The sequence below is a fragment of the Actinocorallia sp. API 0066 genome (genome assembly GCF_020991275.1).
In the GTDB taxonomy this organism is placed as follows: Bacteria; Actinomycetota; Actinomycetes; order Streptosporangiales; family Streptosporangiaceae; genus Actinocorallia.
Genome location: NZ_JAJLQY010000006.1, coordinates 338105 through 450289, shown reverse-complemented (window position 1 = coordinate 450289; position 112185 = coordinate 338105). Strand labels below are relative to the sequence as shown.

107 protein-coding genes, 2 tRNA genes and 1 pseudogene (2 of these 110 only partly in view) are annotated in these 112185 nt (G+C 71.9%); 58 read left to right on the top strand and 52 right to left on the bottom strand.

Annotated features, from left to right (window positions below; translation table 11 throughout):
• The 3 genes in view from LO762_RS18320 to LO762_RS18310 are tightly spaced (each overlapping or abutting the next) and all read left to right on the top strand, a layout consistent with a single transcriptional unit that may run on beyond the window.
• Window positions 1-202: the 3' end of a (2Fe-2S)-binding protein gene (locus LO762_RS18320; RefSeq protein WP_230616656.1), read on the top strand. Its footprint begins 305 nt before the window's first position; the window shows 202 of its 507 coding nt (coding positions 306-507); its start codon lies off the left edge, out of view; the stop codon is at window positions 200-202.
• Window positions 202-1188 carry a xanthine dehydrogenase family protein subunit M gene (locus LO762_RS18315; RefSeq protein ID WP_230616654.1) on the top strand — a complete coding sequence of 329 codons (987 nt, stop codon included), beginning with the start codon at window positions 202-204 and terminating at the stop codon, window positions 1186-1188. The genes LO762_RS18320 and LO762_RS18315 overlap by 1 nt, the downstream gene beginning before the upstream one ends.
• Window positions 1188-3386: a xanthine dehydrogenase family protein molybdopterin-binding subunit gene (locus LO762_RS18310; RefSeq protein ID WP_230616652.1), complete on the top strand. Its 2199-nt coding sequence runs from the start codon at window positions 1188-1190 to the stop codon at window positions 3384-3386. The genes LO762_RS18315 and LO762_RS18310 overlap by 1 nt, the downstream gene beginning before the upstream one ends.
• A gap of 81 nt (window positions 3387-3467) precedes the next feature.
• On the opposite strand, the gene LO762_RS18305 is transcribed toward LO762_RS18310, so the two are convergent.
• Together LO762_RS18305 and LO762_RS18300 are read right to left on the bottom strand one after the other, a co-directional pair.
• Window positions 3468-4382, bottom strand: coding sequence for a decaprenyl-phosphate phosphoribosyltransferase (locus LO762_RS18305; RefSeq protein ID WP_230616650.1), 915 nt, complete (start codon window positions 4380-4382; stop codon window positions 3468-3470).
• 24 nt (window positions 4383-4406) lie between these two features.
• Window positions 4407-6425, bottom strand: a complete 2019-nt coding sequence (locus tag LO762_RS18300) for a hypothetical protein (RefSeq protein ID WP_230616648.1) — start codon at window positions 6423-6425, stop codon at window positions 4407-4409.
• A gap of 142 nt (window positions 6426-6567) precedes the next feature.
• On the opposite strand from LO762_RS18300, the gene LO762_RS18295 reads away from it, so the two are divergent.
• On the top strand, window positions 6568-7008 hold the full coding sequence (locus tag LO762_RS18295; protein ID WP_230616646.1) for a GtrA family protein: 441 nt from the start codon (window positions 6568-6570) through the stop codon (window positions 7006-7008).
• A gap of 40 nt (window positions 7009-7048) precedes the next feature.
• On the opposite strand, the gene LO762_RS18290 is transcribed toward LO762_RS18295, so the two are convergent.
• Together LO762_RS18290 and LO762_RS18285 are read right to left on the bottom strand one after the other, a co-directional pair.
• Window positions 7049-7306 (bottom strand): protealysin inhibitor emfourin, encoded by a 258-nt coding sequence (locus tag LO762_RS18290; RefSeq protein ID WP_230616644.1) that lies wholly within the window; start codon window positions 7304-7306, stop codon window positions 7049-7051.
• A complete protein-coding gene (locus LO762_RS18285) occupies window positions 7303-8331 on the bottom strand; it encodes a M4 family metallopeptidase (protein ID WP_230616643.1) in 1029 nt (342 codons plus the stop codon). The genes LO762_RS18290 and LO762_RS18285 overlap by 4 nt, the downstream gene beginning before the upstream one ends.
• A gap of 149 nt (window positions 8332-8480) precedes the next feature.
• On the opposite strand from LO762_RS18285, the gene recO reads away from it, so the two are divergent.
• From recO to LO762_RS18260, 5 genes are all read left to right on the top strand, one after another.
• Window positions 8481-9254, top strand: coding sequence for a DNA repair protein RecO (recO, locus tag LO762_RS18280; RefSeq protein WP_230616641.1), 774 nt, complete (start codon window positions 8481-8483; stop codon window positions 9252-9254).
• Window positions 9214-9996: an isoprenyl transferase gene (locus tag LO762_RS18275; protein WP_230616639.1), complete on the top strand. Its 783-nt coding sequence runs from the start codon at window positions 9214-9216 to the stop codon at window positions 9994-9996. Before recO ends, LO762_RS18275 begins: the two co-directional genes overlap by 41 nt.
• A gap of 445 nt (window positions 9997-10441) precedes the next feature.
• Window positions 10442-11017 carry a hypothetical protein gene (locus LO762_RS18270; protein ID WP_230616638.1) on the top strand — a complete coding sequence of 192 codons (576 nt, stop codon included), beginning with the start codon at window positions 10442-10444 and terminating at the stop codon, window positions 11015-11017.
• 72 nt (window positions 11018-11089) lie between these two features.
• On the top strand, window positions 11090-12004 hold the full coding sequence (locus LO762_RS18265) for a hypothetical protein (protein ID WP_230616637.1): 915 nt from the start codon (window positions 11090-11092) through the stop codon (window positions 12002-12004).
• A 506-nt stretch (window positions 12005-12510) separates the two neighbouring features.
• A complete protein-coding gene (locus LO762_RS18260) occupies window positions 12511-13110 on the top strand; it encodes a septal ring lytic transglycosylase RlpA family protein (protein ID WP_230616635.1) in 600 nt (199 codons plus the stop codon).
• 99 nt (window positions 13111-13209) lie between these two features.
• Here LO762_RS18260 and LO762_RS18255 read toward each other — a convergent pair whose 3' ends face one another.
• Window positions 13210-13401, bottom strand: a complete 192-nt coding sequence (locus LO762_RS18255; RefSeq protein WP_230616634.1) for a hypothetical protein — start codon at window positions 13399-13401, stop codon at window positions 13210-13212.
• Complete coding sequence (locus tag LO762_RS18250) at window positions 13401-13628, bottom strand: hypothetical protein (protein WP_230616632.1); 228 nt, start codon at window positions 13626-13628, stop codon at window positions 13401-13403. The genes LO762_RS18255 and LO762_RS18250 overlap by 1 nt, the downstream gene beginning before the upstream one ends.
• Before the next feature lie 377 nt (window positions 13629-14005).
• On the opposite strand from LO762_RS18250, the gene LO762_RS18245 reads away from it, so the two are divergent.
• Window positions 14006-14821, top strand: a complete 816-nt coding sequence (locus LO762_RS18245) for a GntR family transcriptional regulator (RefSeq protein ID WP_230616631.1) — start codon at window positions 14006-14008, stop codon at window positions 14819-14821.
• A 51-nt stretch (window positions 14822-14872) separates the two neighbouring features.
• Here LO762_RS18245 and LO762_RS18240 read toward each other — a convergent pair whose 3' ends face one another.
• From LO762_RS18240 to LO762_RS18230, 3 genes are all read right to left on the bottom strand, one after another.
• On the bottom strand, window positions 14873-16261 hold the full coding sequence (locus LO762_RS18240) for a glycine--tRNA ligase (RefSeq protein WP_230616629.1): 1389 nt from the start codon (window positions 16259-16261) through the stop codon (window positions 14873-14875).
• Window positions 16262-16391: 130 nt separating this feature from the next.
• The gene (locus tag LO762_RS18235) at window positions 16392-17639 is read right to left on the bottom strand and encodes a DUF1906 domain-containing protein (RefSeq protein WP_230616627.1); all 1248 of its coding nucleotides are present in this window, start codon (window positions 17637-17639) and stop codon (window positions 16392-16394) included.
• An 88-nt stretch (window positions 17640-17727) separates the two neighbouring features.
• Window positions 17728-18000, bottom strand: coding sequence for an antibiotic biosynthesis monooxygenase (locus LO762_RS18230; RefSeq protein WP_230616625.1), 273 nt, complete (start codon window positions 17998-18000; stop codon window positions 17728-17730).
• A 26-nt stretch (window positions 18001-18026) separates the two neighbouring features.
• Here LO762_RS18230 and LO762_RS18225 point away from each other — a divergent pair, with 26 nt between their 5' ends.
• From LO762_RS18225 to LO762_RS18205, 5 genes are read left to right on the top strand one after another with little or no spacing between them, the layout of a single operon-like run.
• Window positions 18027-18308 carry a DUF6703 family protein gene (locus LO762_RS18225; protein ID WP_230616623.1) on the top strand — a complete coding sequence of 94 codons (282 nt, stop codon included), beginning with the start codon at window positions 18027-18029 and terminating at the stop codon, window positions 18306-18308.
• A 31-nt stretch (window positions 18309-18339) separates the two neighbouring features.
• Window positions 18340-19290 carry a metal ABC transporter substrate-binding protein gene (locus tag LO762_RS18220; protein WP_230616621.1) on the top strand — a complete coding sequence of 317 codons (951 nt, stop codon included), beginning with the start codon at window positions 18340-18342 and terminating at the stop codon, window positions 19288-19290.
• Window positions 19291-19313: 23 nt separating this feature from the next.
• The gene (locus LO762_RS18215) at window positions 19314-20111 is read left to right on the top strand and encodes a metal ABC transporter ATP-binding protein (protein WP_230616619.1); all 798 of its coding nucleotides are present in this window, start codon (window positions 19314-19316) and stop codon (window positions 20109-20111) included.
• Between the two features lie 19 nt (window positions 20112-20130).
• Window positions 20131-20994 carry a metal ABC transporter permease gene (locus LO762_RS18210; protein WP_230616722.1) on the top strand — a complete coding sequence of 288 codons (864 nt, stop codon included), beginning with the start codon at window positions 20131-20133 and terminating at the stop codon, window positions 20992-20994.
• Window positions 20991-21380 carry a Fur family transcriptional regulator gene (locus LO762_RS18205; RefSeq protein WP_230616617.1) on the top strand — a complete coding sequence of 130 codons (390 nt, stop codon included), beginning with the start codon at window positions 20991-20993 and terminating at the stop codon, window positions 21378-21380. Before LO762_RS18210 ends, LO762_RS18205 begins: the two co-directional genes overlap by 4 nt.
• Window positions 21381-21545: 165 nt before the next feature.
• On the opposite strand, the gene LO762_RS18200 is transcribed toward LO762_RS18205, so the two are convergent.
• On the bottom strand, window positions 21546-23438 hold the full coding sequence (locus LO762_RS18200) for a glycoside hydrolase family 15 protein (protein ID WP_230616615.1): 1893 nt from the start codon (window positions 23436-23438) through the stop codon (window positions 21546-21548).
• A gap of 215 nt (window positions 23439-23653) precedes the next feature.
• Here LO762_RS18200 and ppdK point away from each other — a divergent pair, with 215 nt between their 5' ends.
• The 5 genes from ppdK (at window position 23654) to LO762_RS18175 (ending at window position 30247) form a co-directional block, all read left to right on the top strand.
• Window positions 23654-26326, top strand: a complete 2673-nt coding sequence (ppdK, locus tag LO762_RS18195) for a pyruvate, phosphate dikinase (protein WP_230616614.1) — start codon at window positions 23654-23656, stop codon at window positions 26324-26326.
• A gap of 109 nt (window positions 26327-26435) precedes the next feature.
• The gene (locus LO762_RS18190) at window positions 26436-27116 is read left to right on the top strand and encodes a YdcF family protein (protein WP_230616612.1); all 681 of its coding nucleotides are present in this window, start codon (window positions 26436-26438) and stop codon (window positions 27114-27116) included.
• Between the two features lie 40 nt (window positions 27117-27156).
• Window positions 27157-28371, top strand: a complete 1215-nt coding sequence (locus LO762_RS18185; RefSeq protein ID WP_230616610.1) for a deoxyguanosinetriphosphate triphosphohydrolase — start codon at window positions 27157-27159, stop codon at window positions 28369-28371.
• Between the two features lie 151 nt (window positions 28372-28522).
• Window positions 28523-29752 (top strand): NAD(P)/FAD-dependent oxidoreductase, encoded by a 1230-nt coding sequence (locus LO762_RS18180; protein ID WP_230616608.1) that lies wholly within the window; start codon window positions 28523-28525, stop codon window positions 29750-29752.
• A 99-nt stretch (window positions 29753-29851) separates the two neighbouring features.
• Window positions 29852-30247 (top strand): helix-turn-helix domain-containing protein, encoded by a 396-nt coding sequence (locus LO762_RS18175; RefSeq protein ID WP_230616607.1) that lies wholly within the window; start codon window positions 29852-29854, stop codon window positions 30245-30247.
• A 117-nt stretch (window positions 30248-30364) separates the two neighbouring features.
• Here the strand turns inward: LO762_RS18175 and LO762_RS18170 are convergent, their stop codons facing one another.
• The gene (locus LO762_RS18170) at window positions 30365-31129 is read right to left on the bottom strand and encodes an NmrA family NAD(P)-binding protein (RefSeq protein WP_230616605.1); all 765 of its coding nucleotides are present in this window, start codon (window positions 31127-31129) and stop codon (window positions 30365-30367) included.
• Between the two features lie 432 nt (window positions 31130-31561).
• On the opposite strand from LO762_RS18170, the gene LO762_RS18165 reads away from it, so the two are divergent.
• The 3 genes from LO762_RS18165 to LO762_RS18155 all read left to right on the top strand — a co-directional run bounded on the left by LO762_RS18165 (window position 31562) and on the right by LO762_RS18155 (window position 34910).
• Window positions 31562-32074, top strand: a complete 513-nt coding sequence (locus LO762_RS18165; RefSeq protein WP_230616603.1) for an RNA polymerase sigma factor — start codon at window positions 31562-31564, stop codon at window positions 32072-32074.
• Window positions 32071-33231, top strand: coding sequence for a hypothetical protein (locus LO762_RS18160; RefSeq protein ID WP_230616601.1), 1161 nt, complete (start codon window positions 32071-32073; stop codon window positions 33229-33231). The genes LO762_RS18165 and LO762_RS18160 overlap by 4 nt, the downstream gene beginning before the upstream one ends.
• An 80-nt stretch (window positions 33232-33311) precedes the next feature.
• Window positions 33312-34910, top strand: a complete 1599-nt coding sequence (locus LO762_RS18155; protein WP_230616599.1) for a hypothetical protein — start codon at window positions 33312-33314, stop codon at window positions 34908-34910.
• 2 nt (window positions 34911-34912) lie between these two features.
• Here LO762_RS18155 and LO762_RS18150 read toward each other — a convergent pair whose 3' ends face one another.
• From LO762_RS18150 to LO762_RS18125, 6 genes are all read right to left on the bottom strand, one after another.
• A complete protein-coding gene (locus tag LO762_RS18150; RefSeq protein ID WP_230616597.1) occupies window positions 34913-35608 on the bottom strand; it encodes an urease accessory protein UreD in 696 nt (231 codons plus the stop codon).
• 78 nt (window positions 35609-35686) lie between these two features.
• Window positions 35687-36346 (bottom strand): urease accessory protein UreG, encoded by a 660-nt coding sequence (gene ureG, locus LO762_RS18145; RefSeq protein ID WP_230616595.1) that lies wholly within the window; start codon window positions 36344-36346, stop codon window positions 35687-35689.
• Window positions 36347-36367: 21 nt separating this feature from the next.
• Window positions 36368-37051 (bottom strand): urease accessory protein UreF, encoded by a 684-nt coding sequence (locus LO762_RS18140; protein ID WP_230616593.1) that lies wholly within the window; start codon window positions 37049-37051, stop codon window positions 36368-36370.
• Window positions 37051-38775 carry an urease subunit alpha gene (locus LO762_RS18135; protein WP_230616591.1) on the bottom strand — a complete coding sequence of 575 codons (1725 nt, stop codon included), beginning with the start codon at window positions 38773-38775 and terminating at the stop codon, window positions 37051-37053. Before LO762_RS18135 ends, LO762_RS18140 begins: the two co-directional genes overlap by 1 nt.
• Entirely contained in the window at window positions 38768-39100 is a 333-nt protein-coding gene (locus tag LO762_RS18130) for an urease subunit beta (RefSeq protein ID WP_230616590.1), read from the bottom strand. The genes LO762_RS18135 and LO762_RS18130 overlap by 8 nt, the downstream gene beginning before the upstream one ends.
• Window positions 39097-39399: an urease subunit gamma gene (locus tag LO762_RS18125; RefSeq protein ID WP_230616589.1), complete on the bottom strand. Its 303-nt coding sequence runs from the start codon at window positions 39397-39399 to the stop codon at window positions 39097-39099. Before LO762_RS18125 ends, LO762_RS18130 begins: the two co-directional genes overlap by 4 nt.
• A gap of 141 nt (window positions 39400-39540) precedes the next feature.
• Between LO762_RS18125 and dnaG the strand changes: the two genes are divergently transcribed.
• From dnaG to LO762_RS18110, 3 genes are all read left to right on the top strand, one after another.
• Window positions 39541-41391 carry a DNA primase gene (gene dnaG, locus LO762_RS18120; RefSeq protein ID WP_230616587.1) on the top strand — a complete coding sequence of 617 codons (1851 nt, stop codon included), beginning with the start codon at window positions 39541-39543 and terminating at the stop codon, window positions 41389-41391.
• 47 nt (window positions 41392-41438) lie between these two features.
• On the top strand, window positions 41439-42614 hold the full coding sequence (gene rpoD, locus LO762_RS18115) for an RNA polymerase sigma factor RpoD (RefSeq protein ID WP_230616585.1): 1176 nt from the start codon (window positions 41439-41441) through the stop codon (window positions 42612-42614).
• A 116-nt stretch (window positions 42615-42730) separates the two neighbouring features.
• Window positions 42731-43093 (top strand): YbjQ family protein, encoded by a 363-nt coding sequence (locus tag LO762_RS18110; RefSeq protein ID WP_230616583.1) that lies wholly within the window; start codon window positions 42731-42733, stop codon window positions 43091-43093.
• A 6-nt stretch (window positions 43094-43099) separates the two neighbouring features.
• Here the strand turns inward: LO762_RS18110 and LO762_RS18105 are convergent, their stop codons facing one another.
• Window positions 43100-44350 (bottom strand): molecular chaperone DnaJ, encoded by a 1251-nt coding sequence (locus tag LO762_RS18105; protein WP_230616581.1) that lies wholly within the window; start codon window positions 44348-44350, stop codon window positions 43100-43102.
• A 192-nt stretch (window positions 44351-44542) separates the two neighbouring features.
• Between LO762_RS18105 and LO762_RS18100 the strand changes: the two genes are divergently transcribed.
• From LO762_RS18100 to LO762_RS18070, 7 genes are all read left to right on the top strand, one after another.
• Window positions 44543-45118, top strand: a complete 576-nt coding sequence (locus LO762_RS18100; protein ID WP_230616579.1) for a TerD family protein — start codon at window positions 44543-44545, stop codon at window positions 45116-45118.
• 28 nt (window positions 45119-45146) lie between these two features.
• A complete protein-coding gene (locus tag LO762_RS18095) occupies window positions 45147-45725 on the top strand; it encodes a TerD family protein (RefSeq protein WP_230616578.1) in 579 nt (192 codons plus the stop codon).
• Between the two features lie 54 nt (window positions 45726-45779).
• Window positions 45780-46865, top strand: coding sequence for a DUF475 domain-containing protein (locus LO762_RS18090; RefSeq protein ID WP_230616577.1), 1086 nt, complete (start codon window positions 45780-45782; stop codon window positions 46863-46865).
• A gap of 208 nt (window positions 46866-47073) precedes the next feature.
• Window positions 47074-48228, top strand: a complete 1155-nt coding sequence (locus LO762_RS18085) for an HpcH/HpaI aldolase/citrate lyase family protein (RefSeq protein ID WP_230616575.1) — start codon at window positions 47074-47076, stop codon at window positions 48226-48228.
• Entirely contained in the window at window positions 48225-49829 is a 1605-nt protein-coding gene (locus tag LO762_RS18080; protein ID WP_230616573.1) for a phosphoribosyltransferase family protein, read from the top strand. The genes LO762_RS18085 and LO762_RS18080 overlap by 4 nt, the downstream gene beginning before the upstream one ends.
• Entirely contained in the window at window positions 49826-50917 is a 1092-nt protein-coding gene (locus LO762_RS18075) for a cysteine protease StiP family protein (protein WP_230616571.1), read from the top strand. Before LO762_RS18080 ends, LO762_RS18075 begins: the two co-directional genes overlap by 4 nt.
• Window positions 50914-51753, top strand: coding sequence for an HAD family hydrolase (locus LO762_RS18070; protein ID WP_230616570.1), 840 nt, complete (start codon window positions 50914-50916; stop codon window positions 51751-51753). The genes LO762_RS18075 and LO762_RS18070 overlap by 4 nt, the downstream gene beginning before the upstream one ends.
• Window positions 51754-51821: 68 nt before the next feature.
• On the opposite strand, the gene LO762_RS18065 is transcribed toward LO762_RS18070, so the two are convergent.
• Window positions 51822-52295 (bottom strand): hypothetical protein, encoded by a 474-nt coding sequence (locus LO762_RS18065; protein WP_230616569.1) that lies wholly within the window; start codon window positions 52293-52295, stop codon window positions 51822-51824.
• A 288-nt stretch (window positions 52296-52583) separates the two neighbouring features.
• Window positions 52584-52656, bottom strand: a tRNA-Asn gene (locus LO762_RS18060).
• A 161-nt stretch (window positions 52657-52817) separates the two neighbouring features.
• Here LO762_RS18060 and LO762_RS18055 point away from each other — a divergent pair.
• The 3 genes from LO762_RS18055 to LO762_RS18045 are packed head-to-tail and all read left to right on the top strand — an operon-like array spanning window position 52818 to window position 55307.
• Window positions 52818-53126, top strand: coding sequence for a hypothetical protein (locus LO762_RS18055; RefSeq protein WP_230616567.1), 309 nt, complete (start codon window positions 52818-52820; stop codon window positions 53124-53126).
• Window positions 53127-53169: 43 nt separating this feature from the next.
• The gene (locus LO762_RS18050; protein ID WP_230616565.1) at window positions 53170-54510 is read left to right on the top strand and encodes an amylo-alpha-1,6-glucosidase; all 1341 of its coding nucleotides are present in this window, start codon (window positions 53170-53172) and stop codon (window positions 54508-54510) included.
• A 14-nt stretch (window positions 54511-54524) separates the two neighbouring features.
• The gene (locus LO762_RS18045) at window positions 54525-55307 is read left to right on the top strand and encodes an SAM-dependent chlorinase/fluorinase (RefSeq protein WP_230616563.1); all 783 of its coding nucleotides are present in this window, start codon (window positions 54525-54527) and stop codon (window positions 55305-55307) included.
• 19 nt (window positions 55308-55326) lie between these two features.
• On the opposite strand, the gene LO762_RS18040 is transcribed toward LO762_RS18045, so the two are convergent.
• From LO762_RS18040 to LO762_RS18025, 4 genes are all read right to left on the bottom strand, one after another.
• The gene (locus LO762_RS18040) at window positions 55327-56703 is read right to left on the bottom strand and encodes a wax ester/triacylglycerol synthase family O-acyltransferase (RefSeq protein WP_230616561.1); all 1377 of its coding nucleotides are present in this window, start codon (window positions 56701-56703) and stop codon (window positions 55327-55329) included.
• Between the two features lie 62 nt (window positions 56704-56765).
• Complete coding sequence (locus LO762_RS18035; protein ID WP_230616559.1) at window positions 56766-58274, bottom strand: MFS transporter; 1509 nt, start codon at window positions 58272-58274, stop codon at window positions 56766-56768.
• Window positions 58275-58277: 3 nt separating this feature from the next.
• Complete coding sequence (locus LO762_RS18030) at window positions 58278-58931, bottom strand: LppX_LprAFG lipoprotein (protein WP_230616557.1); 654 nt, start codon at window positions 58929-58931, stop codon at window positions 58278-58280.
• A gap of 56 nt (window positions 58932-58987) precedes the next feature.
• Window positions 58988-59524, bottom strand: a complete 537-nt coding sequence (locus LO762_RS18025; RefSeq protein ID WP_230616555.1) for a hypothetical protein — start codon at window positions 59522-59524, stop codon at window positions 58988-58990.
• A gap of 156 nt (window positions 59525-59680) precedes the next feature.
• Here LO762_RS18025 and LO762_RS18020 point away from each other — a divergent pair.
• Window positions 59681-59754, top strand: a tRNA-Ile gene (locus LO762_RS18020).
• Window positions 59755-59771: 17 nt separating this feature from the next.
• On the opposite strand, the gene LO762_RS18015 is transcribed toward LO762_RS18020, so the two are convergent.
• Genes LO762_RS18015 through LO762_RS18005 form a run of 3 tightly spaced genes read right to left on the bottom strand, consistent with a single transcriptional unit; the run spans window position 59772 to window position 64128 of the window.
• Window positions 59772-60743: a glycoside hydrolase family 26 protein gene (locus LO762_RS18015; protein WP_230616553.1), complete on the bottom strand. Its 972-nt coding sequence runs from the start codon at window positions 60741-60743 to the stop codon at window positions 59772-59774.
• On the bottom strand, window positions 60740-62278 hold the full coding sequence (locus tag LO762_RS18010; protein ID WP_230616551.1) for a glycosyltransferase family 39 protein: 1539 nt from the start codon (window positions 62276-62278) through the stop codon (window positions 60740-60742). The genes LO762_RS18015 and LO762_RS18010 overlap by 4 nt, the downstream gene beginning before the upstream one ends.
• Entirely contained in the window at window positions 62275-64128 is a 1854-nt protein-coding gene (locus tag LO762_RS18005) for a glycosyltransferase family 2 protein (RefSeq protein ID WP_230616549.1), read from the bottom strand. The genes LO762_RS18010 and LO762_RS18005 overlap by 4 nt, the downstream gene beginning before the upstream one ends.
• A gap of 372 nt (window positions 64129-64500) precedes the next feature.
• Between LO762_RS18005 and LO762_RS18000 the strand changes: the two genes are divergently transcribed.
• Entirely contained in the window at window positions 64501-65838 is a 1338-nt protein-coding gene (locus LO762_RS18000; protein WP_230616547.1) for a dipeptidase, read from the top strand.
• Between the two features lie 79 nt (window positions 65839-65917).
• Here LO762_RS18000 and LO762_RS17995 read toward each other — a convergent pair whose 3' ends face one another.
• Window positions 65918-66109, bottom strand: coding sequence for a hypothetical protein (locus tag LO762_RS17995; protein ID WP_230616546.1), 192 nt, complete (start codon window positions 66107-66109; stop codon window positions 65918-65920).
• A 188-nt stretch (window positions 66110-66297) separates the two neighbouring features.
• On the opposite strand from LO762_RS17995, the pseudogene LO762_RS17990 reads away from it, so the two are divergent.
• From LO762_RS17990 to LO762_RS17980, 3 genes and pseudogenes are all read left to right on the top strand, one after another.
• A pseudogene (locus tag LO762_RS17990) lies at window positions 66298-67719 on the top strand (circularly permuted type 2 ATP-grasp protein); the annotation flags it as partial.
• 113 nt (window positions 67720-67832) lie between these two features.
• Window positions 67833-68777, top strand: a complete 945-nt coding sequence (locus LO762_RS17985; protein WP_230616542.1) for an alpha-E domain-containing protein — start codon at window positions 67833-67835, stop codon at window positions 68775-68777.
• A 1-nt stretch (window position 68778) separates the two neighbouring features.
• A complete protein-coding gene (locus tag LO762_RS17980; RefSeq protein WP_230616540.1) occupies window positions 68779-69621 on the top strand; it encodes a transglutaminase family protein in 843 nt (280 codons plus the stop codon).
• A gap of 24 nt (window positions 69622-69645) precedes the next feature.
• On the opposite strand, the gene LO762_RS17975 is transcribed toward LO762_RS17980, so the two are convergent.
• Both LO762_RS17975 and LO762_RS17970 read right to left on the bottom strand, forming a co-directional pair.
• A complete protein-coding gene (locus LO762_RS17975; RefSeq protein ID WP_230616538.1) occupies window positions 69646-70401 on the bottom strand; it encodes a neutral zinc metallopeptidase in 756 nt (251 codons plus the stop codon).
• A 91-nt stretch (window positions 70402-70492) separates the two neighbouring features.
• On the bottom strand, window positions 70493-71641 hold the full coding sequence (locus tag LO762_RS17970; protein WP_230616536.1) for an ROK family transcriptional regulator: 1149 nt from the start codon (window positions 71639-71641) through the stop codon (window positions 70493-70495).
• A gap of 122 nt (window positions 71642-71763) precedes the next feature.
• On the opposite strand from LO762_RS17970, the gene xylA reads away from it, so the two are divergent.
• Both xylA and xylB read left to right on the top strand, forming a co-directional pair.
• Complete coding sequence (xylA, locus tag LO762_RS17965; protein WP_230616534.1) at window positions 71764-72909, top strand: xylose isomerase; 1146 nt, start codon at window positions 71764-71766, stop codon at window positions 72907-72909.
• Window positions 72906-74264, top strand: a complete 1359-nt coding sequence (gene xylB, locus LO762_RS17960; protein ID WP_230616532.1) for a xylulokinase — start codon at window positions 72906-72908, stop codon at window positions 74262-74264. Before xylA ends, xylB begins: the two co-directional genes overlap by 4 nt.
• Window positions 74265-74550: 286 nt before the next feature.
• On the opposite strand, the gene LO762_RS17955 is transcribed toward xylB, so the two are convergent.
• The 4 genes from LO762_RS17955 to LO762_RS17940 form a co-directional block, all read right to left on the bottom strand.
• A complete protein-coding gene (locus tag LO762_RS17955) occupies window positions 74551-75789 on the bottom strand; it encodes an adenylosuccinate synthetase (RefSeq protein ID WP_230616530.1) in 1239 nt (412 codons plus the stop codon).
• Entirely contained in the window at window positions 75786-76751 is a 966-nt protein-coding gene (locus LO762_RS17950; protein ID WP_230616528.1) for a hypothetical protein, read from the bottom strand. Before LO762_RS17950 ends, LO762_RS17955 begins: the two co-directional genes overlap by 4 nt.
• A gap of 36 nt (window positions 76752-76787) precedes the next feature.
• Window positions 76788-77756 carry a molecular chaperone DnaJ gene (locus LO762_RS17945; RefSeq protein WP_230616526.1) on the bottom strand — a complete coding sequence of 323 codons (969 nt, stop codon included), beginning with the start codon at window positions 77754-77756 and terminating at the stop codon, window positions 76788-76790.
• A 151-nt stretch (window positions 77757-77907) separates the two neighbouring features.
• Window positions 77908-78693, bottom strand: a complete 786-nt coding sequence (locus tag LO762_RS17940) for an NUDIX domain-containing protein (RefSeq protein ID WP_230616524.1) — start codon at window positions 78691-78693, stop codon at window positions 77908-77910.
• 128 nt (window positions 78694-78821) lie between these two features.
• On the opposite strand from LO762_RS17940, the gene cutA reads away from it, so the two are divergent.
• The 3 genes from cutA to LO762_RS17925 all read left to right on the top strand — a co-directional run bounded on the left by cutA (window position 78822) and on the right by LO762_RS17925 (window position 80564).
• Window positions 78822-79208 (top strand): divalent-cation tolerance protein CutA, encoded by a 387-nt coding sequence (cutA, locus tag LO762_RS17935; RefSeq protein ID WP_230616522.1) that lies wholly within the window; start codon window positions 78822-78824, stop codon window positions 79206-79208.
• Complete coding sequence (locus LO762_RS17930; RefSeq protein ID WP_230616521.1) at window positions 79205-79591, top strand: hypothetical protein; 387 nt, start codon at window positions 79205-79207, stop codon at window positions 79589-79591. Before cutA ends, LO762_RS17930 begins: the two co-directional genes overlap by 4 nt.
• A gap of 118 nt (window positions 79592-79709) precedes the next feature.
• A complete protein-coding gene (locus tag LO762_RS17925; RefSeq protein ID WP_230616519.1) occupies window positions 79710-80564 on the top strand; it encodes an oxygenase MpaB family protein in 855 nt (284 codons plus the stop codon).
• On the opposite strand, the gene LO762_RS17920 is transcribed toward LO762_RS17925, so the two are convergent.
• Window positions 80548-80832: a metal-sensitive transcriptional regulator gene (locus tag LO762_RS17920; protein WP_230616518.1), complete on the bottom strand. Its 285-nt coding sequence runs from the start codon at window positions 80830-80832 to the stop codon at window positions 80548-80550. The two genes, LO762_RS17925 and LO762_RS17920, sit on opposite strands and share 17 nt — an antisense overlap.
• A 176-nt stretch (window positions 80833-81008) precedes the next feature.
• Here LO762_RS17920 and LO762_RS17915 point away from each other — a divergent pair, with 176 nt between their 5' ends.
• A complete protein-coding gene (locus LO762_RS17915) occupies window positions 81009-81209 on the top strand; it encodes a heavy-metal-associated domain-containing protein (protein ID WP_230616516.1) in 201 nt (66 codons plus the stop codon).
• Here LO762_RS17915 and LO762_RS17910 read toward each other — a convergent pair.
• The 6 genes from LO762_RS17910 to LO762_RS17885 all read right to left on the bottom strand — a co-directional run bounded on the left by LO762_RS17910 (window position 81194) and on the right by LO762_RS17885 (window position 86958).
• Complete coding sequence (locus tag LO762_RS17910) at window positions 81194-81793, bottom strand: histidine phosphatase family protein (protein ID WP_230616513.1); 600 nt, start codon at window positions 81791-81793, stop codon at window positions 81194-81196. The genes LO762_RS17915 and LO762_RS17910 overlap by 16 nt on opposite strands.
• Window positions 81794-81852: 59 nt before the next feature.
• A complete protein-coding gene (ald, locus tag LO762_RS17905; RefSeq protein ID WP_230616509.1) occupies window positions 81853-82992 on the bottom strand; it encodes an alanine dehydrogenase in 1140 nt (379 codons plus the stop codon).
• A 119-nt stretch (window positions 82993-83111) separates the two neighbouring features.
• On the bottom strand, window positions 83112-83921 hold the full coding sequence (locus LO762_RS17900) for an SAM-dependent methyltransferase (RefSeq protein WP_230616508.1): 810 nt from the start codon (window positions 83919-83921) through the stop codon (window positions 83112-83114).
• A 97-nt stretch (window positions 83922-84018) separates the two neighbouring features.
• The gene (locus LO762_RS17895) at window positions 84019-85149 is read right to left on the bottom strand and encodes a glycerate kinase (protein ID WP_230616505.1); all 1131 of its coding nucleotides are present in this window, start codon (window positions 85147-85149) and stop codon (window positions 84019-84021) included.
• An 80-nt stretch (window positions 85150-85229) separates the two neighbouring features.
• Window positions 85230-86621, bottom strand: a complete 1392-nt coding sequence (locus LO762_RS17890; RefSeq protein ID WP_230616502.1) for an NCS2 family permease — start codon at window positions 86619-86621, stop codon at window positions 85230-85232.
• A gap of 34 nt (window positions 86622-86655) precedes the next feature.
• On the bottom strand, window positions 86656-86958 hold the full coding sequence (locus LO762_RS17885) for a hydroxyisourate hydrolase (protein WP_230616500.1): 303 nt from the start codon (window positions 86956-86958) through the stop codon (window positions 86656-86658).
• Between the two features lie 31 nt (window positions 86959-86989).
• On the opposite strand from LO762_RS17885, the gene LO762_RS17880 reads away from it, so the two are divergent.
• Together LO762_RS17880 and LO762_RS17875 are read left to right on the top strand one after the other, a co-directional pair.
• On the top strand, window positions 86990-88507 hold the full coding sequence (locus LO762_RS17880) for a PucR family transcriptional regulator (protein WP_230616496.1): 1518 nt from the start codon (window positions 86990-86992) through the stop codon (window positions 88505-88507).
• Between the two features lie 184 nt (window positions 88508-88691).
• On the top strand, window positions 88692-89987 hold the full coding sequence (locus LO762_RS17875; protein ID WP_230616494.1) for a helix-turn-helix transcriptional regulator: 1296 nt from the start codon (window positions 88692-88694) through the stop codon (window positions 89985-89987).
• A gap of 142 nt (window positions 89988-90129) precedes the next feature.
• Here the strand turns inward: LO762_RS17875 and LO762_RS17870 are convergent, their stop codons facing one another.
• Window positions 90130-90648 carry a hypothetical protein gene (locus LO762_RS17870; protein WP_230616492.1) on the bottom strand — a complete coding sequence of 173 codons (519 nt, stop codon included), beginning with the start codon at window positions 90646-90648 and terminating at the stop codon, window positions 90130-90132.
• 175 nt (window positions 90649-90823) lie between these two features.
• Between LO762_RS17870 and LO762_RS17865 the strand changes: the two genes are divergently transcribed.
• Together LO762_RS17865 and LO762_RS17860 are read left to right on the top strand one after the other, a co-directional pair.
• Window positions 90824-92023, top strand: coding sequence for a sensor histidine kinase (locus LO762_RS17865; RefSeq protein ID WP_230616490.1), 1200 nt, complete (start codon window positions 90824-90826; stop codon window positions 92021-92023).
• Entirely contained in the window at window positions 92020-92661 is a 642-nt protein-coding gene (locus LO762_RS17860) for a response regulator transcription factor (RefSeq protein ID WP_230616488.1), read from the top strand. The genes LO762_RS17865 and LO762_RS17860 overlap by 4 nt, the downstream gene beginning before the upstream one ends.
• A 103-nt stretch (window positions 92662-92764) precedes the next feature.
• Here the strand turns inward: LO762_RS17860 and LO762_RS17855 are convergent, their stop codons facing one another.
• The 7 genes from LO762_RS17855 to map form a co-directional block, all read right to left on the bottom strand.
• Complete coding sequence (locus LO762_RS17855) at window positions 92765-94732, bottom strand: cytochrome c oxidase assembly protein (protein WP_230616486.1); 1968 nt, start codon at window positions 94730-94732, stop codon at window positions 92765-92767.
• A complete protein-coding gene (locus LO762_RS17850) occupies window positions 94725-95255 on the bottom strand; it encodes a copper resistance CopC family protein (protein ID WP_230616485.1) in 531 nt (176 codons plus the stop codon). The genes LO762_RS17855 and LO762_RS17850 overlap by 8 nt, the downstream gene beginning before the upstream one ends.
• 98 nt (window positions 95256-95353) lie before the next feature.
• A complete protein-coding gene (locus tag LO762_RS17845; protein ID WP_230616483.1) occupies window positions 95354-97084 on the bottom strand; it encodes an AMP-binding protein in 1731 nt (576 codons plus the stop codon).
• Between the two features lie 272 nt (window positions 97085-97356).
• Window positions 97357-98646, bottom strand: coding sequence for a DUF5685 family protein (locus LO762_RS17840; protein WP_308104097.1), 1290 nt, complete (start codon window positions 98644-98646; stop codon window positions 97357-97359).
• 115 nt (window positions 98647-98761) lie between these two features.
• The gene (locus LO762_RS17835) at window positions 98762-99808 is read right to left on the bottom strand and encodes a S1C family serine protease (protein ID WP_230616479.1); all 1047 of its coding nucleotides are present in this window, start codon (window positions 99806-99808) and stop codon (window positions 98762-98764) included.
• A 333-nt stretch (window positions 99809-100141) separates the two neighbouring features.
• A complete protein-coding gene (locus LO762_RS17830) occupies window positions 100142-100861 on the bottom strand; it encodes a metal-dependent hydrolase (RefSeq protein ID WP_230616478.1) in 720 nt (239 codons plus the stop codon).
• Between the two features lie 73 nt (window positions 100862-100934).
• Window positions 100935-101786, bottom strand: a complete 852-nt coding sequence (map, locus tag LO762_RS17825) for a type I methionyl aminopeptidase (protein WP_230616477.1) — start codon at window positions 101784-101786, stop codon at window positions 100935-100937.
• 69 nt (window positions 101787-101855) lie between these two features.
• On the opposite strand from map, the gene LO762_RS17820 reads away from it, so the two are divergent.
• A complete protein-coding gene (locus tag LO762_RS17820; protein WP_230616476.1) occupies window positions 101856-102038 on the top strand; it encodes a hypothetical protein in 183 nt (60 codons plus the stop codon).
• Here LO762_RS17820 and LO762_RS17815 read toward each other — a convergent pair.
• Window positions 102026-102598 (bottom strand): hypothetical protein, encoded by a 573-nt coding sequence (locus tag LO762_RS17815; protein WP_230616475.1) that lies wholly within the window; start codon window positions 102596-102598, stop codon window positions 102026-102028. The two genes, LO762_RS17820 and LO762_RS17815, sit on opposite strands and share 13 nt — an antisense overlap.
• On the opposite strand from LO762_RS17815, the gene npdG reads away from it, so the two are divergent.
• Both npdG and LO762_RS17805 read left to right on the top strand, forming a co-directional pair.
• Entirely contained in the window at window positions 102590-103360 is a 771-nt protein-coding gene (gene npdG, locus LO762_RS17810) for an NADPH-dependent F420 reductase (protein ID WP_374201576.1), read from the top strand. The two genes, LO762_RS17815 and npdG, sit on opposite strands and share 9 nt — an antisense overlap.
• Window positions 103361-103500: 140 nt before the next feature.
• The gene (locus LO762_RS17805) at window positions 103501-104508 is read left to right on the top strand and encodes a TrkA family potassium uptake protein (RefSeq protein WP_230616473.1); all 1008 of its coding nucleotides are present in this window, start codon (window positions 103501-103503) and stop codon (window positions 104506-104508) included.
• A 97-nt stretch (window positions 104509-104605) separates the two neighbouring features.
• On the opposite strand, the gene panB is transcribed toward LO762_RS17805, so the two are convergent.
• Window positions 104606-105451: a 3-methyl-2-oxobutanoate hydroxymethyltransferase gene (gene panB / locus LO762_RS17800; protein ID WP_230616472.1), complete on the bottom strand. Its 846-nt coding sequence runs from the start codon at window positions 105449-105451 to the stop codon at window positions 104606-104608.
• 209 nt (window positions 105452-105660) lie between these two features.
• Here panB and LO762_RS17795 point away from each other — a divergent pair, with 209 nt between their 5' ends.
• From LO762_RS17795 to LO762_RS17785, 3 genes are all read left to right on the top strand, one after another.
• Window positions 105661-107256, top strand: coding sequence for an MFS transporter (locus tag LO762_RS17795; protein WP_230616471.1), 1596 nt, complete (start codon window positions 105661-105663; stop codon window positions 107254-107256).
• A gap of 7 nt (window positions 107257-107263) precedes the next feature.
• The gene (locus tag LO762_RS17790; RefSeq protein WP_230616470.1) at window positions 107264-107860 is read left to right on the top strand and encodes a TetR/AcrR family transcriptional regulator; all 597 of its coding nucleotides are present in this window, start codon (window positions 107264-107266) and stop codon (window positions 107858-107860) included.
• 152 nt (window positions 107861-108012) lie between these two features.
• Complete coding sequence (locus LO762_RS17785) at window positions 108013-110145, top strand: SpoIIE family protein phosphatase (protein ID WP_230616469.1); 2133 nt, start codon at window positions 108013-108015, stop codon at window positions 110143-110145.
• Between the two features lie 105 nt (window positions 110146-110250).
• Here LO762_RS17785 and LO762_RS17780 read toward each other — a convergent pair whose 3' ends face one another.
• Window positions 110251-111612, bottom strand: coding sequence for a glutamine synthetase family protein (locus LO762_RS17780; protein WP_230616468.1), 1362 nt, complete (start codon window positions 111610-111612; stop codon window positions 110251-110253).
• A 322-nt stretch (window positions 111613-111934) separates the two neighbouring features.
• Here LO762_RS17780 and LO762_RS17775 point away from each other — a divergent pair, with 322 nt between their 5' ends.
• Window positions 111935-112185, top strand: the beginning of a protein-coding gene (locus tag LO762_RS17775) for an arginase family protein (RefSeq protein WP_230616467.1). It continues 523 nt past the right edge of the window; only the first 251 of its 774 coding nucleotides appear in the window; the start codon lies at window positions 111935-111937; the stop codon falls past the right edge of the window.

The window sequence follows — 112185 nt, the reverse complement described above, 5'->3', positions numbered from 1 at the left end:
CGCGTTCGTCAGGCACGACGCGTTCCAGTGCGGGTACTGCACGCCGGGGCAGATCATGTCGGCGATCGCGCTGATCGGTGAGGGGCGGGCCGGGACGCGCGAGGAGATCGCCGAGTTCATGAGCGGCAACCTGTGCCGGTGCGGCGCCTATCCGCGCATCCGTGACGCGATCGTGGACGCCGCGGGCGGGGAGGTCGGCTGATGGGTCCGTTCACGTATGTGAGGGCCGTCGATCCGGTCGAGGCCGTGGGGGTCGTCAGCGCCGATCCGGGGGCGGCGTTCCTCGCGGGCGGCACCACCCAGCTCGACCTGATGAAGGACGGCGTGCTGAGCCCCGAGAAACTCGTGGACATCACGCGGCTGCCGCTGCGCGGGATCGCCAGGACGGGCACCACGATCCGGGTCGGCGCGCTCACCACGATGGAGGAGCTCGCCGCCGATCCGACGGTCGCCGTCAGGGTCCCGTTCGTCAGGGAGGCGCTGTTGGCGGGCGCGTCGGTCCAGCTCAGGAACATGGCGACGATCGGCGGCAACCTGCTCCAGCGGGCCCGCTGCCGCTACTTCCGGGACCCGTCGGTCGCCGCCTGCAACAAGCGCGAGCGGGGTTCGGGCTGCGCCGCGATCGACGGCGTCCAGCGCATGCACGCGATCCTGGGCACCAGCCCGCACTGCGTCGCCCTGCACGCCTCGGATGTCGCCGTCCCGCTCATCGCCCTCGACGCGCTCGTGCACACGCGAGGCACGGACGGCACCCGCACCGTTCCGCTCACCGGCTTCTACCTCCCGCCCGGCGACACCCCGGACGTGGAGAACGTGCTCCGCCGGGGCGAGCTGATCACCGCGGTGGAGATCCCGCTCCCGGCCGAACGGACCAGGACGCACTACCTGAAGGTCCGCGACCGCGCGTCCTACGAGTTCGCGCTGACGTCGGCGGCCGTCGCCGTCGAGCTGGACGGCACGACGATCACCGGGGCGCGGGTCGCGCTCGGCGGCGTCGGCACCGTCCCGTGGCGCGCCTGGGACGCCGAGGACGTGCTGCGCGGCGCCACCGTGGGCCGTGACGCCTTCCGCGAGGCCGCCGAGGTCACCCTGGCCGGGGCGAGGCCGCTGCCCGGCACCGCGTTCAAGGTGGAACTCGCCAAGCGCACCCTGATCCGCGCCCTGGAGACCGTGACGGGAGCACCGTGATGACGATCACCGCACCAAGGATCGGCGCCGCCCTGGACCGCGTCGAAGCGCCCCTGAAGGTCACGGGAGCCGCGCTCTACCCCAATGACGTCTCCTATCCGGGCCTGGCCCACGCCGCTCCCGTCCGCGCGACGATCGCCGCCGGACGGGTCACCGCGATCGACACCGCCGAGGCGCGCGCGGCCGAGGGCGTCATCGCCGTCGTCACCGCCCTGGACGCGCCCAGGCTGCGCCGTGGCCCGGTGACGCTGCTCGGGATCTCGCCGCCCGCCCCGCTCCAGGACGACCGGATCCTGCACTACGGCCAGTACGTCGCCGTCGTGGTCGCGGACACGGCCGAGCAGGCCAGGCACGCCGCCTCCCTCGTCGCCGTCGAGTACGCCGAGGACGTGCCGATGCTCGACATCGGCGATCCGCGCGCCGAGGTGGAGGACGACCCGTGGGGCATGGACGTCGACAGGGGCGACCTCGAAGCCGGGCTGGCCGAAGCCGACGTGGTGATAGACGAGACCTACGCGACACCGGACAACACGAACAACCCGCTCGGCCTGATGAGCACCGTCGCGGTGTGGCACGGCGACGGCTCCCTGACGGTGCACGACGCCACCCAGTGGCCGCACGGCGTGAGGATGAGCCTCGCCGAGACGTTCGGGGTGCCCGAGTCACGGATCCGGGTCCTCGCCCCTTACGTCGGCGGAGGGTTCGGCGCCGGGCTGCGCGCGTGGCAGCACGTGATCCTCGCCGTCCTCGCGGCCCGCGAGACGGGACGCCCGGTGAAGCTCGTCCTGACCCGTCCGGAGATGTTCACCGGGGTCGGGTACCGGCCGGAGAGCATCCAGCGGATCAGGATCGGCGCGACCCGCGACGGCCGTCTCACCGCCCTCGCGCACGAGGCGATCGCGCCCGTCGCGCTGGAGGACGACAACTTCGAGGCGGTCTCGCACACGTCGGCGCGCGCCTACGCCTGCCCGAACGTGATGACCCGCGACAGGCAGGTCAGGCTGAACATCCCGTGCCCCGGCTCGATGCGGGCGCCCACCGAGGCGCAGGGCAACTTCGCCCTGGAGAGCGCGATGGACGAGCTGGCCGTCGACCTGGGCATCGACCCGCTCGACCTCCGGTTGCGCAACTTCGCCGGGACGGACCCGCTGACCGGCCTGCCCTGGTCGAGCAACGCGCTGCGCGAGTGCTTCGCGCGGGGCGCCGAGCTGTTCGGCTGGTCGCGCCGCACCCCGGAGCCCGGCTCGATGCGGGACGGCCACTGGCGCGTCGGCTACGGCCTTGCCGGGGCGTCCTATCCGCCCTACCAGGTGCCGTGCCAGGCGCGCGCGTCGCTGCAGCACGACGGGTCGGCCTTTGTCCGCAGCGCCGCGACCGACATCGGCACGGGCACCTACACCGTGATGACGCAGCTCGCCGCCGAACTGCTCGGCCTCGACGTCGCACGGGTGCGGTTCGATCTGGGCGACACCGACATGCCGTACTCCCCGCAGGCCGGGGGCTCGGGCCTGACGGGCGCGCTGGGCAACGCCGTCCGGTCCGCGTGCCGCCAGCTCCTCCAGGCGTTCCTCGACGTCGTCGCGGACGATCCGGAGTCGCCCCTACGCGGCCTCACCCTGGACGAGGTGGAGGCGGGCGGCGGAGGGATCCACAGGGCGGGCGACCCCGGGAGCGGCGAGGCGTACACCGCGATCCTGGCCCGGCACGACCTGGCCGAGCTGAGCGCCGACGGCCGCAGCACCCCGCCCACCCCGGACACGACGGCCTGGGCCGGGGCGTTCGGCGCGAGGTTCGTCGAGGTCAGGGTGGACGCCGACCTCGGGGTGATCCGGGTCGCCCGGGTCGTCTCGGTGATCGACGGCGGCCGCGTCCTCAACGCCAAGACCGCGACGAGCCAGATCGTCGGCGGCACGGTCGGCGGCATCGGCCAGGCCCTCTTCGAGGAGACCGTCACCGACGAAGGCACAGGCCGGATAGCGAACGCCACGTTCGGCGACTACCTGATCCCGGTCAACGCCGACGTGCCCGACATGGAGGTGGTGTTCGTCGGCGGCCCCGACACCGCGACCCCGCTCGGCACCAAGGGCGTCGGCGAGATCGGGCTCGTCGGGATCGCCGCCGCCGTCGCCAACGCCGTGCACCACGCCACGGGGCGGCGGCTGCGGTCCCTGCCCCTCACCCTCGACGCGCTGCTCTGAGCCGCCTGAGCCGTCTGGGCGGCTCTGGAGGCCGCCCCGGTCCCTGACGGCCGGGGCGGCCCGCGCGTCCCGGGGGAGGGCTCAGAGGAAGACCGAGGTGCCGTAGATCACGGCCCAGGCGCCGCCCAGCGCGAGCATCACCCTGTCGCCGAGCAGGACGTCCTCGGGCGCGCCGCCCTCGCCCCTGTCGACGATCAGCGCGTACCGCAGGACGGCGAGCGTCATCGGCACGATCGACAGCATCCGGAGCTGGCCGAGCGTGCTGCCGTCGGGCTCCAGCGCCCACAGGCAGTAGGACAGCATCATCAGCGCCGCCGCGCCCTGCCACACGAAGCGCAGGTAGCTCTCGCTGTACTCGCTCAGCAGCTTGCGGGTGTGCTTGGCGTCCTCGCCCAGCTTGGCGAGCTCGGACGCGCGCTTGGCGCCGACGACGAACAGCGAGCCGAACCCGACGGTGATGAGGAACCACTGCGACGGGGTGATCGCGGAGGCGGTGCCGCCCGCGAGGCCGCGCATGAGGAACCCGGACGCGACGACGGCGATGTCCAGCACCGCGACGTGCTTGAGCTTCACGCAGTAGGCGATCTGGATCGCCGAGTAGACGGCCAGCAGCAGCGCCGTCGTGCCGTTGAGCAGCAGCGCCCCGCCCACCACGGCGACGAGCGAGAGGCCGATGCCCGCGGCGTACGCGACGGCGACGGGCACCTCGCCCGACGCCACCGGACGGAACCGCTTGACGGGGTGCGCCCGGTCGGCTTCGGCGTCCATCGCGTCGTTGAGCAGGTAGATGCCGGACGCGGCGCAGCAGAACAGGACGAACACCACGGCGGTGTGGCCGAGGACCGCGGCCTCCAGGATGCGGCCGCCCGCGACGGGCGCGGCCAGCACGAGCACGTTCTTGGTCCACTGCTTGGGCCGTGCGGTCCGCAGCAGCCCGCGGGCGAGGCCGCGCCGGGTGGGGGCGGTCGTCGGGGCCGAGTCGAGGGTGAGACTCAAAGCGGGGGTCCTTTCGGGGGGAGCCTAGCGCCGGGCGTCGGGTTCGGCCTCCAGCCGGAAGAGCTTGCCGTCCGGGGGCGGGTTGTACTTGGGCGCGACGCCGCCGAGGTCGGTGACGAAGGTGAACGAGGGGTCTTCGTACAGGTCCTGCCGGACCGCGTCCCACACCTGGGAGCGGTCGATGAGGACGTGGTCGGCGCCGGCGGCGCGCAGGTCGTGGGCGAGCCGCGCGGTGTCGGAGGGGGGCTCGACCACCACGAGGTTGCGCTGCATCTTGATGCCGCGCAGCGGTTGGATGAGGGACTGCAGGTTGCCGCGCGCGACGGCGATGGTGGTGCCCTCGGGGAGGGCGTCGAGGGCGCCGAACTCGGTCCAGGGCCACACCCGCCGTTCGGCCTGGGGGGCGACGGACATGGCGAGCAGCCGGTCGAGCGGGAGCCCGCCGGTCTTGAGGAACAGCGCCTGGTCCTCGGGCGCGCCGCTGGTGATCGCGACGTGCCGGTGGCCCGTCCACACCGCGAGCGCGACGCTGGCGGCGAGCACGAGCCGCAGCCCGCCCCCGGCGACGCGGGCGAGGGAGCGTCCCTGGGCGAGCCGGGCCGTCAGGTAGACGGCGAAGACGACCAGGCACGCGTAGCCGAGCAGGACGTACCTGCCCCACCAGGGCGCGAGGGCGGCGCCGTAGGTGACGCCGATGCCCAGCAGCAGCAGGACGCCGACGCCGGGCCGCCGCCACGAGTTCTTCAGCCACACCAGGAGGCCGAGGATCGAGGCGGGGAGCACGAAGGTGAGCCACGCCACGCCGAGCCCGCCCAGCCGCACGTCGTACACCTGGGTGGTGCGCAGGTCGGTGAACGGCTGCGACCAGGAGGCCCACAGCTGCTCGGGCAGCGTCATGTCCCGCAGTTCCAGCGGGACGTTGGTGTTGAGCACGACGTCCTTGACGTCGCCGACGCCCTCGAACCCCAGCATGGTGACGGGGTAGAAGGGGTTGTCGTAGTGCTGCCAGGTCCTGAGGTACCAGTAGCCGCCGATGACGGCGATCGGCACGGCCAGGGGCAGCGCGCCGCGCAGGAACGGCCAGACGCCGAGGCGGTGCCGTCCGGCCGCGCAGGCGACGATGACGAACGCGGCGCAGCCCGCCACGCCCATCACCGCGAGGCTGCTGCTCTTGGTGGCGGTGGCGGCGCCCAGCGCGAAGCCGAGCACGAGCATCTTGCGGGAGACGACCTGCGCGGGCCGTCCGGAGAGTTCGGCGTCGCCCCTGACGCTCGCCAGGACCGCGAGGGCGGCGAGCCCGAACGCGGCGCTGTGCACGTCGACGTAGAAGGTGTTGGCCTGGGCGAACACCGAGGGCGTCAGGAGGAAGGCGAGGCCCGCGAGGAGGGCGGGGGCCCTGCCCATGCCGAGCCGCCGGGCCAGCGCGACGACGGCGGCCCCGGCGATCGCGTAGCCGGGGAGGAGGAACAGCACGCCGAGGTCGGTCGCGCCGAGGAACACCATCGGCCACCCGGCGAGGGACTCGACGCCCATCGGGTAGGCGTCGGCCCAGATCACCTCGGTGGCCCTGCCGACCTCGCCCGCCTGGAGCCAGGCCGACGGGGCGACGAGGTGGTACATCAGCCCGTCCCAGTCGCTGGGCGGCAGCCGTACCCCGAGCCAGGCCCTGAGCCCGTAGACGAACGCCGTCAGCAGCGCGAGGGAGAACACCACGGGGTGGGGTGCCCAGCCGCGCGGCGCCCGTCGGGTCCAGCCGCGCAGGCGGCGGCGGAACGCCCTGGGGTGGCGTGCCGACTCGCGGGCCCCGGCCAGGAGGCCGATCCCCGCGTAGACGCCCGCGCCGCAGGTGAGCGGGACGGGGCGGTAGAGCTGGAGGAGCGCTCCGACCACGACCGTGAGCAGCATCACCCCGCCCAACGCGAAGACGCCGAACGCGACTGCCGCGTCCGACGCCCTGGTCGGCCTGGTCCACACCGTGAGACCCAGGGCGCCCAGGAGGACGAGGGAACTCGCGATGATCAGGAGCGCCGCGTGCGGCAACACCCGAGTTCTCCTTCCCGTGAGCGTAGGGAGATCCTTGCTCAACTGGGAGGGAAGGTTATCCCAATAGTTACTGTGATTCGGCGTTATTGGCGAGAATTAAGTGTTTTGCCCTACGATCGGGCGGGTGCAACGATACCGGAACTTGATCGGCGAGCTGGCTCGGTTCGGCAGCGTGGGGGTCATCTGCGTAGCGGTCAACTACGCACTGTTCAACCTGCTGCACTTCGGCTACGGGATGGGCGCGCTCACCGCCAACTCACTGGCCATGGTGGCGTCCACCACGTTGGGGTTCCTCGCCAGCCGCTACTGGACCTTCCGGCACGCCCAGAACTCCGGGCTCGCGCGCGAATACACCCTGTTCTTCGTGATGAACGGCATCGGGTACGTCATAACGCAAACCGTGCTGTACCTGGCCGCACAGATGTCACTCGAAGGTAAACTCTGGTCAAATATCGCCTTGACCATCGGCATCGGCCTCGCGACGATCTTCCGCTACTTCGGCTACAAGCGCTGGGTGTTCGTCAAGCCGACCGCCGGGCAGGCGGAGCCGGACGCGGCACAGGGCACACTCGTCCAGCGCTGAGGCCAGCCGAAACGTCACACAGGGCACGGCACGGGCGGCCTCAGCCGTCCAGGACATGGTGCACGAGTTCGCGCAGCGCGCCCGTCAGATCCGACTCCCCGACGGTCACCGCCTCGCCGTCGATGTCGATCGCGTAGGAGAACTGGTCGGGCACCCGCCGCCCGCTCGCCCGGCCCCGCACCGCCGCGAGATCCACCCGCGCGACCAGCGACCGCAACACAGGGTCGTCGGCGGTGTCGGAGCGTCCTTTGCGTTTGATGCCGGCGAAACCGCCGGTGCGCACGACCGTCACCTTCATGGCGCCACGCCCACCGCCGTCCAGGCGTACGCCACCGCCCCGTGTTCGGCCGACCCCTCGCCGAAGCGCGCCGCCGCCCGCCGGACGGTCTCCGCGGCGAAGCCCCGGAAGTCGGTGTCCGGGTAGAGGGCGCCGCCGGTGAGCGCGTCGAACCAGATCAGGCCCGCCCGCTCCCACGCGTGCCCGCCCAGCTCCGCCGCCAGCAGGTGGAAGGCGCGGTTCGGGATGCCCGAGTTGATGTGCACGCCGCCGTTGTCGTGGTGGGTGCGCACGTAGTCGTCCATGTGGCCGGGCTGCGGGTCGCGGCCCAGCTCCGGATCGTCGTAGGCGGTGCCCGGCTCCTTGAGCGAGCGCAGCGCCTCGCCCCGCACGGCCGGGCCGAACAGGCCCGCGCCGATCAGCCAGTCCGCCTCGTCAGCCGTCTGCCCGAGATGGTGCTGCTTGACCAGCGAGCCGAACACGTCCGACATCGACTCGTTCAGCGCGCCGGGCTGCCCGTAGTAGGCGAGATCCGCCGTGTACTGGGTGACGCCGTGCGTCAGCTCGTGCGCGGTGACGTCCAGGGGGCCCGTGAACGACAGGAACAGGCGGCCGTCACCATCCCCGTAGACCATCTGGGCGCCGTCCCAGAACGCGTTGTCGTACTCCCGCCCGAAGTGGACGGTGGAGACCATCTCCATGCCCGCGTTGTTGATCGAGTCACGGTCGTAGACGTCCTCGAAGAACCGGAACGTCGCGCCCAGCCAGTCGTAGGCGCGGTCGGCCACCGGATCGCCCGTCGGGTCCTGGCCCTCGGAGCGGACCGTCTTGCCGGGCAGCTCCTCCAGGTGCATCGCGTCCTTGACGGTGCGCCACGGCTCGTCCCTACGACCGTTGCCCTGCGTGACCGGCCCCGCCAGCCGTCTCTCGGTGCGGGTGGCCGCGTCGAGCCGCAGGGTGCGCAGCGCGAGCGCGCGCAACTCCGGGTCGGCCGACCCCTCCAGGACCCGTTCCAGCATGTGCGGGGGCACGATCGTGCATCTCATGCGTTCCACCGTGCCACGGCCCGCGCCGCATCGCCCAGGGAAATCGCCGGGGAGCGGGTCCGGAAGCGGTCGCTTTCCGTATCTTCAAGGTCACCAAGCGCTGGCCGAGGCGCCCGTTTCACGACGGACCATGCGGGACAATGGACAGCGTGACGATCTACCGCGATGAGGGCATAGTGCTGCGCACCCAGAAGCTGGGGGAGGCCGACCGGATCGTCACCGTCCTCACCCGCAGGACGGGCCGGATCAGGGCCGTCGCCAAGGGCGTCCGCAAGACCAGGTCGAAGTTCGGCGCGCGGCTCGAACCGTTCACCCACGTGGACCTCCAGCTGTACGAACGGCGCTCGCTCGACCTCATCTCGCAGGCCGAGACCATCCGGCCGTACGGGGAGCCGCTCGTCACCGACTACCCCCGGTACACCGCGGGCGTCGCCATGCTGGAGGCCGCGGAGAAGCTCACCGCCGAGGAGCGCGAACCGTCACTGCGGCAGTTCCTGTTGCTCGTCGGCGGGCTGCGCACACTCGGCGACCGCACCCACGACGCCCGGCTCGTCCTCGACGCGTTCCTGCTGCGCTCGCTGTCCGTCGCGGGCTGGGCCCCGTCCCTGGACGCCTGCTCGCGCTGCGGCGGCCGCGCCGGGATCCGCGGCTTCTCCATCCCGGCCGGCGGCGCGCTCTGCCTCGCCTGCCGGGTCCCCGGCTCGGCCACGCCCGCGCCCGAGACGTTCGCGCTCATGATCGCGCTGCTGCGCGGCGAGTGGGACGCCGCGGACGTCAGCGAGGACCGCCACCGGGTAGAGTGCAGCGGCCTCGTGGCCGCCTACCTGCAATGGCACCTGGAACACGGCATCAGGTCGCTGCGCCACGTCGAGAGGAGCAAGAGTGAAGTTCCGCGCCCCGGACCCGCACCCGAGCGGGGCTAGACCCCCGGAGCTGCCCAAGGAGCTGGTCCCCCGGCACGTCGCCCTCGTCATGGACGGGAACGGGCGCTGGGCCAAGGAACGCGGCCTGCCCCGCACCGAGGGCCACAAGCGCGGCGAGTACTCCCTCTTCGACGTCATCGAGGGGGCGATAGAGCTCGGCGTGCCCTACCTGTCGGCCTACGCGTTCTCCACCGAGAACTGGCGGCGCTCGCCCGAGGAGGTCCGCTTCCTCATGGGCTTCAACCGCGACGTGCTGCGCCGCCGCCGCGACCAGCTCCACGCGATGGGCGTCCGGGTGCTGTGGGCGGGCCGCAAGCCCAAACTGTGGCGCTCGGTCATCAGCGAGCTGGAGACGGCCGAGGAGATGACGCGCGGGAACGACGTCCTCACCCTCCAGTTCTGCGTGAACTACGGGGGGCGCGCGGAGCTGGCGGACGCGATGGCGGCGATGGCCCGCGACGTCAGGGCCGGGCGGCTCAACCCGGACAAGGTCACCGAGAAGACCGTCGGGAAGTACCTGTACCAGCCTTCGATGCCGGACGTGGACCTGTTCCTGCGTCCGTCGGGGGAGCAGCGGACGTCGAACTTCCTGGCGTGGCAGTCGGCGTACGCCGAGATGGTGTTCATGGACACGCTCTGGCCCGACTTCGACCGGCGGCACTTCTGGTACGCGTGTGAGCTCTACGCGTCACGGGACCGGCGTTACGGTGGCGCGGAGCCAAACCCTGTAATCACTACCTGATTAGTGTAGTATTATCTCCGGCAAGGGGGCACCGTTCTCACGGCGCGCGACCGGTGCCCCCTCACCTCTACACTCCGGAGCCATGAGCTACCCCCCATCCGGCTCACCCCAGCCCGAACCGTCCTCCGGCCCGCCGCCTCCCGGCCGCCACCGCGCGACTCCAGGCCCGCCGCCCGGAGCCCCGTCCCCGCCCGGAAGCCCCTTTCCGCAGGGGTCTCCGCCCGGTGGCCGCTACGGACCGTCCGGGGGGCAGCCTCCCTACGGGTCTCCGCCCGGTGGCCACGCCGGGCCCTCACCTTCTTATGGGGCGCCGCCGCCTTACGGGCCGCCCGGAGGGGCGTCCCCCTCCTATCCGCCGCCCGGGGCGCACTACGGTACGCCCGGAGGCGCGCCACCCGCTTATGGGCCGCCCGGAGGGGTGGGAGGCGCACCGCCTGCTTACGGGGTGCCGCCGCACGTGTACCCGCCTCCGGGCGGGCCGCCGAAGCGGGGGTCCCGGGCCAAGACGTTGCTCGTCATCGGGCTGCTGATCGCCGTGGTGACGCCCATCGGGCTGGTCGGCAACTGGATGCTCACCGGCGACATGACCGAGCGGGACGACGAGGGGAACGTCCTGGCCGAGGGCGAGACCAGCGCGCTCCACCTCCGGCAGGGTGACTGCTACCGGGAGAAGGCGAAGGAGCCGGACGGGGACGAGACCACCGTGACCGGGGTCGAGGCCGTCACCGTGGTGCCGTGCGACAAGCCGCACAGCGCCCAGGTCATGCAGCGGATCACCATGAGCGGCAAGTACCCGTCGGACAAGCAGGTCATGGACAGGTGCGCCGAGGCGATCGTGATCTGGGCGGAGCGGCACCCGGCCGCCGACCGGAAGCTGCGGAAGGTCGACGCGGAGTACGGGGCGCAGACGTTCATGCCGACCCGGCGCTCGTGGGAGTCGCTCGACGACAACGCGATCGTGTGCGGGATCGTCGTCTTCGGGAAGAAGAAGCTGACCTGGCAACTCCCCGTCGACAAGTGACGGACGGATCTCGCAGACCAGAGGTGACGCTCATATCGGAAGTGTCGGTGGATGCCGATAGGGTGCCGCCTCATGAGCTTCCCCCCTTCGGGTCCGCCTTATCCGGGCGCGCCGAACCAGCCGCAGCCCCCGTACGGGGGGCAGAACCAGCCTTACGGGCAGCAGCCCCAGCCCGGACAGTACGGCCAGCCCGGACAACCCGGCCAGCCCGGACAGTACGGCCAGCCCGGACCGTACGCCCAGCCCGGCCAGCCGGGCCCCTACGGCCAGCCGGGCGGCGCGCCCTACGGCCAGCCCGGCCAGCCCCCGGCGCAGCCCCAGCCCGGCTGGCAGGGCCAGCCGCCGTACCAGGGCGGCCCCGGCACCCCGCCGCCGTTCCCCGGCGGCCCCGGCGGTCCCGGCCGGAACCCGTTCGACCCGCCGCCGCCCGGCTTCGGCCCGCCGCCGCGCAGGAACCCGCTGAAGAAGCTCGCCGGGTTCGCCGGCGCCCTCGTCGTCATCCTGGTCATCGCCCTGTTCAACTTCGGCGGCCGGATCTTCGACGCGTTCGACGGCCCGGAGCGCGACACCGGCAGCTCCGAGATCACCGAGGCCGGGTCGATGGCCCCGTGGGACCTCAAGGTCGGCGACTGCTTCAACGACGACGACACGAGCGCGCCCCCGCCGAGCGGCACCACCGAGACCCAGACGGTCTACCGGATCAAGGCGCTGCCCTGCACCCAGCCGCACAACGCCCAGGTGTTCACGGCGCTGACCATGAGCGGCTCCTTTCCCGGCGACCAGACGATCTTCAACCGCTGCCAGGACAAGGCGCAGACCTGGGTGGGGGCGTTCGCCGACGAGGCGGCCAAGCTGGAGAAGCAGGACCCGAACTTCGGCGTCCTCGCCTACTTCCCGCTCGTGAACGACTGGAAGACGTCGGGGAACAGGATCACCTGCAGCCTCTACGTGAAGGACAAGACCCTCACTTGGAAGATCCCCAGTTGACCCTCGTGGGGGCTTGAGTAAAGCAGAGGGTAAAGCCGTCTCCGGTGATCCGGGGGCGGCTTTCGCTTTGCCTTGGGCGGATCTTCTTGACGGTGCCGGGGTGTCGTCCGATCCGGGCGATCAAGGCGCTCGCGGCCCGCTGACGTGCGGTCTGAGGGGCGTTCGGCCCCCTCCGGAGGGATGATCGGCAACTTTTTTGAGATTGCGTTACCCCTTTGAGATAGGGGGTTTCGAGGCTTCCGGCATACTCGGACGAAGCGGACCTTTGGCGTTTCCTTGACGGATATGGTTAACTAACCGTTATCGCGACAAGGACCGGCAAACCAGCCCAGGGTCTTGTACAGACAAAGAGGCTTGTACGCCCGCATCAAGCGCAGTCCGCCGTCTCGGCGCCCGACTAGCGCGACAGCCCGGACTCCCGCGCGGGAGCCGTCGGCCCCCGGAGATCTTCGACGATCCCGCAGCGCCCCCGGGTTGTGCCCTGTCACCCGATCGAAGGAAGCACCTTGACCAAGCGCGCCCTCACCCTGTCCCTGACCGGTGCTCTGGCCCTCGCCGCCGTCACGACCGGCGTTGTCGCCAACGCCGACGAGTCCGCCGCGCCGACCGCCGCGAACGCCGCGGCGCTGGCGCCGAAGAAGGTCCCCGCCTCCCCGACTCCCGACAAGAAGGCCGACGAGGCCAAGAAGGAGCGCGAGGAGAAGAAGGCCAAGGCCCTGTGGACGGGTACCACGACCGCGACCTACTTCTGGGACGACGGTTCGGGCATCAACGGCGACACGGGCGCCCCCGCCAGCGGCAAGCCCATGCAGAAGGGCATGTTCGCCTCGCCGTCCTGGCCGCTCATGACCAAGGTGAAGGTCACCTACAACGGCCGTTCCGTCACCGGTTTTGTCGGCGACCGCGGCCCGGGCGAGCCGTCCCACCGAGGGATCATGCTCGACCTGGACACCTACACCTTCCGCTACCTCTACGACGGCAAGAAGCCCGCCGACCGCTACAACGCGGGCGTCCCCGCCGGCCACCTCAAGAACGTCAAGGTCGAGGTCCTCGAATGGGGCAAGGGCGCCGGCACCCGAGGCCCCTGGAAGCCCTTCGGCTCCTGATCCCCACCCCGGCTGGAACGCCCAAACCCTCCGGCGCTCCACCCACCCACCGGAAAGCCCCGGCCACCCCCTGGCCGGGGCTTCCACACGTCCAGACCCTCACTGCCCTTCCGGTGTCTGGAACGCAGGATCCGGGGAGTGTTTGGGGGCGGCGTTTGTTCCGCGTGGCGGGTAGGTGAGCTGGACGGGGACGCAGGCCACGGTGCCGCCGACGTGCTCCCACCACTGGCCCTGATAGTGGACGGGTTTGGAGCAGTGGCGGCAGGCGGGCCACGTGTGGGCCTCGCTCATCAGAGGGACCTCAGATCCGTGGAGATCCGCTGTGCGGCGTGCCATACGTCGGAGACGGGGGCGACGCGGCTGGCGGCCCAGGTGAACCGCCACCCGCCCGCCTTCTCGACGAAGTCGGCTTCGACGGCGAGGATCGCGCCGCTGCGGGCTGTCACCCGTAGCACCATCGGCTGCCCCGCGCCTCCTGGTCCGACGACGGCGTCGAGTCCATGCTGCTCCCGGAGCATGGCGCCAAGATCCGACAGATGATGAAGTCGCGGGGACGTGCGCGAAGGCGCGCGCGTGTCGGGAACGTGCGGCGGGGCCCCGGATGTGCGCGATGGCTCGTTCTGGGCTGCCCATGTGTCGTCAGGCATGGTCGGACCTCACCTTTGATCCAGGCGCCCGGCACCGGCGGCGCCGGGCCGGGGTCGCGTCGTGATCTGGACATCTGTGTTCGCGCCCTGGTTTCAGCGCCTGACGGCGGGGTCGTCCTCATAGGCTCGGTGCTGTCCGCACTGGTGAGGCCCGTCAACCTGGGTGCTTTTGCTTAAGCAAAAGCAATCCTGGCTGAGGTGGTGGGTCGCGTCAATATGCTTAAGCAAAATCGTCCCGGGAGGTCGCGGTGGGTGTGCGGTTTGAGGAGATTGCGGGGGATCTTCGGCGGCGGATTCGGGAGGGGGAGTGGCGGCCTGGGGAGGTGTTGCCGCCGATGGCGGAGTTGGCGGTGGAGTATGGGGCGGCGCGGAACACGGTGGCGGCGGCGGTGGCGGTGTTGGAGGACGAGCGGCTGCTTTGGGCGGCGCGGAAGAGGGGGACGGTGGTGTTGCGGCCGGGGGAGCGGCGGACGCTTCAGCGGGGGAATCTTGTGCGGCGGAACACGCGGCATGTGGGGGAGGGCGGGGAGCGTGTCGTCGGCGGGTACAACTTTCCGGCGGCGCTCTCGGGGGACGAGGTGTGGGCGCACCACATTCCGGCGACGGCCGAGGTCGTGCCGATCCCGGAACGGCCCGCGAACAAGTTGAAGGTCATTCCCGGGACGCCGGTGTTGCGGCGCAGGAGGTGCACTGGGCCTGAGGGTGAGGCGCCGTTCCAGCTGTCCGACAGCTGGATCCACCCCGACGCCTACGCGGAGGTCCCGGCCGTCGCCGAGCCCGGTGCGGGGCCCGGGGCGTGGATCGACCGGCTGGAGGAGGCGGGGCACGGGCCGATCTCCTGGATCGAGATCCAACGGGTGCGCATGCCCGTCAAGGAGGAGGCCGACCTGCTCCAGATCCCCACGCGCATCCCGATCCTGGAGATCCTCCGGATCGGGTATTCGGCTCGGACCCAGCGGCCCGTCGAAGTGACCGTGGCGCGTATCCCCGGGGACCGGGTGGAGATCATCACGCGGCTTCAGCGTGACGCGTCCGCGGCCTATCCTCCGGCTGCCGGGTCGTGAGGTGGGACGCGAAAGCCCCGGCGAAGGGCCGGGGCTTTCGGGAGGGGAGGGTTAGCAGCCGATCAACTGGGCGGCCAGGAAGCTTTCGACCTGGTCCAGGGAGAGGCGTTCCTGCTTCATGGTGTCGCGTTCGCGGATGGTGACGGCGTTGTCTTCGAGGGTGTCGAAGTCGACGGTGATGCAGAAGGGGGTGCCGATCTCGTCCTGGCGGCGGTAGCGGCGGCCGATGGCGCCCGCGTCGTCGAACTCGACGTTCCAGTGGCGGCGCAAGGCGGAGGCTAGGTCTCGGGCCTTGGGGGAGAGGTCGGCGTTGCGGGAGAGGGGGAGGACGGCGACCTTGACGGGGGCCAGCCTTGGGTCGAGGCGGAGGCTCACGCGGGTTTCCATCTGGCCCTTGGCGTTGGGGGCCTGGTCCTCGGTGTAGGCGTCCATGAGGAAGGTGAGCATGGCGCGGTCGACGCCGGCCGCGGGCTCGATCACGTAGGGGGTGTAGCGCTCGCCCGTGGCCTGGTCGAAGAAGTTGAGCTCCTTGCCGGACGCCTTGGAGTGCGCGCCCAGGTCGAAGTCGGTGCGGTTGGCGATGCCCTCCAGCTCGCCCCACTCCGAGCCCTGGAAGCCGAACCGGTACTCGATGTCGACGGTCCGCTTGGAGTAGTGGCTGAGCTTCTCCTTGGCGTGCTCGTAGAAGCGCAGGTTCTCCTCACGGATGCCGAGGTCGCGGTACCAGGCCATCCGGGTGTCGATCCAGTACTGGTGCCACTCCTCGTCGGTGCCCGGCTGGACGAAGAACTCCATCTCCATCTGCTCGAACTCGCGGGTCCGGAAGATGAAGTTGCCCGGAGTGATCTCGTTGCGGAACGACTTGCCGATCTGGCCGATGCCGAACGGGACCTTGCGGCGGGCCGCCTGCTCGACGTTCTTGTAGTTGATGAAGATGCCCTGGGCCGTCTCCGGACGCAGGTAGGCGAGGCCGGAGGCGTCCTCGACGGGGCCGAGGTAGGTCTTGAGGAGGCCGCTGAACTGCTTCGGCTCGGTGAAGGCGCCCTTGGTGCCGCAGTTCACACAGGTGAGGTCGGCGAGGCCGTTCGCGGGCGGGCGGCCGTGCTTCTCCTCGTACGCCTCCTCCAGGTGGTCGGCCCGGTAGCGCTTGTGGCAGTTCTGGCACTCCGTCAGCGGGTCGGTGAAGGTCTCGACGTGGCCGCTGGCCTCCCACACCTCACGGTTGAGGATGACGCAGGAGTCGAGGCCGACGACGTCCTCGCGGCCCTGCACCATGGCCTTCCACCACTGGCGCTTGACGTTGTTCTTCAGCTCGACGCCGAGTGGGCCGTAGTCCCAGGACGCGCGGAGTCCGCCGTAGATCTCGCTGGAGGGGAAGACGATGCCCCTCTTCTGGGAGAGCGAGACGATCTTTTCCATCACATCGGAACGGCGGGCCATGTGTATGTCTCCAGCAAGAAACCCCGGTAATTGACGGTTTTGAGTCTAGGGCACGGGGGTATCCCGCAAGGTCGTATAACCGGCCGCGTCTCTGACTCTCCGTGGTCGAATCGGCGTGATTGCGCTACTTTCAGTACACGAGGCCGTCGACGATGTTGCTGTCGACGTGCAGTTTGATCCCGCCGTGCTTCTCGGTGTGCCCGCCCCGGTACTGCTTGATCCGCCGGTGCGGGTGCCACAGCTCGTCGGGGAGGTAGCTGAGCCCGTGGACGCGCTTGCGGCCGTCCCAGCGGGCGAACCAGATCGCGTCGGGCCGCCGGACGACGTCGGTGTCGGCCTCGACGAGGTCCCTGATCCCGGACGAGACGCTGCTGTAGACGCCGGACTTGTAGTCGAGCTCGTGCAACCGTGCCGTCCAGGCGTGCAGGAACTTGAGGACGGCCTTGCGGCACCCCTTGTCGTTGCGGTTGTACGCCTCGATGTCGAAGTAGAGGGGCTGCCGTGTGGGGATGCCGAGTTCGACGGCCTTGGCGACGGCGTCGTCGGCGCTCGCCTCGCCCTTGCGGACGGCGTTGTCCTTGCCGAACCGGGCGCGGTAGGGCGAGCAGGGCGCCTGCGGCCCGACGTAGGTGGGGATCAGCCGGTAGCCGAGCGCCCGCACGTTCTTCACCCATTCCTTGGTGAGGCGGGGTTGGGCGCAGCCGCGCGCGGCGCCGCCGATGTAGATGTTGGCGATGGAGTACGCCTTGCGCCATGCCTTCATGGTCTTGAGGGACGGCGCGGTGCAGGTGTCGAATCCGGGGCCTTCCTCCCAGGCCCTGCGCTTCTTGACGGGTTCCTCCGCTTCCGGCTCGGGTTGTGGCGCGGTGCCGGGCCCGGCGGTGGCCGTCTGGAGTGTCTGTTCGAGGAGGAGCGGGTCGTCGCCGTACACGCCGGTGATCCGGACGCCGGACTGCGGCAGGTCGAGGGTGAGCTGCTGGTCGGCGCTCTCGGCGACCTTGACGGCGCTGAGCGCGACCCGCGCGGTGCTGCGCCGCGCGTCGGCGGGCCCGGACAGCCGGGCGGTGGACGGCGGCAGCGCGGTGACGTGGATCGCCTCGGTCCGGCCGACGACGCGGGCCGGGCAGTCGGGTTCGGCGCCGGAGCTGCCGAGGTAGATCGCGTGCTGGTCGAACCGTGGGCAGCGGCGTGAGTCGCCGTCGAGCCGGTAGACGGGCCACCCGTCGGGCACCGCGATCCGCAGCCCGCCGTACTCGACGGTCCGGGCCGGCGCCTCCGGCAGCGCGGTGGCGTCCGGGCCGGGCGAGACGGCGGCGACGGCCAGGAGCGCGGAGACCGCCCCCAGGGCACCGGTGGACAGGATGACGGCTCTGCGCATGACGCTCCCCCCGAAGCGGATCTCGCTGATGATCACCCGTGTGCGGGGGCGGCAAACCCGGGGGCGGCCGGGTCTTACCCGTCCTTGATTACTTCGGGTCGATCACCTCGTAGGCGCCGGGTTCGTCGATCGCGAGGGCGGACAGCGGGACGAACTCGTGCCGGATGGGGCCGAGCGCGCGCCGGTAGTATCCGGCGCCCTCCCAGCGGGTGATCAGCGCCCACAGGTCGGGTTCGTCGACGGAGCGGGCGAGGTGGCCGTCGAGGTAGCCGGGGGAGGCGGCGAGCGCGGTGAGGATCGGGCGCATCCTGGCGGTGAAGTCGGCGTCGTCGGTGACGCGGTAGCGGGTGATCGCGATCATCCCGCCATCCTGGCACCCTTGGACGTATGGGCCTGCGTGATCTGGTGGAACGGCACTCCGCGACGACCGTGGTGTTCCTGCACCGCCTGCCGGGGTGGGTTCTGCCGCTGGTGGTGGCGGTGTTGATGCTGGTCGGCCTGTTCGTCCACTCGTGGGTGGGCGCGTTGGCGTTGGTGGCGTTGGCGCTGTTCCTGGGGTGGTTCGCCTACCTTTCGTGGCCGGGTCTGCCCTGGTCGGGACGGCTTTTGCGGGTCGGTGCCGTGGTGCTCCTGCTTCTCTTCGCACTGGGCGATATCACCCGGTTTTGACAATCGTTTTCATTGTCGCCATGATGGGGATATGAAGCTCCCCCTGGTGATGTCGGTGGCCGTGTCCGGAATGCTCCTCGCCGTGTCCGCGTGCGGCGGCGGTGGCGCCGGCGCGGGCGACCCGGACAGAACCTCGGTGACCGCCTCGTTCTACCCGGTCGCCTGGCTCGCCGAGCGCGTCGGCGGCGGCCACGTCACGGTGACGACCCTCACCTCGCCCGGCACCGAGCCGCACGACCTCGAACTGTCGCCCCGCCAGATCGGCGAGCTGAGCGAGACCGACCTCGCGGTGTACGTCAGGGGCCTCCAGCCCGCCGTGGACGACGCGATCGCCCAGCACGCCGCCGCCAAGGCGCTGGACGCCGGGTCCGTGGTGGAGCTGCTGCCCTCCGACGGCCACGAGGAGGGCCACGAGGACGAGCACGGCCACGAAGAGGAGGAGGAAGACCACGAGCACGAGGGCGATCACGACCCCCACCTGTGGCTCGACCCCTCCCGGATGGCGACCGTCGCGACGGCCCTGGGCGAGCGCCTGGCCGAGGCCGACCCCGCCCACGCCGACGACTACCGGGCCAACGCCAAGAAGGCGGCCGACGACCTGACGGCCCTGGACGCCGAGTTCAAGGACGGCCTCGCCAAGTGCGCCGACAGGACGATCGTCACCAGCCACACCGCCTTCACCTACCTCGCCGCGCGCTACGACCTGAAGCAGGTGGGCATCTCCGGCCTCGACCCGGAGGCCGAGCCCTCGCCGCGCCGCCTTGCCGAGCTCGTCGAGCACATCAAGGAGAACAAGGTGACCACCGTCTTCACCGAGACGCTCGTCAGCCCGAAGGTCGCCCAGGCGCTCGCCGACGAGGCGGGCGTGAAGACGGCCGTGCTCGATCCCGTCGAGGGCGTCAGGGCGGGCTCGTCCGACGACTACCTGTCGCTCCAGCGCGCCAACCTGGCAGCCCTGCGCACGGCGCTGTCGTGCTCCTGAACCGCCGCCCGAGGAGGGCCACCATGACCGTCGAGACGGCACCGGCGCCCGTCCCCGTGTTCCGGCTGCGCGGCGCGCGGGTGCGGCTCGGCGGCCGCGAGGTCCTGCACGGGATCGACCTCGACGTCGCGCCCGGTGAGGTCGTCGCGCTGATGGGCCCGAACGGCTCGGGCAAGTCCACGCTGGTGCGGGCGCTGCTCGGCCTGGTGCCGCTGGCGGGCGGCGAGCGCGAGGTGTTCGGCGCGCGCCGCCCCCGCGACTTCGGCAGGCTCGGGTACGTCCCGCAGCGGCTCAGCGTCGGCGGCGGGGTGCCCGCGACGGTCCGCGAGGTCGTCTCCTCCGGCCGGATCGCGCGTCGGCCGCGCTGGCGGCCGTCCGGCGCCGCCGACCGCAGGGCCGTCGCCGCCGCCCTTGACGCCCTCGACCTGACGCCGCTGGCCGGGCGCAACGCCTCGGGCCTGTCCGGCGGGCAGCAGCAGCGGGTGCTGATAGCGCGCGCGCTGGCCGGGGAGCCCGACGTGATCGTCATGGACGAGCCGCTGGCCGGGGTCGACGCGGCCAGCCAGGAGGCGCTCGCGGGCACGCTCGCCCGGCTCGTCGCCGACGGCGTCACGGTGCTGCTCGTGCTGCACGAACTGGGCCCGCTCGCCCCGCTGATCACCCGGAGCGTGGTGCTGGAGCACGGCGCGATCGTCCACGAGGGCACGCCGCCCGAACCGTCCGGCGACTGCGCGGCGCCCGGCCACGACCACGTCCACCCGCACGCGGCGCCCACCACGGCGTCGCTGTGGGACGGCGGCTACCCGGTGCAGAAGGACTGACGTGCTCTCCTACGACTTCATGCAGCGCGCCCTGCTAGCAGCGCTCCTGATCGGCATCGCCGCGCCCGCCGTAGGCACGTTCATCGTGCAGCGGCGGCTTTCGCTGCTCGGCGACGGCATCGGCCACGTCGCGCTCACCGGCGTCGCGCTCGGCCTGGTCACCAGCACCTCGCCGCTGCTCGGCGCGATCGTCGTGGCGGTGCTCGGCGCCGTCGTCATCGAGCTGCTGCGCGCGTCGGGGCGGACGGGGGGCGACGTCGCCCTCGCGCTGCTGTTCTACGGGGGCCTGGCGGGCGGCGTGCTCGTCACCAACCTCGCGCCCGGCGGCAGCACCTCCAACCTGCTGTCGTACCTGTTCGGCTCGATCAGCAGCGTCTCCGAGCGGGACCTGTGGGTGATCGGCGGGCTCGTCGCCGCCGTCCTCGCGGTGCTCGCGGTGTTCGGCCGCGAGCTGTTCCTGCTCTGCCTGGACGAGGAGATGGCGCGCGCCTCCGGGGTGCGGGTCCGGTTCCTCAGCATCCTGCTCGCCGTGGTCGCCGCGCTGACGATCGTCGTCGCCATGCGGGTCGTCGGGCTGCTGCTGGTGAGCGCGCTCATGGTGGTGCCCGTCGCGGCCGCCCAGCAGCTCACCCGCGGCTTCAAGGCGACCGCCGCGCTCGCCATGGCCTTCGGTGTCCTCGCCTCCCTCGGTGGCCTCACCGCGTCCTACCAGTGGAGCGTGGGGGAGGTGAACATCTCGCCCGGACCCGCGATCGTCGTCACCGCGCTCGGGCTCTTCCTGGTGAGCGCGCTCCTCGGGCCGCTCACCCGACGCCGCGCCGCGCATGCCATCCCTGGACCGCTAGAGTCGGGGCGAAAGAAAGCGGTGAAGGAGGCCCCATGACGACCGCCCGACGCGACGCCGTCCGCCGCGCGCTGGCAGGCGGCGAGGGCTTCCGCAGCGCGCAGGACATCTACGCGGTGCTGCGCGCCGAGGGCTCCAAGATCGGGCTGACCACGGTGTACCGGGCGCTCCAGGCGCTCTCGGAGTCCGGCGAGGTCGACGTGCTGCGCACCGCCGACGGCGAGGCCGTCTACCGGGCCTGCTCCAGCGTCGAGCACCACCACCACCTGGTGTGCCGCTCCTGCGGCCGGACGGTCGAGGTCGCGGGCCCCGCCGTGGAGAAGTGGGCCGACGCGCTCGCCGCCGAACACGGCTTCACCGACATGACCCACACCATCGAGATCTTCGGCACCTGCCCGGACTGCGCGGCCGTCGCCGCGTCCTGAGGCGGCCGTCACGTCCGAGGGGTGCGGTGCGCCGGGCGGCGCCCGATTAGTCTTGGCACAGCGGGTCCGTCTCCGCCCATGTCGGGTGGGCGGAGGCGGAACCGCCTCAGGGTCGGAAGCGGCGGCCTCGTGAGCCGCCGCCTCCGGGGGGACCGGTCCAGCGGGCTAGCTGAACGGGTAGAGCCGCTGGCCGCGCTCCATGCCGATCACCTGCATCACCGCGTTGATCAGCGCGAGATGGGTGAACGCCTGCGGGAAGTTGCCGAGGTGCCGCCCGGTGTGCGGGTCGATCTCCTCGGCGTACAGCTGCAGGTGAGAGGCGTAGGACAGCAGCTTCTGGCACAGCGTCTTGGCGCGCTCGGACTCGCCGATCATCACCAGCGCCGACACCAGCCAGAACGAGCAGATCGTGAAGGTGCCCTCTTCCGAGGCGAACCCGTCGTCGGTCTCCTCGGTCCGGTAGCGCAGCACAAGATCGTCCTCGGTGAGCTCCTCGCAGATCGCCAGGACCGTCTCGCGGACGCGCTTGTCGTCCGGCGGCAGGAAGCCCAGCAGCGGGATCAGCAGCACCGAGGCGTCCAGCGACTTGGCGCCGTAGTGCGCGGTGAACACGCCGCGCTCGTCCAGCGCGTTGTTCAGCACGTCGTCGCGGATCTCGTCGGCGGCGCGCTGCCAGCGCTCGGCCCTGCTGTGCTCGTCGGCGCCGCGCAGCCGGGCGAGCTGGGCGCCGCGCTGGGCGGCGAGCCAGCAGAACACCTTCGAGGAGGTGAAGTGCTGGGGCGCGCCGCGCACCTCCCACATGCCGCAGTCCGGCTCGCGCCAGTGCAGCAGCGCCTCCTCGACCTGGGTGACGACGATCTTCCACAGCCTGTCGTCCAGCCTGTCCCGTTTGCGGACGAACAGGTAGACCGATCCAACGATCGCGCCCCACACGTCGTGCTGCGCCTGGGTGTAGGCGCCGTTGCCGATCCGGACGGGACGGGCGTTGTCGTACCCGGACAGGTGGTCCAGGTCGGACTCGGGCAGCTCCGACCGCCCGTCCACCCCGTACATGATCTGGAGCCGGCCGTCGGACTCCTCCGCGACATCGGTGATGAAGTGGAAGAAGTCGTTCGCCTCCCAGTCGTAGCCGAGGGTGTAGAACGCCCACAGCGTCATGGTGCTGTCGCGGATCCAGGTGTAGCGGTAGTCCCAGTTGCGGTCGCCGCCGGGCGCCTCGGGCAGCGACGTCGTCGCCGCTGCGGCCACCGCGCCGGTGGGCGCGTAGGTGAGGCCCTTCAGGGTGAGGGCGCTGCGCTGGAGGAAGGACCGCCACGGGTGGTCGGGGAAGTCGCCCCGGTCCAGCCAGTGCTGCCAGTGGTGGACCGTCCACCGTAGGCGGGACTCGGCCTCCGCGAGGTCGCGCGGCGCGCCGTGGGTGCTCCACGACAGCGCGACGAACCGGGACTCGCCCTCCTTGAGCAGGCTCCTGCTCGTGGCGAGCGACCCCTCGAACCCGACGTTCATGTCGGTGGTGAGGTGCAGGCTGAGCCCGCCGCCGACCGCGACGGCCGCCTCGTAGCCCTGGCCGGTGTAGCTCCAGCGGGCCGGGGTGCGGCCGTACTCGAACACCGGCATGCAGTCCATCCTGACCTGCACGTTCCCGTTGACGCACTTGACCTTGCGCAGGAGCACGTGGTCGGCGTCGTAGTCGGTGGGCGCGCGGCGGTGCGATTCGGACCGTTCCGTCTCGTGGTGCCACGGCCCCATCAGGAGGGCGTCGGTGACGACCAGCCAGCCCCCTCGGGTCCACCATGTGGTCTCCATGACCATGGTGCCCGGAATGTAGCGCTGTGCGGCGGGCACCTCGACGCCCGCCGGGCCGATGCGGAAGTATCCGGCGTCGCGGTCCAGGATCGAGCCGAACACGCTGGGCGAGTCGATCTTGGGAAGGCAGAGCCACTCCACGTTGCCGCTCGGCGCGATGAGCGCTGTCGTCTCGCAGTCGGACAGGAATCCGAAGTCCGCGATCGGCGCGAACGGCTCGCTGCCGGGCCCCAGGGCCCCACGACGTCGCACGGCCTCACCTCCCTCGTACCTGGCTTCCCCGGTTTTCACGGGTGGGCACGCTCCAATCCAGTGTGAAAAGAACGCAAAGTTTCTGGAACAAGACGATTGGCTTAGACCACGGCACCCCCTCTGACCAGGGGGTTTGTCCTCTGGGAGAATAGGGTGAAGGGGTCTGAACTGGGCAACCGGTACAGTTCACGCCCAAAGGGTGGAAGGAGCTGGCCGTGCCGAAGTTCGTTTACGACTTCACCGAGGGCAACAAAGATCTGAAAGATCTCCTGGGCGGAAAAGGTGCAAATCTTTCCGAAATGACAAACCTGGGCCTTCCTGTGCCTCCGGGGTTCACCATCACCACGGAGGCTTGCCGGCACTACCTGGCCGAGGGACGGACCCCCGACGGCCTCGCGGAGGAGATCACCGCCAAGCTGACCGCCCTGGAGGAGTCCATGGGCAAACAGTTGGGCCAGGCCGACGACCCGCTGCTGGTCAGCGTACGGTCGGGCGCCAAGTTCTCCATGCCCGGCATGATGGACACGGTCCTCAACATCGGATTGAACGACGAGTCCGTGCTGGGCCTGGCCAAGCAGGCGGGCGGCAACGACAGATTCGCCTGGGACTCCTACCGGCGCCTCATCCAGATGTTCGGCAAGACCGTGCTGGGCGTCGAAGGAGACCTCTTCGAAGAGGCCCTCGAAGAACTGAAGCACGCCAAGGGCACCACCGACGACCTCGACCTGGACGCCGACGACTTCCGCGGCCTCGTCGACACGTTCAAGGGCATCGTCCGCGCGCACACGGGCCGTGAGTTCCCCGGCGACCCGCGCGAACAGATGGACCTCGCGATCAAGGCCGTCTTCGACTCCTGGAACTCCGACCGCGCCATCCTCTACCGCCGCCAGGAGCGCATCCCCGCCGACCTGGGCACCGCCGTCAACGTGTGCTCGATGGTGTTCGGCAACCTCGGCATGGACTCCGGCACCGGCGTCGCCTTCACCCGCGACCCCGCCAGCGGCCACCAGGGCGTCTACGGCGACTACCTCCAGAACGCGCAGGGCGAGGACGTCGTCGCGGGCATCCGCAACACCGTCCCGCTCGCCGAGCTCGAGAAGATCAACAAGGACGTCTACGACCAGCTCCTCGCGATCATGGAGAAGCTGGAGAACCACTACCTCGACCTCTGCGACATCGAGTTCACCGTGGAGCGCGGCAAACTCTGGATGCTGCAGACCCGAGTAGGCAAGCGGACCGCCGCCGCGGCGTTCCGCATCGCCTGCCAGCTCGCCGACCAGGGCCTCATCGACCTCAACGAGGCGGTGCACCGCGTCAACGGCGACCAGCTCGCCCAGCTCATGTTCCCCCGCTTCGACGCCGCCGCCCCCAAGAAGCAGATCGCCAAGGGCATGAACGCCTCCCCGGGCGCCGCCGTAGGCAAGGCCGTCTTCTCCTCCGAGGCAGCCGTCGAGGCCGCCGCGCGCGGCGAGAAGGTCATCCTGGTCCGCCGCGAGACCAACCCCGACGACCTCACCGGCATGATCGCCGCGCAGGGCATCCTCACCTCCCGCGGCGGCAAGACCTCCCACGCCGCCGTCGTCGCCCGCGGCATGGGCAAGACCTGCGTCTGCGGCGCCGAAGAGCTCGACGTGGACGTCAAGAACCGCGTCATCCGGGTCAACGGCACCGAGGTCCGCGAGGGCGACGTCATCTCCATCGACGGCACCTCCGGCGCCGTCTACCTCGGTGAGGTGCCCGTCAGCGACTCGCCCGTCGTGCAGTACTTCGAAGGCGCCCTCGCCCCCGAGGACGGCGACGAGCTCGTCCAGGCCGTGCACCGGATCATGACGCACGCCGACTCCGTGCGCCGCCTCGCCGTCCGGTCCAACGCCGACACCCCCGAGGACTCCGCGCGCGCGCGGCGGTTCGGCGCGCAGGGCATCGGCCTGTGCCGCACCGAGCACATGTTCCTGGGCGACCGCAGGCAGCTCGTCGAGGACCTGATCCTCGCCACCTCCGACACCGAGCGCGAGACCGCCCTGGCCGCCCTGGCGCCGCTGCAGCGGGAGGACTTCCACGGCATCCTCAAGGAGATGGACGGGCTGCCGGTCACGATCCGGCTCATCGACCCGCCGCTGCACGAGTTCCTCCCGGATCTGACCGAGCTGTCGGTGAAGGTGGCACTTGCCGGTGCCGACGCTTCCGAGAAGGACCGCAGGCTCCTGGAGGCCGTCCATCGCCTCCACGAACAGAACCCTATGCTCGGTCTGCGAGGTGTGAGGCTGGGTTTGGTGATTCCTGGCCTTTTCGCGATGCAGGTACGGGCGATCGCTGAAGCTGCGGCCCAGCGCCTCACCGAGGGCGGCAGCCCCCGGCCGGAGATCATGATCCCGCTCGTCGGCTCCATCCAGGAGCTGGAGCACGCCCGCGAGGAGGCCGAAGGTGTGCTCGCCGACGTCGGCGGCGGCGTCGAGGCGCTCATCGGCACCATGATCGAGCTGCCGCGCGCGGCCCTCACCGCGGGCCAGATCGCCGAGGGCGCCGAGTTCTTCTCCTTCGGCACCAACGACCTCACCCAGACGACGTGGGGCTTCTCCCGCGACGACGTCGAGGCGTCCTTCTTCAGCCGCTACCTCGACCTGGGCATCTTCGGCGTCTCGCCCTTCGAGACGCTGGACCGGGACGGCGTGGGCCGCCTCGTCCGGATCGCCGTCGAGGAGGGCCGCAAGACCCGTCCCGGCATCAAGCTCGGCGTCTGCGGCGAACACGGCGGCGACCCCGAGTCCGTCCACTTCTTCCACGAGGTCGGCCTGGACTACGTGTCCTGCTCCCCGTTCCGGGTGCCCGTCGCGCGCCTTGAGGCGGGCCGCGCGTCCGTCGAGACGACGGGCAGCGACAGCCGCTGACAGGGTGTCGGCCCGATGCTCCGCAAGGCGGGGCGTCGGGCCGAACTCCGCGATCTCCGCGCCCGTCTCACATAGTGTGAGTGCCACGATGGCGATGGACGCGGATGTGATGAGCAGGCAGGACGAGGGTGCCGAGGCGGCGGGGCCGGCGCGGCCCGGGAGGCGGCGCGGCGGGCGGTCCCGGTTCCTGGTGTGGACCGGACGCGTCCTGTTCGTCGTGATCGCCGTCGGCGTGCTCACCCCCCTGACCGTCGGCTGGCGCGTCTGGTACGAGGCGCGCCAGGACCACCGGCCCAAGTCCGACGCGATCATCGTCCTGGGGGCCGCGCAGTACGACGGCCGCCCTTCGCCCTACCTGGAGTACCGGCTCAGGCACGCGTTCGAGCTGTACACCGACAAGGTCGCCCCGAAGATCGTGACGGTCGGCGGCAAGCAGACCGGAGACAGGGTCACCGAGGCCGCCGCGGGCCGGAGCTTCCTGATCCGGCTGGGGGTGCCCGCCGGGGACGTGGTCGCCGTCGAGACCGGTAGGGACACCCTCCAGAGCATGGTCGCGGTAGGCAAGACCTACAAGGAGAACGGCTGGAAGACCGGCGTGGTCGTCACCGACCCCTGGCACAGCCTCCGCTCACAGAAGATGGCTTCGGAGAACGGCATCAAGGCCGTCTCGTCGCCCACCCGCAGCGGGCCGAGCGTCCTCACCAGGGACACCCAGATGCACTCGATCGTCCGGGAGACGGGCGGCTACCTCTACTACGTGTTGCTGGGGCGTAGCCGCGCGAAGACGTGAGCGTCACCACGCTGTCACTCCCTCCCTCTATCCTCGGTGGATGAACGGCTACACCTCCTTCGACATCGAGCGCTGGGCCCCCGAGGTGCCCAAGCGCCGCGACCGCACCGCCTTCGAGCGCGACCGCGCCCGGGTGCTGCACAGCGCGGCGCTGCGGCGGCTGTCGTCCAAGACCCAGGTGGGCGACCCCGGGTCCAACGACTTCCAGCGCACCAGGCTCACCCACTCGCTGGAGTGCGGCCAGGTCGGACGTGAGCTCGGCAAGTCGCTCGGCTGCGACCCCGACCTCGTGGAGACGGCCTGCCTCGCGCACGACCTCGGACACCCGCCCTTCGGGCACAACGGCGAGAAGGCGCTCGACGTCTTCGCGGGCGAGTGCGGCGGGTTCGAAGGCAACGCCCAGTCCTTGCGGCTGCTGACGAGGCTGGAGCACAAGTCGTTCGCCTCCGACGGCCGCAGCGTCGGCCTCAACCTGACGCGCGCGTCCCTGGACGCCACGATGAAGTATCCGTGGCGGCGGCGCGACAACCCGGCCAAGTACGGCGTCTACGACGACGACCTCGAAGTCGCCCTGTGGGTCCGGGCCGAGGCCCCGTCGGACCGGACGTGCTTCGAGGCCCAGGTCATGGACTGGTCGGACGACGTCGCCTACTCGGTGCACGACCTTGAGGACGCGCTGGTGACGGGCTCCGTCCACCTCGGGATGCTGGCCGACCCGCTGCTCCGGCGGGACGTCGCGGAGGTCGCCGCCAAGATGTACGGCAGCGAGGGCGACGCGCCCGAACTGGAGGAGCGGTTCACCGTGCTGCTCGCCCAGCCGTTCTGGCCGGGTGAGATCGACCACACGGCGAGCGCCTACGCCGCGCTGAAGAACCTCACGAGCTGGCTCATCGGACGCTTCTGCATGGGCGCGGAGGAGGCGACGCGCGAGGCTTTCGGCCCCGGCCGCCTCACCCGCTACGACGCCGACCTCATCGTCCCCCGGCACATCCGCCAGGAGGTGTCGTTGCTCAAGGCCGTCACGGCGCACTACGTCTGGGTGAGCTACGAGGCCAGCCGCGCCCGCCAACGCGAGGTCATCACCTCTCTCGCCGAGGCCGTCGCCGCCGGCGCCCCGGAGACACTGGAGCCCCTCTTCCGCTGGGCCTACGCCGACGCGGGCACCGCCGCCGCCCGCCGCCGCGTCATCGTCGACCAGATAGCCTCCCTCACCGACACCAGCGCCCTGGCCTGGCACGCCCGCCTCCACCCCTGACCTCCGGAGCGCGCCCCGCCCGCGGAGTTATCCACAGGGTGCGTGGTCGGGTGGACACGGGATGTGACAGTGTGGGGGTGCGGCGTGGGCGTCCGGTGCGGTCGGGTGGCCGGGCGGGCGTCGTACGGGGAACGAGCGCGGGGAGGTCGCGATGGCGGGGAAGGGCACGTATGTGATCGTCGGCGGGGGGCTGGCGGGGGCGAAGGCCGCCGAGACCCTCAGGGCCGAGGGGTGCGAGGGCGAGATCGTCGTCGTCGGGCGTGAGCACGAGCGCCCCTACGAGCGGCCGCCGCTGAGCAAGGGAGTCCTGCTCGGCAAGGCGGCGGACGACTCGGTGTACGTGCACGACGCGTCCTGGTACGCGGCGCACGACGTGCGGCTGATGGAGGGCGTCGAGGCGCGGGCGCTCGATCTCGTCGGGCACCGGGTGCGGCTGTCGGACGGGGCGGCGCTCCAGTACACCAAGCTGCTGCTGGCCACCGGCGCCACCCCACGGGTGCTGCGGGTGCCGGGCGTCGGCCTCGGCGGCGTGCACACGCTCCGCACCCGGGGCGACTCCCTCGCGCTGCGCGAACGGCTCGCGCCGGGCGACCGCACCGTGGTGATCGTCGGCGCGGGCTGGATCGGCCTTGAGGTGGCGGCGGCGGCCCGCACCTACGGCAACGACGTCACCGTGCTGGAGGCCGAGTCGGGGCCGCTGCACACGCCGCTCGGCCCCGAGGCCGGGGAGCTGTTCGCCGCGCTGCACCGCGCGCACGGCGTCAAGATGATCTTCGACGACGGGCTGTTCGCGCTGCGCGGCGCCGGGGCGTCCGTGGACCACGTCACCACGTCCCGGGGCCGCGAGATCCCCGCCGACCTCGTGCTCGTCGCCGTCGGCGTGACGCCGGAGGACTCGCTGGCCAAGGCGGCGGGCCTCAAGTGTGAGGACGGCGTCCTGGTGGACGCCTCGCTGCGCACCGACGACCCCGACGTCTTCGCCGCGGGCGACGTCGCGAACGCCTACCACCCGCTGTACCGCCGCCACCTGCGCGTCGAACACTGGGCCAACGCGCTCAACGGCGGCCCGGCCGCGGCCCGCGCGATGCTCGGGCAGGACGTCGTCTACGACCGCGTCCCCTACTTCTTCTCCGACCAGTACGACATGGGCATGGAGTTCTCCGGCCTCGCCGCCCCCGGCACCTACGACACCGTCGTCTTCCGGGGCGCTCCCGACTCCGGCGAGTACATCGCCTTCTGGCTCTCGGCGTCCCGCGTCGTCGCCGCCATGAACGTCAACACCTGGGACGTCACCGAAGACCTCCAGGCCCTCATCCGCTCCCATCGCCCGGTGGATCCGGCCCGCCTCACCGACCCGTCCGTCCCGCTCCCCGACCTTTGACCCCCGTCCCGGGGCCCGCCGAGTCCGGCAGTGCCTCCCGCACGCGGGCTGGCGGCCGCCGCCGGGGAATCGGGCGGGGGAGCGGGTCGTTGTCCGGGCATGACGTATGAGCCTTGTGCGGATGACTGCGGGATCCGTGAGGTGCTGGACAGGCTGGGCGACCGCTGGTCGGTGCTGGTCGTCGTCGCGTTGGGCAAGGGCGCGCACCGGTTCCGGGAACTGCAGCGTGCGGTGCCGGGCATCTCGCAGCGCATGCTGACGGTCACCACCCGGCGGCTGGTGCGTGACGGCCTCGTCCGCCGAACCGTGCATGACACCGTCCCGCCCCAGGTCGAATACCAGCTCACTGACCTGGGCCTCGGCTTCGCCACGATGGTCGACGGCCTCGCCGCCTGGTCCCGCGAACACCGCCCCGCCATCAACGAGGCCCGCGCCACCTTCGACGCCGCCGACCAGTCCCCACACCCCGCCGCAACACCCACCCCCAGGACGTAAGGCACGCGTCCCGCAGCAGCGTCGACCAGCCAGGAGGTGCGGCGGGCGAGGTGTCGTGTCGCGGCGTCGACCAGTTGGGAGGTGAGGCACGCGTGCGTCCGTCGCGGAGCGGACCGGTCAGGGGTTGAGGCGGGTGGTGATGGTGGTGGTGATGAGGTCTCGGACGGGGCGGGGTTCTCGGCCCAGGAGGGTGGTGAGGTCGCCTTTCGGGACGTCGGTGAGGAGGCCGGAGGAGACCAGGGAGAACAGGGAGACGCTGTGCGCGACCTGGTAGGGCTCCTGGCCGGTGAGGGGCAGGAACGCGCGGAGGTCGGCGAGGGAGACGGGGGTGTAGCGGACGGGGCGGCCGACCGCGGCGGCGAGCAGTTCGGTGAGGTCGGCGGCGCCGATCGGGGTCCCCTCCAGCTCGTAGACGCGGCCCGCGTGCCTGCTGGCGCGCCCGGCGGCGAGGTCGCGGGCCGAGTCGGCGGCGACGCGCACCGCGGCGTCCGCCAGATCGGCCCGCGCCACCACGGGCAGCCGCCCGTCAACGCCGAACGGCGCGGCGAACACCCCGGTCTCGGCTGCGCCGACCGCACTGTCCGCGGCGAGCCCGGCGGCGATCTCGGCGTAGAGGCCGTTGCGCAGCACCGTCACGTCGAACGGCGCCGCCGCGAGCCGCCGCTCCGTCCACCGGTGCGCCGCCGCGATGCTCAGCAGCTCCGCCGACCCGACGAGACTCGTGTACACGACATGCCGCACCCCCGCCTCCACCGCCGCGTCGATGAGCGCCCCGTGCCGCGCCCTGACCACGTCGTCCTCCGCGTACCCCGCCGACACGAAGACCAGCACCCCGACCCCGGCCAACCCCCCCACCAACGTCCCAGGCTCGTCAAAGTCCACCCGCCTCTCCGCCCCTCCTTCCCTACTACTCCCCCCAACCACCTCAACATCCCCAACCCCGGCCAGCCCCTCAAGGACCAACCCCCCAAGCCCCCCAGAAACCCCAGTAACCAGAACCACCAGAACCCCTCCTTCGTTCGTGTCCCCCCACCCTCCCCACCACCCCCCACCCCAGAAAGAAGGCACCCTCCCATCACCTACACACACCGAGGTAACCCCCCAGCCTGACACCCGGACCTCCGCACCTAACGTGACCCGGATCACGTCGCCTGTCCCAGTCGCCGACCTCTATGGAGCTTGGGGTACTCCCTTGATCTTGATCCGGGAAAACGGGACAAGACCGAAGAAGGGGGCAGTCGATTTGAGAAAGTTGCTCGGTTAGAGCAGCAACTGTCCGGGGTTGTGGGTCTTCTTGGTATGGAGAGGGAACACGTGATCCGGTGGCCAGCCGCGATCGCCGACCGGGACGCGCTGCCCGCGTTCTACCGGGAGCACCAGACCGGGCTGGTGCGGCTCGCGGTGATGCTGGTCGGCGACGAGGCCACCGCCGAGGACGTCGTCCAGGACGTGTTCGTGCGCCTGCACCGCGAGCGGCCCGCACTCCGCGACGAAGGCAAACTGCTGGCCTACACGCGGGCGGCGGTGCTCAACGGGTGCCGCTCGGTGCTGCGCAGGCGCAAACTCGCGCACCGCCACGCCGAACGCCACCTGCCGCCGGTGTGGTCGGCCGAGGCGGCGGCGATGCTCGGCGAGGACCACCGCGAGGTGATGCGCGCCCTGCACCGGCTGCCGCGCCGCAAACGCGAGGTGCTGGTCCTGCGCTACTACGCCGACCTCCCCGACGCCGAGATCGCCGTGGTGCTGCGGATCCGGCCCTCGACGGTCAGGTCCACCATGTCCCGCGCCCTGGCCGCGCTCGAACGCGAACTGGAGGCCACGCGATGACCGTCGAGGACCGGCTCAGGGCAGCGCTCCGGGACACCGGCGACCTCGTGGCCGACCGCCCCCGCCCGCTCCGCCACACGCCGCGCCAGCGCGCGCGCTGGCAGCGGCTCCTGCCTCTCTGGTCGGCCCTCGCCGCCGCCCTCGTGGTCCTCATGCCGTCCGCCCTGCCCGACGACACGCGGGACACCGACGTCCGGGCGGCCGTACCCGACATCGGCGCGGCACCACCGTTCTTTGTCGCCGTCCACCGGGGGCAGGGCGCCGCACCGGCGCGGTTCGAGGTCCGGGCGACGGCGACGGGCGCGCTGCTCGACACGAACGCGGCGGGCGGGGGAGAGGACTTCCTCGCCGTCGCGCCGGTGCCCGAGGACGGCGACCCGGACGCGCGCACCTACCTCCTCCTGGTCCGGGAGAGCACGGCCACCGCGCCCGGATGCGCGACGTACGGGGTCCGCCGTATCGCGATCTCCGCCGGGGGCCGGTTCACGAGCTGGGGGACGGAGCCCGTCGCGTTCGAGGCGGCGGACACCGGGCCCCACAGGCTGGCCACCACCCCCAAAGGCGACGCGATCGCCTATTCCTACCGTTCGTGCAGGCCGGGCTGGGTGACGTCGGAGGGCGTCGAGGGGCCCGTCGGAGAGGCACGGATCGCCCATCGCTGGAAGGACACCACCACGACGTGGCCGAGTGGCGGGGAGGTGCTCGGCCTCGCTTACACGCCGGACGGGCGCGACCTCGCGGTGTTCCGGAAGGAGGCCGAGGACGGGCGCGGTGAACTCCTCGTCGTGCGGACGGCCGATCCCGACGACGTGACGACGCCGCTCGCGCGGGTCGGCGGCGACGCGCTGCACGACCGGCTCGCACCGGCGCGGCTGTCCCAGGCGATGATCACGCCGGACGGGGCACGGATCATCTGTGTGTTCGGCGAGCCGTGGGGCTCCGGCACCGCGCTGAGCCTCGTCGAGGCGGCCGGGGGCTCCGCGCGCCCGTTGGGCCCGCCGGGATCGCTCCGCGCCGAGGGCCCCGTCCTGCTGGCACAGCACCCGAAGGGCACGGAACTCCTCCTCCAGGCGGGCGGTAGAACCATCCGCCACGTCGACGGGACCGACACCGTCATCGTGCCGGACGGCGCTACCCCCGCCGACATCGCCTGGTAACGCCGGGTTACGCACCCGCGCTCCGCACGGGCTCACGGCCCCTCAGGGGCTCCCGCACGCCCGAAAACAGGGAGGACGCAGTGTCCCTCGTTCTGCGCGCCCGGCCGTCGCTCGACCCGCTGACGGGCGGCGGGAACCACAGCGTCCGGCTGCTGCTGCTCGGCTGGCTCGGGCAGGCGGTGGTGCGGTGGGGGCTGGCCTGGCACCGGCTCGGGCCCACCGCCCACCCGGACGAGGCGGGGTACCTCGTCGCGGCGCGGCTGCTGGCGGGAGGGCCCGGAGCCGACCTGTCCGGGCACACCTTCTACCAGGGCGGGTATCCGCTGCTTCTGACGCCCGTCTTCTGGGTCACCGAGGATCCCGTGCTTGTGTACCGGCTGGTGATGCTCGTCAACGCGCTGGTCGGAGCGCTCGCCCTTCCGCTCGCGTACGTGGCGCTCAAACGGATCGGCCTGACGAGCATGCCGCTTGCGTGGGCGGCCTCGCTGCTGCCCGCTGTCGTCGTCTTCGGACGGCACGCTTTGGCGGACGCCGTGCTTCCGGTGGTCGTGCTGGCATGGCTGCTCGCGCTCGGCCGCTTCCTGGACGGCAGGGGCGCGGCGGTGCCCGCGAGCCTGCTCGCCTGTTACGCGTGGGCCGTCCACGCGCGGGGCGCGGTGCTCCTCGCCGTCCATGTCGTCGCGCTGCTCCTGGCGGTGCGCGGGAGGCGACGGCCCGCGTTCGCGGGACTGGCCGTCGTGGCGGCCGGGTGCTGGGCTGTCGTGCGGCTCAACGGCCTCCTGCTCGCCCGCCTCTACCCGGACGGGGCGCTCGACCTCGGCGGCACGCTCCTGGACCGAATGCTCAGCGTGGACGGCCAACTCTGGGCCCTGTCCGGCGCGGCGGGCCAGCTCTGGTACATGATCGCCGCGACCTGGGGCCTGGCGGGCGTGGGCCTCGTTGTCGTGGTCGCGGCGGCGGTACGTGGGCATCCCCTTGCGTTGGTCCTGTGTGCGGTCACCTTCGGTATCGCGTACGCGTCGATGGCGGCGCTCCCGGATGAGAACCGGGTCGGCAACTTTGCTTACGGGCGCTACCTTGCCTGCTTCGCCCTCGTCCACGCGCTCGTCGGGCTCAGGGCGCTCGCCGATCGCAGGGCCGTGCTGGGCGCTGTCGTGGGGCTCGCCGTCACCGCGAGGGTCGTCGCCGGCTACGCGGGTGGGCGGTTGGAGGACGCCGTCTTCATCGCCTTCGACTTTCCCGAGATCATCTTTCTGACCGGTGAGGACGACGCGTTGGAACTCGGCGCCGCGACGGCGTCCGCCGCCGCCCTGCTGGCCGTGCTCGCCCTCGTCCAGCGGCGGGCGCTCGTCCTCGCCCTGGTCAACCTCGTGGCGCTGACGAGCGTCACGGCGCCGTGGCGGGCCGAGCAGGTGCCGGACGCGGGGCTTCCCGAGGGCGGTGTGCTCACGGCGCGGGACGTGCCCTGGCAGGCGCGCGCGGCGCTGTACCACCGGGTGTCGTGGACGCGGATCGGGTGGTACGAGACGGGTGATTCGGTGCACCCCGGGGTCTGCGCGGTGCTCGTCCCGTGGCGGCCGGGCGCCCCGATCGAGCTGACGTGGCCTGGCCATCCCGTCGCGTGGCGGCCGCTGCCGAGCGTTCCCGGGACCGTTGTGTGGACGTGCCGTGCTTCCTGATGTCAGGGGAGCAGGGTTTGGGCTTTGGTGAGGAGGTGGCGGAGGGTGGGGGCGGTGGGGGCGTGGGCGTTGGCGAGGGTGGTGCCTGAGGGGAGGGGGAGGATGGCCAGGCCGGGTTCGGTGTGGGGGGTGGAGGGGGTGGTGCGGAAGAGGGAGCCGACGGCCTTGGCGGGGCCCAGGACGGCTCGGGAGCGGGAGGTGGGGTCGGCGCGGAGTTCGTGGCGGAGGACGGGGTGGCCGGCGCGGGTGACGTCGATGCGGCTCGTGTGGAGGCCCGGCGGCTCGTTGTGGCGGCCCAGGATCAGCTCCTCCTGCCAGCGGAGGGTGCCGTGCGGGCCCAGGGCGACGCGGGCGTGCGCGTGGTGGTGGCAGCCTCGGGCGGCGACGGTCGGTTCGGGGGCGAAATCGAGGTGGCCCTCGACGTCGGCGTTGACGGTGTAGCGGGACTCGCCGTCACCGGGCAGCGCCAACGCGACGGCCACCGACCGGATCGTCAGGGACGCGCCCGCGCCGACCTCGATGTCCAGCCGGAGCCTGTCGCCGCCGAGCGGGCCCGCCGCCGCGCCGACCAGGTACAGCCCGTCGGGCGTCTCCCGCAGCGCGATCGGCCCGTCCGAACGCAGCCTCGTCAGCCGGGTGCGCCCGTCCGGCCCGGCCTCCGCCGTCACCGCCGCGTGCGCCACGTACCCGCGCCCCATCAGCTCTCCTCTCGACCCACCCGCACCGCGTCGCCCGTGTGCGCGCGGTACGTCCGCCGACCTTGGATCTCTCGTAGGTCAGTGGTGGTGGAAGTTGTGGACGGAGGTGCGGACCCAGTCAGTGATCTTGGGCACGGCGGGGTCCTCGCGGATGGAGCTGAAGATGACGGGGCGGCCCTCGCGGACGGCGGCGGAGTCGCGGTCCATGACGTCGAGGTCGGCGCCGACGAGGGGTGCCAGGTCGGTCTTGTTGATGACGAGGAGGTCGCTCGTGGTGACGCCGGGGCCTCCCTTGCGGGGGACCTTGTCGCCGCCGGAGACGTCCAGGACGAAGATCTGGGCGTCGACGAGGCCCTGGCTGAACGTCGCGGTCAGGTTGTCGCCGCCGCTCTCCACGATGACGAGTTCCAGCTCGGCGTGCCGCTCCTCCAGCTCCTCGACGGCGTCGAGGTTGGCGGAGATGTCGTCGCGGATGGCGGTGTGCGGGCAGCAGCCGGTCCGGACGGCCATGATGCGCTCGTCGTCCAGGACGGCGTTGCGGCGCAGGAAGTCGGCGTCCTCGGTGGTGTAGATGTCGTTGGTGACGACGGCGAGGTTCAGCTCGTCCTTCAGCACCCGGCACAGGGCCGCCGTCAGCGCGGTCTTGCCGCTGCCGACGGGTCCGCCGATGCCGAGGCGCATGGGGCGTCCGTGCTTCGGCGCGGCGTGGTGCTGGTCGGGTCCGTGGTATCCGCCCATGGTGGGTCTCCTTAGTTCAGTTCAGGACTCGAACAGCCGCAGGTCGGCGCGTAGGTGCTCCTCGGCCCACTGGTCGAGGAGCGGCGCCGAGGCGGCGGGCAGTTCGGCCCAGTCCTTCTCCGCGTGCGCGGCGGCTTCTTCGGCGACGGAGTCGACGTCGGGGGCGAGCTCCGCCAGGGCCCGCTGCACGCCCAGGGGGTCGAGCCCCAGGAGCCGCACCGCCGCCGACGCGGGCCCCGTGACGGCCCCGTAAGCGGCGACAGCGGCAGCGTCCAGGGCGGTGCATCCGATGACGTGAGCGGCGGCGCCCAGGACGAGCGGGTGGTGCGGCCCTCGGGGAGCCCCCGCAGGCACCTGCACCCGGAGCCCGTCGAACACGGCCGAGGGCCACGTCGCCCGAGCCGCCCTGAGCAGCGACTTGCCCTGCGCCCGTGACGCCGCACGCTGGGCGGGCGACGGTGTACGCGCGTCCGCTTCGGCGTCCGGAAGCGCCCAATCAATGGACGTCCCCGCGTGCACGCAAGCAGCCGCCGCCAAGGCTCCCGCCACGAGGCCAGCCGTGTGCAGCCGACCGTGGAGGAAGTCCGCGAGGTCCGCGATGGTCGCGACGGCCCCGGCGGTGACGGCCGGTTCCAGGCCGCCCGAGTGGGCGTGACCCCCGGCGGGGAGCCGGGAGTCGGCGAGCATCAGCAGGTGGGCGCGCATCAGAAGAGGAAGTACCGCTGCGCCATCGGGAGCTTCTCGGCGGGAGCGGGTTCGATGACCTCCCCGTCGATCCGCACGGTGAAGGAGTCCGGTTCGACCTCGATGCGCGGGAGCGCGTCGTTGAGCGGCATGTCGGCCTTGCCCAGCGACCTGGTGTTCCGCACCGGGACGAGCGCGCGCCGCACGTCGATCTTCGACTTCAGGTCGTCCTCGATCGCCGCCTCGGAGACGAAGTGCAGCGAGGTGGCGGCCGCGACGGTCGGGGAGGCGCCGAACATGGGCCGGGGCAGCACGGGCTGCGGGGTCGGGATGGAGGCGTTCGCGTCGCCCATCTGCGCCCACGCGATGACCCCGCCCTTGACGACGAGGGTGGGCCGCACTCCGAAGAACCGCGGGTCCCAGAGCACGAGGTCGGCGAGCTTGCCGACCTCGATCGAGCCGACCTCCCCGTCGAGCCCGTGCGCGATCGCCGGATTGATCGTGTATTTCGCGACATAGCGCTGAGCGCGCAGGTTGTCGGCGGGCCCGCCCAGCGAACCGCGCCGCGCCTTCATGACGTGCGCCGTCTGCCAGGTCCGCACGATGGTCTCGCCGATCCGACCCATCGCCTGCGAGTCCGAGCCGATGATCGAGATCGCGCCCAGGTCGTGCAGCACGTCCTCGGCGGCCATCGTGGTCGGCCGGATCCGGGACTCGGCGAACGCGAGGTCCTCCGGCACCGACGGCGACAGGTGGTGGCACACCATGAGCATGTCGAGGTGCTCGTCCAGGGTGTTCACCGTGTGCGGCCGTGTCGGGTTCGTCGAGGACGGCAGCACGTTGGGGTGCGCCGCGACGGTGATGATGTCCGGCGCGTGCCCGCCGCCCGCGCCCTCGGTGTGGTAGGCGTGGATGGAGCGGCCCGCGATGGCGCCGAGCGTGGACTCGACGTAACCGGCCTCGTTCAGGGTGTCCGAATGGAGCGCCGCCTGGACGCCCGACGCGTCGCACACCCTGAGGCAGGCGTCGATAGCCGAAGGGGTCGTTCCCCAGTCCTCGTGCAGCTTGAACCCTGAGGCGCCCGCCTTCAACTGCTCCCAGAGCGCGGCTTCGGACACCGTGTTGCCCTTGCCGAGCAGGGAGACGTTCACCGGCCAGGAGTCCAGCGCCTCCAGCATCCGGTGCAGGTACCAGGCGCCCGTGACGGTCGTGGCCTTTGTGCCCTCGGCCGGGCCCGTGCCGCCGCCGATGAGGGTGGTGACGCCCGCGCCGAGCGCCTCCTCGATGAGCTGCGGGCAGATCAGGTGGACGTGCGAGTCCACCGCGCCCGCGGTGAGGATCTTGCCGTTCCCGGCGAGGATCTCGGTGGACGGCCCGATCACCAGGTCCGGATGCACCCCGTCCATGATGTCCGGGTTGCCCGCCTTGCCGATGGCGACGATCCGCCCGTCCCGGACGCCCACGTCGGCCTTGACGATGCCCCAGTGGTCCAGGATGACGACGCCGGTGATCACCAGGTCGGCGGCGCCCTCCGCACGCGTCGCGCGGGCCTGGCCCATCGACTCGCGGATGACCTTGCCGCCGCCGAACACGGCCTCGTCGCCAGCCCCCGCGCCGCGCGCGAGGTCCTCGGTGACCTCGATGAACAGGTCGGTGTCGGCGAGCCGGATGCGGTCGCCTGTCGTGGGCCCGTAGAGCGCGGCGTAGCGCGCGCGCGAGATCCGTGCGCGGGTGAGATCAGCCATGCAGGCCCCCTTCCGGACGCAGGCCCGGCACCAGGCGGTGCCCGGCCAGCGGTACGAGGTCGACGTCCCGGACGAGGCCGGGCTCGAAGCGCACGGCCGTCCCGGCGGGCACGTCGAGCCGGTAGCCGGACGCGGCCTCCCGGTCGAACTCCAGCGCCGCGTTGGCCTGTGCGAAGTGGTAGTGCGACCCGACCTGGACGGGACGGTCGCCGGTGTTGGCGACGGTGAGCGTGATCCGCTCCCGTCCCGGGTTGAGTTCGACCGGTTCGTCCCCGACGACGACCTGGCCCGGCGCCCAGCCGCCGGACGGCTCCGCGCCGCTCACGGGATCGGCCTGTGCACGGTCACGAGCTTCGTCCCGTCCGGGAACGTCGCCTCGATCTGGACGGAGTCGAGCAGTTCCGGGATGCCCTCCATGACGTCGTCGCGGGTCAGCACCCCGCGTCCGCTTTCCATCAGCTCGGCGACGGTCCGCCCGTCCCGCGCGCCCTCCAGGACGTGCACGGCGATGATCGCGGTGGCCTCGGGGTGGTTGAGCTTGAGTCCGCGCCCCTGGCGCTCACGCGCCACGCCCGCGGCCACATGGAGGAGCAGCCGTTCCTGCTCATGGGGAGAGATCAGCACCCGCCGACGTTATCGCTGGTCAGCGCGTGCCCTCCACCTTCGGAACCATGGGAATTGCCGATTTAACTCCGAATTAACTACGTCTCGGACGAGTCCCCAGGAGCTGCCCGCGCGCTCCCGTCCGGCCATAGACTCGGCGTCATGGCTGGGCGCATCCGACAAGAGGACATCGCGGCCGTCCGGGAACGGATGCCGATCGATCAGGTGATCGGCGAACACCTCCAGCTCGTCAGCGCGGGCGGGGGCAACCTCAAGGGCCTGTGCCCCTTCCACGACGAGAAGACGCCCTCCTTCAACGTGACCCCCGCGCGCGGCCTCTACTTCTGCCACGGGTGCGGCGTAGGCGGCGACGTCATCAAGTTCGTGCAGGAGGTCGACGGGCTGAGCTTCGCCGAGGCCGTCGAAAGGCTCGCCGGTAAGGCGGGCATCCAGCTCCGGCACGAAGAGGGCGGCTACGTCCCCAACAAGGAGCGGGGCCAGCGCGCGCGCCTGATCGAGGCGCACAAGGCGGCGGCGGAGTTCTACCAGCAGCAGCTCACCTCCCCGGAGGCGGGGGTGGGCCGTCGCTTCCTCATGGACCGGGGCTTCCAGGCGGCCGACGCGGCGCATTTCGGCGTCGGCTACGCGCCCAACGAGTGGGAGGCTCTCGTCCGGCACCTGCGCGCGCGCGGGTTCACCGACAAGGAGCTGATCGACGGCGGCCTCGCCGTGCAGGGCCAGCGCGGCCCGCGCGACAGGTTCCGGGGCCGTCTCGTCTGGCCGATCCGCGACTCCACGGGCGACGTCCTCGGGTTCGGCGCGCGCAAGCTGCTCGACTCCGACAACGGGCCGAAGTACCTCAACACCCCCGAGACGCCGATCTACCACAAGAGTTCCGTCCTCTACGGGCTCGACCTGGCGCGGCGGGAGATCGCCAACACCAAGAAGGCGGTCATCGTCGAGGGCTACACCGACGTCATGGCCTGCCATCTCGCCGGGGAGAAGACGGCGATCGCGACCTGCGGCACCGCGTTCGGCGAGGAGCACATCAAGGTGCTGCGCCGGATGCTCATGGACCGCGCGGAGGGCCGTGGCGAGGTGATCTTCACCTTCGACGGCGACGCGGCGGGCCAGAAGGCGGTGCTGCGCGCGTTCGCCAACGACGACAAGTTCGCCGCCCAGACGTTCGTCGCCGTCCAGTCCGACGGCCTCGACCCGTGCGACCTGCGCGTCAAGGACGGCGACGCGGCGGTCCGCGACCTCGTCGCCTCCCGGGTCGCGCTGTACGAGTTCGTCATCCGCAGCCGGATCGCCGAGCACGACCTCGCCGACCCCGAGAGCCAGATGCGGGCCCTGGACGCGGTCGCTCCCGTCGTCGCGGGGATCAGGGACGCGGGACGGCGCAAGGCGTGGGCCGCCAGGGTGGATCTCTGGATCGGCCTCATGGACGAGCGTCTCGTGCTCAGCCGGGTCGCCGATCACCTGAAGGGCGCCCCGCCGCGTCAGCGCGAGAAGCCGCGCGCCGCCGACCCGGCGGACCCGACGGTCGAGCTGGAGCGGGAGCTGCTCAAGATGGCGCTCCAGCGCCCCGCGACGCTCGGCCCGGTCTACGACACCCTCGCGGCCGACGCGTTCTCCGTGGCGGAGCACAGGGGCGTCCACGAGACGGTGCTGGCGGGCGGCGGCACCGGCGCGGCGGCCGCTCCGATGGAGTGGGCGGCGCGGCTGCGCGACCTCGCGACGGCGGAGGACATCCGTGCCCTTATCACCCGTCTCAGTGTGGAGCCCCCCAAAACGGATCCGAAAGCCGACGCGGTTTCGGACGACACCTATTCCAGGGCACTCCTCGTCCGATTCCTGGAACTCCAGCTCACCCGTGAGATCGCCGCGCTCAAATCCAAACTCGGGAGGCTGAATCCGGTCTCCGAGGCGGAGGAGTACAACCGGCTGTTCGGCGACCTCGTCGCCCTTGAGCAGCGCCGACGCGGCCTGCGTGACGGCGGCGGCGTCTAGGGTCCGGAAGGATCCCGGGAAATTGGGGCCTGCGTTTTCGCTGTGTCATGGCGCACACTGTGAGCGTGGGCCCTTTGACATTGCCCAGCGAGGCGCCGTCGGCCGAGCAGGTCGCCGACCTCGTCGCACGTGGCAGGGAGCGCGGTGGCGTCACCGTCGATGACGTCGCCGCCGCGCTCGATCGCTCCGAACTGCCGGCCGACGCCCTTGACGGCGTCGTCCGTTTGCTCGCAGAGCAGGGGGTAGAGGTCCTGGAGTCCAAGGAGGACTCCGAGGAACTCACGCGAGCGGAAGAGGGAGACCTCAGCAGAAGGGCGCCGACGAGCGACCTGGTCCGGATCTATCTGCGCGAGATCGGCCGCGTCCCGCTGCTGACCGCACAAGAGGAAGTAGAACTCGCCAAATCGATCGAGGCGGGCCTTTTCGCGGAGGAGAAGGCGGCCAGAGCCGCCATCCTCCGGGTGCACGAAAGGCTCGAACTGGAGACGCTCGCGCGTGAAGGGGCGCGGGCCAAACAACGGCTCATCGAGGCCAACCTGCGCCTGGTGGTGTCCATCGCCAAGCGCTACGTGGGCCGCGGCATGCTGTTCCTCGATCTCATCCAGGAGGGGAACCTGGGCCTCATCCGTGCCGTCGAGAAGTTCGACTACACGAAGGGCTACAAGTTCTCCACGTACGCGACGTGGTGGATCCGCCAGGCGATCACCCGTGCCATCGCCGACCAGGCGCGCACGATCAGGATCCCCGTGCACATGGTGGAGACCATCAACAAGCTGATCCGCGTCCAGCGGCAGCTGCACCAGGACCTGGGCCGCGAGCCGCTGCCCGAGGAGATCGGCGCCGAGATGGGCCTCGTGCCCGAGAAGGTCGTCGAGATCCAGCGGATCGCCCAGGAGCCGGTCTCGCTCCAGTCGCCGATCGGCGAGGAGGACTCCGACCTCGGCGACTTCATCGAGGACGCCGACGCCGTCGTGCCGATCGAGGCGGCGGCGTTCATCCTGCTCCAGGACCAGCTGGAGGACATCCTCGCCACCCTGTCGGACCGGGAGCAGCGCATCATCCAGTTGCGCTTCGGCCTGTCCGACGGACACCCCCGGACGCTCGAGGAGGTCGGCCGGGAGTTCGGGGTGACGCGGGAGCGCATCCGGCAGATCGAGTCCAAGACCCTCGCCAAGCTCCGGCACCCCTCGCGCGCCCAGATGCTGCGCGAGTACCTCGAATAGGACGCCCCCACCGAGCCCGCCGGACGGTCCCCGGACCGTCCGGCCAAGCCGGACAACCACCGCATAATCCCCGGCAGGGCATCCCGTGTCAGGGGCTCGTCGTCTACGGTGGGCTTATGCTGATCGTGACTACCGACACCGTCCCCGGCTACGAGATCCGTTACGTCAGGGGCGCGGTGAGCGGCGCGGGGGTGGCGCACGGCGGCCTGTCACAGGCCCGCCGGGAGGCGATCGAGCGGCTCAAGGCCGACGCCGAACGGTACGGGTGCAACGCCGTCCTCGGCATGCGCTTCGCCAACTGCCCGCTCGGCGACGGGTCCTTCGAGGTGTACGCGTACGGCACCGCCGTCCTCGTCGAACAGGTCAAGTCCGACACCCCGCCGCAGGACCGGGTGGCCGTGCCGCCGCCGGTGCCGACGCCGTCGGGCGGCATGCCGATGGTCGGCCGCAACCTCACCGTCCAGGTGCCCGGCCGCTGACGTCCGTCACGCGCCCGAGCGTTCGGCGCGGATCGCCTCGACGACGTCGCGGGCCCGGTCGGTGATCGCGCGGAGCTCGGTCAGGTAGGTCCAGTAGTCGGGGGAGGCGCCCTCCAGCAGGGCGGGAGCCCGGTCGAGCCGGGTGACCAGGGCGTCCAGGGCGCGCGCGTGCCGTGGCGCCGCCCCGCCGGGCGCGGCGACGGCCAGCCGCTGGGCGTCCCGGACGGTGAACCGCGCCCGGTCCAGCGGCCCCCGCGGATCGGCCGTGACGGCGCGCAGCTCCGTCACCCTGTCGGTGACGCGGGCGGCACGGCGCTCGGCGTCCTTCAGCTCGGTGCGGGCCGCCGCCAACGCGCGCGGAGCCTCCTTCCAATCGCCGACGGAAGCCGCCCGCTCGGTCTCGGCGATCCGCTCGCGCGCGCGCTCCAACGCCTGCCCTATCGCCTCAGGCGCGCCCCGCAGATCCTGCCAGCAGGCCATCGCGTAGGTGCGGCGCAGCTCACTCATCGCCTCCTCCACCCGCGCGCGGCGGCCCTCGGTCATCTGCGCGCGGGTACGGACGCTCGCCAGCCCGTTGCGCGTCCGCTCCGACGCCTCCGCCAGCTCCCGCGCCGCCTCGACGATCTGCTCGGCCGTGCCGCGCACCTCACGGGCGCGCTCCATCGCGCCGCGCAGGCCGAGCCCGCCCAGGCCCTCGCCCGTCAGCTCGGCCAGCCGTGCGCGCGTGGTGTTGAGGTCGCCTTCCAGCTCAGCGGGGTCCATCCCCTTGGCACTCGCACTGTCGATGGCACCACGGGCCGCACCCAGAGCTTCCCTTGCCCCGCGCAGGAGAGGCGCGAGGTCGTCAAGAGAACTCTCCAGGCGCGCGATGAGGGGGGCGAGGTCGGCGGCCAGCCGGTTGAGCGTCTCGGTCGCCCGGCGCAGCGCCGCGACGGTGCCGCGCAGCGCCCGCCCCGCGTCCTCGTACTCGATCATCGACCTGTCCTCGTCGTCCAGGTCGTGGCCGTCGACGACGCCGATGTACTCGGCGGCCGCCTTGTCCGCCGCCGCGTCCGCGTCGGTGGCGCGCCGCCGCATCCGGCCCGCCGCCTCGCCGTCCAGATCGCCCAGGACGGTCAGCCGCGCCGTGACGAACTTCTGCGCCTGGTCCATGTCGAAGAACGCCTGGAACGCCTCCTCACGGGTCGCCAGCGCGCCCTCCCTGGCCTGGACCGCCCGCGGGTCGCGGCGGCCCCGCCGCCGTTGATCACGTGCCACGGCTGTTCCTCATGGGCGCCTCCTCTGCCGGTTCGTCCCCCTCACAGACAACCATTTCCGCTTGTGGACGCAAACCATGGATGAGGGTCGGGAACAGAGGGAACCGATAGAGTCACTTAGACGTCTGTCAGGTGGAACCCGTTCGAAACCCACGCAAGATCTCACGAGATCAACCTTTACCTGGAGGCAAAGATGCCGGTCAGCCTGAGCAAGGGCGGCAACGTATCGCTGAGCAAGGAGGCCCCCGGGCTCTCCGCAGTCATCGTCGGCCTTGGCTGGGACGTCCGGACGACCACCGGTACCGACTTCGACCTTGACGCCTCCGCGATCGTCGTCGACGCCTCCGGCAAGGTCCTGTCCGACGGCCACTTCGTGTTCTTCAACAACCTCACGACCCCGGAAGGCGCCGTCGAGCACACCGGCGACAACCTCACCGGCGAGGGCGAGGGCGACGACGAGCAGGTCAAGGTCAGCCTCGTCGGCCTTCCGCCGAACGCCGAGCGCATCGTCTTCCCCGTCTCGATCTACGACGGGATCAACCGGGGCCAGAACTTCGGCCAGGTCCGCAACGCCTTCATCCGTGTGGTGAACGCCGCGGGCGGCGCCGAGATCGCCCGCTACGACCTGTCCGAGGACGCGTCCACCGAGACCGCGATGATCTTCGGCGAGCTCTACCGGAACGGCGCCGAGTGGAAGTTCCGCGCGGTCGGGCAGGGCTACGCGTCCGGCCTGGCGGGCATCGCGCAGGACTTCGGCGTCAACGTCTGACCGGCGACCGCTAAGGAGCACTCCGACCATGGGCGTCAGCCTTTCCAAGGGCGGCAACGTCTCGCTGAGCAAGGCGGTACCCGACCTTCGTGCGGTGACCGTCGGTCTCGGCTGGGACGTGCGGGCCACCACGGGCGCGGACTTCGACCTGGACGCCTCGGCGCTGCTGCTGGGGTCGAACGGCAAGGTACTCTCCGATCAGCACTTCGTCTTCTACAACAACCTCACCAGCCCGGACGGGACGGTCGAGCACACCGGTGACAACCTCACCGGTGAGGGTGACGGAGACGACGAGGCGATCAACGTGGACCTCGCCTCGGTCGATCCGCGGGTCGAGCGGATCGTCTTCCCCGTGTCCATCCACGACGCGGTGAACCGGGGCCAGGCGTTCGGGCAGGTCCGCAACGCCTTCATCCGCGTGGTGAACCGTGCCGACGGCACGGAGCTCGCCCGCTACGACCTCTCCGAGGACGCCTCGACCGAGACGGCGATGGTCTTCGGTGAGCTCTACCGCTACAACTCGGAGTGGAAGTTCCGTGCGATCGGCCAGGGGTACGCCTCGGGCCTGCACGGGATCGCCTTGGACTTCGGCGTCAACGTCGGTTAACACGGCCGCGAGGCCGCGAACAGGCCCGCGCGAGCGGGTCAGGGACAGCAGATCATGATTTTTCGTACGTTCGGGTGGTCGTTCGCGGTCACCATCCTCGGCCTGGTCGCGGGCTTCCTCTACGGAGGATTCTCCGCGTTGGCGGTCGTGGCGATCCTCGCGGTCCTGGAGATCTCGCTCTCCTTCGACAACGCGGTCGTCAACGCCAAGGTCCTGGCGCGGATGAGCCCCTTCTGGCAGAAGATCTTCCTCACCATCGGCATCGCGATCGCGGTGTTCGGCATGCGGCTGGTCTTCCCCATCCTCGTGGTGGCGCTGACCGCGAACATGTCGCCGTGGGGCGCCGTGGACATGGCGTTCAACGATCCGGACAGGTACCACTCCGAGATGGAGTACGCCTACCCGATGATCGCCGCGTTCGGCGGAATGTTCCTCATGATGCTGTTCCTGAACTGGATCTTCGAGGACCGCGACATCCACTGGCTGGCGTGGCTGGAGAAGCCGCTGGTGCGCATCGGCAAGCTGGACCAGCTCCCGGTCGTCATCGCCGGCGCCACGCTCGCCTCGGTCGCCACCTGGGTGTCCGACGACGCGCACCGGCCCAACGTGCTCGTCGCCGGCATCCTGGGCATCGTGACCTACATCCTGGTCAACGGCCTCGGAGAGCTGTTCAACCAGCCGGAACTGGAGGAGGGCGAGGAGAAGCGGCGCGGCCCCAACGACCTCGTGCTCGCCACGGGCAAGGCCGGCTTCTTCCTGTTCCTCTACCTGGAGGTCCTGGACGCCTCGTTCTCCTTCGACGGCGTGATCGGCGCGTTCGCGATCAGCACCGACCCGATCATCATCGCGATCGGCCTGGGCATCGGCGCGATGTACATCAGGTCGATGACGGTCTACCTGGTCCGCCAGGGCACGCTGAGCGAGTTCAGGTACCTGGAGCACGGCGCCCACTGGGCGATCGGCGCGCTCGCGGTCTGCATGATGATCAGCATCGGCCACCACCTGTCGGAGTGGATCACCGGCGGCGTCGGCGCGGGCCTGATCATCACGGCGTTCCTCAGCTCCGTCGTCCTGCGCAACCGCAACGGACGCGCGAGCGACGAGCCCGAGCAGCCGGAGCTGGAGTCCAGCCGGATCTGACAGCGCACGCGGAGCCCCGGCCGTCGCGGACGGCCGGGGCTCTCGGCGTTCTCGGCGGTCCGTTATGCCGAGTTAACTGGGTGCTTACCGGATTTTCGGGCATCGGGCTTCTGTGTGATTAAAGTTGCATTCGCTGCCCCGCGCCGCCGGAACCACGAGCGACGGCCCCGCGTTGAGCGCTCAGACCGAACGGGAAGGTAGCTGAGCCGTGCGTCACTTCCACCAGATCGACGCCGCCCGCCGCGCGGCACTGTTCCACCGCGAACCGGGTGATTTCGGTCGCGACTCGGCGGCGGACCTCCTCGCCGTCGCCCTGGGCGCCACCCTCTACAGCCCGGCCACCCGGCCCCGGCTCGCCGCCGACGTCCACCGGTGCGCCGCCCTCGGCGTGCGCAGCATGGTGCTGTGCCTGGAGGACTCGATCTCCGACGCCGACGTGCCCGCCGCCGAGGCCAACCTCGTCGCCCAGGTCCGGGCGATCGACCCCGCGCTCGCGCCGCTCCTGTTCGTCAGGGTCCGCACGCCGGAGCAGATCCCCGACCTGACCCGGCGGCTCGGCCCCGCCGCCGCGCTGATCACCGGGTACGTGCTGCCCAAGTTCGAGGCCGGCAGCGGCAAGCTCTACCTCGACGCCACCGCCGAGGCCGCCGACCTCGCCGGGCTGCGGCTGCTCGCCATGCCCGTGATCGAGACCCGCGACGCGCTCTACCGGGAGACCCGCACGGCGGTGCTCACCGACGTCGCCACCCTGCTCGACCAGCGGCGCGAGCAGATCCTCGCCGTCCGGCTCGGCGGCACCGACCTGTGCTCGGCCTACGGGCTGCGCCGCCCGCGCGACCTCACGATCTACGACATCCACCTCGTGGCCAGCCTCATCGCCGACGTCGTCAACGTCTTCGGCCGGGCCGACGGGACCGCCTTCACCGTCACCGGGCCCGTCTGGGAGTACTTCTCGGCGGGCGAGCGGCTGTTCAAGCCGCTGCTGCGCGAGTCGCCGTTCGCCGAGAACTCCGCCGAGGTGCTGCGCGCCCAGCTGATCACCGCCGACCTGGACGGCTTCATCCGCGAGGTCACCCTGGACAAGGCCAACGGGCTCACCGGCAAGACCGTGATCCACCCGAGCCATGTCGCGGCGGTGCACGCCCTCTCGGTGGTGTCGCACGAGGAGTTCAGCGACGCGACGGACATCCTGGGCATCCCGGCGGGGGGCGCGATGGCCTCCAGCTACGCCAACAAGATGAACGAGGCCAAACCCCACCGGGCCTGGGCGGAACGGACACTGCTGCGGGCCGAGGTCTTTGGAGTGGCCGCACCCAATGTCGGATTCGTTGATCTTTTTGACGCGGCGGTGAGCGCCCGGTGACGGCACCCGTCTGGACGGGCGCCTGGGTCGCCTCCCGGCTTTCCCTCACCCTCACCTCCCATGCCACTCCTGTCGGGCTCACGCTGCCCGACCTCGTCGGCCTCGCCGTCCGGCGCAACCCACGCCGCGCCCACCTCCTCGTCTCCACCGTCCTGGGCAAACACGTGCCCACCGACCCCCGCCTCGTCCACTCCGCCGCCCTCCTCCTGGGCCGCCTCGTCGCCCTCACCCTGCGACCCGAGGCGGGGCCGGTCGACGGCGTGGCGCTGCGCGCGGGGAAGCTGCTCCGGGCCGGGCTCGCCGGGGACGTCGCGGCGCCCGGCGCGCTCCGGGACCTGCTCGTCGCGCACGCGCTGCCGCGCCGGGCCGTCGTCGTCGGGTACGCCGAGACGGCGACCGCGCTCGGCCACGGCGTCGCCGACGCGCTCGGCGAGGCCCCGTACCTGCACTCCACGCGCCGCCCCGTGCCGGGCGTCACCCCGTACGGCGGTTTTGAGGAGGAGCACAGCCACGCCACCAGCCACCTCCTCCTGCCCGACCCGCCCGACCTGCTCACCACCGACCTCCCCCTCGTCCTCGTCGACGACGAACTCTCCACCGGCCGTACCGTCCGCAACACCCTGCGCGCCCTGCACGCCGCACACCCCCGCCCCCACTACATCGTCGCCTCCCTCATCGACCTCCGCGCACCCGCCGACCACACCGCCACCGCCGCCCTCGCCACCGAACTCGACACCCGCATCGACGTCGTCACCCTCGCCACCGGCACCGTAACCCACCCCACCGACATTCTGACGACCGCCCAGACCCTCCTCACCACCCTCACCCCACCCGCCGCCACACGAGCCGCCCGGCACGCCGATCCCGACCCCGCCACGCGCGCCGAGCAGGTTCAGGCCGCCCCCGGCGCCGCGCGGGCCGCACAGGGCCAGCGCGCCACCGTCGTTCCCGGTGATCCCGATGCGTCCGGTGCCGCACCCGGCGTCACGCGGGTCATGGAGATTCAGGGCGCCACCGTCGTCCCTGGCGCTGGCGCGTCCGGCGTCGCGGGGGCCGTGGCGGACCGGAGCGGCACGGATGTTCCCGGCGACGCCGGTAGTGAGGGTTTTGTGCGGGTTGATGTGGGGTGGCCGGAAGAGGTGCCTTCGGGGGGGCGGCACGGGTTCGGCCCGGAAGATCGGGAAAGGCTGGAGAAGGGGCTGCCGGGGATGGCGGCGGCCGTGGCGGAGGAGCTGCCGGAGGCGGCGCGGCGGGTGCTGGTGCTCGGGTTCGAGGAGCTCATGTACACGCCGCTGCGGCTCGCCGAGGCGCTCGCCGACCTGCTGCCCGACGTGCGGGTGCGGTACTCGACCACAACGCGCTCGCCCGTCCTCGCCGTGGACGACCCCGGATACGCGATCAGGAACCGGCTCGCCTTCCCCGCGCACGACGCGCCCGCCGACGGGCCGGGCGAGAGGTACGCCTACAACGTGGACCAGGGATTCGACGCCGTCGTCCTGGTCGTCGACGAGGAAGGGGACACACCCGTGCTCCAGGACGGCCTGCTGCCCGCGCTGCGTGCCACGACCGGCCGCCTACTGGTGGCGGTGGTGCCGTCGTGAGCGCCGTCCCCCTGCACGGCCCCGGGTTCGGCAGCTACCGGCCCGACGACGTCGCCTGGCTCCTGACCGACCTGTCCGACGCCCTCCTTGAGGCGCCGACAGAGGAACGGGAGGAGGCGATCCAGTCGGGCGCCGCCCACTACGCCGAGTCCCTGCCGATCGAGTACCAGCCGTCGCCGGAGTACCAGCGGCTCTTCCACGCCGCCCTGGAGACGTCCGCCGCGCGGGTGGCCGACGCCGTCGCCGCCATCACCGAGCGGATCATCGCCGAGCGGGGGCGCGGCGCCGTCCTGGTGTCCCTCGCCCGCGCCGGGACGCCCATCGGCGTCCTGTGCCGTCGTTGGGCCGCTTACGCGCACGGGCTCGACCTCCCGCACTACGCCGTGTCCATCGTGCGCGGCCGAGGCATCGACCTCGTCGCGATGGATTGGCTCGCCCGCCACCACGACCCGCGCGCCGTCATGTTCCTCGACGGCTGGACGGGCAAGGGCGCCATCACCCGCGAACTCGCCGCCGCCCTCGATTCGCACGGGGGAGGGTTCTCGCCCGAGCTGGCCGTGCTCGCCGACCCCGGCCGCTGCGTGCGCGTCCACGGCACCCGCGAGGACTTCCTGATCCCGTCGGCCTGCCTGAACTCGACGGTCTCCGGGCTCGTCAGCCGAACCGTCCTGAACCGTGACCTCATCGGGCCGCACGACTTCCACGGAGCCAAGTTCTACAAGGACCTCGCCCCCGCCGACGTCTCCCAGCTCTTCCTCGACGCGGTCACCGCGCACTTCCCGTCCGTCACACCGGCGCCGCCCCCGGCCGACGCGGCGCCCGACTGGTCCGGGTGGGCGACCGTCCAGCGGATCAGCGCCGAGTACGGCATCGGCGACGTCAACCTCGTGAAGCCCGGCGTGGGGGAGACCACCCGCGTGCTGCTGCGCCGCGTCCCCTGGAAGGTGCTGGCCCGGCGCGGCGCCGACGCCGACCTCGCGCACATCCGCGTCCTCGCCGCCGAGCGCGGCGTGCCCGTCGAGGAGGTGGACGCCGACCTGCCCTACGCGTGCGTCGGCCTCATCAAACCCAAGGGGCCCCGCCCATGACCGTCGCCGTGTGCACCGACCTGGATCGCACCCTCATCTACTCCGCCAACGCCCTCGCCCTGGAGGACGTGCCTCACCCGCCTCGTCTCCTCTGCGTGGAGCTGTACCAGGCCAAGCCGCTGTCTTACGTCACCGAGGAGGCAGCCGAGGAGTTGGCTCTCCTCGCGCGGCGCTCCTTGCTCGTCCCCACCACGACCCGTACGCCCGAGCAGTACGCGCGCGTCCGGCTGCCCGGACCGCCGCCGCGCTACGCCATCTGCGCGAACGGCGGCTTCCTCCTCGTCGACGGCGAGGAGGACCCCTCCTGGACGGCCCGGGTACGCAAACGCGTCGCCGACTGCGCCCCCGTCCTCGACGTCCACGACAGGCTCCGCGCGATGAGCGGCCCTTTCACCAAGAGCGTGCGCGTCGCAGCCGACCTCTTCGCTTACACCGTCGTGGACCGCGCCTCCCTACCGTCGGGCTGGCTGGACGACCTGACGGCCTGGTGCGCCGCCCGCTCCTGGACCGTCTCCCTGCAGGGCCGCAAGGTCTACGCCCTCCCGATCCCCCTGACGAAGTCCGCCGCCGCCCGCGAACTCGCCACCCGAGAACCCTTCACCCACCTCCTGGCCGCCGGCGACTCCCTCCTGGACGCCGACCTCCTCACCCTTGCCGACGCCGCCATCCGCCCCGCCCACGGCGAACTCCACACCACCCCGACCCCCCTCCCGCCCACCCTCACCGTCACCCCCGCCCCCGGCATCCGCGCCGGCGCCGCCATCACCTCCTGGCTCCTCTCCAGAGCCCTGGACCCCACCCGAATCCCCACCACCGGCCCCTGGCGCCACCCCTGACCCCCGCACTCAGGCCGCCTCGGGCCCAGCGGCCCTGAGCCCGCGCGGCGACGGGCGGCCGTGCGGCGTCAGAGGCCGACCTCGCGGCGGACGGCGAGCAGGAGCTGCTCCGCCTTGTTCTTGACGCCGGGGTCGGTGGAGTCGAGGTCGGCGTCGTAGACGAGGGACCAGAGGAGCCCGTCGGGCGCGGGCGAGGGCCGGTCGTGGGTGGCCCGGCGGCCGACGATCCGGACCCCGCCGTCGTCACCGAAGGTGAAGTACCTGCTGACGACGACCGTGGACGTCACCCGCTCCTGCACCACCGAGGGCACCGCCCCCGGCTCGGTCAGCCTTACGTGGTACTCGGCCTCGTCCGCCCACACGTGCAGCCACTCGTCGTTCCACGAGGCCCGCAGCACCTTCTCCCACGGCACCCGCACCAACCCGTCTTCCCCGTCCGGCACATACAACGCGTACCGCGTCACCACGACATGCGACCCGCCACGCGTCCCCGCCATGGCGAGCACCCGCTCACCCCGCTCCAACCGGAGCTTCTCCCGCACAGACCGATCCACCCGCACCATCCCCCCAACCTACCCCAGCCGATCTTCCCCGTCCGTCCCTTCCACCCCACCTGATCAGCCGTTCCAACCCCCCACCCCCGAACCCGACCCCCCGAACCGTCGCGACAGTCCACCGCCCGATCCACACCGCCGCCCAAAAGCACAAGGACAATAGATCAGACCCTCCCCACCCCGGAATAGGCCGATGACTCACCCAGAAATGACTCAGGGCCGGTTCTCGGGAAAGAGAACCGGCCCTGAGCTGCAAGGAAACGCCTTGCGGAAAAGCTCCCGCGATTGGACTCGAACCAATAACCTGCCGGTTAACAGCCGGCTGCTCTGCCAATTGAGCTACGCGGGATCGTGTGGTGGGGAGTGGGGTTCTCCCTGCCAGCGCGTCTAGGTTAGCGCATGTTGGCGGGTGGTCGCGCACGGGTTTTGGGCGGTGGGGGAGTCGGCGGGCGGAGGGTGGGTAGGGGGTGGGGGTAGGCAGTGCGGGAGACGGCCTGGGGGGTCGGGTATATGAAGCGGGTGATCTTCGCGGGCGGGCTTGCCGTGGGGTACGTGCTGGGGGCGCGGGCTGGTCGCGAGCGGTACGAGCAGATCAGGCGGGCGGCGCTCGACGTCTGGGGGCATCCGGCCGTGCAGACGGCGGCGGCGTCGGTGCGGGAGCAGGCGGCCGAGGCGGGGTCCAAGGGCGCGCACCGGGCGGGGGAGCTGGCCAGGGACGGCTGGGCGCGGACGGGCGAGATGGCGGGAGCGGCCAGGCAGAAGGTGAACGAGCGGCTGCACCGCAAGGAGGAGAGGGAAGAGGAGATGGCGGCGACCTGACGGGGGGCTTTTCAGAACGCGAACACGGGTTCACGCTGGGGTGATGAGCCCGCGACTGACCGGTGACGAGACGGTTCTCTGGCAGGCGGCCGCCCGGGTGCTGGACGCGAACTGGACGGGGTCGGCGACGGTGCCGTCGCCCGGCCTGTACCCGCACCAGTGGAGCTGGGATTCGGCCTTCGTGTGCCTGGGCCTGGCCCGGCACCGCTACGAGCGCGCCGAGCGTGAGCTCGCGAGCGTGCTGCGCGCCCAGTGGCGCAACGGGATGGTGCCGCACCTGGTGTTCAACGCGAAGGTCGCCAGGCACGCCTACTTCCCGGGGCCCGAGCTGTGGCGCAGCCGGGGCCGTCCGGACGCGCCGCGCGACGTGGAGACGTCGGGCATCACCCCGCCGCCGATGCAGGCGGTCGCGGCGCTGCGCCTGCACCGGGCCGCGCCGGACGTCGAGCGCAGCCGCGCCTTCCTGCGGGAGATCCTCCCGAGGCTGACGGCCCAGCTGCGCTACCTGGCGACGGTCCGGGACCTGGGCGGCGCGGGCCTCGTGTCGATCTGCCACCCGTGGGAGTCGGGCCTGGACAACAGCCCCGCGTGGGATAGGCCGCTGGCCGCCCTACGCCTGCCGCCGGTGCGGTACGCTCCCGACGCCGTCCGGCAGGCCGCCCCTACGGGCGTCGACTACGAGCGCTACGTGTGGCTCGTGACGACCCTGCGGGATGCCGGATACAAGGACGGCCATCTCAGGGACGTTCATCCGTTCGCCGTCGAGGACCCGCTCGTCAACGGCACCTACCTGGCGGCGCTCCAGGCGGTCGCGGAGCTGGCGGAGATCACCGGCGGGGATCCGGTGCCGCACCGGGAGGCGGCGGCGCGGGTCAGGGAGGCGCTGCTGGAGCGGCTGTGGGATCCCGAGCAGCGCTGCTTCCGCGCGTTGGACGTCAGGACGGGCAAGCCGGTGCCCGCGGTCACGGTGGCGTCGTTCGCGCCTCTGCTGGATCCCGGGCTGCCCGCGTACGCGGTGCGCGGCCTGGCCGAGCTGCTGCTTTCGTCAAGGTTCGCCGGGGCGGCGGGCTATCCGGTGCCGACCTGCGACATCCAGGCTTCGGCGTTCGACCGGGCGGGCTACTGGCGCGGCCCGTCGTGGATCAACACGAACTGGATCGTGTGGGCGGGCGCGGCCGGGCACGGCCTCACCGCGGTGGCCGACCTGATCGGCGGCGCGACGCTGCGCCTGGTCCGCCAGTCGGGGTTCCGCGAGTACTTCGACCCGTTCGACGGGACGGGCCGGGGAAGCCATGACTTCAGCTGGTCCGCCGCGCTCGTCCTGGATCTGCTGGCCTCGCGGGGAACGTCGCGGGAGCCCGTGGGATACCGTGACCCACTGTGACCGGTTCGCCCTTTGTGAGTATCACCACGGACTTCGGCGCCGCCTACACCGGGATCGTCGCCGGGGTCGTCGCCCGGATCGCGCCCGCCGCGCGGGTGCAGGTGCTGAGCGACGAGGTGACCCCCTACGCGGTGGCCGAGGGCGCGTCCCTGCTTACGCAGGCGCTCCCTTACCTGCCTATCGGGATTCACGTCGCGGTCGTGGATCCCGGCGTGGGTACGGCACGCCGTCCGATCGCCGTGCGGGCCGCCCGGGGCGACGTGCTCGTCGGCCCCGACAACGGGTTGCTGGCGCCCGCCGCCGAGGCGCTCGGCGGGGTGGTGGAGGCGCGGGTCCTGGAGGCGCCGGGGCTGCGCCTGCCGGAGCCGTCGAGCACGTTCCACGGCCGCGACGTCTTCGCGCCCGCGGCCGGGCACCTGGCCAACGGGGTGCCTCTCGCCGAGTTCGGACCGCGCGTGGAGCCGCTCCCCCTACGGTTGCCCGCCCCCGAGGTCGGGGACGGGACGCTCACGGCGACGGTCCTGTACCCGGATTCGTTCGGCAGCCTCGTGCTGGCGGCCCACCCGGACGACCTACGCCGCGCCTTCGGAGAGCTGCCTTACGGACACGTGCTCGACCTGGACGGGATCGCCGTTCCCTGGGTGGACACCTACGGGAGGGTGCCCGCCGGCGACCCCTTGGTCTTCACCGATTCCTCGGGGCGGCTGGCGCTTGCCGTCAATCAGGGTTCGGCGGCGCAGGCGTTCGGGCTGAAGGCGGGCGCCCGCCTCACGCTCCGCGCGCGGGGCCGGGCCTGAGACGGGCGCCTTACGGACGTCAGCTTCGCAGCAGTTCGGCGACGCCCGCCTCGATGCCGGAGGCGAACACCGTGGCGTCCGGCTGCCCGTCGAAGTCGGCGCTGACGCCGAAGTACAGGCGGCCCAGGTAGCTGAAGATCGCCGTGGCGAGTTGGATGCCGCCCGCCAGGGGGACGCACGGGTACATCGCGACCATGCGCCGTCCCAGGATGTACAGGGGGAAGGCCGGTCCTGGCACGTTCGTCGTGACGGTCTGCACGATCGGGTTGAACAGCCGGATCGGGGTGCGCGCGCCGAGGACGAGCAGCGCGGGCGCCACCGCGGTGTCGGTGATCTTCGTGAGCTGGGCGGCGCCGCGCTCCTGCCGGGTGGACTTGAGGTCGTCCATCTGCGTCCGAATATGCAGGAGTCGCGCGACGGGGTCGGGCTGCCCGACGGGCAGGTTCACGAACACCGCGGACACCCGGTTGGTGGGTATGCCCCGTTCCTCCTCGGTCCGGGTCGAGACCGGGACGGCCGACCGCACGACCACGTCCGGGGACAGGTCCCCGCGGCCCGTCAGCTGCGCCCTGAAGCCCGCGGTGACGGCGGCGAGCACCACGTCGTTGACCGTGCCCCCGTGTGTCTTGCGGACCTTCCTGACGTCGTCCAGGGCCACGTCCGCCCAGCACCAGCGCCGGTGCGGCCCGATCGGCCCGTTGAGGACGCTCGCGGACGCCCGGGTGAACCGCGAGAGCTGCCGCGCGAGGCCGCCCGCGTAGTCCACGACGCCGGGGGCGCGCCGCACCATGCCCGCGAGGTCGCCGGGGAGGCGCCGCGCCAGCCTGACGGGCTGCAGGACGTTGTCCACGAGGGTGTCGGCCAGCAGTTCCAGGTCGGACGGTTCGGGCCGGGGCCGCCACTCGTGCTCCGGCTCGGGCTCGGGCGCGTCGGGGGAGAGTTCGAACAGCGACGCGATGAGGTCCATCCCGGCGACGCCGTCGACCATGCAGTGGTGCACCTTGCCGATGAGGGCCCAGCCGCCGCCCTCCAGGCCCTCCACCAGGTACAGCTCCCATAGTGGTTTCTTCGGGTCCAGGCGTTGGGCGAGGACGCGGCCTGCGAGGTTGCGTAGCTGGTCGGGGCCGCCGGGCGCGGGGACGGCGGTGTGCCTGACGTGGTACAGGATCTGGAAGTGGCGGTCGTCCACCCAGACGGGCCGTCCGGCGTGCAGCGGCACGGACCGGACGCGCTGCCGGTACCGCTCCACGCCGGGGAGTTTGGCCGCGACGAGCCGGACGAGGTCGCCGTAGGAGGGCGCGGGGCCTTCCATGACGATCACCGCCGCGACGTGCAGAGGGGTGTTCTCGTCTTCGAGGAGGTAGAAGCTGGCGTCGAGCCCGTTCATCCGCTGCATGCGGAGAACACAACCATTGTCAGATCGCTGCTGACAATGCGTCGATTTCCCGATACCTGTGGTTATGGGCGTCCGGAAGTCTCCGGTATGCGAGCTTTGGTGACGGGGAGTGAGGACCGTCCGGTGACCCCGAGCGCGACGACCGCACCGACGAAGCAGAGCACCGCCGTCAGGGTGAAGATCTCGCTGTACTCGGTGTGCAGCGCGCGCTGGAGTCCCGCCTCGTAGACGAGGTACTGGGCCCTGAAGTCCGGGTTGTTGAAGGGGAGCGGCACCACGAGGTCCGCCACCAACTCCTGTAGGCGGTGGAACCCGTACGCGGACACAGCGGAGATGCCCAGCAACATGCCCATCATCCGTGCCACCACGACGGCCGAGGAGGCCACTCCGTGCTGGCCGGAAGGCACGAGCCGCAGGACGGCCGACGACACCGGCGCGATGACCAGGCCGAGCCCGAGGCCGGTCAAAGCGAGGTCCACGTCCATCCGAGGGAGTGGCCCGTAGGACGCCCCGGAAGGGTCGAGCGGCCATCCGGAAATGAGGAGGTAACCGCATCCGGCCAGCCCCATTCCGGTCGCTAGAGGGATCCGTTCGCCTACGCGTCGTGCCAGCGCGCCGCCCAGCACCGCCGCCAGGGCGAGGGCCACGAGGAACCGCGACAGCAGGAAGGCGCCCTCCGTCGTCGTCTTCCCCAGCAGGGTGGTGGCGACGAGTTGGACGTCCACGAGAGTCACCATCAAGGCGGCCCCCGATAGCAGGCTCACCCCGAGGACGGCGAAGACCGGCCCCTTGCGCGCGCCCGTGAGGTCGAGCAGCTTGTGCCGCGTCCGGGTCTCCCAGAGGCCGAACAGGACGAGCGCCGCCGCCCCGCCGACGATCATCGGCACCCCGTACGACGGAAGCGCGCTCGTCTCGGGCTCCGGGTTGTAGGTGCCGACGACGAGCAGCCCGAGGCCGGCCGCCAGAAGCAGCCCGCCCACGACGTCCACTCTTCCCGTCCGCTCAGGGCGGCCCGGCGGGACGGTGAAGTGCAGGGCGACCATCGCCGCGGCCGCCAGAGGCAGGTTCACCCAGAACAGCCCGCGCCAGCCGACCAGCGCGGCCAGCCCCGCCCCGTACAGCGGCCCGAGCACGCTGCCGAGCTCCTGGAGCGCCCCGACGACCCCCAGCACGACGGGACGGCGCCGCTCCTCCCACAGGTCGCCCGCCAGCGCCATGGTGATGGGCAGGAGGGCGCCTCCGGCGACGCCCTGGAGCACCCGTCCGGCCACGAGCGCCTCGACCCCGGGCGCGGCGGCGGTGAGCGCCGAGCCCGCCGCGAACGCCAGCAGGCAGGCGTGCATGACGGTCCTGCGCCCGAACCGGTCGGAGAGCTGGCCGAGCAGCGGCATCGCCGCGACGTACCCGAGCAGGAACCCGGTGACGACGGGGATGAGCCGCTCCGGCCGGTTGACCGGAAGTCCGAGGTCCCTGCCCATGTCGACCAGGACCGTCACGATCACGTAGGCGTCGAGCGACGCCAGCAGGACCACGGCCCCGCCGGTGCCGATAGCAAGGCGGCGTCCTGCCATGGCTTACGGCGCCTTGATTTCCGGGTTGGCGTTGAAGTCGCTCAGGGTGAGGGTCGCCGAGCCGCCCGCAAGGTCCATCCGCACCTTGGTGAGCCGCTTGGTGTCCTCGTCTATCCACACCGAGCCCTTGAGGTCCTCGGTGACGCGGACCCCGATCGCCGTGACGGCGGCGGCCGGAAGCGTCGCGTCGACCTTGACGGCCCCGTCCTCGACCGCGACGGCCTTGGCGTCCTTGGCCTGGGTGAGCAGAAGCGGGATGCCGCGCTCGGGGTCCAGGATCGCGGCCGGGTCGAGCAGGTTGGTGATCATGGACTTGTCGGTCTTCTGGTAACCGCCCGCCAGATTGAAGTACAGATCCGGGCCGACCAGGATGAACTTGATCTCCAGGGTGAGTCCGAGCTGCACCGCCGTCACGTCGCCCCGCGCGTCGCCGTTGCGCAGCAGGTCGCCGTTCATCGCCCGGACCGGAAGGTCCGGGGTGCCTTCGGTGGTGAGGGCGAAGGCGACGCTGGTGACCTGCTTCATCGCCTCGGTGGACTGCTGGAGCAGCGGCTGCGCGGGCGGCAGGTCGGCGGTGCCGGAGTCCTTGTCGGCGCTGCAGCCGGCCACCAGGGCGACGGCGAAGAGCGTCGCGAGGAGGGTGCGAAGTCTGGACATGGCGGTGAGCCTAGCCACAACGGCGGTACGCGGGACAGAGACCTTTGGGGGAGCCGTCAGGGCTCGGCGGGATGAGTCCGCACCCGCATGCCCTCCGGAAGGCGGACCGCCGCGTTGAACAGCTCGACGCCGACGAGTTCCCCGGAGTGGGCGAAGTCCAGGATGGCCGCCAGTTCGCCGTCACGGCCGTCGAGCTCCAGCTGGTCCACCGCGTCGCCGTCGTGGTCGAAGACCCCGGAGAGGCCGATGTAGGCGCTGTTGGAGGCCGGCTCGTGGATGACCCTGACCCGGTGGAACGGCGACGGGAAGCCGAGGTCCGGTTTGCCCCAGAGCCGCAGGCGGTGGCTCATCTCCGAGCCGGTGAGCACCCCCCAGATGACGCCCTGGACGAGCTGGAGCGCCTGTACCGCGTCCTCCCCGGCGATCTGGTACTGCCCGTCCCACTCGCCGAGCCCCTCGATCGCGTAAGGGCAGGCCCACTCTCCCTCCCCCTCCGGATCGAGGTAAGGCTGCCCGATCGACACGACCACATCGCCGACCCCCTGCCCGTCGACGTCGTGCAGCTGCAACACCCGCCTGGCGATCACATTCACACCGACCACCTACCGGCAATCCCGCCCCCCGAAACCCCCGCCCCCGGCTGCGATCGCGGTTGCCGAGCCGGGCCCGTTTCTTGGGTCAGGCTTGAAACTCCCTACTCCCTCCCGAAGCCGCCCACGCTCCCTCTAGACTCTGGAGAGTCGGCGTGAGGGGCGGTAGCTCAGCCGGTCAGAGCAGCGGACTCATAATCCGCCGGTCGTGGGTTCGAGCCCCACCCGCCCCACCCCTGCCCGGCCCGGGTCAGCCGGCTTTTCGGGGGTCGAAGCTCCAGACGGGGTCGGCGACGGCCTTGCGGAAGGCGTTCAGGGACGTTCTGCTGGAGTTGACGCGCCAGTCGCGTTCCTTCTTGATGTTGAACCAGACGACGCCGATGATGTCGTCGCGGCGGGCGATCTCGGCGTAGAGGTCGGCGATGTGGCCCGGCTTGTTGACGGTGGGCGGCGCGGCGGTCTCGGGGATGAGGACGGGCAGGTCGGTGAACTTGCGCATGGCCTTGATCGGCGGCCCGAACAGCTCCTCGAAGGAGCGGGAGTCGTTGCTCCACTCGAAGTAGCCGATCGGCCCGACCCAGTCGACGTAAGCGGCGCCGGGGAAGTACGGGCGCAGCCTCATGCTGTTGTTGATCAGCACGTTCGGGCTCCACAGCCAGATGGCGTTCGTGGCGCCGACCCGCGTGAAGACGTCGTGGACGTGCCGGTAGGCGGCGATGTACTCCTCCGCCGTCGCCTTCTTGGTGCCCCACGGGTACCAGTGGCCGTTCATCTCGTGGCCGAAGCTGAGGACGACGGGGATGTCGAGCGCGCGCACGGCCTCGGCGAACGTGTGCACGTGCACGTCGCGCACACCCGCCGCGATGTCCCGCAGCGTCGACTTGTACGGCTCCCAGACGACGAGGGGCAGCGCGCCCCCGGCCCACAGGGAGGACACCTTCTCGGCCGGGTACAGGTCGTCGAACTCGGAGTAGATGGGCACCAGGTTGGCTTTTTTGCCCGCGAGGCGGGCGAAGGTCTTCAGGCCGGTGTCGTCCGGCCGTCCCGCGCCCTCGTAGGCGACGCCCAGATACTTCTTCTTGGGCTTGAGCAGCGGACGCACGTCGTAGGGCGCCGAGTGCGACATCCGCTCCGCCTTGGGGGAGGGGGCCTTGCCGGCTTCGCCGCATCCGGTGACGAGCAGGAGGAGGGCGGTGGAGGCGAGTGCGGTGAGCCGTCTCATCCGAGCCTCACCCAGATCCGGTAGTCGCCCTTCAGGGGCCCGTAGTCGTACTTGTAGGTCGCGCGCAGGCGGTAGAGCCCGCCGACGAGGATCCGCTCCTCGATGAGCGCGTTGACGTCGGGGGCGACCCCGCTGTCCAGCACGATCAGGTCGAACGCACCGGTCTGGACGGCGTCCAGGTCGGTGAACCCCTCGGTGGCCGTCCATTGGGCGGCCCGGGTGCCGTCCGCTCCGATCGTGTAGATGGGCACCTGGGGCGTCGAGCTGAGGTAGGTGCCCTCGGCGGTGAGTTCGGGCCTGACGAGGCTGACCATGTCGGCGGAGTGCGGCCAGGCGGCCATGAGGGTCCCGGCCTGGCCGAAGCCGAGGGCGAAGAGCGCGAGCCACGCCGCGATGGGGAACTGGGGGCTGCGGAAGTGGCGGCCGAGGAGCCAGGACATGCCGAGCCCCACCATGGGCGCGGCGAGCACGGTGGCGTAGCCGAGGTGCTCGGGCAGCGTCGCGATGGTGCCGAGGCCCGCCTGGTAGAACGGCACGAGCAGGGCGGGAATGGTCAGCACGAGGCCGATGGCGAGCCGGACGCCCGGCCGCGGCCCCGTGACGGTGACGCCCGGCGTCTCGGTCAGCGGCCCCTTGCGCCAGTACATGAGCGTCCCGAACAGCGTGAGGGCCACGTAGAGGCCGCTGTACTCGGCGGCCCGCCACAGGATGTCGCCGGTGACGTCCGCGCCGCCCACGCCGCCCGTCAGGGCCGTGCCGACGCCGCCCGTGAGGGCCGCGGTGACGCCCGCCCCGACGTCGCTCGCGATGACGAACGCGACGATGCCCACGCCCACGACGACGGTGAGCACGGCGGCGCGCGCGCACGCCCTGCCGCCGCCCGCGCGCGGCCAGCAGGCGACGGCGGCGGTGAGGACGACGAACGGGAGGACGACCGCCGCCGCGTAGTTCGCGACGAACGCGAGCACGCACAGCGGCCCGGCGAGCAGCACGACGGCGGCCGCCGAGTGCGCGAACCGGATGAGCGCCCAGATGGCGCAGCTCAGGAGGAACACCGACAGCGCGTCGGAGGTGGCGATGCCGCCCGTGAACGTGGTGGACGCGACGACGGCGAAGGACGCCACGGCCATCAGGGCGGGCCGCAGCCCGAACAGGCGCCGGGCGAAGCCGTACACGAGGGCGCTGGCGACGAGCATGAGCGCGAGGCTCAGGGCGCGGGCCCCTTCGAGGCCGAAGGCGGCGTCCAGGGGCGCGACGAGGAACGGGTACAGGAAGGGCGCGCCGGGCAGGTGCTCGGCGTGGCTTCCAAGCGAACCGCCCGCCTGCGCGACGGCCAGGTAGAGCGCCTCCTCCGGGGAGGCCGTGTTGTCCAGGCGGAGGGTCAGGACGGCCTGGAGCGCCAGGACGGCGAGCAGCGCCGCCGCGCCGAACCGGCGGCGGCGCCGGCTGGGCTCGGCCGACCAGGCGACGGGCGGCGTCACCGGGAGCGTGTAGCGGCGCGGCGAGTCCTGCCGGGTGACGAGCGCGCCGCTCATTCCGCCGCCGCCCGCGGCTGGACGACGGCCCGCAGCACCACCGCGAGATGGAGCAGGCCGGCGCCCAGGACGAGGGCGTAGTCAGCGGGCCCGTACTCGATGGACCGCCAGACCCCCAGGCCGACCCAGAGGACGGAGCTGCTGACGCTCCAGCCGAGCAGGCCGATCCAGAGGCGGCGTGTCTTGTTCTTCTTGGCCTTGCCGCCTCCGGTGGGCTGCCAGCCCATCTTGCGGCCCCGTAGCAGGTCGGTGATGGCGAAGAAGTGGGCCCACCCGTAGAGGATGCGGACGGCCCACGCCTCGATCCGGTAGGCGCAGCGGTGCCACAGGGGGAAGATCACGGTGCCGTGGATGATGCTCGGTAGCAGCCACACCATGTGGTGGGCGTCGAAGAGTTCGGGCGCGATGGCGAGCATGACGATCGGCAGGATCGGGCCGACGACGGTGAACAGCGCCGTGTGGGCGTAGTAGAAGAAGCCGGAGAAGTACGACATGCGCGAGACGCGGCGCATCTCGGTGCCCCAGAACTTCCTGCTCGTCAGCAGGCTCATCGAGCCCATGCACCAGCGGTACTGCTGGTTGTAGAACGCTCCGACGTTGTCCGGGCAGACACCGGCGGCAAGCGCCACGGGCACGTACTTGAGGTCCCAGCCCAGCGCGCGCAGGTCGAAGCCCGTATGGACGTCCTCGGAGTGCTCGATGAGGGTGGTGCCGCCGTTCTGGTCCAGGGCGGCACGACGGTAGAGCGCGCACGTGCCTACGCAGATCGCCGCGTCGGCCGCCTGACGGGACACCTGGGCCGATCGGTAGAAGTACTCCTGGACGGCCCCCGCCCCCCGCTCGATCCAGCCCTGCTCGTCCAGCACCCGGAAGTACTGCGGCGTCTGCACGATCGCCAGGTCGGGCTGGGCGTCCATGTACGGGAGGATCTGGTTCAGCATGTCGGCGCGCGGCGTGAAGTCGGCGTCGAGGATGAGGATGAAGTCGCCGTCGGAGCGCTGGAAGCCGAACTGCATGTTGCCGGCCTTCTTGTACCAGCCCCGGTTCGGCCGTACCGCGTAGCGGAAGCCGAAGTCCTCGGCCATCGCGGCGAGGTCGGGGTCGGCGCTGTCGTCCATGACGAACGGCACGACCCGGCCCGGGTACGTCATGGCCATCTTGCGCACGTGCGTCCAGGTGTTGTGCAGCACCTCGATGGGCTCGCCGCACACCGGGAGGAACACGTCGACGCTGGGGTACCTGTCCGGCTTCCAGTGGCGTACCAGGCGGTTGTGCTGGATGACGTTGAAGGACGGCGAGAACCAGTCGAGCCGGACGGTCACCAGGAAGTAGACGACGGTGAAGAGCATGAAGGGCACGAACGGCCAGGCCCAGCCGATGTGGGCGGCGAACCGCACCTCGCTGATCAGGATGAAGATCATCCCGACCATCGAGGAGATGTTCAGGAGCCACAGGTGGCGCGCCGAATAGGAGTCGCGCTCCTCGTCCGTCGGAGGCTGGGGGAGGAGCCTGGAGTCCGAGACGGGCGGCGGAGGGGACGCGCGCGGCTTCGGGGCGGGCCGTGGCGGGCGGGTCGGCGCGCCGACGGCGGCGACCGGCCGCAGGGGCGGCGCCTGCGGCGGGACGGCGGGGCCCGTGTGCCGCCCTGAGGCGGCCGGAGGCGGGGCGGCCTGCGCCAGGGGCGCCTGCTGCCGGGGGACCGGTCCGGGAGGGCGCCTCCGCTGCGCTGGGCCGCTGTGCTCGTGCGGGCCACGGTACGGGGGTCGGGGACGGCGGGGGTCGCCGTCCGGCCAGCCGACGGCGGTACGTTCGGGAGCCCCGCTGATGTCGTGGTCGGGCCGGTCGTGCATGCGGCTACTCCGTGCTGCTCTGTGGTACTCCGTGCGCAGGTCAGCTGGGTTCGGTGGGGGATCTTGCGATTTTAGGCCGAGCTGATCCGCTGATGTCTGTCTTTGGCCTTGTCCATGTAGGTCGCCCGTTGCCTCCCGGAAAACTCTTTGTTTCCGGTGACCGCACGGTCGTGATCCTGCTGAGGTGCGCCGGAGCGGAGCCGGCCCCCGCGCGGCCGGGGGCGGGTGCCGCGTCGGGGCTTTGTGCAAAGTGACACATTTCACTTCCCTCCCATGCAACCCGAAGATGGTTCGATGATCGTCCGTGGGCCTCGTGGGGCGCGGCGGACGGGTGGGGCATGCTCGGAGGACTGACGGCTATCGGAGGGCAGGATGAGCGAGGAGTTGCGGACGAGGGTCCGGGGGCTGATGGGGCGGGCGCGGGACGATCTCGCGGAGCTTGTGGCGTTCCGGTCGGTTTATGACCCGGCGCACTACCCCGAGCAGGAGTGCGAGGCCGCGGCCCGGTGGGTGCTGGCGGCCTGCGCGGCCGAGGGGCTGACGGAGGGCGGGTCGCACGAGATGCCTGACGGGTCCTTCACCGTGGTGGCCCGTAAGGCGGCGCCCCCAGGCAGGCCGACCGTCCTTCTGTACTGCCACTACGACGTGCAGCCCCCGATGGACGAGACGGCGTGGCTGACACCGCCGTGGGAGCTGACCGACCAGCCCGACGGCCGCTGGTACGGACGTGGGGCCGCCGACTGCAAGGGCAACCTCGTGATGCACCTGACGGCCCTGCGCGCGCTTGGCGACGACCTGCCTGTGGGCGTCGTCCTCGTCGCGGAGGGCTCGGAGGAACAGGGCGGGCCCGGCCTTGAGGAGTTCCTCCCCGACCACCCGGAGCTGACGCAGGCGGACGTCATCCTCGTCGCGGACAGCGGGAACGTCGAGGTGGGCGTCCCGACCTTCACCGAGACGCTGCGCGGCATGGCCAACGTCGTCGTCTCGGTGGAGACCCTCGCGGGGCCCGTGCACTCCGGCTCCTACGGCGGGGCCGCCCCCGACGCGCTCATCGCGCTCATCCGGATGCTCGGCACCCTGCACGACGAGCGCGGGAACGTCACCGTCGAGGGCCTGCGGGCCGACCAGACGTGGCACGGGGTCGCCTACCCGGAGGGCCGCTTCCGCGCCGACGCGGGCGTCCTGGACGGCGTGGGGCTCGTCGGCGGCGGCACGGTGGCCGACCAGGTGTGGGCGCGGCCCGCCCTGACCGTGCTCGGGGTGGACTGCCCTCCAGCGGAAGGCTCGGCGGCCGCCGTCCAGGCGAAGGCGAGGGCCCGCCTCAACCTGCGCGTCCCGCCGGGCACGGCGCCCCAGGAGGCGCTCGACCTGCTGACGGCGCACCTGAAGGCGGCGGCCCCCTGGGGCGTCCGGGTGACGGCGGAGCCCGAGGGCACGGGCGAGCCGTTCCGCGCGCACACGGGCGGCCCGGCCTACGCGAAGATGGGCGAGGCGTTGAAGGCCGCCTACGGCAGGGAGCCGGTGAGCCAGGGCGAGGGCGGCTCGATCCCGCTGTGCGCGGTGTTCCAGCGGGTCTACCCGGACGCGGAGATCATGCTGTTCGGCGTCGAGGAGCCGTCCTGCCTCATCCACGCGCCCAACGAGAGCGTGGACCCGACGGAGATCGAGCACCTCGCGTACGCCGAGGCGCTGTTCCTGGCGTCGCTGTGAGGCGCTGAGCGGGCCGTAGGGGCCCGGAAAGCGGCTGTCCCCGTCCGCCGGGTCGGCGGACGGGGACAGGACGGCCGCGTCAGATCTGCGTGCGCCGCGGGTTCGCGGTGTTGGTCGGCCAGTTCGCCAGGGCGGCGGCCACCTCGTCGGCGGCGGTCGTCTCGGAGGTCTCCTCGGCTACGGAAACAGGCTGATCGGTCACGGCGTTCCTCAACTCGGCTCGGTCGACGGGCGCGGCGCCGGACGACGCGGGAACCGGCTCCTCCGTCATGCGCGACCGTCTTTCCACGGGTCAGTGATCTTACCACCTCATGTTATCCGGACATTCCGCACGGTCAGCGGGGCCCGGCGAGGCTGAATCCGGTCATAGTAAGGGCCAACCAGGCGAAAGCACGCTTGTTGACACGATCAGGGATCAAGCTTCACTCGCCTGAAACAGAGGCCACCTACTGTGCCGCCATGGCGGACATCTTCGATGACTATCAGCCCGCGGCGGCCTGGGACGAGATGTTCGAACGTGCCGGCGTGCCCCGCGCCGCCTACGGCCCCGTCCTCGCGGCCCTCCAGCCGCTGGACCCGGCCGAGCTGCGCTTCCGGGCCGACCAGCTGGCGCGCGTCTTCACCGACCGCGGCGTGACCTTCGACTACGCGGGCGAAGAGAGACCCTTCCCCCTCGACCTCATCCCGCGCGTCATAGACGCGCTGGAGTGGCCGGGCCTGGCACGCGGCGTCCGACAGCGGGTCCTCGCCCTGGAGGCGTTCCTCGCCGACGTGTACGGGCCGGGGGAGATCTTCCGCGACGGGGTGGTGCCGTGGCGGCTGATCTGCTCCTCGGCGCACTTCCACCGGGAGGTGAGCGGGCTCACCCCGCCGAACGGGGTGCGGGCCCACATCTCCGGCATCGACCTCATCCGCGACGAGGACGGCCGCTTCCGCGTCCTCGAAGACAACGTGCGCACCCCGTCAGGGGTGAGCTACGTCATGGAGAACCGCCTGGCGATGACCCGGACGTTCCCGGGGCTGTTCGCCGAACAGCACGTCCACCCCGTCGACGAGTACCCCGCCCGCCTCCTGGCCGCCCTGCGCGCGGCCGCCCCGCGTGACGTGTCCGACCCCGTGGTGGCCGTCCTCACCCCCGGCGTGGGCAACGCCGCCTACTTCGAACACACCCTGCTGGCGCGGCTGATGGGCGTCGAACTCGTCGAAGGCCGCGACCTGCTCTGCGCGAACAACCGCGTGTACATCCAGACGACGCAGGGACGCCGCCCCGTCCACGTCATCTACCGCCGGATAGACGACGCCTACCTGGATCCGCTGCACTTCAACGCAGGCAGCGTCATCGGCTGTCCCGGCATCGTCAACGCGGCGCGCGCGGGCAACGTGACGATCGCCAACGCGGTCGGCAACGGCGTCGCCGACGACAAGCTGATCTACACCTACGTGCCGGAGATGATCCGCTACTACCTCGGGGAGGAGCCCCTCCTGGCCAACGTGGAGTCCTACCGGCTCGACGACCCCGACGTCACCGCGTGGGTGCTGGAGCGGCTCGACCAGCTCGTCCTCAAGCCGGTGGACGGCGCGGGCGGCAAGGGCATCGTCATCGGCCCCCACGCCGACCAGGAGACGCTGGAGGCGCTGCGCGCGTCCGTCACCCGCGACCCGCGCGGCTGGCTCGCCCAGCGGCCCGTCTCGCTGTCCACGGTGCCGACGCTCACCGAGCGCGGCCCGGCCCCCCGGCACGTGGACCTGAGGCCGTTCGCGGTGAACGACGGCGAGGACGTGTGGGTGCTGCCGGGCGGCCTCACCCGGGTGGCGCTGCCTGAAGGGGAACTCGTCGTGAACTCCTCGCAGGGCGGCGGATCCAAGGACACCTGGGTGCTCGCCGCCGACAGGTCGGCCGCGCAGGCCCCCGAGCACCCGCCGATCCCCCTGCCGCGCGCCACGGCCGACGTCACCGTGCCCGAAGGCGGCCCCGCGGAAGGAGCACAGCAGCAGTGAAGACAGGACTGCTCAGCCGCATCGCCGAGACCCTCTTCTGGATCGGCCGCTACGTCGAGCGCGCCGACGACACCGCGCGCATCCTGGACGTGCACGTCCACCGGATGCTGGAGGAGCCGTCCGCCGACGTGGACGGCGGATGCCGCGCCCTCATGGCCATCCTCGGGGTGCCGCCGGGCGACGAGCGCATCGACATAGGCACCGTCCTGTCCCGCCTCGCCTATGACGACGCCAGCCCTTCGTCCATCACCGGGGCGCTCCAGGCGGCGCGCACAGGGGGCCGCAGCGTACGCGAGGTCATCTCCACCGAGATGTGGGAGTGCCTGAACGTCACGTGGCACGAGCTCGAAGGCAGACGGCGGGAGGCGACCCGGCTCGGGCCGCACGTGTTCCTGCGCTACGTCAGGGAGCGGGCCGCCCTGTTCTCCGGCCTCGCCGACGCCACGATGAGCCGTGACGAGGGTTGGCACTTCCTCGTCCTGGGCCGCAGCCTGGAGCGGATCGACATGACGGCGCGGCTGCTTTCGCTGCGGACGCCGTCGGCCTCCTACGCGCCGGACTGGTCGATGCTGCTACGGGCCAGCGGAGCCGACGAGTCCTACATCCGCACGCACGGCGGGACGGGCGAACCACGCCTCGTCGCCGCGTTCCTCATCCTGGACCGGCTCTTCCCCCGGTCCGTCCTGCACGCGCTGACGGTCGCCGAAGAGTGCCTGGCCGTCCTGGATCCCGATCCCGCGCGCGCCGGGTTCACCGACGCGGCGCGCCGCCCGATCGGGCAGCTGCGGACCCGGCTGGAGTACACGGACGCGTCGCTGCTCCTGGAACAGCTGCCGGAGCTGCTCACGGCGATGCAGAACACATGCGGCAGGGCGTCGGAGGCCGTCGCGGACAAGTACTTCCAGTACGCGCTTCCGGTGGCCTGGGAACAGGAGGGCTGACATGGGCTGGCGGCTACAGATCACGCACACCACGCGCGTCTCCTACGACGGCGACGCGCGCGCCTCCTACAACGAGGTAAGGATGGCCCCGCTGACGCTTCCCGGGCAGACGGTCCTGGGCAACCGGCTCACGGTGGAGCCGCACGTCCCCGTCTGGTCCTACTGGGACTACTGGGGGAGCGAGGTGTCCAGCTTCGACCTCCAGGCTTCGCACCACTCGCTCGTCCTCGTGGCGCGCAGCACCGTCGAGACGAGCACGGCGCCCACGCTGCCGGACCCGCCGAGCTGGACCGAGCTGCCCGCCTGCGTGGAGAGCCTCGGGCTTGAGGAGTACCTCGCGCCGACCCCGCGCACCGAGCTGTCGCCGGACCTGTGCGCGCAGGTCCGCGCGCTCGTGCGCGGCGCTGATCCGCACGAGGCGGCCTCGCTCGTCTCCGGCTGGGTGCGGGACAGGGTCGCCTACGTGTCGGGCGTCACGGGCGTGCACACGAGCGCGCAGGAGGCGTGGGAGGACGGGCGCGGCGTCTGCCAGGACATCGCCCACCTCACCGTGGGGATGCTCCGGACGGTCGGCCTGCCCGCGCGCTACGTGTCGGGCTACCTGCACCCTGACCCTTCCGCGCTGCCCGGGGACACGCTGGAGGGCCAGAGCCACGCCTGGGTCGAGTACTGGGCGGGCGACTGGGTCGCGCACGACCCGACCAACGGCGTCGCCGTCGGCGAGTGCCACGTGACCGTCGCCCGGGGCCGCGACTACGACGACGTCCCCCCACTCAAGGGCATCTACCACGGCGCCCCCAGCAGCGTCATGAACGTCCGCGTCGAAGTCACCCGCCTGGGGTGACCCGCGCCCGAACCCCCGGCCCAATCAAGCAGAGTTCAAGCAGCCTAGGACGCCGCCGGTTCGGCCCTTGCCGAAGGCGCTCACGCGTTCGATGGCGTCGCCGTGGCTGCTCGGGTCGGTCCACGGGGTCTCGTCGCCGAGCTTGGTGAGGCCCGCGCTGATCTCGGCGGTGTCGCCCGCCTCCCACAGGAGGGTGCCGTCCTTGGTGGCCCCGTACAGGACGGCGCCCGCGAGGCAGTCGGCCTGGAGTTCGCTGGCGGCCGAGACGAGGCTGGTGTCGAGGCGGTGCTGGATGGCGTGGCCCCACTCGTGCGCGATGACGAGGTAGATCCAGGCGTCGCCTTCGGCGTAACCGTCGCGCATCAGGTTGAAGTCCCAGGCCACGTAGTCCTCGGGGATGCAGAAGTAGGCGTTCATCTCCAGCGCGGGTTCGCCGCCGCAGGTGAAGCGGTTGGGGTCGCTGCCGTTGTAGGCGCCGAGCACCCTCGGCGCCGTGTAGGTGCCGGTGAAGAACTCGCTCCAGTGCGTGGACCAGTAGGTGTTCACGACGTCGACGGCGTCGTTGATCTCCTTGGTGACGTCGGCGTCGGAGAAGCTGTCGTTGGCGGTGGGGACGCCGCCCTGCTCGGTCGTGGGGCCGTCGCCGGTCTGCGGGGCGTCCTGCTTGATCGACGAGCTGGGTGTCGGCTGGACGATCGAGGGATCCCCGATCTGGAAGGTGCACCCCGCGGTCGCCAGGACGGCGGTAAGCGCGAGGGGGAGAAGGCGCTTGTGCAGCATTTTCGGTATCGCTCCGTGGGGGTCAGGGCGGGGGATCAACCACCTACTGTGACTCCCGGAAAGCGACACCGGTTCACGGAACCGACCAGCGTCACATATCCGTTGTTTTCTCGGCATAAGCGGCAGGATCTGCGATGACCCGCTGCAACACCTGGCCCGCCGCGCCCAGCACCGCCGCGTCCGGCCCCGTCGCCGACGGGACGAGCACGGGCAGATCGGGACGGAGCGTCGCCAGCCGTTCGGCGAGCACCTCGCACAGCGGAGGGGAGAGCCACCGGAACAGCGGCGTGTAGCACCCGCCCAGCACGATCGTCCCCGGGTCCAGGAGGTTCACCGCCGAGGACAGCGCTATCCCCAGGGCCCGTCCAGCGCGCGCGCAGGCGTCCAGCGCAGCGGGATCACCGGAGGCGAGCGCTTCAGGCGAGGGGAGTGCCTCCTTGCCCGCGAACACCTCAAGGCAGCCCGTCGCCCCGCACCGGCAGGCGCGTCCCCCGGCCTCCGCGCCGGAGGCGACCGCCACGTGGCCGAGCTCCCCCGCCATCCCGGACGCGCCGCGGAAGAGCGCGCCGCCGCTGACCAGGCCCGCGCCCACGCCCGTCTCGCCCGAGACGTACAGGAAGTCGCGGGGCGCCGCGCCGAACTCCAGCTCGCCCAGGGCCGCGAGGTTCGCCTCGTTCTCGACCGTCACCGGGCGGCCCAGCAGGGCGGGCACGTCCACGTCGCGCCAGCCCAGGTTCGGCGCGTTGTGCACCCGGCCCCCGCCGACCGGCCCCGGGATCGCCAGGACCGTTCCCGCGACCCGCAGCCCCGGCACCTCGCGCACCGCGGCGTCGCCGAGGGCCGCCAGCGCCGCCAGGACGGCGGCGGGGCGGTCGGCGCGGTTGTCGCGGCGCAGCACCCGCCGGACCCGCACCCGGCGCGTCAGATCGACCACACAGGCCGCCAGATAGGCCACGTTGACCTCCAGGCCCAGCGCGGCCACCCGGTCGCCGCTGAGGCTGATCTCGACGCCCGGACGGCCGCGCTCGCCGTCCGGGACGGCCGGTGCCTCGGCGACCAGGCCCGCGTCGAGCAGGTCGGCGACGAGCCGGGAGACCGTGGTCTTGGTCAGGCCGGTCAGCTCGGCGAGGGCGGCGCGCGTCAGCGGCCCGCCCCTGGCGACCTCGCCGAGCACGAGCCCGAGGTTCTGCGCGCGCATCGCGCCGTGCCGGACCGGCGCCTGCGAGGAGTTCGCGTGCATGGACTTGACGATGTCACCTCCATCGGGTCTTATTAAGTTCATAATATGGACTAAATACCCGGAAGTTCCATGAACACCAGGCCCACCCCCCGATCAAGAACCCTGCGCAGAGGAGCACCCGCGTGACCGCCTACACCCCGAGGCCGGAAGACAAGTTCACGTTCGGCCTGTGGACCGTCGGCTGGGAGGCCCGCGACCCGTTCGGCGACGCCACCCGCGCCCCCCTCGACCCCGTCGAGAGCGTCCACCGGCTGGCCGAGCTGGGCGCCTACGGCGTCACCTTCCACGACGACGACCTCCTCGCCGTCGAGAAGGACCGCGCCAAGGCGATCGAGAGGTTCCGGGGCGCCTTGGCCGAGACGGGCCTGAAGGTCCCCATGGCGACGACCAACCTGTTCACCCACCCCGTCTTCAAGGACGGCGCGTTCACCGCCAACGACAGGGACGTCCGCCGCTACGCGCTGCGCAAGGTCATCCGGAACATCGACCTCGCGGCCGAGCTGGGCGCCACCACCTACGTGTGCTGGGGCGGCCGGGAGGGCGCCGAGTCGGACGCGGCCAAGGACGTCAGGGTCGCCCTCGACCGGTTCAAGGAGGCGTTCGACATCCTCACCTCCTACGTCCTCGACAAGGGCTACGACCTGCGGTTCGCCATCGAGCCCAAGCCCAACGAGCCGCGCGGCGACATCCTGCTTCCGACCATCGGCCACGCCCTCGCCTTCATCAACTCCCTGGAGCACCCCGAACTCGTCGGCCTCAACCCCGAGGTCGGCCACGAGCAGATGGCGGGCCTGAACTTCGTGCACGGCGTCGCCCAGGCCCTGTGGCACGGCAAGCTCTTCCACATCGACCTGAACGGCCAGCACGGGCCCCGCTACGACCAGGACCTCATCTTCGGCCACGGCGACCTGAAGGGCGCCTTCTTCCTCGTGGACCTCCTTGAGTCCGGCGGCTACGCGGGCCCCCGGCACTTCGACTACAAGCCGCTGCGCACCGACATGGACGTGTGGCCCTCCGCCGCCGCCAACATGCGCACCTACCTGATCCTCAAGGAGAAGGCGGCGGCTTTCCGCGCCGACCCCGAGGTCGCCGAGGCGCTCGCCGCCAGCCGCGTCGCCGACTTGGCCGTGCCCGCGCTGGCCGAAGGCGAGTCGGTGGCCGACCTCGTCGCCGAGGACTTCGACCCTGAGGCCGCCGCCCAGCGCGACAGCGCTTACACCCGGCTGAACCAGCTCGCCGTCGAGTTCCTCCTCGGGGTCCGCGGATGACCGCTCCCCGCCTCGTCGCGGGCGTCGACTCCTCCACACAGAGCTGCAAGGTCGTCGTGGTGGACGCCGAGACCGGAGCCCTCGTCCGCGAGGGCTCCGCACCGCACCCGCCCGGCACCGAGGTGGCGCCGCGAGCCTGGTGGCACGCCCTGGAGACGGCCGTCGCGCGCGCGGGCGGCCTCGACGACGTGGCCGCCCTGTCCGTCGGCGCGCAGCAGCACGGCATGGTCTGCCTGGACGGCTCCGGCGCGGTCGTGCGCGACGCCCTCCTGTGGAACGACACGCGCTCGGCCCCCGACGCCGCCGACCTCGTCGCGGAGAAGGGCGCCGCCTTCTGGGCGGAGGCCGTCGGCAGCGTGCCCGTCGCCTCCTTCACCGTCACCAAGCTGCGCTGGCTGGCCCGCAACGAGCCGGAGAACGCGGCGCGCACCGAAGCCGTCTGCCTACCGCACGACTGGCTTACGTCGCGCATGACGGGCTCCCTCGTCACCGACAGGGGCGACGCCTCCGGCACCGGCTACTACGCGCCCGCGTCCGGCGAGTACCGGACCGACCTCCTCGCCGACGCCTTCGGCGCGGTGCCCCGCCTGCCCGAGGTGCTCGCGCCGCGCGCGCGGGCGGGCGCGTGGAACGGCGTCGCGGTGGCGCCCGGCACGGGCGACAACATGGCGGCGATGCTCGGCGTGGGCGGACGGCCCGGCGACGTCGTGGTGTCCGTCGGCACGTCCGGCACCGCGTTCGCCGTCGCGAGCAGGCCGAGCGCGGACGTGACGGGCCAGGTCGCGGGCTTCGCCGACGCCACGGGCCGCTACCTGCCCCTGGTCGCCACGCTGAACGCCGCGCGCGTCCTGGACGCCGCCGCGGCCATGCTCGGCGTCCCGCTGCCGGAGCTGAGCGATCTGGCGCTCTCCGCCCTGCCCGGCGCGGACGGCCTCACCCTGATCCCGTACCTGGAGGGCGAGCGCACCCCGAACCTCCCGGACGCGACCGGCACCCTGCACGGCCTCCGGCTGGCGAACTCGACCCCGGCGCACTTCGCGCGCGCCGCCGTCGAGGGACTCCTGTGCCACCTCGCCGACGCCGTCGACGCGCTCGGCCTGGACCCGTCCCGGATCCTCCTCATCGGCGGAGGCGCCCGCGCCAAGGCCGTCCGCCACCTTGCCCCCGCGATCTTCGGCCGCCCCGTGCTCGTGCCCGACCCCGCCGAGTACGTCGCCCTGGGCGCCGCCCGCCAGGCCGCCTGGCTCCTCACCCCCACCGAAGACCCCCCCGAGTGGACCTCCACCCCCACCCGCACCCACACCGCCGCCCCCACACCCGACGTCCGCGCCCGCTACACCGCCCACCGCCCCTGAACCCCGCCGCGGGCCCCCCTTGGGGGAACCCGCCCGCCCCGGCCCCCGACACGTCGCGCAGGGCCCCTACACGTCGCGCAGGGCCCGGAGACGTCGCGCTCGGCTTCCGAGGCGTTGCGCCGGGCTCTGACATGCCGTGTCGGGCTCAGGAGGGGTTGCGCCGGGCCTCTGGCATGTAGGGCTCGGCTCCGGAGACGGGCCGGGGCGTCCGTGGGCGGGGTGCACGTTGGACGGCCTGGAGTGGGTGCGGGCGGGTGGAATCGGGTTTCGGTTGGCTGATGCCGGGTCAGGCGGGGATGCCGCCGAGGGCGGGGGAGAGGGCGTGTTTGTTGAGATGGGTGGGGCCGTGGGAGGTGAGGGCCAAGGGGAGGCCGAGTGCTGTGGAGATGGCCTCCGGGGTGGCTTGGGCGCCTGAGTAGACGGGGCGTTCGGTGAGGAGGGTGTGGGTGAGGCGTTCCTGGGCGGGGAGGGAGGCGTGGACGGGGAGGGCGGTGAATCCCTGGTAGGAGGTGCAGAGGTCGGTGGGTGGGGTGTCGGTGTGGGTGAGGGCCAGGTAGTCGGCCCCGTCGCAGGCACGGAGGGCGTAGCGGAGGGCGACGGCGTCGAAGTGGCCCACGCGGAAGGCGCCCTGCCAGGTGGCCGCGGTGTTGTGCGGTTCGGGGCGGTGGAGGGCGGGGTCCTCGGTGACGAAGGGGCCGGGCCCGTGGCGGGTGGTGTAGGTGCGGGTGACAGCGAGGCGGACGGCTTCCGCGCCGGAAAGGAGGTCCAGGGCGTTGGCGAACGTCGTGGTGGACCAGGTCGTGTAGGGGTGGAAGCCGTGGAGTTCGTCAAGCAGGACGCCCTGAGCGCCCTCGAAGACCACGGGGCCCTCCGCGAGGAGGTAAGGCAGGAAGCGGGCTTCGTCCACGACGGCCACGGCGGAGGCGAAGGCGGTGAAGGCGTCCACGCAGGCGTCCACCGGAGGCGCGTCGGCGGTGGGGAACTCGTCCAGGACACGGGAGCGCAGCGCCGTCAGGGAGCGGCGTAGGCGGGCCGGGGAAAGGCAGTCGCCCGCCCGAGGCGCGTCGGGGTGGTCGAGGGCGTAGCGGGCGGTCTCTCCTACGCCCATGCCGCACGAGCCGTGGCGGGCCGCGCCGCGCGCCAGTTCACGCGCGCGGTTGGCGGCCCGGTGGTAGGGCGTCGTCAGCAGGGCGTCGGAGGAGACGGCCAGGCGGGCGAGCGCGTCCGGCACGCCGACCGTCCGCAGGTGGTCGGCCTCGGCCGCCAGCGCCAGCGGATCAACCATGACGAACCGGGACAGATAGGTGCGAACGCCCGGCGTGAACGTGCCGGCGCCGACCTGCGCGAACGTGTGGTGCCTCCCGTCGGGCGTCACGACGTTGTGGGCGGCCTGCGCGCCCCCGTTGAAGCGGACGACCGCGTGGAACGGCCGGCGCCCGCCCCCACGGGCGCACAGCCAGTCCACGACGGTCCCCTTGCCCCCGTCGCCGAACCCGAGGTCCACGACGACGACGTGCGGGCTCACAGCCGCCTCGTGCCCCTCGGCACGTCGTCCCTGACGACGAGGGGCACGTCCGAGCGCGCCACCGCGCCCCTGTCGAGCGGGGCCAGCGCCCGCGACACCGACGGGCCCGCGGCCGAGCCGACCTCCGCGAGGTCGTTCAGTCCCTCGGCGAGGTCGATGGCCTCCTCCGCCAGGCCGACGGTCAGCGCCACCGTCTCGCACACCGCGTCGAGGTCGTCCAGGTAGAGGACGTGCTGGCCGAGCAGCCCGCGCCAGAAGTCGCGCAGCTTCGGGTCCTCGCCGTGGAAGGTGCCGGTCGGGATGATGAAGTAGACGTGCCACTTCTCCTGCAGCTCGGCGACGATGTCGGCGACCGGGATGTCGGCCTCCAACGTGTCCCCGATGATCCGCCTTACCTCGTCCTTCTTCACCTTCGCGTACGCGAGCTCGTCTCCCATGAGGAAGAGGTAGCCCCTCTTGCGCCGCTTCTCCCAGCAGTCGGTGACGGTGTGCCGCGCCATGAAGTACAGGGCGAGCTCGTAGGACTCGGTCATCTGGCCGCCGCCCCCGCCCTCCAGGAGGATGCGGCCGAGGTCGTCGTCCATCCGGTTGTCGGACTCGAACTGCCCGACCTGGAGCGGCGCCCGGTCGCAGGTGGCGTCGCCGATGGCGCCGAAGAGGATCTGCGGGTCGGTGGCGTAGCCCTTGCGCAGTAGCAGGCCGAGCAGCTCGGGCAGCTTGGCCTGCAGGCCGCGCGGCACGTTCCGCATCGAGCCGGTGACGTCGAACAGCACGCCGATCGCGAGCGACTCGGGGTGGTCGTCGCCGTCCCGGCTCTCCCGGACGGCGACGCCGTGCGGGTCGAGCGAGGGGTGCACGCGGGTGGCGCCGGAGTCGCTGTGCGCGAAGGCGCTGGCGCCGGTGGCGCGCCGGTAGCTCGCGGCGGCGTCGTAGACGCCGGTGTCCCAGGTTCCGCTACCCATGATGGGTGCTCCTTTCCGAGGGGTCCTAAGGCGGGGTCACAGAGCGAAGGGCCGGAAGGTGCGCGGCCCGTAGAGGCGTTCGAGGAGGTCGTCGAGTTCGGCGAGTAGGCGCCACGCGTCAGACGGACGCCGCCGGGGCGAGGCGAGGGTGCAGCCGCGTGCGAACGCGCGCAGGGGCGCCGGGGTGAGCGGGCCCATCAGGTACGTCATGACGCGGGTGGCCATGAACAGGTCGGTGGCTTCCACGGCCCGCTCCCGCGCGGGCACCTCCGGCGGATAGAACGACGCGCGCGCCTCCACGAGGAGGGGCACCCGCCCGCTGGGGTCGGTGTCGGCGTAGCAGCCGGGAACGGACTGGCCCCACCCGACCAGGACGAGCCCGTGCGCCTCCGGATGGATCATGACGTGTTCCGGCAGCACCGCTCCGTGCAGCACCCCGGCCCGGTGCGCGAAGCCGAGCGCCACGAGCAGCCGCCGCCACATCCACGCCGCGTCACGCGGGTCGAGCCCGTCCGGCCGGGCCGCGCGCACCTCGGCGAGCGTGCGGAAGCCCGCGCAGCGCGACTGGACCGACGCGCTGCGCCCCTGGTAGCGGACCCGCTCGATCAGCCGCGGCACGTACGGCAGGAACCGCGGGTCGCCGTCAGCGGCGAGCTGGCGCAGCGCGACGGCCTCCCGCTCGACGAGGTCGCCGTCGGCCGGGTCGCGCGGCATCTTCAGCAGCGCGTCCCCGTCGGGCGCCCGCACCGCGTACAGGTCGGCGATGTCGCCGCGCGCTATCCGCGCCCCCACCTGGTAGGCGGCCTTGCGTGTCCGCAGGACCGTGGTGCCCCGGTAGGCCCGCCACCGTTCGGTGAGGCGGGTGAACCCGTCGGGGTCGGCGCCGGTGTCGGGGTGCAGCGCCCGCGCCAGCCGGTGGTAGACGCGCCTCGCCTCGGCCGGATCGCTCCCGAACACGTCGGCGGGCTCGCGCTCCAGCAGGGCGAGCGCCTCTTCGACGGTCATGGACCCTCCTCACAGGGGGACGTGCGGCACACGCGGACGGAAAGCACAAGGGGAGAAGCAGGGGAGAGGTAGGGGAGACCGAGGGAAGGCGGCACAAGGAGGCCGAGCTGTCAAGGGGACAAGGAGGGGACACCTGGGGGGCGGGAGGGGGTCACCGGACGCCGTCCTCCGTTCCGGGGCGCAGGAGGGCCGGGTGGAGAAGCCGCGCGTCGCCCGACCGGTACAGGCGGGCCCGCGGCCCTCCGCGCCGTCCTCCCGACGCCGTCGTCTGCCCCGTCCCTTCGACGAACCCGGGCACCGACAGCACCTTCCGGTGGAAGTTGCCCGCGTGCAGGGCCTCGCCCCACACGCACTCGTAGACGGCCCGCAGCTCCGGGATCGTGAAGACCTCGGGCAGGAAGGCGGTGGCCAGCGGCGTGTACTCCAGCTTGCCGCGCGCGCGCTCCAGCCCGTCGGAGAGGATCCGCGCGTGGTCGAAGGCGAGCCGCCGGGTGGCGCCGGGAGGCTGCGCCCCGGAGGCGGTGAGCCCCAGCGACGGCACGGGCACCCACGCGGCATCCGAAGCGTCACTTCCAGCTTGGGGGTCGGCCATCGTGGGTCCGAACGCCAGATAGGCGACCGAGACGACGGGCATCCGGGGGTCGCGCCCCGGATCGCCGTAGGTGGCGAGCTGTTCAAGATGAACTCTTCCCGGCGTTTCCAGGCCCGTCTCCTCGGCCAGTTCGCGCGCGGCGGCCGTGTCGAGGTCCTCCGCGCCGACCTTGACGAACCCGCCCGGCAGCGCCCACAGGCCCTGGAACGGCGGCCTGCCGCGCTCGACGAGCAGGACGTGCGGCACGCCGTCCCTGATGGTGAGGGCGACGACGTCGACGGTCACCGCGACGGCCGGATACCGCGAGGGGTCGTAACCCGCGAGGAACTCCTCCTCATCCGTCACCGCACCCACCCCTTCCTGTCGGTCCGCTTGATGTTCTCTAGATGAGTAAAACTCAATATGAGTACAACATAACCGCCCACACCGCCCGTGTCCAGTTGTTACGATCAAGGCAGCGGGAGGAGCCCTCGATGGCGCAGGCGTATGTGCAGGTGACCACCTCGACCGACGAGCGCGCGGAGGCCGGTGAACTGGCCGAGGCGGCCGTGGCCGAGCGGCTGGCGGCGTGCGCCCAGGTGGTCGGCCCGATCACCAGCACCTATTGGTGGGAAGGGGAGATCGAGACCGCGCAGGAGTACCAGGTGGTCTTCAAGACCACGGCCGACAGGTTCGAGCAGCTCGCCAGGCTGATAGCCGAGCGGCACTCCTACGAGACGCCCGAGATCATCGCCACCGCGATCGCGGCCGGCAGTGCCGAGTACCTGACCTGGGTGTCGGACCAGACGGCCGACGACGACGAGGAGGACGAGGACCTCCTGGAGTCGGTGGACGAGGACGATCTGGAGATCGTCGAATGACCGGGCGGCTGGCGCGCGGCCTGGGCATCGCGGGGCACGCCCGGGTGCTGCTGGTGGGCGCGCCCGCCGCCTTCGACCTGGGCGAGCTGCCCGGTGACGTGCTGCTCACCTCCGCCCTGCCCGATTCGCCCGACCTCGCCGAGGGCGAGGCGCACTGGCAGGTCATCGTGGTGTTCGTCCCCGACGCCGAGTCCCTGGCCCGCCTCACCCCGAAGCTGCTCCCGCGCCTGGCCCACGGCGGCGCCCTCTGGCTCGCCTGGCCCGCCGCCGGCCCGCTCACCGAGGCCGACGTCCGCGCGCACGCGGCCGCCCACGCCCTCACTCCGGGCCCCGCCCTCACCGTCGCCGACGCGTGGCCCGCCCTCGCCTTCACCCGCCCCTGACGCCCGGCTGGGCCATGCCGAACCGAGCAAAGGCTTGGCCGGTGCGTAAGTGGCGGTTTACCCTGGCCCGGCAATGGTGACATATCGGACTAGGTGAGCGCACGGCACGGGAGTCGACGTGGTGGCAGGCAGGGCGACGGCGGCAGGGCCCGATCACGGCATGTTCGGCCCGGGGTCGGTGACGTGGCGGGTGATGGCCGAGCCCGTCCTCATGGTCGGCGGGTTCCGGGCGCTGCTGCTGCAGGCGCTGCACCCGCACTCGATGTGGGGGACGGCGCAGAACTCCTCGCTGATGGACAAGGACGCCGCCTGGGGCCGACTCGGCAGGACGATCGAGTTCGTCAGGGTCCGCACCTGGGGCACCCACGAGGAGGTCGAGCGGGTCGGCCGCCGGGTCCGGAAGATCCACGCGAGGCTGAGCGGGGTCGACCCGCGCACCGGCGAGACGTTCCCGGTGGACGACCCGGAGAACCTGCTGTGGGTCCACATGGGCGAGGTCGACTCCTACCTCGACGTCGCGCACCGCGCCGGGGTCCCGCTCACCAGGGCCGACCGCGACAGGTTCGTCGACGAGCAGCGCCGTTCGGCCGCTGTGGTGGGCCTCGACCCGGCTGACGTGCCCTCCTCCGTCGCGGAGATGGCCGACTACTACGCCAGGATGCGCCCGAAGCTGTTCGCCTGCGACGAGGCGAGGGACGGCCTGCGCAGGCTGTTCAACCCCGAGGTGCCGACCCCGTTCGTGCCGTTGAAGCTCGCCGCGCCCGGTGTCGCCACCCTCGTCGTCTCGACGCTGCCGCGCTGGGCCCGCCGCATGTACGGCCTGCCCGGCCTGCCGACGACCGACCTCGCCACGACGCTCGCGCTCAAGGGCCTGTACCGGACCACCCGCCTCGTGCCCCCCGCGCTGCGCTACAGCCCTGACGCCAAGCGCGCGCACGCGCTGACGAGGGACTCGCTCAACCCCGCCGCATGAGCCTGCCGACCGCCGCCATCAGCTCGGTGGACATCTCGGCGTCCTTGCCGTCGCGCGCGCCCTCGGCGACGCAGTGCCGCACGTGCCCGTCCAGGAGGCCGAGCGCCACCTTGTCCAGGGCGGCCTGGATGGCGCTGATCTGGGTGAGGACGTCGATGCAGTAGCGGTCGTCGGCGACCATGCGCTCGACGCCGCGCACCTGGCCCTCGATCCGGCGCAGGCGCGTCTGGAGCTGGTCCTTGGTGGCGGTGTAGCCACGCGTGGTCATGTGAAGGTCCTCACGTCGGTCCGGGGGAGTCCAGCCTACCCAAGCCCTCGGGGGTATGCTCTGGTCGCGTCGGCATACCCCTACCCGGTATGTCGCCCCGTTCCGTACATCGCCCGGTGTGCGGCGGATATTCCCGGCGGGCCCGGTCCCGCCGCCTACCGTGGAGGATGAACGGCATGACCGAGCGCACCTACACCGTCCAGGGCATGACCTGCGGCCACTGCCAGGCGTCGGTCACCGAGGAGGTCGGGGAGGTCGCCGGGGTCGCCTCGGTGGCGGTGGACCTCGCGGGCGGCCTCGTGACGGTCTCCGGCGACGGCTTCTCCGACGACGCCGTGCGCGCCGCCGTCACCGAGGCGGGCTACACCGTCGCCTGAGCGCCCGGAGGGACGTTCCAGGAGGTGATCACCTCGCGGCCGTGTTCCAGGCCGAGGGTGGAAGCCGTCCCGGTGTCCAGGGCGAACAGCCTTCCGTCCCGCGCGGGCAGGCCCAGCCACCGCGCGGTCAGGACGCGCAGCACGTGCCCGTGCGCGACGAGCGCCACGTCGCCGTCCGCGAGGTACGGGCGCGCCTTGGCGATCACCCGGTCGCACCGCCCGCCGACGGCCTCGACGGTCTCGCCCGGCGTCCGGCCGGGGATCACGCCGTCCTTCCAGATCCACCAGCCGGGGATCTCCTGCCCGATCTCAGGAGTCGTACGGCCCTCGTAGCCGCCGTAGTCCCACTCCCACAGGTCGGGCTCGGGTTCGGGGGAGGGCACCCCGGCGAGTTCGGCGGTGCGCCGCGCGCGCACGGCGGGCGAGCACAGCGCGAGGACGATCTTGCGTTCGGCCACCCATGGCGCGAGGGCGCGGGCCTGCTCCTCGCCCCGTGCTGTGAGCGGGATGTCGGTTCTGCCGGTGTGCTTGCGGTCGCGGCTCCACTCGGTCTCGCCGTGCCGCAGGATGACCAGTTCGCCCATGCCGATCATGCTACGCGCGCGGCCCCCGCCCCCCTCGGCCGGGAGCCGCGCGCCCCACGTCAGGCGAGGACCTCGGGGAGCGGGGTGAAGTCCAGCCCGTGGGCCTGGGCGACGGCCTCGTGGGTGAGGCGGCCGGCGTGGGTGTTGAGGCCGAGCGCCAGCGCGGGGTCCTCGCGCAGGGCGCGCGTCCAGCCCTTGTCGGCGAGCGCGAGCGCGTAGGGCAGCGTGACGTTGGTGAGCGCGCGGGTCGAGGTGTTGGGCACCGCGCCCGGCATGTTCGCCACGCAGTAGAACACCGACTCGTGCACGGCGTAGGTCGGGTCGGCGTGGGTGGTCGGCCTGGAGTCCTCGAAGCAGCCGCCCTGGTCGATCGCGATGTCCACGAGCACCGAGCCCGGGACCATCCGCGAGACCAGCTCGTTGGAGATCAGGGTCGGCGCCTTGGCGCCGGGGATGAGCACCGCGCCGATGACGAGGTCGGCCCGCAGCGCCTGCTGCTCGATCTCGTAGGCCGACGACACAAGGGTCTTGATCCGGCCCTGGTAGATGGCGTCGATGTACCGCAGCCGGTCCACGTTGACGTCCATGACGGTGACCTCGGCGCCCATGCCCACCGCGATCTGCGCCGCGTTCAGGCCGGACACGCCCGCGCCGATCACCACGACGCGCGCGGGGGAGACGCCGGGGACGCCGCCGGGCAGCACGCCGCGCCCGCCCGCCGGACGCAGCAGGCAGGCCGCGCCGACCTGGGGCGCCAGCCTTCCGGCGACCTCGGACATGGGCGCCAGCAGCGGCAGCGACCTGTTGGGTAGCTGGACGGTCTCGTAGGCGATCGCCGTGACGCCCGCCGAAAGCAGCGCGTCGGTACAGGCCCGGGAGGCGGCGAGGTGCAGGTAGGTGAAGAGGACCTGCCCGGCGCGCATCCGCTGGTACTCGGGCTCGACCGGCTCCTTCACCTTGAGGATGAGGTCGCCTTCGCCCCACACCTCGTCGGCGGTGTCGACGATCTTGGCGCCCGCGTGGAGGTACTCCTCGTCGGTGATGGACGACCCGACGCCCGCCCCCGCCTCGACGAGGACCTCGTGCCCGTGCCGCACGAGCTCGTGCACGCCGGCGGGCGTGATCGCCACCCGGTACTCGTGGTTCTTGATCTCGCGGGGAACGCCGACCTTGACGCCGCCCGCAGTGTTGCCAGACACAGTGTCCTCCCCGGTGGCACGGCACCGCGCCGTCACCCACCACCTCCAGGGTGCTGCCGGAGCGGCCGGGGAGGACATGTGCACTGTGTCGGTTCCCAGCCCTGATTCGTGACAGGGTGTCAGGGCTTGCGGGCGATCCCCCCGTACATGAGCTTCTGCCCCACGGTCAGCTTCTCGGCGTCCACGGGCGCCGTCGGCCGCCACAGCGGGTTCGGGACGACGCCGGGCTCGGCCAGTTCGTGCCCGGCGAACCAGGCGGTGATCTCCTCCTCGGTGCGGAACCTGCCGGTGCCGAGGATGGCCAGGAACTGCTTCTCGGCCTCGCGGGCCTCCGCGCTGGAGGCGCAGAAGCTGGTGATGAACAGGTGGCTGCCCGACGGCACGGCGGCCATGTAGGCGTCCACGATGCCCTGCGGGTCCTCGTCGTCGTGCAGGTGGTGCAGGATGCCGACGAGCATGATCCCGACCGGCTGGGTGAAGTCGATGAGCTCGACGACCTCCGGCGCGGCCAGGACCGAGCCGGGGTCGCGCAGGTCGGCGCTGAGGACGGCGGTGCCGGGGCTGGAGGCGAGGATCGCCCTGCCGTGCACCTCGACGATGGGGTCGTTGTCCACGTAGACGACACGGGCCGAAGGGTCGACGGCCTGGGCGACCTCGTGGGTGTTGCGCACGGTGGGCAGGCCGGAGCCCAGGTCGATGAACTGCCGGACGCCCTGGTCGATCATGTGCTGCACGGCGCGGCCGAGGATCTCGCGGTTGTAGCTCGCCACGTCGTAGATCTCGGGCACGATCTTGACGAGCTCGGCGACGAACGCCCGGTCCACGGCGAAGTTGTCCTTGCCGTTGAGGACGACGTCGTAGGCGCGGGCGATGCTCGGAACGGTGATGTCGATGCCCTTGGCCGCCCACTCCTGCTGCGATTCCGTCATGGGAACCTTCCGGTGTCGTTGAGGGGACTTACAGCGTACCGAAGATCTTTTTTGATGATCTCGACATTTCCGTGGAAACGCCACCCATGGCGCCGTCTCACCGGAGCCACTCGTCGGCGATCGCGACCGTCAGCTCCTCCAGGAGCGGTCCGGCGGCGCGCATGCACCGTTCGGTGTCCCGCTCGATGTCCGTGAGCGCGTACGCGGCGCTGATGCGCGCCCGGCGCAACTGCTCGCCGGTGAGGCTGCGCCGCCCGGCCACCGCGACGACGGGCACGCCCGCCCGCGCCGCCGCCCGCGCCACCCCGACCGGCGCCTTGCCGCGCAGCGTCTGCGGGTCCAGGCTGCCCTCGCCGGTGATGACGAGGCGGGCCCCGGCCAGCTCCGCGGTGAACCCGAGCAGGTCGAGCAGGTAGGAGATGCCCGGTTCGACCCGGGCGCCGAGGAACGCCAGCGCCGCGAACCCGACGCCGCCCGCCGCGCCCGCGCCCGGCTTGCCCCGCGACGGCCTGCGCGTCGCCGCCTCCGCGAGGTCGGCCCATCGGCGCAGCCCGGCCTCCAGCACCTTGACGCCCTCGCGTGTCGCGCCCTTCTGCGGCCCGTACACGGAGGCCGCCCCCTGCCTGCCGAGCAGGGGGTTGTCCACGTCGGAGGCCACCACGAACTCCGTCCCGGACAGCTCGCCCAGGCCACGCAGGTCGAGCGCGTGCAGGGCGCGCAGCGCGGCGCCGCCCGGAGGCAGCGGCGCGCCCTTGGCGTCCAGGAGGCGGCCGCCGAGCGCGCTGATCATGCCCGCGCCGCCGTCGGTGCAGGCGCTGCCGCCGAGCCCGAGGACCACACGTTTCGCGCCGCCGCGCACGGCGGCGAGGATCAGCTCGCCCGTCCCGGCGCTGCTGGCCGTCATGGGCTGCGCCCTGCCCTCGGGCAGCAGGTGCAGCCCGGACGCCTGGGCCAGCTCGACCACCGCGACGTCCTCCCGGACGGCGTAGACGGCCTCCACGGGCCGTCCGGTGGGCCCGGAGACCGCGACGGTGTGGGCGGCGAACCCCGCCGTGACCGCGGCCTCCACGGTGCCCTCGCCGCCGTCGGCGACGGGCAGTGACCTGAGCGGGATCCCGGGCCGCTGCCGGGACAGCCCGGCGGCCAGGTGCCGGGCGACCTGCGAGGCGGTCAGTGAGCCTTTGAACTTGTCCGGGGCGATGAGAACATGCCCGGTCGGTGAAGCCACCTCGTCGTGCCTTCCTGGCGGATCTTTAAGGGGATCGGTCCATTCAACGCCGACGCAAGTGTCTTGGAGGCCAGAGTGTCCTACCCGATACCGAACAGTCGCTGGACGGGGTCGAGGAAGAAGTAGACGAGGAACACCGCGGAGATCACCCACAGCGGCCAGGGGACGCTCCGGCGCAGCGCCGTCCGGGCGACGGCGAAGGCGATGACGCCGATACCGATGCCGTTGGTGATCGAGTAGGTGAACGGCATGGACACGATCGTGACGAACGACGGGATCACCATCTCGGGGTCCCGCCAGTCGATCTTGCCCACCTGGCTCATCATCAGCGCGCCCACCACGATGAGCGCGGGCGCTGCCGCCTGCGCCGGGACGAGCGAGGCCAGCGGGGTGAAGAAGAGGGCGAGCACGAAGAGCAGGCCCGTCACGATGTTCGCCAGGCCCGTCCGCGCGCCTTCGCCGATACCGGCGGCCGACTCGGCGAACACGGTGTTCGCCGACGAGCTGGTGACACCGCCGAGCGCGGCGGAGACGCCGTCCACGGTGAGGATCCGGCCGAGGCCCGGCACCTTGCCGTCGTCGCCGACGCGGCCCGCCTCCTCCGAGAGGCCGACGATCGTGCCCATCGCGTCGAAGAAGCCGGACAGGACGAGCGTGAACAGCACGACGAGGGCGGTGACGAACCCCGCCCTGCCGAACCCGCCGAACAGGTCGAACTGCCCGAAGAGCGCGAAGTCGGGCAGGCCGAAGACGCCTTCGGGGAGCTTCGGCACGATCAGGCCCCACTCCTCGTCGCGGACGTCGGCGACCGCGTTGACGACCGCCGTCAGCACGGTGCCGGAGGCGATCGCGATGAGGATCGCGCCCGGAGTCCCCCGGACGTACAGGACGATCATCAGCAGCAGCGTGAAAGCGAAGATGAGGATGGGCCAGCCCTTGAGGTGGCCGCCGTCGCCGAGGGACAGCACGGTGCCGCCCCCGCCGCTGACGAACCCGGCGTCCACCATGCCGATGAGCGCGATGAACGCGCCGATGCCCGCGGTGATCGCGTACTTCAGCGCCAGCGGGATCGCGTTCATGATGAGCTCCCGCACCCCGGTGACGGCGAGCAGCACGATGACAGCGCCCTCCAGCACCACGAGCCCCATGGCCTGGCTCCAGAGCATCTGCGGCGCCGCCTGGTAGGCGACGACGGCGTTGATGCCGAGCCCTGCGGCGACGGCCATGGGGGCGTTGCCCACGAGGCCCATGAGCAGCGTCGAGATACCGGCGGACAGGGCTGTCATCGCGGTGAGCTGCGGTACCGAAAGCTGCGCCCCGGTGACGTCGGCGGCGCCGCCCAGGATGATCGGGTTCAGCAGGAGGATGTAGGCCATCGCGACGAAGGTCGTGATGCCGCCGCGCAGCTCGCGCGGCACGGTGCTGCCCCGCGCCGACACCTCGAAGAACCTGTCGATACCGGCCGGGGCCATGAACATCCTCCTACGATCACTTGATTACGCAGGATTATTCCGTGATGATCGCCGCCGTATACGTGTGGGGTGCGAGTTGCAGTTCAAGCCGGTTCCCTGCCGACGGATCGAAGATCACCTGCACTTCCGGAAAAGCGGTACGGAAGTACTGACCGGCCCCGAGCCTCGCCCGGAACGGCCCGTCGCCCGTGGCCTCCAGCCGGATCCCTCCCCGCTCGTCGGTCACGCCTTCCTCGGCCGCCTGCCAAGACTGCCCGTCATAGGTGTCGAGGCGGACGGGCACGCCGGACGCCGGGACGCCCCGCACGGCGTCCACCACCCTGATCGTGATGCTCATGAGCCCATCCAAGCGCCACTAGCCTTAGCGCGTGCGACTGAGGGACCTCTTGGAGATGGGCGAGCCGGGTGTATCGCTGCTGTCGGGCGAGCACGCGCTCGACCGACCCATCCGCTGGGTGTACCTCACCGAGCTGGTGGAGGCCGGCCGCTACCTTTCGGGCAACGAGCTGGTGCTCACCGGGCTGATCGGCCCCGGCCTGCGCGAGCGCCCCGAGGAGCTCGTGGACGAGCTCGTGGACGCGGGCGCGACCGCGCTGGGCGTCGGCCTGTCCGTGCAGGACGCGGTGCCGAGCCGGGTCCGCGAGGCGTGTGCCAGGCGCGGACTGCCCCTGCTGGAGATAGCCCGCGAGGTGTCCTTCGGGACGATCAGCGAACTCGTCACCCGGCGGCTCACCGCCGAGCGGGCGGCGGGCCTGGCGACGGTCCTGGGCAGGCACCGGCGCCTCATCGCCTCCGTCGCCGAGGGCTCCGGCCTGGAGTCGGTGTTCAAGCTGACGCGGGCCGAGCTGGGCCGGGCCTGCTGGGTGCTGTCCCCGACCGGCCGGGTGGTCGTCGGCCCCGGCGAGGACCCGCCGGACGCCCGTCGTCTGGCCGCCGAGTACCTGACGGCGTCCCGGCTCCCACACGTGGTTTCCGGCGGCTCCGAGGGGCCGCGCACGCTGCTGCCGATCAACAGCCGCGCCGCGCACCGGGTCGCCGGCTGGTTCCTCGCCTGCGAGGGCGAGCTTGCCGACCTGCCCGAGGAGGTCCGCGAGTCCGCGCACGAGCTGGCCGCCCTCGCCGCGCTGGAGCGGGCCCGCCTGGAGGAGGGCCACAAGGTCGAGCGGCGCCTGCTCGGCGAGCTGCTCGACCCGGCGCCCGCCGAACCCGCCGAGATCTCCGCGCGGATGCGCACCTGCGGGCTCGACCCGGCCCGTCCCTACGTGGCGGTCGCCTGCGCGCTGGGCGACGCCGCCGAGAGCGTCGCCGTGCTGCGCGAACTGATGCCCGAGGCGACGGCCGTCACCGCCGTCGAGGGCGAGGCCGTCACGGTGGTCGCGGCCGAGGACAGCCGTGAGGAGCTCGTGGAGCGGCTCAGGGAGGCCGCCGGGCTGCTGGAGGCCGGGCTGGTCCGCGAGCGCCTCACCGTGGGCGTGAGCGGCCCCGCGACGGGTCCGTCGCTGCTGCGCGGCGCCGTCGAGGAGGCGCGGCACACCCGCAGGCTCGCCGCCGCCCGCCGCGTCGGCCGCGCCCACGTGGTGACGAGCGACGAGATCCACTCGCACGCGCTGCTGCTGGCGACCGTGCCGGACGGGGTGCGCCGCTCGTTCCGGGAGCGGCTGCTGCGCCCGTTGCAGGACTATGACAGGGAACACCACTCCGACCTCGTGGCCACCCTCACCGCCTTCCTGGACCACTCCGGCTCGTGGAACAAGTGCGCGGCGGCCCTCCATCTGCACGTCAACACGCTGCGGTACCGCATCCGCAGGGTCGAGGAACTGACGGGCCGGGACCTGTCCACCCTGGAGGACAGGGTGGACTTTTTCCTGGCACTTCGTGCGATGTAAGGACGGAGCGTGCTCGAATCAGCAACAATGCACGCGCGGACCGATCCCGGCGGGTGCGGCATGGGCGGCCGCGGGCGGCAGGAGCAGACCCAGCGATGCCGCGACCGCCAGGAGGGCCGAGCCAAGAGCGGCGATGACTGTGCGCTTACGGTTCATGACTCGTAGCTAAGAGGAGCGGACGCCAATGAGTCAAGAGACTCTGGGAGACCGGATCAGGAACCTCCGGATCAAGCTCGGCGTCAGCCAGGCCCAGCTCGCCTTCCCCGAGCTGTCGGACAGCTACATCTCGCTGATCGAGAGCGACAAGCGGGTCCCGGCCCCGAGCGTGATCGAGCTGCTCGCCCGCAAGCTCAACTGCTCGGCGACGTACCTGGTGAGCGGCGTCAGCGAGGACATCGTCGACGACCTGCGGGTCACCCTGGAGTACGCCGAGATCGCGCTCCAGAACGGCGCGGCCGCCGAGGCCCGCGACAGGTTCGCCGAGGTGCTCGGCCACTCCGACGCGCTCGCCCTGCCCGACATGCTCAAGCAGGCCCGCTGGGGCCACGCCCTCGCCCTGGAGGCCAGCGGCGCGCTGGAGGAGGCCATCGAGGCGCTCCGGGAGATCGCCTCCGGCGCCTCCCTGGAGTACGACCGCGACCACTGGACGCGCGCGCACGTCGCCCTCAGCCGCTGCCTGCGCGAGCGCGGCGACACCAGCGCCGGGGTCCTGGTGGCCGAGGACGCCCTGCGCCGCCTCGCCATCGCGGGCGGCGAGCTCACCGACGCCGCCGTCCACCTGGGCGCGACGCTGCTGGGCTGCTGCATCGAGCGCGGCGACCTCGTGCGGGCCGGGCAGCTCGCCGACGACCTCGTGGGCCGCGCCGAGAAGATCGGCACCGTCCAGGCCAGGATCGCCGCCTACTGGGAGGCCGCTTACGTCGCGGAGATGCGCGGCGAGTACGAGCGCGGCGTCTCCCTCGCGGAGCGGGCGCTCAGCCTTCTCGGTGAGGCCGAGGACCCGCGCAATCTCGCCAGGCTGAAGCTCGCCTACGCCTCGCTGCTGCTGCGCGCCCGCCCGTCCGAGGCGGGCCGCGCCAAGCAGGTCCTGGTCCAGGCCCGCGCGGGCATCGAGGGCAGCGCCGCGGGCGAGGTGGACACCGCCTGGTGCCTGACCGAGCTGGCCCGCGCCGAGACCATGCTCGGCAAGCCCGCCGAGGCGATCGAGCTGGCCGGGCAGGCGCTGAACCTGCTGGGCGAGGAGCCGCGCCGGTCCTCCGCCTGGGCCCTGACGGTCCTGGGCGAGGCGCACGTCAGGCTGGGCCGCCGCAACGAGGCGGTGGCGTTCCTCACCAGGGCGGCGACCTGCCTTGAGGAGATGGAATCGACCCGGGACGCCGCCCAGGCGTGGTTCGACCTCGCCGAGCTGATGGGCGAGACGGGCGAGGAGACCCAGCGGCGCGACGCCTACCGCCGCGCCCTCGCCTGCGTCGGCCTCTGATCCGCCTGGGGGCGCTCCCGGGGTTGCCCCGTAGGCCCCCAGGCCGGAGGGGCGGCGCCGGGCTCGCAAAGCGCCCCCAGGCCAAATAAGCAAGAGCCCGGTTGTGTGCGGACCGGGCTCGGTGTTCGGGGAGACGTCGGGGTCAGGCCGCCAGGGCGACGGCTTCGCGTTCGCCGCGTCCGCGCCGTTCCGCGCTGCCCGGACGGCAGGAGAAGACGACGAGCCGCAGCACCACGAACCTGATGCCGCCGGCGACGGCTGAGGCGGCGAGGTAGACGCCCTGGTCGAGCAGGACGCTCGGATCGGGGTTGAAGGCGCGCAGCACCAGCATGGCCGCCGAGGTGGCCAGGAAGGCGCCGAACGCGGTGAGGGCGGATTCCGCGTGCATCCGGAAGCCCCGCCTGTCACTGCGGAAGGTGACGCGGCGGTGCAGCTCCGTCGCCAGGACCGTGCCGCCCGCCGTGATCAGCGCGTTGACGGCGAGCAGGCGCGCGGGCACGTCGCTGACCATGCCGTACGCCGAGAGGAGCATGGCGGACAGCACCGTGACGCCCCCGCCCATGAGGACGAAGAGGACGAACGAGCGGACCGGTCCCGGCGTGGCCGGACCGGTCGGTCTTAGGTGGGGCCGATCGCCCCTCGGGGGATTCCCTACGCTCATGACCTCACGCTATCGGCAGTCTCTGACACTTTTAACGTCTGGATCACCCTAACCGTGAACCGACACCTTAGATACAACCGTTTCTTGTCTCGTTCGTCACTCCCGCGTGAGAACGAGATCTGTACGGGACCTCAGGGGGAGACGACCCCGAGGCTACTGCTGGCACCATGAGGGGGTGAGACCGCTTCGCCCTCTTTTCGCAGCCCTGACCTGGCGCAGGTGGACCTTCCTGCTCCTGGGAGGGCTCCTGGCGCTGCCGCTCACGATCATCGCGGGTGCGGCGGCCAGCGCCTCGACCCTCCTGGTCGGCAGTGAGCCCTATGCGACGCTCGTCGCGTTCGCCCTGATTCTCGCCGTGCTGACCGGCATAGGTCTGCTGCCGATGGTCCGGAAGCTGGAGGGGGCCATCGCCGTCGAACTGCTCGGCGCGCCCCAGGTCCCGGGCACCAATCCTCGGTGGCCCGCCCGGCTGCGCGCCTCCGGCTGGTTCGTCGCGCACCTCGCGGGCGGCGCGGTGGCCTGCGGCATCACGATCGCGGTGCCCTCGCTCGTCGTCTACGGGCTGCTGTTCCCGATGTTCGAGGGCGAGGTGGCGGCGGAGTTCATGACGAACGGGATCATGGCGGCCGTCAGGGTCGCCGCGCTCCTGCTCGTCCCCGCCACCCTTTACGGGATCGTCCTGGCGGGCCACCTGACCGCCAGGGCCGCCGAGTGGGCGCTGGGCCCGTCCGCGTCCGAGCGGGTGGAGGCGGCCGAGCGCAGGGCGTCGGTGCAGGCCGAGCGCACCCGGCTGGCCCGTGAGCTGCACGACTCGGTCGGGCACGCGCTGAGCATCGTCACCGTCCAGTCGGCGGCGGCCGAGCGGGTCCTGGACCGGGACCCCGAGTTCGCCCGCCAGGCGATGAAGGCGATCGAGGAGTCCGCCCGCACCGCCCTGGAGGACCTGGATCACGTGCTCGGCCTGCTCCGCGAGGAGCAGACCGCCAGGACGCCCCAGCGCACCCTCCACGACCTGGACGACCTCCTGGCCAACACGGGCCTGGACGTCTCCGTGGAGCGCGAGGGGGACCTCGCGCGGCTCCCCTCGGCCGTCTCGCGGGAGGCGTACCGGATCGTCCAGGAGGGCCTCACGAACGTCGCCAAGCACGCCGGGCACGTCCCGGTGGAGCTGCGGCTGGTCGCGCGCCAGGGGGCGCTCGACCTGGAACTGTGCAATCCGATGGGGGCGCGCACCCACGGCCGGGGCACCGGCGGGCGGGGCCTGGCCGGGCTCGGCGAACGCGTCGAGGTGCTGGCCGGGCGGTTCAGCGCCGGGGCCCTGGACGGCCGCTGGCGGCTGTGCGCGACCATCCCGCTGCCGAAGGGGACCGCATGACCTCCGTGCTGATCGTCGACGACGAGCGGCTGATCAGGGCGGGCCTGGCCGCCATCGTGGGCGCCGAGCCCGACCTCAGCGTCGCGGGGGAGGCGGGCGACGGGGCCGAGGCGCGCGCCCAGGCCGCCCGCCTGGAGCCCGACGTCGTGCTCATGGACGTCCGGATGCCGGGCGTGGACGGCCTGGAGGCCACCCGCCGGATCCTCACCGAGCTGCCCCACCCGCCCAAGATCCTCGTGCTGACGACGTTCGAGAACGACGACTACGTCTACGACGCGCTCCGGGTCGGCGCGAGCGGGTTCCTCCTGAAGCGGTCGCGGCCCGAGGAGATCCTCCAGGCCATCCGCCTCGTCGTGCAGGGCGACATCCTGCTGTTCCCGGCCGCGATCCGCGCCCTGGCCGCGCCGCGCAGCGCGCCCGCGCCCGCGCGCTGGCACGCCGACCTGACCGAGCGCGAGGCCGAGGTGCTGCGGCTCATGGCGACCGGCCTGTCCAACGCCGAGATCGCCGACCGCCTGTACCTGAGCCTCCAGACGGTCAAGACCCACGTCGGCAACCTGCTCGCCAAGCTGGGCGCCCGCGACCGCACCCAGGCCGTCATCCACGCCTACGAGACGGGCTTCATCCAGCCCCGCTGAGACCCTGAGGGCGCCGGGCCCGTCCCCTAGGGGACGCGCTGTGCGGCCCTCAGCGCCCCGCTGCGGCCCGCGGCGGCCTCGCGACGGCCCGGAGTCGCGGCGGCTAGTCCTGGCCCTTGTTGAGGCCGCTCAGCATCTCGTTGTACCGGGTCAGCTCGGCGTCCTCGTCGCGGTCGGCGCGGCGGTCGGTGCGGCGCGCCCTGCGGCCCTCCGACACCGCCCACTGGCCGACGATCGCCAGCAGCACGATGAACGTCGGGATCTCGCCGAAGCCCCAGGCGATCGCGCCGCCGTTCTGGATGTCGTCGACCAGCGGCCCCGCCCACGGCGGGTAGACGACCTTGTACCAGTCGGCCGCGAGCGGCTCGCCCATGTTCATCAGGGAGAGGCCGAGGAACGCGTGGAACGGCATCGTCACGAACAGCAGCAGCAGCCGCCACGGGTAGCCGATCGGCCTGGGCGACGGGTCGACGCCGATGATCACCCAGTAGAAGAGGTAGCCGCTCAGCAGGAAGTGCGCGAGCATCGCGATGTGCCCCAGGTGGCTGCCCATCAGCCACTCGAAGGCGGGGCTGTAGTACAGCGCCCACGTGCTGCCCATGAAGATCAGCGTCGCGACGGCCGGATGCGCCACCACGGCGGTGTACTTGCTGTGCAGGAAGGCCGTCAGCCACTCGCGCGGACCCCTGTCGCCGCGCACCTTCGCGGGCTTGAGCGCGCGCAGGGCGAGCGTCACGGGCGCGCCCAGGACAAGGAAGATCGGGCTGATCATGGCGATGACCATGTGCTGGCTCATGTGCACGCTGAACATGGTCGGCGCGTAGGTGGCCACGCCGCTCAGCGTCGCCACCGCGACGGAGAAGGCGCCGAGCAGCCAGAACACCGTCCGGTACCAGGGCCAGCCGTCGCCGCGGCGGCGCAGCCGCACCACGGCCGCGGCGTAGAAGCCGACGAGCGCGGCCACCAGCACCACCCAGAACAGGTCGAACCGCCACAGCGTGGCCAGCCGCTCGACGTTCAGCGGCGGCGGCATCTCGTAGCCCAGCAGCGCCTTGACGGAGCTCTCGGCCTCCAGCGACGTGACGGGCGGCGCGGTCTGCGCCAGCGCCACCGCGAGGCCCATCGTCGCCGCCATGATCGCCGCCTCGACCACCGCGAGCCGGGTGAAGGCGAGCGGCTTGCGGTCGGCGATCATCGGGACCGTCCACTCGCGGTGCCGCCACCCGATCCACACCAGGACGGCGAAAGCCGCCATCTTCGCCAGCAGCAGCCGCCCGTAGTCGGTCTCGACGAGCTGCACCGGGTCGGGCAGCCGGGAGATCGTGCTGGCCAGCCCCGACAGCCCCACCACGATCGCGCACCACAGCGCGAGGCGGCTGAACCGGGAGGCCGCCGTCTCCAGCAGCCTGCCCTTGGTGAGCGCGTGCCAGGTGAGGACGGCGAGGCCGCCCACCCACGGCACGACGGACGCCAGATGCAGGGCGAGGCCGATCATCGCGACCGAGTGGTTGGGCGAGGAAGCCGAATGCCCCGTCAGCGCGGGCGGAAGCAGCGCGACGAAGGCGAGGAACAGAAGGCCGAGCGCGGCGGCCGGGGTGTCCACGGTGCGTCCAAGGAGGGCGATCACCACGGTCGCGAGGATGACGAGCAGGAGGGCGGTGCCCTGCGGGAGTTGCCCTACGTAGCTCGACAGTTCGTTGCCTCGCAGCAGCCCGCCTACGCTCACCCCGAGAATGTCGGCCACGGTGAACACGAGGGTGGCGCCCGCGGCGCACGCCCAGACGGCGGCGCACCAGGAGGCGGCGCGCAGGTAGGTCGTGGCGGCCGTCGTCAGGCCGTCCCGGATGAGGGGGAGCAGCACCACCGCCATGACCAGGCAGCCGACCGTCAGCGCCGCCGAGAGGTCCATCACGGTGCGCGCGACGGGCAGGCCCCAGCGCACCAGGTCACCGGCGTCGCCGATACCGGGGATCACCTTCTCGGCCAGCGAGCCGCCCGCGTAGAGCGCGGCGACGAGGCCGAGCACCGCGGCGAGCGACGCGACCGCCGCCGCCCGGTAGGCGCTACGCATCGCGCCGCCTCCGCATGGTGATCAGCAGGCCGAAGCCCACGCCCGCGGCGAGGCCGGCGCCGACCATGAGCCACCGGGTGCCGCCGCCCTCGGTGTCCGCCACCGCCGACGGGGAGGCCGACGCCGTCGCGGGCGCGGAGGCCCCGTCGGTCGTCTCGGCCCCCGGCTTGAGCGTGAAGGTGAGGCTGCCGGAGACGGGATGGCCGTCGCCGGAGATCACCCGGTAGCCGACGGTGTACTCGCCGGGCGCGAGGTTGGCCCTGACCTTCTGCACGACCTCGTTGCCGTCGATCTTCGCCGTGCCCCTGTGCGCGCGCTTCTCCGCCGCGTCCTGGACGACCACCCTGGCCGAGCGGACCTCCTCGTTGAAGGTGAGCACGACCTCCTCCACGGCGGAGACCTCCGCCTTGTCGCCCGGCGAGCTTCCGCTCAGCGCGGTGTGCGCGGAGACGGGCGTGGCGAACGTGAGGGCGGCGAGCACGCCGAGCGCGCCGGCGGCCCCGGGGAGGGTGAGGAGTCTCATGAGCGTCCGATTCGGGGTGTGCAATGGCCACCCCCACCCTATTGACCTCAAGCCATGCCCTGCCCCCACCCCGGCCGCGGGTCCCGGCCCGGCTTGTGTCACCCCTGTCCGGGGTGCCTTCCGTAGGTGACGAACTCCGCTTCGACGCCCTCCGGGTCGGTGAAGGGCAGGTAGCGCAGGTCGCGTCCAGGGCGGTGCCACACGGGGTCGTCGGTGCGCCATGCCTGGGCGCGCAGCGGCTTCTTGTCGACCTTGGTGGTGGCCGTCAGCGGCATGGCGGAGACGATCCGGACGTACTTGGGCGCCCACTTCGTCCCGAGATCCTCCTGGGCCGCCAGGAAGGCGGTGAAAGCGGCGGGGTCGAAGGGCGTGCCGTCGAGTTCGAGGGACGCCATCACCTGGTCGCCGGTGCGCGGGTCCGGGACGGGGTAGACGGCGCACATCACGACCGGCGCCCACCGGGCGAGGATCCGTTCGACGGGGGCCGCCGCGAAGTTCTCCCCGTCCACCCGGAGGCGGTCGGGGGTGCGTCCGGCGAAGTAGAAGAACCCCTCCTCGTCCCGGTAAGCCAGGTCGCCGCTGTGGTACCTGCCTTCACGCAGCCGTTCGGCGTCGGCCTCCGGGTTGTTGTAGTAGCCCTCGAAGGCGGTCGTGAGCCCTACCATCTCGCCGATCGCCTCGGGGTTGTGGAGCCTGCCCGAGGCGTCCAGGACGGCCCTGGGGCACTCCTTTCCGGTGTCGGGGTCGAGCACGAGGATCTCGACGCCGTGCTGGGCCACGCCGAGCGCGTCCGGCGGGGTCTCCGGGGTGCGGCGGATCGCGATGGCGCCCTCGCTCGACCCGTAGCCCTCGACGACGGCGCACCCGAACCGCTCGGCGAACGCCGCCCGGTCCCGCGCCGACGCCTCGGTGCCGAACACCCGCGCCAGCGTGCAGCCCGGATCGGCGGCCCCGGCGGCCAGCACGTAAGCGAGGGCCCGGCCTACGTAGTTGAAGTACGTCACGCCGTAGCGCCGGACGTCGGGCAGGAACCCCGAGGCCGAGAAGCGGCGGCGCAGCACGACGGTCGCGCCGACCCGGACGGCCATCGCCAGGTTCGCCATGATCGAGTTCCCGTGGCACAGCGGCATCGCCACGTACGTCACGGACTCCCGCGCCAGCCCGAACCCCTCGGCCATCTCCGCGATCACCGCGAGCCGCCCCTGGGAGCAGCTCACCGCCTTCGGCGCGCCCGTGGAACCGGAGGTGAACAGCAGCAGGTACCGCGCCCCCGCATCAGGAAGGCTCCCGTCCCAGGGCTCCGCCTCGGCTACCGCCCGCGCGTAGGCGGCCGAGTCCACCAGCACGACCGGCGGCCCGCCCCCGCGCGCCGCCACCGCCCACGCCCCCGCGCCGCCGGGCTGTGTTGGCTCTGGCCCGGAGGCCGGGCGCTTGGCAAGTCCCGACTCCGTCGGGAGCACCCGGCCGCCGGGCCGGTGCGACTCCGGCAGGACGTCCAGGCCGGTGGCGTCGGTGACGAGCACGTCGCAGTCGGTGTGCGCGATGTCGGCGGCCAGCTCGGCCCCGCGCCGTGTCGGGTTGACCCCGACCACGACCGCTCCGCGCAGTGCCGCCCCCACCAGCCAGAACACGTACTCGGGCACGTTCTCCAGCAACACCCCGACATGAACCGCCCGGCCCGGCTCCGAGGGCGCGAGCCGCCCGATGAGGGCCGCCCGCCTGCGTCCCTCCTCGACCACCCGCCGCCAACTCCACGCCGCGCCCTCAAAGCGCAGCCCCACCCCCTCGTCCCCGCCACGGGCCGCCACCATCTCCGCGAACGTCGCCATACCAACCAAGCGTACGCTTGGCCCCACCCCCTGTCAGCCCCCACCACGCGACCCCGCGACGGGGGCCCGACGTCCCGCCCGGCCCTGGGACCGTGGAGGTTCGGCAGTCCACCGCACGGTTCCTCGCGGCCGACCTCCCGCGCGGCGTGGAGCCCAGGAGGGCTGACAGCCGACCGCGCGGTTCCTCGCCGCCGACGTCCCATCCGGCGCGGGTTGCGGGAGGGGGCAGCGGTTCCTCGCGGCTGAGGTTCTGTGCGGGTGGGGTGCCGGGGTCAGCAGTCGCAGCCGCAGTTGCAGCCGCCGCCTCCATCACCGCTGCCACAGCAGTTGCAGCAATCGCAGCAGTTGCCGCAGTTGCAGCAGTCACCGCAGCCGTCGGCGCGGCCGCAGGCGCAGCGGTCGGTACAGCCCGCGTGGTAGTACTCGCTCCACTCCGGCCGCCACAGGCCGCAGGTGCAGCCGACGAGCGCGCCCGCGAGGCACAGCTCCGGCCCGCAGCCCGGCCGGGCCTTGCGCGGCCGGAAGCCGGGCGGAAGCGGCGTCCCGGGCGGCGGGTACGGCCCCTGCGGCGGCGGCCCGGCGGGCGGATATCCCGCGTCGGGAGCACGCAGGTCGGCCAACGGACGCACGTGGAGGCCGCGCCGAGCCCCGTCCTCCTTCACGACGGGCGGTGACGCAAGGACGTCCTGCCAGGGCGCGCCGTCGAAGGCGGCGAACGGGTGCCCGTCGAACGTACGACGGACCGCCTTGCCCGCCTCGTGGCCGAGCAGGGCGTCCACCAGCGTCCGCGACTCGAAGTCGGCCTCGGCGAGCGCCAGCCGCAGGCCGTGCAGGGCGGCGTCGCACAGGCGGCGCGCCTCGCGCAGCGGCGTGCCGGTGGCGAGCAGCGGGTTGAAGGCGCCCGTCGTGTGGTCCTCCGGCAGGTCCTCGACGGCGTCCAGGAGGTGCGCGAGCCGTCCGAAGAACCGCCCGGCCTCGGCGAGCGGCGCGGCGTTCCCCGGCCGTCCGGCGAGCACCGCGGTGTGCGCGAAGGCGGCGGCGACGGCCTCCTCGGTAGGCTCGGTCAGCGCCAGCAGCGGCAGCCCCGGCGTCCGCTCCAGCTCGGTCTGCCGGGTGACGGCCTCACGCAGCGCCGTCACGTCGAACGCGAGCGCGGCGCCCGTCCTGCCGCCCGCGGCGTCCCAGGAGTCGGCGACCCGGCCCGCGACCGCCGCGGGCACCCCGCGCGCGAAGGCGCCGTCCCCGTCGGCGATGTGGTCGCGCGTGCGCCCGGCCGCCAGCAGCAGCGACACCGACGCCGCCAGCCGCGCCCCCTCGGCCCGCGCCGCGACGACGTCGGCGCCCCTGAACCCGCGCAGCGCGCACGCCCCCGCGCGGCGCCGGGGTGAGGCGGCCTCGGACTGCGCCTCCGTCAGCACCGAGACGAGCAGGCCGTCATAGTTCGTCACGAGACGGGCCTTGTGCCCGTGCTCGTCCCGCAACGTCAGGCACAGCCCGCACAGGTGCGCCATCCAGTCCTTGAAGAGCGTCGCGCACATCCCATGACGGCACGGTCGAACCACCCCGAACAATGCAGGCCCCCTCAGATCAGGCTTCCGGCATTATTCAGCGGATGCGCCCCGCTCGGCTATGTCACATCTGACGCTTTGGTCACGGAAGTCCGGGACTCCTGTCCCGTCATGACCCGGGCAGCTCGCCCAGCTTCACCTGGACCGTCTCGGTCTGCCCGCCGCGCCGGATCTCCACCGGAACCGTCTGCCCGACCCGCAACTCGGCAAGCACCTCCGCGAGCTGCGTCGTGCTGTGCGTCGCCTTGCCGTTCACCGAGGTGATGACGTCGCCCTCCTTGAGCCCCGCCTGGGCCGCCGCGCCGCCCTCGGTCACCGCGACGACGGCGACCCCGTCCCGCTCGCCCGAGGAGATGTTGACGGTCTGCGCGATCGTGACGCCCAGCGCCGCCCGCCCCGAGTTGGTGACCCGCCCCGACGAGATGAGCTGCGGCGCGATGTTCTTCACCGTGTCGCTCGGGATCGCGAACCCGATCCCGGCGGCCGCCCCGTCACGCGTCCCGGCCGACAGGGTGGGGATGCCGATGACGCTGCCGTCCATCGTCACCAGGGCGCCGCCGCTGTTGCCGGGGTTGATGGCGGCGCTCGTCTGCACCGCGTTGGAGATGGTCGCGCCCGGGAACGAGCCCTCCTGCCGGGAGCTGACCGTCCGGCCCGTCGCCGAGACGATCCCGTTGGTGACGCTCCCGGTGAGCCCGAGCGGGCTGCCCATCGCGAGCACGAGCTGGCCCACCCGCAGCGTGCCGGAGTTCCCGAAGGTCGCGGGCGGAAGGTTGGCCCCGTCCACCTTGACGACAGCCAGGTCGCCCGCTGTGAACGCCCCCACGAGCTTCGCGGGCAGCGCGGGGCCTCCGCTCGACGGGAACACCTGGTAGGTGCGCGCCCCCGCCACGACGTGCGCGTTCGTCACGATGTTGCCGTCGCCGTCGAACACCACGCCTGAGCCCTCGCCCTGGTCGGTCACGATCTGCACGACCGACGGCAGCACCCGGGTGACGACCTGCTCGTACCCGTCCTGCACGCCCGGCGCCGCCGCGCCGGGCGAGGTGGGCGCGCCGGACGAGAGCCGCAGCGGGCTGTCCCCGCCCGAGCACCCCGAGAGCACGAGGACGGAAGCGAGTACGGGCGCGGCGGCACGGAGGTGTCCTGTTCTCACGTGCGGTGCCTACCCCGCGCCGCCGCCCGCGACGGCGACGGCCCGGCGACCTTGACGCGAGATTTGCCCCCGCGTTATGCGCTCCCGCGTCATTTACTCACGCGTTCGCGGTGCCCGTTCCGGAATCGAGCGCGTACTCTCGGAGACGTCAGGATCCACCCGCACGGGCAGTGCGAGGGTCAGACACCAACAAACCGGACAAACGAAGGGTCGGCGGTTATGGACACGCACCTTCTCCCGGGCTGCGGGCAGTGCAGCTGCTCCGACGAGGCCCAGGCCGTCGCGGTGACGCTCCTGTCGGTCACCGCGGTCGACTGAACGCCGGGCGCCCCCTCAGGCGTGCTGGTTCAGCCACAGGGCGAGTTCCTCGCCCAGCACGCCGCGGACGGCGAGGACGGCCACGCCGAGCGTCAGCAGCGGCGTGACGATCCAGCGTTCCACCTTGCCGTCCGTCCTCGGCACCAGCGGGAACCCGAACCGCCACGGCGCGGGCCACAGCAGCGGGCAGCCCTGCGGGGTGAGGCAGTCCCCGGCGATGTGCACGAGGCAGCCGAACGCCACCGCGTACCCGACCCACGACGTGTCGACGTCGTGCGCCCAGAACACCACGATCGCGGCGATCCCGGCGTTGAGCACTCCGGTGGACACGTCGTTGCCCTCAACGCCGACGCCGAGCCCGCGCAGCCCGAGGCCCACGAGCAGGAACAGCGCCGCCCACCACCCCCAGATCTGGTGGTCGGCGAGCCACTGCGCCCCGTAGCCCGCCCCGACCGCGACGAGCACGGAGTGCGTCCCGTTGCGGTGCCCGCCGAACACGGAGCCGACCGCCTTGCACAGCCACCGCGTCAGCACCCCGAACGTGTTGGCTATCGTGCCGCGCGGATGGTCGACGTCCGGCAGCATCGCCGCCCCCGCACACACCACCACCCCGGTGGCCAGCTCCGCAGGCCCCATCGGCACCGCCCACGCGCCCACGAGGTCCCGAGACTGCGCCACCGGCGCCACCGCCAGCCAGGCCACCGCCCCGCTCAACGCGTGCGTCCGCCCCATCATCAAGCCCACCCCCAAACCCGAACCGCCCGCATTATCCCGAGCAGTCCCCCCCAACCCCAGCCCCCACGCCGGGTCAGGGGAGGGTGAGGATTTCGGGGGTGGTTTCGGTGACGAGGATGGTGTGTTCGAACTGGGCGGTGCGTTTGCGGTCCTTGGTGACGACGGTCCAGCCGTCCTGCCACATGGTGTACTCGTGGGTGCCGAGGGTGAGCATGGGCTCGATGGTGAAGGTCATGCCGGGGCGCAGGACGGTGGTGGCGTGCGGGTCGTCGTAGTGGGGGACGACGAGGCCGGAGTGGAAGGTGGTGCCGATGCCGTGGCCGGTGAAGTCGCGGACGACGCCGTAGCCGAACCGGCGGGCGTACGCCTCGATGACACGGCCGACGACGTTGATGGCCCGGCCCGGTTTGACGGCCTTGATGCCGCGCATCATGGCCTCCCGGGTGCGCTCCACCAGCAGCCGCGACTCCTCGTCCACGTCGCCGACCAGGTAGGTCGCGTCGGTGTCGCCGTGCACGCCGCCGATGAACGCGGTGATGTCGACGTTGACGATGTCGCCGTCGCGCAGCACCGTGTCGTCCGGAATGCCGTGGCAGATGACCTCGTTGACGGAGGTGCAGAGCGACTTGGGGTAGCCCCGGTAGCCGAGCGTGGAGGGGTAGGCGCCGTGGTCGAGCAGGAACTCGTGGCCGATCCGGTCGAGCTCGTCGGTGGTGATGCCCGGACGGACGGCCTTGCCGACCTCTTCGAGGGCCTGCGCGGCGATCCGGCCGGCGACGCGCATGGCCTCGATGATCTCGGGCGTCTTGACGTCGGGTTCACCGGTCTTGGGGGCCTTCTTCCCGACGTACTCGGGCCGCTCGATGCTCGCGGGGACCTTGCGCGGTGCGGAGACCCGGCCGGGCGTGAGATACGTCGTCGTCATGGAGGAGAGTTTAGTTCCCGTTTCGGGGCACGATCCGAGACGGCCGTCGAGCGAGGAGGCGATGCGGCGATGAGCGACGAGGGACACTGGTTCTACTGCCTGAAGCACATGCGGGTCGAGTACGGCCCCGGCTGCCCGAACAAGGACAGGATGGGCCCGTACGACACCGAGGACCGGGCCAAGCACGCCCTGGAGCACGCGCGTGAGCGGAACGAGGCGTGGGACGCGGAGGACGCCGATCAGGGCTCCTGAGGCCCGGCCACCAGGTCGAGGAAGCGGGCGAGCCGGTCGCGCAGGCCACGTCTGCCGCCCTCCTCGCCCGCCACGGCGCTGACCAGGTGCTGGGCCTGCTCGAACGTCACGGGCCCGGCGGGCGGCACGGTGAGCGCCTCGTGCGCGAGCCCGGTGAGCTCCCGGTCGCCGCCGTCGAGGGTGAGGATCACCGCGCCGGTGCGCCGGGCGTCGTCGACGCGTTCCAGCAGCGGCGCGGGCGCGGCGGCCGCCTCGGAGACGACGAACAGGGCCTCGCCGCGCCGGGCGTCGGCGAGCCGGTCGAGGCCGATCGCGAGGTGCGGGGGCGCGCCGGGCGGCGGCTGCCAGCGCACGAGTGTGGGTTTGAGTGAGGGCACGAACCGGCTCTCCTCGTCGAGGTGGGCGGCGAGGTGCCAGGGCTCCTCGCCGTCTGGGGCGCCGAGGAGCAGCAGGTCGTCACGGGCGGAAGTGCGAAGGGTTCTGGCGAACCGCCGGGTCTGCTCCATGGTCTCGGAAGAGGCCAGGAGCTCCCGCAAGAACGCCACCTGTCCGTGGTCCATGCGCGCCATGGTGGCGCAATTCTCCGCGCGACACGCGGTGTTCGGCGCACCCGATGGGGTGGCGACGAAGACCGAAGCCCGTTCTGGGAGGATGCGCCCATGACTGATCTCCCTGACGTGAGCGGCTTGACGATCGGCATCCTCGGCGGCACCGGGGACCAGGGCAAGGGCCTCGCCCGGCGCTTCGCCCTGGCCGGGCAGAGGGTGGTCATCGGCTCCCGCGCCGCCGACCGGGCCCAGGAGGCCGCCGACGAGCTGGGCCACGGCGTGCGCGGCGCGGACAACGCGGCCTGCGCCACCGAGTCCGACATCGTGATCGTGGCGGTGCCGTGGGGCGGCCACCAGGCCACCCTGGAGTCCCTGAAGGCGGAGCTGGCCGGCAAGGTCGTGGTGGACTGCGTGAACCCGCTGGGCTTCGACAAGCAGGGCGCCTACGCGCTTCCGGTCGAGGAGGGCAGCGCCGCCCAGCAGGCCGCCGCCATCCTCACCGAGAGCAAGGTCGTCGCGGCGTTCCACCACGTGTCGGCGGTGCTGCTGCTCGACCCGGAGGTCGCCGAGATCGACCTCGACGTGCTGGTCCTCGGCGAGGACAGGACGGCCACGGACACCGTCCAGGCGCTGGCCGAGCGCATCCCGGGCGTCCGGGGGATCTTCGGCGGACGGCTGCGCAACGCCCACCAGGTCGAGGCGTTCACCGCCAACCTGATCTCCATCAACCGCCGCTACAAGGCGCACGCGGGCATCCGCCTCACCGACGTCTAGGAACCCTTGAAGGGAGCACCCCGCGAGGCCCCGCACGGCCCTGGGGTGCTCCGCCGAGGTCGGGAGTCGAAAGCGTCCCCGTGCCCAGTCGGACACGGCCGTAGGGTGATCTTTCGGAAACGCCGGGTAGGCATCCCCGTGTGGGGGTGCTGAGCGGGATCGTCCTGCCCGTGCGGCGGAAGGGTCCGGTCCAGCGTGTGCTCTGGCGGCTGCTGGTGGCCGTCCTGCTGATCGTCGCGGTGACGGGGATCGTCTACTTCGGCCGGGCCGGGTACGGCGACGCGGCGGGCGGCCCCGTAGGGCTGCTGGACGCCTTCTACTACGCGTGCGTGGCGGTGTCCACGACGGGATACGGCGACATCGTGCCCGTCACCCCCGAGGCCCGGCTGATCAACAGCCTTGTGGTGACCCCGATCAGGGTGCTCTTCGTCATCATCCTGGTCGGCACCACCCTGGAGGTGCTCGCCGAGCAGTCCCGCGAGGAGTGGCGGCGCAGGCGGTGGGAGGCAACGGTGGAGGACCACGTCGTCGTCATCGGGTACGGCACCAAGGGCAGGGCGGCCGCCGACGCGCTGCTCGACGCGGGCATCTCGCCGCACAAGGTCGTCGTGGTGGACGTCGCGCACGCCAGCGTCGCGGAGGCGGGCGGGCGGGGGCTGGTCGGCGTGGTCGGCGACGCGACCCGCAGCGTCGTGCAGCGCCGCGCGGCCGTGGACAGGGCGCGTGACGTGATCATCGCGACCGGCCGCGACGACAGCGCCGTGCTCATCACGCTGACGGCCCGGCAGATCAATCCGGGGGTGGCGATCCAGGTCGCGGTGAACGAGTCGGAGAACGAGCCGCTGCTACGGCAGAGCGGCGCCGACCACGTGATCCCGGCGGCGGAGGCGGCGGGCCGCCTGCTGGGCCTGGCGACGAGCGAGCCGAACGTCAGCGCGGTCATCGAGGACCTGCTCGTGCTGGGCAGCCGCCTGGGCCTGGTGGAGCGCCCGGTGACGCCGCAGGAGGTGGGCAGGCCGGTCGGGACGGTCCACGACCCCGTCCTGGCGGTCGTGCGCGACGAGCAGACCCTGCCCTACCACGGCCTGCCCGACCGGATCATGGAACAGGGCGACCGCCTCATCGTCGTCCGCCACCACCCCGCCTGACGCAGGCGAAAGGGGCGCGCCGGACGGCCACGGAGGGGAGGAGGATCCGAGGCCGTCCGGCGCGGGGTGGGAGAAGGCTTCTCCGAGAGGCGCTCGCCTACTTGTAGGTGTGCTCGCGCGCGGGGAAGACCCCGCCCACCACCTCGTCGGCGTACGAGCGCGCCGCGTCGGCGAGCACGGAGCCCACCGAGGCGTACTGCTTGACGAACTTCGCGGGCCGCTCGACGAGCCCCGCCATGTCCTGCCAGACGAGGACCTGGGCGTCGGTGCCGGAGCCCGCGCCGATGCCGACCGTGGGGATGGACAGCGAGGCCGTCACCCGCTCGGCCAGTTCCTCGGGCACGCACTCCAGGACGACGGCGAACGCGCCGGCCGCCTCCAGGGCCTTGGCGTCGTGCAGGAGCTGGTCGCCGGCCTCGCCGCGCCCCTGCACCCGGTAGCCGCCGAAGGCGTTGACCGACTGCGGGGTGAGGCCGAGGTGGCCCATCACGGGGATGCCGGCCGCGACCATCGCCTCGGCCTGCGCGGCGACCCTTCGGCCGCCCTCCAGCTTGATCGCGTGCGCTCCGGTCTCCTTGAGGAACCGGACGGCGGTGGCGAGGCCCTGTTCGACCGACGCCTGGTAGGAGCCGAACGGAAGGTCGGCGACGACCATCGCGCGTTTGGAGCCGCGTACCACGGCGGCGGTGAGCGGGATGAGGTCGTCGACGGTGACGGGGATCGTCGAGTCGTAGCCGTAGACGACCATCGCGGCGGAGTCCCCGACGAGGAGCACGGGGATGCCCGCCTCGTCGAAGATCCGCGCGGTGAGCGCGTCGTAGGCGGTGAGCATCGGCCACTTCTCGCCGCGCGCCTTCGCGGCGGCGATGTCCCGTACGGTGATGCGCTTGGTTCCCTGGCCGCCATAGAGCATGGTCGACCGGTCCTGCGACACAACGGACATGGCTGGATCTACCTCCAAGTCTCGAATCGCCCCAACGGCGTACCCGGACGAATCAGATGATTCCACCAACTCAACGCGAGGGGAAGAGGGGGTCATTCCCCGGCCGGTCCCGGCTTGTCCCCGGGTAAAACGAAACGAGACAGTTGCGTATCGAATCTGGCCGGGCGTAGGCTCTATTACGAAACGTTTCCGTATCGCTGGGAGTGCGCGTGTCCCTTCCCCCCGACCGGCCCCCCGTCCCCGACGACGGGCATCCGCGCCGCTGGGCGGTCCTCGGCGTCATGGTGGTCAGCCTGCTGATCGTCGCCCTGGACAACACCATCCTCAACGTCGCCCTCAAGACCCTCGCCGACCCCGTCGCCGGGCTCGGCGCCAGCCAGGGCCAGCTCGAATGGGCGATCAACTCCTACACGCTGGTCTTCGCGGGGCTGCTGTTCACCTTCGGCATCATCGGCGACCGGATAGGCCGCCGCCGCGTCCTCACCGGCGGGCTTGTCGTCTTCGGCCTCGCGTCCCTGATCTCGGCCTACGCGCAGAGCCCGGAACAGCTCATCTGGGCCCGTGCCCTCATGGGCCTCGGCGGCGCCGCGATCATGCCGCAGACCCTCTCCATCCTGTCCAACGTCTTCTCCGAGCGGGAACGTGCCAAAGCCATTGGCATCTGGGCGGGCGCCGTCGGCATCGCCATCGCGGTCGGCCCCATCACCGGCGGCCTCCTGCTCGAACACTTCTGGTGGGGCTCGGTGTTCCTGGTGAACGCGCCCGTCGTGGCGGCGGGGGTCGCCGCGACGGTCCTGCTCGTGCCGGAGTCCCGCGACCCGTCGCCCGGCCGCCTCGACCCGCTCGGCGTGCTCCTGTCCATCACCGGCCTCGTCGCGCTCACCTTCGGGATCATCGAGGGCGGCGAGCGCGGCTCGTGGCTCGACCCCGTCGTGCTCGTGCCGATCGCCGCCGGCCTCGCCGTCCTCGCCTGGTTCGTGGCGCACGAGGCGCGCACCGACCACCCGGCCCTGGACGTCAGGCTGTTCCGGGACCGGCGGCTCTCGGCGGCCGTCGGGTCGATCGGCCTCGCGTTCTTCGCCTGCGGCGGCACGTTCTTCTTCGGCGCCCTGTACCTGCAGTCCGTCCGGGGGCTGTCGCCGCTGGAGGCGGGCGCGATGATGCTGCCGATCGCGGCGGGCCAGATGCTGCTGTCCACCCGCGCCGCGGGCCTGGTCCGCAGGTTCGGGCCCAAGGCCGTCGCCGCGACCGGACTCGGCCTCCTCACGCTCTCGATGGGCGGCTACGCGCTCCTGGAGCCGACGACGCCGCTGTGGTACTTCGGGCTGCTCGGCGCGCTCCAGGGCGCGGGCATGGCGAGCGTCGCGACCCCGGCGACCCAGTCGATGATGTCGGTGCTGCCGCGCGAGAAGGCGGGCGCGGGCTCGGCCCTGGGCAACACCGCGCGCCAGGTGTCGATGGCGATGGGCATCGCGATCAGCGGCTCGCTCGTCGCGTCCCTCTACCGCGACGGCGTCCGCGAGCACCTCGGCCTGCTGCCCGAGCCGCTGCGGGCACACGCCGCCGAGTCCCTCCAGGCCACCGCCGACGCCGTCGCCCGCACCGGCGCCGACGCCCTTCTCGCCCCCGCTTACGAAGCCTTCCTTACCGGCCTGCACGCCACCGCGCTGGCCTCCGCCGCCGTCGCTCTCCTCAGCGTCCTCGCCGTGCTGCGCTGGATGCCGGGCAAGCCCGCCGCCGAAGGTCCCGCGCCCAGGGAGCCCGAGGCCCCGCGCGAAGAGGAGACGGCGGGTGCGAGAATGTGAAACCGCGATGAACGACACAAGAAGCCGGTCCCCGGGCCGGCCGCGCAGCGCCCGTGCCGAACAGGCGATTCTTGAGGCCACCCTGGACCTCCTCGCGGAGGAGGCCGGGGTGGCCGGCGTGTCGATCGAGGCGGTCGCGGCCCGCGCCGGGGTGGGCAAGACCACGATCTACCGGCGCTGGCCCAACAAGGAGGCGCTCATCATCGACGCGATGGCGACGCTGAAGACGCCGCTGCCGCCGCTGTCCGGCGGCCCGGTGCGCGACGACCTCGTGGCCATCGCCCGGACGTTCCGCACCGAGGGCTCCGAGCGCGACTCGCGCTGCGCGTGGAGCGTCATAGGCGGGGCCGGGCGCTATCCGCAGCTGTACGCCGACTACCAGGAGAAGGTGATCGCGCCCCGGCACGCGACGGTCATGGAGCTGCTCCAGCGCGGCATCCGCAACGGTGAGCTGCGCGCCGACCTCGACCCGGACATCGCGATCCTCGCGTTCGTCGGGGCGCTCACGCTGCCGAGCCGCTCGCACGGCAGGGTGCCGGAGCTGGGTCCGGATTATCCCGAACAAGTAGTTGACGCACTTTTGTTGGGCTTCGCCCCGCGATGACGTGACATGAACCGCGCTGTGTGACGGAATCGTCCGCCTGTGTCATCGCGTTCGCGCGTAACAAGCCGCGCGGAAGGCCCGAGTACCGCATACTTGTGCGGAAGGACAAACGGAGCAACCGGTCGGCGGGAGAGCCAAAGGTGAGAACCGCGATGGCGCGCAAAGCCAATGCGTCTACCGCCGATTCGGCGTCCAGGACCCTCGTGCTGGGCATCGACGAGCGCGGTGTGATCGTCCAGTCCGGGCACAACGCCGAGAAGGTCATCGGCATCGAGGCGGACGCCCTGATCGGCTCGCGCCTGTACGACCTGCTCGACGAGGGTGGCGACCAGATCCCGGCCATCCTGCAGGCCGTCCGAGAGGGGCAGGAGCGCACCTCGGTGTGGCGCCTGCACGGCCCCGGCGACGCCGTGGTGACGGTCCAGCCCATGGTCGGCGGCGGCGACCTCTTCGCCCTCGTCCACCTGCGCGTCGCGCTGTCCACCACCGAGCGCTTCCAGGACCCCGCCCGGGTGCGCCGCGCCCTCATGGACGACCCGCTCACCCGCTTCGGCTCCAACCTCGACCTCGACCAGTGCGCCCGCTCCCTCGCCGACGTCGTGGTGCCGCACTACTGCAACGTCGCCGCCATCGTCGTGCTGGAGAGCCTGGTGGCGGCCGACGAGAACCACGGCGAGGCGGGCGGCTCGGCCGTGCTGCGGCGGCTCGCGCTGGCCACCGACGACCACGAGCTGGAGTGGGCGGCGACGTTCCCGACGGGCGAGGTGCTCGTCTACCCGCCCGGCACCCCCTACCGCGAGTGCCTCGACCGCGCCGCGCCCGTCCACCTCAGGCACATGACGGCCGAGCAGGCCGGGCAGATCGCCGACGCGTGGCGCCGCGCGCCCGTCCGCGACCTGCTCGACGACGTGTCCATGGTGATCCTGCCGCTCATCGCCAAGGACAACCTGCTGGGCCTGATGGCCTGCACCCGCACCGCGGGCTTCCGCCGGTTCGACGCCTACGACGTCGAGATAGGCATGGAGTTCGCCTCCCGCGCCGCGATCGTCATCGACAACGCGCGCCGGTTCAGCCGGGAACGCGCCACCGCGCTCACCCTCCAGCGCAGCCTGCTGCCGCTGCGGCTGTCGCACCCCTCCTCGGTGGAGGTGCGGCACCGCTACCTGCCCGGCAGCAAGCTGGTCGAGGTCGGCGGCGACTGGTACGAGTCCATCTCGCTGCCCGGCGGGCGCGTCGCCCTCATCGTCGGCGACGTCGCCGGGCACGGCGTCAAGGCCGCCGTCACCATGGGCCGGCTGCGCACCGCCCTGCACACGCTCGCCAACCTCGACTACCCGCCCGCCGACGCGCTGCACATCCTGCACGAGCTGATGACGGAGCTGGGCGAGCAGGAGCCGCACTTCGCGACGTGCGTGTACGGCGTGTACGACGCCACCACCGGCACCCTGGAGATCGCCTCGGCCGGGCACCTGCCGCCGCTGCTGCTGCGCGCGGACGGCACCACCGAGTACCTGGAGCTGCCGGACGCGCCGCCGCTCGGCGTCGTCGGAGGCAACCCGATCGAGAGCCGCGAGTTCGCCGTCGAGGACGGCAGCATGTTCGTCATCTACACCGACGGCCTGGTGGAGAGCCGGGGCCGCGACATCGACGACGGCCTGGAACGCCTCAAGGGCATCTTCGACACCTCCGCGCTGGAGCGTCCCATGGAGGACCTCGCCAAGGCGTGCCTGGCCGGGGTGTACGACGACCACCACCGCGACGACATCGCGCTGCTCATCGCCCGGCTGCGGCGGCTGCCCGCCGACACCCGCGAGTCCTGGACGCTGCCGGGCGACCCGGCGGCGGTGCGCCGGGCCCGTGGCCTGGTCCGCACCCAGCTGGCCGACTGGGGCCTGGCGGAGCTGTCCTACCCGGCCGAGCTGCTGGCGTCCGAGCTGGTCACCAACGCGCTGCGGTACTCGCCCGGCACCCTGGAGCTGCGGCTACTGCGCGAGCGCACCCTCGTCATCGAGGTCATGGACCGGTCCGCCGCGCTGCCCCGGCTGCGCCGCGCCGCCGACGACGACGAGAACGGGCGCGGCCTGCTCGTCGTCTCGGAGTACTCGCGCCGCTGGGGCACCCGCCGGACGGCGCTGGGCAAGGTCGTCTGGTGCGACCTGCGCCTACCGGGCATCGACCCCGACGACACCGCCTTCACCGAGGAGTGGCCGGGCAAGAACCACCACTCCGACTCCTTCCCCCTCCCGCGCCTGCCCCTGGACGGCCTGCCCCACCGCACCCCCTGACACGGCGGGTGGTCCCCTGACGCCGTCGGCGACGACGGCGAGCGCGGCGGCGCAGAACGCCCGGTGTTCTGTCGTGCGACGGACACCGGGCGTTTCGCGTGACGGTCAGAGGATCTCCAGGTAGCGCTTGCGCTCGTAGCCGGTGACCTGGCGGCGGTAGTCGTCCCACTCGGCGCGCTTGTTGCGCAGGAAGAAGTCGAAGACGTGCTCGCCCAGCACGTCGGCGAGCAGCTCCGAGCGCTCCATCGCCTTGATCGCCTCGTCCAGCGACTGGGGGAGCGGCTGGATGCCCAGCACCCTGCGCTCGGCCGGGGTGAGCGCCCACACGTCGTCCTCGGCGCCGGGGGGCAGTTCGTAGCCCTCCTCGATGCCCTTGAGGCCCGCGCCCAGGATCACCGCGAACGCCAGGTACGGGTTGCAGGCGGTGTCCAGCGAGCGGAACTCGATGCGCGTCGCGTGGCCCTTCTGCGGCTTGTACATCGGCACCCGCACCAGCGCGGAGCGGTTGTTGTGGCCCCAGCAGACGTAGGAGGGGGCCTCGCCGCCCTGCCCCGCCGACTCGCCGGGCCCGCCCCACAGCCGCTTGTAGGAGTTCACCCACTGGTTGCAGACGGCGGTGATCTCCGGCGCGTGCCGCAGCAGGCCCGCGATGAACGCGCGGCCGACCTTGGACAGCTGGAACTCCGCGCCCGGCTCGTAGAAGGCGTTGCGGTCGCCCTCGAACAGCGACATGTGCGTGTGCATGCCGGACCCGGCCTGGTCGGTGAACGGCTTCGGCATGAAGGACGCGTGCACGCCCTGCTCCAGCGCCACCTCCTTCATCACCAGGCGGAAGGTCATGATGTTGTCGGCGGTGGTGAGCGCGTCGGCGTAGCGCAGGTCGATCTCCTGCTGGCCGGGCGCGCCCTCGTGGTGGCTGTACTCCACCGAGATGCCCATCGACTCCAGCATGGTGATGGCGCTGCGCCGGAAGTCGTGCGCCGCCGAGTGCGGCGTGTGGTCGAAGTAGCCGCCCTGGTCGACCGGCTCGGGGATGCGCCCGTCCTTGGGCATGTCCTTGAGCAGGAAGAACTCGATCTCGGGGTGCGTGTAGAACGTGAACCCCAGATCGGCGGCCTTGCCCAGGGTGCGCTTCAGCACGTGCCTGGGGTCGGCGAACGACGGTGTGCCGTCCGGCATGAGGATGTCGCAGAACATGCGCGCGACGCCGGGCGCCTCGGCCCGCCACGGCAGGATCTGGAACGTGGACGGATCGGGCTTGGCGAGCATGTCGGCCTCGTGGACCCGGGCGAAGCCCTGGATCGACGAGCCGTCGAAGCCGATGCCCTCGGCGAAGGCGCCTTCGAGCTCGGCGGGGGCCACGGCCACGGACTTGAGGAAGCCGAGGACGTCCGTGAACCACAGCCGGATGAAGCGGATGTCCCGCTCTTCCAGCGTCCTGAGGACGAACTCCTGCTGACGGTCCAAAACCATTCTCCCTCTTGCACCACGCCGTACCGGAAGTCTGGTGTTCAACCACCTTCCCTGGCCCGGCCTTCAGTCTGCCCTGCCGGTATTTCCCCAGCGTTACAAACCTACCCGTCCCGGCCTCGGAGGGCACGTCGAGGGGGTGCGTCCAGGCATCCAAGACGTCCCGTTTACGGCGGCTTCACCGAGAATTTCGGACTGGCCGGAGTCCCCCTTCTCCTCACCATGCCCATCCAGGCGATGTGAGGATCCTTCGGAGGTGCCTCACTTGTGGCTTGCCAAGTCCTCGAATGAACAGGGGAATACGGGATACCGTCATCACGTGAGCGTTATCAGCGTGCCCTATCACCTCGACGAGCGGCTCCCGGCCTTCGAGGCACCCGTAGAGGCAGACGAGACCATCACGCTGCTGCTGCCCGAGAGCGGGCACTGGCAGCGGATGGCCGTGCTCTACGACACCGTCGCCGACACCGTCGCGAAGGCGGTCTCCGAGGGGGACCGGCCGGTCGTCGTCTCGGGTGACTGCACGACCTCGCTCGGCGTCGTCGCGGGCCTCCAGCGGGCGGGAGTCCA

Coding starts and splice junctions, on each gene's coding strand:
- LO762_RS18290 (WP_230616644.1), bottom strand. CDS start 7,306: ATGAAGGTGACGGTCGTGCGCACCGGCGGTTTCGCCGGCATCAAACGC.
- LO762_RS17980 (WP_230616540.1), top strand. CDS start 68,779: ATGGGCTGGCGGCTACAGATCACGCACACCACGCGCGTCTCCTACGAC.
- LO762_RS18000 (WP_230616547.1), top strand. CDS start 64,501: ATGAGCGAGGAGTTGCGGACGAGGGTCCGGGGGCTGATGGGGCGGGCG.
- LO762_RS17900 (WP_230616508.1), bottom strand. CDS start 83,921: ATGACGGAATCGCAGCAGGAGTGGGCGGCCAAGGGCATCGACATCACC.
- LO762_RS17910 (WP_230616513.1), bottom strand. CDS start 81,793: ATGGGCGAACTGGTCATCCTGCGGCACGGCGAGACCGAGTGGAGCCGC.
- LO762_RS18030 (WP_230616557.1), bottom strand. CDS start 58,931: ATGTCCAGACTTCGCACCCTCCTCGCGACGCTCTTCGCCGTCGCCCTG.
- LO762_RS18160 (WP_230616601.1), top strand. CDS start 32,071: ATGACCGTCGAGGACCGGCTCAGGGCAGCGCTCCGGGACACCGGCGAC.
- LO762_RS18235 (WP_230616627.1), bottom strand. CDS start 17,639: ATGCGCAGAGCCGTCATCCTGTCCACCGGTGCCCTGGGGGCGGTCTCC.
- LO762_RS17945 (WP_230616526.1), bottom strand. CDS start 77,756: ATGACCGTCGAAGAGGCGCTCGCCCTGCTGGAGCGCGAGCCCGCCGAC.
- ureG (WP_230616595.1), bottom strand. CDS start 36,346: ATGGGCGGATACCACGGACCCGACCAGCACCACGCCGCGCCGAAGCAC.
- LO762_RS18220 (WP_230616621.1), top strand. CDS start 18,340: ATGAAGCTCCCCCTGGTGATGTCGGTGGCCGTGTCCGGAATGCTCCTC.
- map (WP_230616477.1), bottom strand. CDS start 101,786: ATGACGACGACGTATCTCACGCCCGGCCGGGTCTCCGCACCGCGCAAG.
- LO762_RS17920 (WP_230616518.1), bottom strand. CDS start 80,832: ATGACCACGCGTGGCTACACCGCCACCAAGGACCAGCTCCAGACGCGC.
- LO762_RS18135 (WP_230616591.1), bottom strand. CDS start 38,775: ATGGCTGATCTCACCCGCGCACGGATCTCGCGCGCGCGCTACGCCGCG.
- LO762_RS17915 (WP_230616516.1), top strand. CDS start 81,009: ATGACCGAGCGCACCTACACCGTCCAGGGCATGACCTGCGGCCACTGC.
- LO762_RS18055 (WP_230616567.1), top strand. CDS start 52,818: ATGAAGCGGGTGATCTTCGCGGGCGGGCTTGCCGTGGGGTACGTGCTG.
- LO762_RS17785 (WP_230616469.1), top strand. CDS start 108,013: ATGGCGCGCAAAGCCAATGCGTCTACCGCCGATTCGGCGTCCAGGACC.
- LO762_RS17790 (WP_230616470.1), top strand. CDS start 107,264: ATGAACGACACAAGAAGCCGGTCCCCGGGCCGGCCGCGCAGCGCCCGT.
- LO762_RS18285 (WP_230616643.1), bottom strand. CDS start 8,331: ATGAGATGCACGATCGTGCCCCCGCACATGCTGGAACGGGTCCTGGAG.
- LO762_RS18185 (WP_230616610.1), top strand. CDS start 27,157: ATGAACGGCTACACCTCCTTCGACATCGAGCGCTGGGCCCCCGAGGTG.
- LO762_RS18240 (WP_230616629.1), bottom strand. CDS start 16,261: ATGGCCCGCCGTTCCGATGTGATGGAAAAGATCGTCTCGCTCTCCCAG.
- LO762_RS18225 (WP_230616623.1), top strand. CDS start 18,027: ATGGGCCTGCGTGATCTGGTGGAACGGCACTCCGCGACGACCGTGGTG.
- LO762_RS18015 (WP_230616553.1), bottom strand. CDS start 60,743: ATGAGACGGCTCACCGCACTCGCCTCCACCGCCCTCCTCCTGCTCGTC.
- LO762_RS18095 (WP_230616578.1), top strand. CDS start 45,147: ATGGGCGTCAGCCTTTCCAAGGGCGGCAACGTCTCGCTGAGCAAGGCG.
- LO762_RS18140 (WP_230616593.1), bottom strand. CDS start 37,051: ATGCGCGCCCACCTGCTGATGCTCGCCGACTCCCGGCTCCCCGCCGGG.
- LO762_RS18090 (WP_230616577.1), top strand. CDS start 45,780: ATGATTTTTCGTACGTTCGGGTGGTCGTTCGCGGTCACCATCCTCGGC.
- LO762_RS18250 (WP_230616632.1), bottom strand. CDS start 13,628: ATGCTCCGGGAGCAGCATGGACTCGACGCCGTCGTCGGACCAGGAGGC.
- LO762_RS18230 (WP_230616625.1), bottom strand. CDS start 18,000: ATGATCGCGATCACCCGCTACCGCGTCACCGACGACGCCGACTTCACC.
- LO762_RS18210 (WP_230616722.1), top strand. CDS start 20,131: ATGCAGCGCGCCCTGCTAGCAGCGCTCCTGATCGGCATCGCCGCGCCC.
- LO762_RS17950 (WP_230616528.1), bottom strand. CDS start 76,751: ATGGGTAGCGGAACCTGGGACACCGGCGTCTACGACGCCGCCGCGAGC.
- LO762_RS18150 (WP_230616597.1), bottom strand. CDS start 35,608: ATGGGGCGCGGGTACGTGGCGCACGCGGCGGTGACGGCGGAGGCCGGG.
- LO762_RS18175 (WP_230616607.1), top strand. CDS start 29,852: ATGACGTATGAGCCTTGTGCGGATGACTGCGGGATCCGTGAGGTGCTG.
- LO762_RS17815 (WP_230616475.1), bottom strand. CDS start 102,598: ATGGACCACGGACAGGTGGCGTTCTTGCGGGAGCTCCTGGCCTCTTCC.
- LO762_RS17885 (WP_230616500.1), bottom strand. CDS start 86,958: ATGAGCATCACGATCAGGGTGGTGGACGCCGTGCGGGGCGTCCCGGCG.
- LO762_RS17890 (WP_230616502.1), bottom strand. CDS start 86,621: ATGGCCCCGGCCGGTATCGACAGGTTCTTCGAGGTGTCGGCGCGGGGC.
- LO762_RS18100 (WP_230616579.1), top strand. CDS start 44,543: ATGCCGGTCAGCCTGAGCAAGGGCGGCAACGTATCGCTGAGCAAGGAG.
- LO762_RS17860 (WP_230616488.1), top strand. CDS start 92,020: ATGACCTCCGTGCTGATCGTCGACGACGAGCGGCTGATCAGGGCGGGC.
- LO762_RS17850 (WP_230616485.1), bottom strand. CDS start 95,255: ATGAGACTCCTCACCCTCCCCGGGGCCGCCGGCGCGCTCGGCGTGCTC.
- panB (WP_230616472.1), bottom strand. CDS start 105,451: ATGTCCGTTGTGTCGCAGGACCGGTCGACCATGCTCTATGGCGGCCAG.
- LO762_RS18050 (WP_230616565.1), top strand. CDS start 53,170: ATGAGCCCGCGACTGACCGGTGACGAGACGGTTCTCTGGCAGGCGGCC.
- LO762_RS17975 (WP_230616538.1), bottom strand. CDS start 70,401: ATGCTGCACAAGCGCCTTCTCCCCCTCGCGCTTACCGCCGTCCTGGCG.
- LO762_RS18205 (WP_230616617.1), top strand. CDS start 20,991: ATGACGACCGCCCGACGCGACGCCGTCCGCCGCGCGCTGGCAGGCGGC.
- LO762_RS18180 (WP_230616608.1), top strand. CDS start 28,523: ATGGCGGGGAAGGGCACGTATGTGATCGTCGGCGGGGGGCTGGCGGGG.
- LO762_RS18110 (WP_230616583.1), top strand. CDS start 42,731: ATGCTGATCGTGACTACCGACACCGTCCCCGGCTACGAGATCCGTTAC.
- LO762_RS17870 (WP_230616492.1), bottom strand. CDS start 90,648: ATGAGCGTAGGGAATCCCCCGAGGGGCGATCGGCCCCACCTAAGACCG.
- LO762_RS18040 (WP_230616561.1), bottom strand. CDS start 56,703: ATGCAGCGGATGAACGGGCTCGACGCCAGCTTCTACCTCCTCGAAGAC.
- LO762_RS18310 (WP_230616652.1), top strand. CDS start 1,188: ATGACGATCACCGCACCAAGGATCGGCGCCGCCCTGGACCGCGTCGAA.
- LO762_RS18315 (WP_230616654.1), top strand. CDS start 202: ATGGGTCCGTTCACGTATGTGAGGGCCGTCGATCCGGTCGAGGCCGTG.
- dnaG (WP_230616587.1), top strand. CDS start 39,541: ATGGCTGGGCGCATCCGACAAGAGGACATCGCGGCCGTCCGGGAACGG.
- LO762_RS18255 (WP_230616634.1), bottom strand. CDS start 13,401: ATGAGCGAGGCCCACACGTGGCCCGCCTGCCGCCACTGCTCCAAACCC.
- LO762_RS18265 (WP_230616637.1), top strand. CDS start 11,090: ATGAGCTTCCCCCCTTCGGGTCCGCCTTATCCGGGCGCGCCGAACCAG.
- LO762_RS17970 (WP_230616536.1), bottom strand. CDS start 71,641: ATGCACGCGAACTCCTCGCAGGCGCCGGTCCGGCACGGCGCGATGCGC.
- cutA (WP_230616522.1), top strand. CDS start 78,822: ATGGCGCAGGCGTATGTGCAGGTGACCACCTCGACCGACGAGCGCGCG.
- LO762_RS18215 (WP_230616619.1), top strand. CDS start 19,314: ATGACCGTCGAGACGGCACCGGCGCCCGTCCCCGTGTTCCGGCTGCGC.
- LO762_RS18190 (WP_230616612.1), top strand. CDS start 26,436: ATGAGCAGGCAGGACGAGGGTGCCGAGGCGGCGGGGCCGGCGCGGCCC.
- LO762_RS18070 (WP_230616570.1), top strand. CDS start 50,914: ATGACCGTCGCCGTGTGCACCGACCTGGATCGCACCCTCATCTACTCC.
- LO762_RS18010 (WP_230616551.1), bottom strand. CDS start 62,278: ATGAGCGGCGCGCTCGTCACCCGGCAGGACTCGCCGCGCCGCTACACG.
- LO762_RS17875 (WP_230616494.1), top strand. CDS start 88,692: ATGAGTCAAGAGACTCTGGGAGACCGGATCAGGAACCTCCGGATCAAG.
- xylB (WP_230616532.1), top strand. CDS start 72,906: ATGACCGCTCCCCGCCTCGTCGCGGGCGTCGACTCCTCCACACAGAGC.
- LO762_RS17845 (WP_230616483.1), bottom strand. CDS start 97,084: ATGGCGACGTTCGCGGAGATGGTGGCGGCCCGTGGCGGGGACGAGGGG.
- LO762_RS17820 (WP_230616476.1), top strand. CDS start 101,856: ATGAGCGACGAGGGACACTGGTTCTACTGCCTGAAGCACATGCGGGTC.
- LO762_RS17995 (WP_230616546.1), bottom strand. CDS start 66,109: ATGACGGAGGAGCCGGTTCCCGCGTCGTCCGGCGCCGCGCCCGTCGAC.
- LO762_RS17855 (WP_230616486.1), bottom strand. CDS start 94,732: ATGCGTAGCGCCTACCGGGCGGCGGCGGTCGCGTCGCTCGCCGCGGTG.
- LO762_RS18005 (WP_230616549.1), bottom strand. CDS start 64,128: ATGCACGACCGGCCCGACCACGACATCAGCGGGGCTCCCGAACGTACC.
- rpoD (WP_230616585.1), top strand. CDS start 41,439: ATGGCGCACACTGTGAGCGTGGGCCCTTTGACATTGCCCAGCGAGGCG.
- LO762_RS17830 (WP_230616478.1), bottom strand. CDS start 100,861: ATGATGGGGCGGACGCACGCGTTGAGCGGGGCGGTGGCCTGGCTGGCG.
- LO762_RS17930 (WP_230616521.1), top strand. CDS start 79,205: ATGACCGGGCGGCTGGCGCGCGGCCTGGGCATCGCGGGGCACGCCCGG.
- LO762_RS18035 (WP_230616559.1), bottom strand. CDS start 58,274: ATGGCAGGACGCCGCCTTGCTATCGGCACCGGCGGGGCCGTGGTCCTG.